The 113274-nt window shown below is 62.3% G+C and carries 115 protein-coding genes (2 of these 115 running past the window's edge); 62 read left to right on the forward strand and 53 right to left on the reverse strand.

What is annotated here, in order from left to right; all coding sequences use genetic code 11:
* The 4 genes from VJR90_08110 to VJR90_08125 form a co-directional block, all read right to left on the reverse strand.
* Nucleotides 1-612, reverse strand: partial view of a fimbria/pilus outer membrane usher protein gene (locus tag VJR90_08110; protein HKV97433.1) — the 5' portion only. The gene continues 1608 nt to the left of window position 1, outside the view; the window shows 612 of its 2220 coding nt (coding positions 1-612); its start codon is at nucleotides 610-612; the stop codon falls past the left edge of the window.
* Between the two features lie 478 nt (nucleotides 613-1090).
* Complete coding sequence (locus VJR90_08115; protein HKV97434.1) at nucleotides 1091-1801, reverse strand: molecular chaperone; 711 nt, start codon at nucleotides 1799-1801, stop codon at nucleotides 1091-1093.
* Nucleotides 1802-1832: 31 nt separating this feature from the next.
* Nucleotides 1833-2357 (reverse strand): spore coat U domain-containing protein, encoded by a 525-nt coding sequence (locus VJR90_08120; protein ID HKV97435.1) that lies wholly within the window; start codon nucleotides 2355-2357, stop codon nucleotides 1833-1835.
* 373 nt (nucleotides 2358-2730) lie between these two features.
* Complete coding sequence (locus VJR90_08125; protein ID HKV97436.1) at nucleotides 2731-3711, reverse strand: dihydroorotate dehydrogenase; 981 nt, start codon at nucleotides 3709-3711, stop codon at nucleotides 2731-2733.
* A 47-nt stretch (nucleotides 3712-3758) separates the two neighbouring features.
* On the opposite strand from VJR90_08125, the gene trmL reads away from it, so the two are divergent.
* Entirely contained in the window at nucleotides 3759-4223 is a 465-nt protein-coding gene (gene trmL / locus VJR90_08130; protein HKV97437.1) for a tRNA (uridine(34)/cytosine(34)/5-carboxymethylaminomethyluridine(34)-2'-O)-methyltransferase TrmL, read from the forward strand.
* Between the two features lie 94 nt (nucleotides 4224-4317).
* Here the strand turns inward: trmL and VJR90_08135 are convergent, their stop codons facing one another.
* The 4 genes from VJR90_08135 to VJR90_08150 are packed head-to-tail and all read right to left on the reverse strand — an operon-like array spanning nucleotide 4318 to nucleotide 6574.
* The gene (locus tag VJR90_08135) at nucleotides 4318-5325 is read right to left on the reverse strand and encodes an NAD(P)H-dependent glycerol-3-phosphate dehydrogenase (protein ID HKV97438.1); all 1008 of its coding nucleotides are present in this window, start codon (nucleotides 5323-5325) and stop codon (nucleotides 4318-4320) included.
* 7 nt (nucleotides 5326-5332) lie between these two features.
* Entirely contained in the window at nucleotides 5333-5848 is a 516-nt protein-coding gene (secB, locus tag VJR90_08140; GenBank protein ID HKV97439.1) for a protein-export chaperone SecB, read from the reverse strand.
* A gap of 32 nt (nucleotides 5849-5880) precedes the next feature.
* Nucleotides 5881-6138, reverse strand: a complete 258-nt coding sequence (grxC, locus tag VJR90_08145; GenBank protein HKV97440.1) for a glutaredoxin 3 — start codon at nucleotides 6136-6138, stop codon at nucleotides 5881-5883.
* 4 nt (nucleotides 6139-6142) lie between these two features.
* The gene (locus tag VJR90_08150) at nucleotides 6143-6574 is read right to left on the reverse strand and encodes a rhodanese-like domain-containing protein (GenBank protein ID HKV97441.1); all 432 of its coding nucleotides are present in this window, start codon (nucleotides 6572-6574) and stop codon (nucleotides 6143-6145) included.
* Nucleotides 6575-6682: 108 nt separating this feature from the next.
* On the opposite strand from VJR90_08150, the gene VJR90_08155 reads away from it, so the two are divergent.
* The 3 genes from VJR90_08155 (at nucleotide 6683) to VJR90_08165 (ending at nucleotide 10060) form a co-directional block, all read left to right on the forward strand.
* Nucleotides 6683-7870 (forward strand): peptidoglycan DD-metalloendopeptidase family protein, encoded by a 1188-nt coding sequence (locus tag VJR90_08155; protein HKV97442.1) that lies wholly within the window; start codon nucleotides 6683-6685, stop codon nucleotides 7868-7870.
* Nucleotides 7871-7938: 68 nt separating this feature from the next.
* Entirely contained in the window at nucleotides 7939-9246 is a 1308-nt protein-coding gene (locus VJR90_08160; protein HKV97443.1) for a S41 family peptidase, read from the forward strand.
* Nucleotide 9247: 1 nt separating this feature from the next.
* Nucleotides 9248-10060, forward strand: coding sequence for a divergent polysaccharide deacetylase family protein (locus tag VJR90_08165; GenBank protein HKV97444.1), 813 nt, complete (start codon nucleotides 9248-9250; stop codon nucleotides 10058-10060).
* On the opposite strand, the gene VJR90_08170 is transcribed toward VJR90_08165, so the two are convergent.
* Nucleotides 10036-10980, reverse strand: a complete 945-nt coding sequence (locus tag VJR90_08170) for a ferritin-like domain-containing protein (protein HKV97445.1) — start codon at nucleotides 10978-10980, stop codon at nucleotides 10036-10038. The genes VJR90_08165 and VJR90_08170 overlap by 25 nt on opposite strands.
* A gap of 137 nt (nucleotides 10981-11117) precedes the next feature.
* Between VJR90_08170 and uvrD the strand changes: the two genes are divergently transcribed.
* The 3 genes from uvrD (at nucleotide 11118) to VJR90_08185 (ending at nucleotide 14646) form a co-directional block, all read left to right on the forward strand.
* Nucleotides 11118-13274, forward strand: coding sequence for a DNA helicase II (gene uvrD / locus VJR90_08175; GenBank protein HKV97446.1), 2157 nt, complete (start codon nucleotides 11118-11120; stop codon nucleotides 13272-13274).
* 1 nt (nucleotide 13275) lies between these two features.
* Nucleotides 13276-13854, forward strand: a complete 579-nt coding sequence (locus tag VJR90_08180) for a hypothetical protein (protein HKV97447.1) — start codon at nucleotides 13276-13278, stop codon at nucleotides 13852-13854.
* A gap of 78 nt (nucleotides 13855-13932) precedes the next feature.
* On the forward strand, nucleotides 13933-14646 hold the full coding sequence (locus VJR90_08185; protein ID HKV97448.1) for a TIGR00730 family Rossman fold protein: 714 nt from the start codon (nucleotides 13933-13935) through the stop codon (nucleotides 14644-14646).
* Between the two features lie 10 nt (nucleotides 14647-14656).
* Here VJR90_08185 and VJR90_08190 read toward each other — a convergent pair whose 3' ends face one another.
* Nucleotides 14657-15049, reverse strand: coding sequence for a hypothetical protein (locus VJR90_08190; protein ID HKV97449.1), 393 nt, complete (start codon nucleotides 15047-15049; stop codon nucleotides 14657-14659).
* Nucleotides 15050-15425: 376 nt separating this feature from the next.
* On the opposite strand from VJR90_08190, the gene pip reads away from it, so the two are divergent.
* From pip to VJR90_08225, 7 genes are all read left to right on the forward strand, one after another.
* Nucleotides 15426-16382: a prolyl aminopeptidase gene (gene pip, locus VJR90_08195; GenBank protein ID HKV97450.1), complete on the forward strand. Its 957-nt coding sequence runs from the start codon at nucleotides 15426-15428 to the stop codon at nucleotides 16380-16382.
* On the forward strand, nucleotides 16379-16834 hold the full coding sequence (dtd, locus tag VJR90_08200) for a D-aminoacyl-tRNA deacylase (GenBank protein HKV97451.1): 456 nt from the start codon (nucleotides 16379-16381) through the stop codon (nucleotides 16832-16834). The genes pip and dtd overlap by 4 nt, the downstream gene beginning before the upstream one ends.
* A 207-nt stretch (nucleotides 16835-17041) precedes the next feature.
* Nucleotides 17042-17770 (forward strand): HisA/HisF-related TIM barrel protein, encoded by a 729-nt coding sequence (locus VJR90_08205; GenBank protein HKV97452.1) that lies wholly within the window; start codon nucleotides 17042-17044, stop codon nucleotides 17768-17770.
* Between the two features lie 94 nt (nucleotides 17771-17864).
* Nucleotides 17865-18074 carry a twin-arginine translocase TatA/TatE family subunit gene (gene tatA, locus VJR90_08210; GenBank protein ID HKV97453.1) on the forward strand — a complete coding sequence of 70 codons (210 nt, stop codon included), beginning with the start codon at nucleotides 17865-17867 and terminating at the stop codon, nucleotides 18072-18074.
* Nucleotides 18075-18079: 5 nt separating this feature from the next.
* The gene (tatB, locus tag VJR90_08215) at nucleotides 18080-18346 is read left to right on the forward strand and encodes a Sec-independent protein translocase protein TatB (GenBank protein HKV97454.1); all 267 of its coding nucleotides are present in this window, start codon (nucleotides 18080-18082) and stop codon (nucleotides 18344-18346) included.
* The gene (gene tatC, locus VJR90_08220; GenBank protein ID HKV97455.1) at nucleotides 18343-19134 is read left to right on the forward strand and encodes a twin-arginine translocase subunit TatC; all 792 of its coding nucleotides are present in this window, start codon (nucleotides 18343-18345) and stop codon (nucleotides 19132-19134) included. Before tatB ends, tatC begins: the two co-directional genes overlap by 4 nt.
* 169 nt (nucleotides 19135-19303) lie before the next feature.
* Nucleotides 19304-20224, forward strand: a complete 921-nt coding sequence (locus VJR90_08225) for an EamA family transporter (protein HKV97456.1) — start codon at nucleotides 19304-19306, stop codon at nucleotides 20222-20224.
* A gap of 76 nt (nucleotides 20225-20300) precedes the next feature.
* On the opposite strand, the gene VJR90_08230 is transcribed toward VJR90_08225, so the two are convergent.
* Nucleotides 20301-21881, reverse strand: coding sequence for a hypothetical protein (locus tag VJR90_08230; protein HKV97457.1), 1581 nt, complete (start codon nucleotides 21879-21881; stop codon nucleotides 20301-20303).
* A 61-nt stretch (nucleotides 21882-21942) separates the two neighbouring features.
* Here VJR90_08230 and rlmJ point away from each other — a divergent pair, with 61 nt between their 5' ends.
* Genes rlmJ through VJR90_08245 form a run of 3 tightly spaced genes read left to right on the forward strand, consistent with a single transcriptional unit; the run spans nucleotide 21943 to nucleotide 24215 of the window.
* Nucleotides 21943-22803 carry a 23S rRNA (adenine(2030)-N(6))-methyltransferase RlmJ gene (gene rlmJ, locus VJR90_08235; protein HKV97458.1) on the forward strand — a complete coding sequence of 287 codons (861 nt, stop codon included), beginning with the start codon at nucleotides 21943-21945 and terminating at the stop codon, nucleotides 22801-22803.
* Nucleotides 22804-22848: 45 nt separating this feature from the next.
* Nucleotides 22849-23517 carry a TetR family transcriptional regulator gene (locus VJR90_08240; protein ID HKV97459.1) on the forward strand — a complete coding sequence of 223 codons (669 nt, stop codon included), beginning with the start codon at nucleotides 22849-22851 and terminating at the stop codon, nucleotides 23515-23517.
* A gap of 2 nt (nucleotides 23518-23519) precedes the next feature.
* A complete protein-coding gene (locus tag VJR90_08245) occupies nucleotides 23520-24215 on the forward strand; it encodes a HutD family protein (protein ID HKV97460.1) in 696 nt (231 codons plus the stop codon).
* On the opposite strand, the gene VJR90_08250 is transcribed toward VJR90_08245, so the two are convergent.
* Both VJR90_08250 and VJR90_08255 read right to left on the reverse strand, forming a co-directional pair.
* On the reverse strand, nucleotides 24183-26513 hold the full coding sequence (locus tag VJR90_08250) for an EAL domain-containing protein (GenBank protein HKV97461.1): 2331 nt from the start codon (nucleotides 26511-26513) through the stop codon (nucleotides 24183-24185). The genes VJR90_08245 and VJR90_08250 overlap by 33 nt on opposite strands.
* A 3-nt stretch (nucleotides 26514-26516) precedes the next feature.
* The gene (locus VJR90_08255; GenBank protein HKV97462.1) at nucleotides 26517-27209 is read right to left on the reverse strand and encodes a hypothetical protein; all 693 of its coding nucleotides are present in this window, start codon (nucleotides 27207-27209) and stop codon (nucleotides 26517-26519) included.
* Between the two features lie 609 nt (nucleotides 27210-27818).
* Between VJR90_08255 and VJR90_08260 the strand changes: the two genes are divergently transcribed.
* Nucleotides 27819-28259 (forward strand): hypothetical protein, encoded by a 441-nt coding sequence (locus VJR90_08260; GenBank protein ID HKV97463.1) that lies wholly within the window; start codon nucleotides 27819-27821, stop codon nucleotides 28257-28259.
* Between the two features lie 35 nt (nucleotides 28260-28294).
* Here the strand turns inward: VJR90_08260 and rpoD are convergent, their stop codons facing one another.
* The 4 genes from rpoD to rpsU form a co-directional block, all read right to left on the reverse strand.
* Complete coding sequence (gene rpoD, locus VJR90_08265; GenBank protein HKV97464.1) at nucleotides 28295-30238, reverse strand: RNA polymerase sigma factor RpoD; 1944 nt, start codon at nucleotides 30236-30238, stop codon at nucleotides 28295-28297.
* 94 nt (nucleotides 30239-30332) lie between these two features.
* On the reverse strand, nucleotides 30333-32084 hold the full coding sequence (dnaG, locus tag VJR90_08270) for a DNA primase (GenBank protein ID HKV97465.1): 1752 nt from the start codon (nucleotides 32082-32084) through the stop codon (nucleotides 30333-30335).
* A gap of 144 nt (nucleotides 32085-32228) precedes the next feature.
* Complete coding sequence (locus tag VJR90_08275) at nucleotides 32229-32675, reverse strand: GatB/YqeY domain-containing protein (protein ID HKV97466.1); 447 nt, start codon at nucleotides 32673-32675, stop codon at nucleotides 32229-32231.
* Nucleotides 32676-32814: 139 nt separating this feature from the next.
* Nucleotides 32815-33030, reverse strand: a complete 216-nt coding sequence (gene rpsU / locus VJR90_08280; protein HKV97467.1) for a 30S ribosomal protein S21 — start codon at nucleotides 33028-33030, stop codon at nucleotides 32815-32817.
* A 94-nt stretch (nucleotides 33031-33124) separates the two neighbouring features.
* Here rpsU and tsaD point away from each other — a divergent pair, with 94 nt between their 5' ends.
* From tsaD to VJR90_08305, 5 genes are all read left to right on the forward strand, one after another.
* On the forward strand, nucleotides 33125-34138 hold the full coding sequence (gene tsaD / locus VJR90_08285) for a tRNA (adenosine(37)-N6)-threonylcarbamoyltransferase complex transferase subunit TsaD (GenBank protein HKV97468.1): 1014 nt from the start codon (nucleotides 33125-33127) through the stop codon (nucleotides 34136-34138).
* Entirely contained in the window at nucleotides 34135-34512 is a 378-nt protein-coding gene (folB, locus tag VJR90_08290) for a dihydroneopterin aldolase (GenBank protein HKV97469.1), read from the forward strand. Before tsaD ends, folB begins: the two co-directional genes overlap by 4 nt.
* Nucleotides 34509-34997 carry a 2-amino-4-hydroxy-6-hydroxymethyldihydropteridine diphosphokinase gene (folK, locus tag VJR90_08295; GenBank protein ID HKV97470.1) on the forward strand — a complete coding sequence of 163 codons (489 nt, stop codon included), beginning with the start codon at nucleotides 34509-34511 and terminating at the stop codon, nucleotides 34995-34997. The genes folB and folK overlap by 4 nt, the downstream gene beginning before the upstream one ends.
* 30 nt (nucleotides 34998-35027) lie before the next feature.
* Nucleotides 35028-36338, forward strand: coding sequence for a S41 family peptidase (locus tag VJR90_08300; protein HKV97471.1), 1311 nt, complete (start codon nucleotides 35028-35030; stop codon nucleotides 36336-36338).
* 77 nt (nucleotides 36339-36415) lie between these two features.
* Nucleotides 36416-37576: an SAM-dependent methyltransferase gene (locus tag VJR90_08305; GenBank protein ID HKV97472.1), complete on the forward strand. Its 1161-nt coding sequence runs from the start codon at nucleotides 36416-36418 to the stop codon at nucleotides 37574-37576.
* A 33-nt stretch (nucleotides 37577-37609) separates the two neighbouring features.
* On the opposite strand, the gene VJR90_08310 is transcribed toward VJR90_08305, so the two are convergent.
* The gene (locus tag VJR90_08310; GenBank protein ID HKV97473.1) at nucleotides 37610-38827 is read right to left on the reverse strand and encodes a multifunctional CCA addition/repair protein; all 1218 of its coding nucleotides are present in this window, start codon (nucleotides 38825-38827) and stop codon (nucleotides 37610-37612) included.
* A 41-nt stretch (nucleotides 38828-38868) separates the two neighbouring features.
* On the opposite strand from VJR90_08310, the gene VJR90_08315 reads away from it, so the two are divergent.
* Nucleotides 38869-39294, forward strand: coding sequence for an aminopeptidase (locus tag VJR90_08315; protein ID HKV97474.1), 426 nt, complete (start codon nucleotides 38869-38871; stop codon nucleotides 39292-39294).
* Entirely contained in the window at nucleotides 39224-39946 is a 723-nt protein-coding gene (locus VJR90_08320; protein ID HKV97475.1) for an aminopeptidase, read from the forward strand. The genes VJR90_08315 and VJR90_08320 overlap by 71 nt, the downstream gene beginning before the upstream one ends.
* A 24-nt stretch (nucleotides 39947-39970) precedes the next feature.
* Here the strand turns inward: VJR90_08320 and VJR90_08325 are convergent, their stop codons facing one another.
* The 5 genes from VJR90_08325 to VJR90_08345 form a co-directional block, all read right to left on the reverse strand.
* Entirely contained in the window at nucleotides 39971-40747 is a 777-nt protein-coding gene (locus tag VJR90_08325; protein HKV97476.1) for a biotin/lipoate A/B protein ligase family protein, read from the reverse strand.
* Nucleotides 40744-41028, reverse strand: coding sequence for a biotin--protein ligase (locus VJR90_08330; protein ID HKV97477.1), 285 nt, complete (start codon nucleotides 41026-41028; stop codon nucleotides 40744-40746). The genes VJR90_08325 and VJR90_08330 overlap by 4 nt, the downstream gene beginning before the upstream one ends.
* Entirely contained in the window at nucleotides 41028-41699 is a 672-nt protein-coding gene (locus tag VJR90_08335) for a thiopurine S-methyltransferase (protein HKV97478.1), read from the reverse strand. The genes VJR90_08330 and VJR90_08335 overlap by 1 nt, the downstream gene beginning before the upstream one ends.
* A 35-nt stretch (nucleotides 41700-41734) precedes the next feature.
* On the reverse strand, nucleotides 41735-42694 hold the full coding sequence (locus tag VJR90_08340; protein HKV97479.1) for a complex I NDUFA9 subunit family protein: 960 nt from the start codon (nucleotides 42692-42694) through the stop codon (nucleotides 41735-41737).
* A 74-nt stretch (nucleotides 42695-42768) separates the two neighbouring features.
* A complete protein-coding gene (locus VJR90_08345) occupies nucleotides 42769-44724 on the reverse strand; it encodes a transglycosylase SLT domain-containing protein (GenBank protein HKV97480.1) in 1956 nt (651 codons plus the stop codon).
* 152 nt (nucleotides 44725-44876) lie between these two features.
* On the opposite strand from VJR90_08345, the gene VJR90_08350 reads away from it, so the two are divergent.
* Nucleotides 44877-46241 carry an NAD-dependent succinate-semialdehyde dehydrogenase gene (locus VJR90_08350; protein HKV97481.1) on the forward strand — a complete coding sequence of 455 codons (1365 nt, stop codon included), beginning with the start codon at nucleotides 44877-44879 and terminating at the stop codon, nucleotides 46239-46241.
* Nucleotides 46242-46253: 12 nt separating this feature from the next.
* On the opposite strand, the gene VJR90_08355 is transcribed toward VJR90_08350, so the two are convergent.
* From VJR90_08355 to VJR90_08380, 6 genes are all read right to left on the reverse strand, one after another.
* Entirely contained in the window at nucleotides 46254-47777 is a 1524-nt protein-coding gene (locus VJR90_08355) for an ABC transporter permease (protein HKV97482.1), read from the reverse strand.
* Nucleotides 47764-48672 carry an ATP-binding cassette domain-containing protein gene (locus VJR90_08360; protein HKV97483.1) on the reverse strand — a complete coding sequence of 303 codons (909 nt, stop codon included), beginning with the start codon at nucleotides 48670-48672 and terminating at the stop codon, nucleotides 47764-47766. Before VJR90_08360 ends, VJR90_08355 begins: the two co-directional genes overlap by 14 nt.
* 140 nt (nucleotides 48673-48812) lie before the next feature.
* Nucleotides 48813-49043: a hypothetical protein gene (locus VJR90_08365; protein ID HKV97484.1), complete on the reverse strand. Its 231-nt coding sequence runs from the start codon at nucleotides 49041-49043 to the stop codon at nucleotides 48813-48815.
* Between the two features lie 64 nt (nucleotides 49044-49107).
* On the reverse strand, nucleotides 49108-49662 hold the full coding sequence (locus VJR90_08370) for a DUF2914 domain-containing protein (GenBank protein HKV97485.1): 555 nt from the start codon (nucleotides 49660-49662) through the stop codon (nucleotides 49108-49110).
* 190 nt (nucleotides 49663-49852) lie between these two features.
* Nucleotides 49853-51235 carry a DegQ family serine endoprotease gene (locus tag VJR90_08375; protein HKV97486.1) on the reverse strand — a complete coding sequence of 461 codons (1383 nt, stop codon included), beginning with the start codon at nucleotides 51233-51235 and terminating at the stop codon, nucleotides 49853-49855.
* A 298-nt stretch (nucleotides 51236-51533) separates the two neighbouring features.
* Entirely contained in the window at nucleotides 51534-51980 is a 447-nt protein-coding gene (locus VJR90_08380; GenBank protein HKV97487.1) for an Hsp20/alpha crystallin family protein, read from the reverse strand.
* A 453-nt stretch (nucleotides 51981-52433) separates the two neighbouring features.
* Here VJR90_08380 and VJR90_08385 point away from each other — a divergent pair, with 453 nt between their 5' ends.
* The 7 genes from VJR90_08385 (at nucleotide 52434) to VJR90_08415 (ending at nucleotide 60302) form a co-directional block, all read left to right on the forward strand.
* Nucleotides 52434-55712 (forward strand): LAGLIDADG family homing endonuclease, encoded by a 3279-nt coding sequence (locus tag VJR90_08385; GenBank protein ID HKV97488.1) that lies wholly within the window; start codon nucleotides 52434-52436, stop codon nucleotides 55710-55712.
* A gap of 160 nt (nucleotides 55713-55872) precedes the next feature.
* A complete protein-coding gene (locus VJR90_08390; protein HKV97489.1) occupies nucleotides 55873-56631 on the forward strand; it encodes an NrdJb in 759 nt (252 codons plus the stop codon).
* A gap of 194 nt (nucleotides 56632-56825) precedes the next feature.
* Complete coding sequence (locus VJR90_08395) at nucleotides 56826-57668, forward strand: type II toxin-antitoxin system death-on-curing family toxin (GenBank protein ID HKV97490.1); 843 nt, start codon at nucleotides 56826-56828, stop codon at nucleotides 57666-57668.
* Nucleotides 57669-57734: 66 nt separating this feature from the next.
* On the forward strand, nucleotides 57735-58505 hold the full coding sequence (locus tag VJR90_08400; protein HKV97491.1) for a DpnI domain-containing protein: 771 nt from the start codon (nucleotides 57735-57737) through the stop codon (nucleotides 58503-58505).
* Nucleotides 58506-58721: 216 nt separating this feature from the next.
* The gene (locus VJR90_08405; protein HKV97492.1) at nucleotides 58722-58904 is read left to right on the forward strand and encodes a hypothetical protein; all 183 of its coding nucleotides are present in this window, start codon (nucleotides 58722-58724) and stop codon (nucleotides 58902-58904) included.
* Between the two features lie 35 nt (nucleotides 58905-58939).
* Nucleotides 58940-59266: a thioredoxin gene (gene trxA / locus VJR90_08410; protein HKV97493.1), complete on the forward strand. Its 327-nt coding sequence runs from the start codon at nucleotides 58940-58942 to the stop codon at nucleotides 59264-59266.
* Nucleotides 59267-59405: 139 nt separating this feature from the next.
* Nucleotides 59406-60302 carry a hypothetical protein gene (locus VJR90_08415; GenBank protein ID HKV97494.1) on the forward strand — a complete coding sequence of 299 codons (897 nt, stop codon included), beginning with the start codon at nucleotides 59406-59408 and terminating at the stop codon, nucleotides 60300-60302.
* 136 nt (nucleotides 60303-60438) lie between these two features.
* Here VJR90_08415 and VJR90_08420 read toward each other — a convergent pair whose 3' ends face one another.
* Nucleotides 60439-60993, reverse strand: coding sequence for a carboxymuconolactone decarboxylase family protein (locus VJR90_08420; protein HKV97495.1), 555 nt, complete (start codon nucleotides 60991-60993; stop codon nucleotides 60439-60441).
* Between the two features lie 662 nt (nucleotides 60994-61655).
* Here VJR90_08420 and VJR90_08425 point away from each other — a divergent pair.
* Complete coding sequence (locus VJR90_08425) at nucleotides 61656-62114, forward strand: hypothetical protein (GenBank protein HKV97496.1); 459 nt, start codon at nucleotides 61656-61658, stop codon at nucleotides 62112-62114.
* 318 nt (nucleotides 62115-62432) lie between these two features.
* On the opposite strand, the gene VJR90_08430 is transcribed toward VJR90_08425, so the two are convergent.
* The gene (locus tag VJR90_08430; protein ID HKV97497.1) at nucleotides 62433-62834 is read right to left on the reverse strand and encodes a DoxX family protein; all 402 of its coding nucleotides are present in this window, start codon (nucleotides 62832-62834) and stop codon (nucleotides 62433-62435) included.
* A 183-nt stretch (nucleotides 62835-63017) separates the two neighbouring features.
* On the opposite strand from VJR90_08430, the gene VJR90_08435 reads away from it, so the two are divergent.
* Both VJR90_08435 and VJR90_08440 read left to right on the forward strand, forming a co-directional pair.
* On the forward strand, nucleotides 63018-63362 hold the full coding sequence (locus VJR90_08435) for a type II toxin-antitoxin system Phd/YefM family antitoxin (GenBank protein ID HKV97498.1): 345 nt from the start codon (nucleotides 63018-63020) through the stop codon (nucleotides 63360-63362).
* Complete coding sequence (locus VJR90_08440; protein HKV97499.1) at nucleotides 63355-63996, forward strand: AAA family ATPase; 642 nt, start codon at nucleotides 63355-63357, stop codon at nucleotides 63994-63996. Before VJR90_08435 ends, VJR90_08440 begins: the two co-directional genes overlap by 8 nt.
* Nucleotides 63997-64011: 15 nt before the next feature.
* Here the strand turns inward: VJR90_08440 and VJR90_08445 are convergent, their stop codons facing one another.
* A complete protein-coding gene (locus VJR90_08445; GenBank protein HKV97500.1) occupies nucleotides 64012-64398 on the reverse strand; it encodes a hypothetical protein in 387 nt (128 codons plus the stop codon).
* 137 nt (nucleotides 64399-64535) lie between these two features.
* Between VJR90_08445 and VJR90_08450 the strand changes: the two genes are divergently transcribed.
* Complete coding sequence (locus VJR90_08450) at nucleotides 64536-65147, forward strand: class I SAM-dependent methyltransferase (protein ID HKV97501.1); 612 nt, start codon at nucleotides 64536-64538, stop codon at nucleotides 65145-65147.
* A gap of 123 nt (nucleotides 65148-65270) precedes the next feature.
* Complete coding sequence (locus VJR90_08455) at nucleotides 65271-65678, forward strand: DoxX family protein (protein ID HKV97502.1); 408 nt, start codon at nucleotides 65271-65273, stop codon at nucleotides 65676-65678.
* An 86-nt stretch (nucleotides 65679-65764) separates the two neighbouring features.
* Here VJR90_08455 and VJR90_08460 read toward each other — a convergent pair whose 3' ends face one another.
* From VJR90_08460 to VJR90_08515, 12 genes are all read right to left on the reverse strand, one after another.
* Entirely contained in the window at nucleotides 65765-66463 is a 699-nt protein-coding gene (locus VJR90_08460) for an HD domain-containing protein (protein ID HKV97503.1), read from the reverse strand.
* Between the two features lie 42 nt (nucleotides 66464-66505).
* Nucleotides 66506-68692 (reverse strand): acetyl-CoA hydrolase/transferase C-terminal domain-containing protein, encoded by a 2187-nt coding sequence (locus VJR90_08465; GenBank protein ID HKV97504.1) that lies wholly within the window; start codon nucleotides 68690-68692, stop codon nucleotides 66506-66508.
* 13 nt (nucleotides 68693-68705) lie between these two features.
* Entirely contained in the window at nucleotides 68706-69074 is a 369-nt protein-coding gene (locus VJR90_08470; protein ID HKV97505.1) for a DUF559 domain-containing protein, read from the reverse strand.
* Nucleotides 69075-69145: 71 nt separating this feature from the next.
* Nucleotides 69146-71656 (reverse strand): prolyl oligopeptidase family serine peptidase, encoded by a 2511-nt coding sequence (locus VJR90_08475; GenBank protein ID HKV97506.1) that lies wholly within the window; start codon nucleotides 71654-71656, stop codon nucleotides 69146-69148.
* A gap of 34 nt (nucleotides 71657-71690) precedes the next feature.
* Nucleotides 71691-72833, reverse strand: coding sequence for an aminotransferase class V-fold PLP-dependent enzyme (locus tag VJR90_08480; protein HKV97507.1), 1143 nt, complete (start codon nucleotides 72831-72833; stop codon nucleotides 71691-71693).
* A 55-nt stretch (nucleotides 72834-72888) separates the two neighbouring features.
* Nucleotides 72889-74169, reverse strand: a complete 1281-nt coding sequence (locus VJR90_08485) for a diguanylate cyclase (protein HKV97508.1) — start codon at nucleotides 74167-74169, stop codon at nucleotides 72889-72891.
* 101 nt (nucleotides 74170-74270) lie between these two features.
* Nucleotides 74271-74894 carry a glutathione S-transferase family protein gene (locus VJR90_08490; GenBank protein ID HKV97509.1) on the reverse strand — a complete coding sequence of 208 codons (624 nt, stop codon included), beginning with the start codon at nucleotides 74892-74894 and terminating at the stop codon, nucleotides 74271-74273.
* Nucleotides 74895-75087: 193 nt separating this feature from the next.
* Complete coding sequence (locus VJR90_08495) at nucleotides 75088-75768, reverse strand: general secretion pathway protein GspB (protein HKV97510.1); 681 nt, start codon at nucleotides 75766-75768, stop codon at nucleotides 75088-75090.
* A 2-nt stretch (nucleotides 75769-75770) separates the two neighbouring features.
* Entirely contained in the window at nucleotides 75771-77369 is a 1599-nt protein-coding gene (locus VJR90_08500; protein HKV97511.1) for an AAA family ATPase, read from the reverse strand.
* A gap of 15 nt (nucleotides 77370-77384) precedes the next feature.
* Nucleotides 77385-78545, reverse strand: a complete 1161-nt coding sequence (gene dinB / locus VJR90_08505; protein ID HKV97512.1) for a DNA polymerase IV — start codon at nucleotides 78543-78545, stop codon at nucleotides 77385-77387.
* A complete protein-coding gene (locus VJR90_08510; protein ID HKV97513.1) occupies nucleotides 78542-78796 on the reverse strand; it encodes a hypothetical protein in 255 nt (84 codons plus the stop codon). Before VJR90_08510 ends, dinB begins: the two co-directional genes overlap by 4 nt.
* Entirely contained in the window at nucleotides 78793-79353 is a 561-nt protein-coding gene (locus VJR90_08515; protein ID HKV97514.1) for a DUF4136 domain-containing protein, read from the reverse strand. The genes VJR90_08510 and VJR90_08515 overlap by 4 nt, the downstream gene beginning before the upstream one ends.
* A 155-nt stretch (nucleotides 79354-79508) precedes the next feature.
* Between VJR90_08515 and VJR90_08520 the strand changes: the two genes are divergently transcribed.
* Nucleotides 79509-81383 (forward strand): diguanylate cyclase, encoded by a 1875-nt coding sequence (locus VJR90_08520; protein ID HKV97515.1) that lies wholly within the window; start codon nucleotides 79509-79511, stop codon nucleotides 81381-81383.
* Here VJR90_08520 and VJR90_08525 read toward each other — a convergent pair.
* The 4 genes from VJR90_08525 to VJR90_08540 form a co-directional block, all read right to left on the reverse strand.
* Nucleotides 81380-82828, reverse strand: a complete 1449-nt coding sequence (locus VJR90_08525; protein HKV97516.1) for a DUF4286 family protein — start codon at nucleotides 82826-82828, stop codon at nucleotides 81380-81382. The genes VJR90_08520 and VJR90_08525 overlap by 4 nt on opposite strands.
* Nucleotides 82825-85353, reverse strand: coding sequence for an acyl-CoA dehydrogenase (locus VJR90_08530; GenBank protein ID HKV97517.1), 2529 nt, complete (start codon nucleotides 85351-85353; stop codon nucleotides 82825-82827). The genes VJR90_08525 and VJR90_08530 overlap by 4 nt, the downstream gene beginning before the upstream one ends.
* Before the next feature lie 86 nt (nucleotides 85354-85439).
* On the reverse strand, nucleotides 85440-85877 hold the full coding sequence (locus VJR90_08535; protein HKV97518.1) for a thioesterase family protein: 438 nt from the start codon (nucleotides 85875-85877) through the stop codon (nucleotides 85440-85442).
* 136 nt (nucleotides 85878-86013) lie between these two features.
* On the reverse strand, nucleotides 86014-87762 hold the full coding sequence (locus VJR90_08540; GenBank protein ID HKV97519.1) for a GAF domain-containing protein: 1749 nt from the start codon (nucleotides 87760-87762) through the stop codon (nucleotides 86014-86016).
* Nucleotides 87763-87979: 217 nt separating this feature from the next.
* Between VJR90_08540 and VJR90_08545 the strand changes: the two genes are divergently transcribed.
* The 3 genes from VJR90_08545 to VJR90_08555 all read left to right on the forward strand — a co-directional run bounded on the left by VJR90_08545 (nucleotide 87980) and on the right by VJR90_08555 (nucleotide 90878).
* A complete protein-coding gene (locus tag VJR90_08545) occupies nucleotides 87980-89548 on the forward strand; it encodes a peptidase S10 (GenBank protein HKV97520.1) in 1569 nt (522 codons plus the stop codon).
* Between the two features lie 266 nt (nucleotides 89549-89814).
* Nucleotides 89815-90414 (forward strand): SCO family protein, encoded by a 600-nt coding sequence (locus tag VJR90_08550; protein HKV97521.1) that lies wholly within the window; start codon nucleotides 89815-89817, stop codon nucleotides 90412-90414.
* Nucleotides 90411-90878, forward strand: coding sequence for a copper chaperone PCu(A)C (locus tag VJR90_08555; protein HKV97522.1), 468 nt, complete (start codon nucleotides 90411-90413; stop codon nucleotides 90876-90878). Before VJR90_08550 ends, VJR90_08555 begins: the two co-directional genes overlap by 4 nt.
* Here the strand turns inward: VJR90_08555 and VJR90_08560 are convergent.
* Complete coding sequence (locus VJR90_08560; GenBank protein HKV97523.1) at nucleotides 90833-91696, reverse strand: cytochrome c oxidase assembly protein; 864 nt, start codon at nucleotides 91694-91696, stop codon at nucleotides 90833-90835. The two genes, VJR90_08555 and VJR90_08560, sit on opposite strands and share 46 nt — an antisense overlap.
* Nucleotides 91697-91754: 58 nt before the next feature.
* A complete protein-coding gene (locus VJR90_08565; protein HKV97524.1) occupies nucleotides 91755-92735 on the reverse strand; it encodes a malate dehydrogenase in 981 nt (326 codons plus the stop codon).
* A 656-nt stretch (nucleotides 92736-93391) separates the two neighbouring features.
* Here VJR90_08565 and VJR90_08570 point away from each other — a divergent pair.
* The 7 genes from VJR90_08570 (at nucleotide 93392) to VJR90_08600 (ending at nucleotide 98010) form a co-directional block, all read left to right on the forward strand.
* Complete coding sequence (locus VJR90_08570; protein HKV97525.1) at nucleotides 93392-93874, forward strand: hypothetical protein; 483 nt, start codon at nucleotides 93392-93394, stop codon at nucleotides 93872-93874.
* A gap of 52 nt (nucleotides 93875-93926) precedes the next feature.
* On the forward strand, nucleotides 93927-94301 hold the full coding sequence (locus VJR90_08575; GenBank protein ID HKV97526.1) for a GntR family transcriptional regulator: 375 nt from the start codon (nucleotides 93927-93929) through the stop codon (nucleotides 94299-94301).
* Complete coding sequence (locus VJR90_08580; GenBank protein ID HKV97527.1) at nucleotides 94298-95155, forward strand: ABC transporter ATP-binding protein; 858 nt, start codon at nucleotides 94298-94300, stop codon at nucleotides 95153-95155. The genes VJR90_08575 and VJR90_08580 overlap by 4 nt, the downstream gene beginning before the upstream one ends.
* A complete protein-coding gene (locus VJR90_08585; GenBank protein HKV97528.1) occupies nucleotides 95152-96081 on the forward strand; it encodes a hypothetical protein in 930 nt (309 codons plus the stop codon). Before VJR90_08580 ends, VJR90_08585 begins: the two co-directional genes overlap by 4 nt.
* Before the next feature lie 7 nt (nucleotides 96082-96088).
* Entirely contained in the window at nucleotides 96089-96832 is a 744-nt protein-coding gene (locus VJR90_08590; GenBank protein ID HKV97529.1) for a hypothetical protein, read from the forward strand.
* Between the two features lie 148 nt (nucleotides 96833-96980).
* Nucleotides 96981-97334, forward strand: coding sequence for a DUF6632 domain-containing protein (locus tag VJR90_08595; protein ID HKV97530.1), 354 nt, complete (start codon nucleotides 96981-96983; stop codon nucleotides 97332-97334).
* A 67-nt stretch (nucleotides 97335-97401) separates the two neighbouring features.
* Nucleotides 97402-98010, forward strand: coding sequence for a glutathione S-transferase N-terminal domain-containing protein (locus VJR90_08600; GenBank protein ID HKV97531.1), 609 nt, complete (start codon nucleotides 97402-97404; stop codon nucleotides 98008-98010).
* A 97-nt stretch (nucleotides 98011-98107) separates the two neighbouring features.
* On the opposite strand, the gene VJR90_08605 is transcribed toward VJR90_08600, so the two are convergent.
* Genes VJR90_08605 through VJR90_08615 form a run of 3 tightly spaced genes read right to left on the reverse strand, consistent with a single transcriptional unit; the run spans nucleotide 98108 to nucleotide 101846 of the window.
* Nucleotides 98108-98593 (reverse strand): YajQ family cyclic di-GMP-binding protein, encoded by a 486-nt coding sequence (locus VJR90_08605; protein ID HKV97532.1) that lies wholly within the window; start codon nucleotides 98591-98593, stop codon nucleotides 98108-98110.
* Nucleotides 98594-98649: 56 nt separating this feature from the next.
* Entirely contained in the window at nucleotides 98650-99831 is a 1182-nt protein-coding gene (purT, locus tag VJR90_08610) for a formate-dependent phosphoribosylglycinamide formyltransferase (protein ID HKV97533.1), read from the reverse strand.
* Nucleotides 99828-101846, reverse strand: a complete 2019-nt coding sequence (locus VJR90_08615; protein ID HKV97534.1) for a monovalent cation:proton antiporter-2 (CPA2) family protein — start codon at nucleotides 101844-101846, stop codon at nucleotides 99828-99830. Before VJR90_08615 ends, purT begins: the two co-directional genes overlap by 4 nt.
* Nucleotides 101847-101940: 94 nt before the next feature.
* Between VJR90_08615 and VJR90_08620 the strand changes: the two genes are divergently transcribed.
* The 13 genes from VJR90_08620 to prpB form a co-directional block, all read left to right on the forward strand.
* Nucleotides 101941-102528, forward strand: coding sequence for a BsuPI-related putative proteinase inhibitor (locus VJR90_08620; GenBank protein HKV97535.1), 588 nt, complete (start codon nucleotides 101941-101943; stop codon nucleotides 102526-102528).
* Nucleotides 102529-102588: 60 nt separating this feature from the next.
* Nucleotides 102589-103191, forward strand: coding sequence for a hypothetical protein (locus tag VJR90_08625; protein ID HKV97536.1), 603 nt, complete (start codon nucleotides 102589-102591; stop codon nucleotides 103189-103191).
* A 32-nt stretch (nucleotides 103192-103223) separates the two neighbouring features.
* The gene (locus tag VJR90_08630) at nucleotides 103224-104504 is read left to right on the forward strand and encodes a PQQ-dependent sugar dehydrogenase (GenBank protein ID HKV97537.1); all 1281 of its coding nucleotides are present in this window, start codon (nucleotides 103224-103226) and stop codon (nucleotides 104502-104504) included.
* Nucleotides 104505-104562: 58 nt separating this feature from the next.
* Nucleotides 104563-104910, forward strand: a complete 348-nt coding sequence (locus VJR90_08635) for a hypothetical protein (protein ID HKV97538.1) — start codon at nucleotides 104563-104565, stop codon at nucleotides 104908-104910.
* On the forward strand, nucleotides 104907-105347 hold the full coding sequence (locus tag VJR90_08640; protein ID HKV97539.1) for a hypothetical protein: 441 nt from the start codon (nucleotides 104907-104909) through the stop codon (nucleotides 105345-105347). The genes VJR90_08635 and VJR90_08640 overlap by 4 nt, the downstream gene beginning before the upstream one ends.
* 198 nt (nucleotides 105348-105545) lie before the next feature.
* Complete coding sequence (locus VJR90_08645; GenBank protein ID HKV97540.1) at nucleotides 105546-108008, forward strand: serine/threonine-protein kinase; 2463 nt, start codon at nucleotides 105546-105548, stop codon at nucleotides 108006-108008.
* A gap of 128 nt (nucleotides 108009-108136) precedes the next feature.
* Nucleotides 108137-108709 carry an outer membrane beta-barrel protein gene (locus tag VJR90_08650; GenBank protein HKV97541.1) on the forward strand — a complete coding sequence of 191 codons (573 nt, stop codon included), beginning with the start codon at nucleotides 108137-108139 and terminating at the stop codon, nucleotides 108707-108709.
* 173 nt (nucleotides 108710-108882) lie between these two features.
* A complete protein-coding gene (locus VJR90_08655) occupies nucleotides 108883-109527 on the forward strand; it encodes an outer membrane beta-barrel protein (GenBank protein ID HKV97542.1) in 645 nt (214 codons plus the stop codon).
* A 120-nt stretch (nucleotides 109528-109647) separates the two neighbouring features.
* Complete coding sequence (locus tag VJR90_08660) at nucleotides 109648-110889, forward strand: NAD(P)/FAD-dependent oxidoreductase (GenBank protein ID HKV97543.1); 1242 nt, start codon at nucleotides 109648-109650, stop codon at nucleotides 110887-110889.
* Nucleotides 110890-110934: 45 nt separating this feature from the next.
* Nucleotides 110935-111927 carry an oxidoreductase gene (locus VJR90_08665; GenBank protein HKV97544.1) on the forward strand — a complete coding sequence of 331 codons (993 nt, stop codon included), beginning with the start codon at nucleotides 110935-110937 and terminating at the stop codon, nucleotides 111925-111927.
* 42 nt (nucleotides 111928-111969) lie between these two features.
* Nucleotides 111970-112200 carry a CopG family transcriptional regulator gene (locus tag VJR90_08670; protein ID HKV97545.1) on the forward strand — a complete coding sequence of 77 codons (231 nt, stop codon included), beginning with the start codon at nucleotides 111970-111972 and terminating at the stop codon, nucleotides 112198-112200.
* Nucleotides 112187-112447 carry a type II toxin-antitoxin system RelE/ParE family toxin gene (locus VJR90_08675; GenBank protein ID HKV97546.1) on the forward strand — a complete coding sequence of 87 codons (261 nt, stop codon included), beginning with the start codon at nucleotides 112187-112189 and terminating at the stop codon, nucleotides 112445-112447. Before VJR90_08670 ends, VJR90_08675 begins: the two co-directional genes overlap by 14 nt.
* A 69-nt stretch (nucleotides 112448-112516) precedes the next feature.
* Nucleotides 112517-113274: the 5' portion of a methylisocitrate lyase gene (prpB, locus tag VJR90_08680; GenBank protein HKV97547.1), read on the forward strand. Its footprint extends 121 nt past the window's final position; 758 of the gene's 879 nt are visible here — the first part of the coding sequence; it begins with the start codon at nucleotides 112517-112519; its stop codon lies off the right edge, out of view.

A 113274-nucleotide genomic window follows, 5' to 3' on the forward strand; every position in this document is an offset into this window, starting at 1 on the left:
CGGGCGGGTGGAGAAATTGGTGCCGTACTGCACCCCGCCCAGGCGCACTGCGAGGCCGGTCATGCCGCCGTCGGTGATGCTGTCGCCGAGTTGCAGCGTGGTCATATTGTCGGGATTGTCATGCGTCCAGACCGTGTCGAGCCGCGTCCAGTGGCTGTGGGCGTGATTGATGTTCTGGCCGATGAAGCTCGAGGTGCCCACGCCCCAGTCGTTGAATACGCCGGCTTGCAACAGACTGTTGATTGAAGTCAGGCCGGAGCTGCGCGTGCCGAAGAAATCGTAGTTGAGAAAACCGCCAAAAGGTGTGGGCTGCGGCTCAGGATTATTCGTGAACAGACCGTCCACGACCGAGCCAGTGAAGGCGCCGGGTGGTGCCGTAATCCACAGGCTCTCGGTGAGCGCGTCCAGATGATAGGTCAGGCCGGGAATCGCATCCAATGGATAATACTTCTCGTTCTGATACTCATACGGTTGGACAGCGGGCTGGCGTAGCCGCCAGCGCTTCAGGTCGGCGCCCTTGGCGTACAGATTTTTGTCCGGGGCAGTGCCGAAGCCGAGAAACAGATCGGTCTCGTGCCAGAGCTGCTGGTTGAGATGCACTTCCAGCAGCACTTCGATGGGCGCGGTGGTTGCCGCTGCCTGTGTGGCAGGGGCCGTCGCAGAGGGCGCGGCGGGACGGGGCGAGGCTGCGCTGGCCGTTTGAGCCGCGATGGATGCAACGGAGGCGGTTGCGGCGCGGTGACTTGTGTCAGCGCGGGTCCGCCGCGGCGCACGCACGAGCGGGGCCGGTGGCGGAATGGCCGGCCGCACTTGGGGCTTGGACGGGACCCCGACGGTTGCGGCTGTCGAACGGGGGCTTGGCTGAGCGGAAGTCACGGGCGTTGACGACTGCTGCGAGCAGCGCCGCAGTGACAACGCGACAGCGGCAATCGCCACTGCGACGGCGAGCGCCAAGCCGAATCGCAGCGCATTGCCGCGGCTGAACGCGCCCCCGGACATGGGTCAGGCCGTGACGGCCGGTAAAGGGCCGTCGAGGGAAGTGTGGGGGGAATCGGGCCTGAAAACACAACGCGCCGTGCGGACGTCGGCCTCAAGCTCCGGGGGCGAGTTGCGCATGGAGGCTGCCCCCGTCGGTGTCCGCGGTGATCTGTAGCAGAGTATTCGCTGCCAGCGGCGCCGCCAGTTTGATGTTCCAGGTGCGTTGCGAGCCGGGCAAAAGGTAACCGCCGAATTCCTGCAGGAGCGGAACGCTGTGGCCTTTTTGAGTCACGCTCAACTTGAGGAGTTCGGTGTGTGCCGTGCCTGTATTGACGGCACTGATGGCGAGTTCCCGGTCGGACAGTCGTTTGGCCGACCATTGCAGTGTCGGAGCCGTCGCGACCGCCGGTTCCACAAATACCGGAATACCGACACGCAGGGCGATCTGCACTCCGTGGAAGCCCGATTGAGGCGTCGGCGGCACTTCCGTTAAAAACAACCGGTAGGAAGTTTCCTGTTTGGTATCCGGGGCGGTTCGCATGCCGATGCGCACCACCTGCTGGCTGCCGGGGGTGACCGTAAAAATCGGGGGTGTGGCCAGAAGCTCGCGGCTCGGCGTGTAGACGTCTGTACCGTTCTTTTGAGACCATGCCACGATTTGCAACTGCACCACGGTGGGACTGTCGCTGCTGTTGATCACACGCAGCACGCCCGTGGTCTGGGCGGCGGACAGTGTCACGCGGATGGGATTTACCTGGAAGGAAGCGGCTCGCGCCCCGAAGGGCGCGAACAGCATGATTACCAGGAAAAGCACCTTGCGCATGATTCTTTTCCGCTCAAGGACCGGACGGGACTTAGAACGTAACCGTGACAGTAATCGTGTCCTGGTAGGAATTCGCCACGCTCGACGGCGTCACGTTCTGGCCACTGGGGATGGTGCCATACACTGTGAAAGGCTGCACGGTTGCAGCGCTGGCGCTGGTATAGCCCTGGGTTGAAGTGCTGCCGGTGCCATCACCCCACACGGCCGTGTTACCCGCGGTGGTGTAGAGCTGGTAGTTGAGCAGATCGGTGGAGCTACCGGTGTCCTTCATCTTGCGCTGAGCCAGACTGCCGTTCACACCGCCGTCCAGCGCAATGGTGGCTACCGTGGTCTTGGTGCACTGCACGCTCACCATCGAGGTACCGGTGGTGTTGGTCGCAGCCAGCGGATCGTAAGTGCCGAAGGCCAGCGCCGTCGCCGAAATATTGCACGATTTGATGACGTTGGCGGACACCAGAAAGGTCGTGGTCTGCGGCGACGGACCTGCAAAGGCGCTGCCCATGGCCAGCAAGCCGGCCGTGCCGGTCAGCATAAGAGTACGCAAGTGCTTAAACATGACAGTTCTCCAAGTTAATAGATTGTCAAAATCCACTTGCAGCCGTCCGCCTTAGCTCAATCCAGGAAGCGGGCCGCTGCACCGCAGGTATTCCTGAGACGCTCTCGGGTGAAACCCCGGAGGGTCTCGGAATTCCTCCTAACCTAGTTAATGCAACCCTTGTGCCAAAACCCGTGGTACGCGGTATTCAAGGCTTAGCCAGCCAGACTGGATGGAGTTCCTTGACCCCAAAGTGACGCTGGGTGTCACTTTTGTTCATTCCGACGGCTGCAAAAGGCGTTGCGTCAGGACGCCTTTTACCGGGAACAAAGTTATATATCAAGGAAGATTTTGTATACTAACTATCGATAATTCATTGAGTTGCATTATTTATCTAACCTGCTGCACAAGATTTTATGCCCACCCCTCCCGTGTCCAGGCTTCCCACAAGCCCGGATACATGGCTTAGCCCGTGCAGCCTGAGATATTCGGCAATGCCCACATTGAGTGTCTTGCATACCAGAGGATCGTAGAACAGCGCCGTGCCGACACCCACCACCGACGCCCCGGCAATTAGGAACTCCAGCGCATCGCGCACCGTGGTGACGCCGCCCTGACCGATGATCGGCACCCCGTGGGGCTTGGTGATCTGATAGACCTGCTGCACCTTCAGAAGCGCCAAGGGCTTGATGGCCGGGCCGGACAGGCCGCCCTGGAAGTTTCCAAGTGTGGGTTTGTGCGTCTCCGGGTCTACCGCCATGCCCGCGAAGGTGTTGATGGCGGCGAAAGCGTTGGTGCCGGCTTCGAGACAGCGGCGTGCGTTTTCCGCGATGTCGGTCTGGTTGGGCGAAAGCTTGGTGATCAGCGGCTTTTTCGTGACTCTGCGGCAGGCAGCCACCACGCGTGCGGACATCTCCGGATCGTTGCCGAACTGCACGCCGCCTTCCTTCACGTTCGGGCAGGAGATGTTGATCTCGATGGCGTCAATCGGCGAGTCGTCGAAACGGCGCGTGACCTCGGCGTATTCCTCCAGAGTCGAGCCTGCGACGTTGGCGATGAACCGTGTCTCGCCGAAGTCCAGTGCCGGCAGGATCTTGTTGACCACGTGCTCCACGCCGGGATTCTGCAGACCGATGGCGTTCAACAGCCCGGACGGGGTTTCGCACAGGCGGTGCGGCGGGTTGCCGAGTCGCGGCTTGAGTGTGGTGCCCTTCAGGCACACTGCACCGGCATCGCGGTTGGAGAAGCCCGCAACGCGCGTATATTCTTCACCGAAGCCCACGCAGCCGGACAGCAACACCAATGGCGAGTTGAATTTCAGACCGCAGAATTCGATTTTGAGTGAGTCTGGCAGAGTTTTTTGGCTATCGGGCATGTCGGCTCCAGTTGTGAAGGCGCCACCCGTTGTCAGAGGTCCCGCTCATGCTGCATGTGGTGTTGTATCAACCCGAAATCCCGCCGAACACCGGCAATATCATACGCCTGTGCGCCAACGCGGGCGTCAGCTTGCACCTGATTCATCCGCTGGGATTCGAGATCACCGAGGCCCGGGTCAAGCGCGCGGGCCTGGATTACCGCGAGATGGCGAACGTGCATGAGCACGCGGACTTGGAGAGCTTCACGAAGGATGTGGCGCCAGCGCGCGTGTTTGCCGTTTCCACCCGCGGCCGGCAGCCTTACGCCGACATGCACTACAAGGACGGCGACGCCCTGCTCTTTGGGCCGGAGACCCGCGGGCTGCCGCAGAATCTTCTGGATGCGCTGCCACTGGAACAGGTACTGCGCATTCCCATGCGGCCCGACAACCGCAGCCTGAATCTTTCCAACGCCGTGGCGATTGTGGTTTACGAGGCCTGGCGGCAGATGGATTTTGAGGGCGGGCGCTAGCTGTGGTAACGGGATTCCGGGACGACTGCGGATTTTTCACGAAAGCCTAAGATTCCTGCGGCAGCGTTGCTTGTGCGCCGAGCCTGCACCGGTGTCAACTTTCGGATTTCAGCTCGCGCGCCATCAGGGCTTCAACCGCCACGCGCGGCGGCAGATGTTCGTGCAGCACGCGATACACCTGTTCGGTGATGGGCATGTCCACGCTCAGATGTTTGGCGAGCTTGTGCGTGGCCGCGGCCGCGACCACGCCTTCGACCACCTGGCCGATGTCAGCTTCCGCGGATTGCCGGTCCAGCCCGCCGGCAAGTCTCAGGCCCAAGCGGCGGTTGCGCGACTGATCGTCGGTACAGGTCAACACCAGATCCCCCAGGCCGCTGAGCCCCTGAAAGGTCTCGGCGCGCGCGCCGAGTTTCGCGCCGAGCCGCGCAATCTCCGCCAGACCGCGGGTGATCAGGGCAGCGCGCGCGTTGGCGCCGAATTTGAGCCCGTCACTGATGCCGCAGGCAATGGCGACGACGTTCTTGACCGCGCCGCCGACCTCCACGCCGGCAATATCGCCAGCGGTGTACACGCGAAAACTCCGGCTGTGCAGGGCTTGCGCCAAGTCCTGCGCAAAGCGCGCATCGTGCGACGCGACGGTGACCGCGGTCGGCAGTCCCGCGGCCACTTCGCGCGCAAAGCTCGGACCGGAAAGTGCTGCGAGCGGCGCGTCTTTGCCGAACAGCTCGGCCGCCACCTGGTGCAGCAACTGACCGCTGTCGGGTTCAAAGCCCTTGGTGGCCCACGCAAGCCGCAGGTTTTTGGGTTTGTGCGCGGCGAGGTGCTTGAGCGTGGCGCGAAAACCCGTGCTCGGGACCGCCACCAGCACATCATGCACGCCTGCGGCCAGGGCGCCGAGATCGGGTTCGACGCGCAACGCGTCCGGGAAAGCGAAGCCGGGCAGGAAACGCCGGTTTGCCCGGTCCGCGATCAGTGGCTTGAGTTCTTCCGGGAACGGCGACCAGAGACGCACGGCGCGTCCGTTGCGCGCGAGCACAATCGCTAGTGCGGTGCCCCAGGAGCCGGCGCCAAGAATCCCGATGGGCGTGGCATCGCTCACCATGCCGCTCTCAGCCGGGACTGTCCGCACCGGGTGCGGGCGTAGCGACCGCCGCAGCGCCGGCCTGGCCAAGACTCTGCATGTACACCAGGTCGAAATTCACCGGCTGCAGCAACAGCGCGGGCATGCTGCCTTTTTGCACCAGGTCGGAGACCGCCTCGCGTGCGTACGGGAACAGGATATTGGGACAGTAGCTGCCGAGGATGGCGCCCAACTCCTGTTCGTTGAAGCCGTGGATGCTGAACAGCCCGGCCTGGTGCACTTCCACCAAGAATACGCTGCGGCTTTCGGCCTGCGCCTCGATGGTGATGGTGAGCACCACCTCGAAACTGTCGTCGCCGAGTTTGTTGGTGTCGGCACGCATGTTGACCTTGACCTCGGGATTGAGCGGGGCGCTGAATACCGCCGGAGCCCGAGGTGATTCAAAGGAGCAATCCTTCATGTAGATGCGTTGCAGCACCACGTGCTGGGCAGCGTCCTGGCCGTTGCCGGGGGCGACGGGTTGGGCTTCGGTATTTTCGGACATGTGGATTCCTTTTATAAAGGGATTGCGAGGTTTCAGCCGGCCAGCAGGCGATCCAGCTCGCCACGACGGTCAAGTGCATACAGATCGTCGTAGCCGCCGATATGCCGGTCGCCGATGAAAATCTGCGGCACGCTGCGCCGCCCGCCGCTTTTCTGCTGCATTTCAACGCGGCGTGCCGGTTCCTGGTCCACCAGATATTCGGTATACGCGATGTGCCTGGATTGCAGCAGCGCCTTGGCGCGCATGCAGTACACGCAAGCGCGCGTGCTGTATATGGTCACCGCTGGCATGCGCTCAACTCCGCTCGCCGCGTTCCAGCGGCAGGTGTTCGCTCTGCCAGGCCTTGATGCCGCCCTTCAGGGTGTGCACCGCCTTGAAACCGCGTTTGATGAGTGTGGCGGCGGCTTTCTGGCTGGTTTGGCCGCTGTCGCAGCAGACGATCAGGGCTTGCTCCTTGAATTTGTCCAGTTCCCCGATGCGCGTGTCCAGCTCCGCCACCGGAATGTTGCGTGCCCCGATTACGTGGCCGCCGCCGAATTCCGAGTGCGGACGGATATCCAGCACTGCCGCACCCTTGTTGATGAGCAGCACGCTTTCCGCCGGGCGCAGTTCGCGGTATTTGCGCAGGCGCCGCAGCAGCTCATCGCCGATGAACAGCAGGATGATGATGATGGCTGCGGCGACGAGATAGGGGTGATGCTGGATGAATTCAAGCAGGCGCGGCATGCACGAATCTGGGCGGCAAACGGGCGCGTAGTATAGCAGCCGACCTGCAAGCCTTTGTGCGGCCGGAAGAATCTCCTAGAATCTGCGCACCTCCGCCGGAATCGAGAAATGCCCGCCTCCCCGCTGCCGGCCCCACCGCGTATTTTTTGCTTGCTGCTCGGCGCATTGCTGCTGGCGGGCACGGTCCAGGCCGGCGGCAGTGATCAGACCGCCGCCCAGCAGGCGCAGCTCAAGCAGCTGCGCGCGCGCATCGCGGGCGTGCAAGCCAAGCTGGATCGCGAAGTCCGCGAGCGTGGCCAGGTGCAGGGGCAGTTGCGCGCCACGGAAAACCGGATTGCGCAACTCAGCGCCGGACTGCGGCGCCTGGATGATTCCGTGGCGGGCGCGCAGGCGCGACTTGACAGCCTGCAGCGCCAGCAACAGGTGCAACAGAAACGGCTGGATCAGCAAAAGCAGGCGTTGGCGGCGCAGTTGCGCGCGGCTTACATGCAAGGCCAGGACTCGCAACTGAAATTGCTGCTGAATGCGGAAGATCCGGCCAGCATCGAACGCTTGCTGGCCTATTACCAGTATTTCAACCAGGCACGCGCGCAGCGCATCCAGGCGGTGCGCGCGCAACTCGCGACCCTCGCAGACATCAACGCGCAGGTGCGGCAGCAGCTTCAGCAGCTCACGGGGTTGCGCACGCAGCGTGCCGCGGCGCTGGCAGAGGTGAAACAGGAACGCAATACGCGGCACCAAACGCTGATCGCGCTGAATACCAGCATCCACAGCCGCAGCCAGCGGCTCGCGCGCATGCGCCAAGATGAACGTTCGCTGCAGGATTTGATCGCCAACCTGCAGCAATCCCTGGCTGACATTCCCGCCGATCTCGAAGGCCATCACCGCTTCGCAAGTCTGCGCGGACGGCTGCCCTGGCCGGTCGACGGCAAATTGATTCAGGACTTTGGCGCGCCGATTGCCGGTGGCCGGTTGCGCGCTCAGGGCGACCTGATCACCGCACCCATGGGCACGCCGGTGCATGCGGTTGCCTACGGGCGCGTGGTGTTTGCCGACTGGCTACCGCATTTCGGCCTGCTGGTGATCGTGGATCATGGCGACGGTTATCTCAGTATCTATGCGCACAATCAGAGCGTGTATGTACAAGTCGGAGACTGGGTAAACATGGGGGAGACCGTGGCGACGCTCGGCGACAGCGGTGGCCAGAACCAGCCGGCGCTGTATTTCGAAATCCGTCATCGTAATGTCGCGCTCAGTCCGCGCGACTGGTGCCACGGCCGTCTGCCGCGCGGCTGAAGCGCGCTGCACGCGCCATGCTATCTTGATTGCGTTTCATTGCAGGCCGTAACGGCCGGAGATTTCCCATGTTGGCGCATCTTTCAAAGTCCGCGCCTGGGCGCGCAGGTCTGGTCTTGGCGTTGGCTTGCGGCGCTGCAATCCCCGCATTCGCCGCGCCACCCACCACTGCGCCCACGGCCACGACCGCGCTGCCCTGGCAGCAGGTCAAATTGCTCGCGGATGTGATGCAACTCGTGCGGCAGGATTACGTTGCGCCCGTGGATGACACCACGCTCATCGACAACGCCATAAGCGGCATGCTCGCCGGCCTGGATCCGCATTCCGCTTATCTCGACAAGAACGCTTACCAGCAACTGCAAATCATCACCACCGACCGGTTCAGCGGCTTGGGCCTGGAAGTCACTCAGCGGGCGGGCGCAGTGACGGTGGTAGCGCCGATTGACGGCACGCCCGCGGCCAAGGCCGGCATGCAGAGCGGCGATGTAATCCTGCGCGTCAACAATACCGCGCTGGACGGCATGACACTCGACGAGGCGGTGGCGTTGATGCGCGGCACGCCCGGGAGCACGGTAACGCTTCTGGTGCAGCGGCGCAGCGTGTCCAAGCCGCTCAGCTTCACGCTCACGCGCGCCGAAGTGCATCTCACGAGCGTGCGCAGCCGTCTGCTGCAACCAGGCTACGGTTACCTGCGTATCAGCCAGTTCAGCGAGGACACCGCCGATGGCGTGCGCGATGCGCTCCAGGCGCTGGTGAAACAAAACCACGGCGCCTTGAAGGGCCTGGTGCTGGATCTGCGCAACAATCCCGGCGGCCTGCTGGATGCGGCGGTGGACGTGTGCGACGACTTCCTGAACAGCGGTGTGATCATCTCGGGGCGCGGGCGCGCGCCCGATTCCAATTTCGTGCGTCGTGCCACGCACGGTGACATTCTCAATGGCGCGCCCATGGTGGTGCTGGTGAATGCGGGTACTGCCTCGGCTGCCGAGATCACCGCCGGTGCGCTCAAGGACGATCACCGTGCGCTGATTCTCGGCACGCGGACTTTCGGCAAGGGCTCGGTGCAAACCGTGATTCCGCTGCCCGAGGGCGGCGCGCTCAAGCTCACCACTGCGCTGTATTACACGCCCTCGGGCCGTTCGATCCAGGCCGAGGGCATCGCCCCTGACCTCGTGGTGCCGGAGTTCAAGCTGAGTGCGCCGGCCGCGGCCGAAAACCTCAGCGAAGCCAATCTCGAAGGCCATTTCACCAACAATGCACCCACGCCGCAGGCCGAGGGAAATCTGCTTACCGGCGACCAGTTGGCGCAACAGGATTTCCAGCTCTATTCGGCCCTCAATGTACTCAAGGGTCTGACCATCGCCGGCGGCAACTGACATGCGGTCCGCAGCGTTTTGGCCGCTGGTCATTGGGCTTGCGGTCGCGCCCGCGTGGACGCGCGCGGCGCCGGCCGTACATCCGGTGATCGCCGTCATCATTGACGATCTCGGCAACGGCCCGAGCGAGGGTCTGCGTGCGGCGCAACTGCCGGGGCCGGTGGCGTGCGCGATCTTGCCGCACACGCCCTACGCTGTAATGCTGGCCGATGCCTGCCACGCGCGAGGCAAAGAGGTGCTGCTGCATCTGCCGATGCAGGGGCTGGATGACGCGCCGCTCGGCCCCGGCGGCATTTCACTCGCCATGACCGAAGTGCAGATCCAGAACACCGTGCGTGGCGACTTGCGCTCCATTCCCCACGCCGTCGGCGTCAACAATCACGAGGGCAGTCTGATCAGCATGCACCCCGGCGATCTCGCCTGGATCATGCAGACGCTGCATGCCACCGGCGGATTGTATTTCGTGGACAGTTACACCACCGCCGACAGCATTGCCTACCAGATCGCACGCGAGCACGGCATCCCGGCGGCGCGCCGCGACGTGTTCCTCGACGACGTCAACACCGAAACGGCGGTGCGCTTCCAGTTCAGCCGCTTGCTTGACATCGCGCGCCACAAAGGCTTCGCACTTGCCATTGGCCATCCGCGACCGGCAACGCTCGCGGTGCTCAACGCCGAACTGCCGCGGCTCGTGGCACAGGGCACGGAACTCGTGCCGGTGTCTGTCATCATCAGACTGCAGCAGCAGCATCCCATCCCTTGGCCCGAATCCCTGTATCCTTTACCGACTCACCCGGCCAATCTGGCCCATTGATTCAGAGCATACGCGCGTACTCGCGTGTAGAAATCCGTATAAATCTGGTCGTAGGATTTTATCCGCGTGCTGCCTTCGCCCCAGAGCAGATAGCGGGACAGAAATGCGATCATCGGTGCCATCGTTTTCTGCACGCGCAGATTCAGGTCCAGTGGTTTGAGCGTCATCTTCACGCTCATGGCGTGGGGAAACTGCGGCCCCATGAGGTAACGGCCCCGTTTCTGGATGATCCGGTACAGGCGATTGTTGAAAGACGTGTTGGGATGCAGGATGCCGTAGGCATGTTTCAAGGCAATGCTGCTGTCCTCGCCGTCTATCATGCGCAAGCGGTGCAGGATCGTCCGGAAGATTTTCCAGCGGCCCATGTTTTCGCGTTTGCGGTAGCGCAGAAAATATTGGTAGAAATACTTGTAGTGCCGCACTTCATCTTCACGGATCAGCTGTGTGAGCAGGTGCAATACCGGCTCGGGGCTCAGGCGGCTCAGAGTGGTGTAATAGCTCGCGGTACCCATCTCCACGATGCAGCGCGACACCATTTCCAGGCAGCGGCTGGGTTCCAGCGCCTCAATCACGCAGTTAGCGGAAAACTCCGCGAAGAATGCCTGGTATACCCGATCCCAATCAAAGTCCGGCCAGGCGGTTTGCACGTAGCGCTTGAGCGCGCGGCCGTGCTGCAATTCCTCATGCTGCCAGTGCTGCTCCAGCCATGCGGTCACTTCTTCATCGCCGGCGTAATATTCAATGAGATTGTGTGCGTAGGTGTCCGTGGCGGTTTCGATGAACGAGGCGGTGGTGAGGAGATAAAACAGTAGTTCCTGATCCGCGATCTGGGTACGGTCAAGGCTCTGCCACGGGATGTCATCAAGTGTCCAGCGTTGATGGATGGGCGAACGCCGGGGCAACGAGGAAACGGGGCTCATGAGGAATATCCGGAAGTGGTGCGGCAGTGTATGCTCATCTTTGACAATTATCAGATTGACGAATTCCCATTTCTTGCCGAGTCTGGGCAAAACGCAAGGTGCCCAAGGCCATGATTGTGCTCTGCTAAAATCGCCGCATGCATGTGAGCGCGCTGCTTGAACCCCTGAATCCCGCACAACGTCAGGCGGTGACCGCGGAAACCGGCGCGCTGCTGGTGCTGGCGGGCGCCGGCAGCGGCAAGACCAGGGTGCTGGTGCATCGCATCGCCTGGTTGATCCAGGTGCGCCAGGTGTCGCCGTTCGCCATCCTGGCGGTCACCTTCACCAACAAAGCCGCGGCCGAGATGCGCACGCGCATCGAACACATGCTGACGCAGCCCGTGCGTGCCATGTGGGTGGGGACGTTTCACGGGCTGGCGCACCGGCTGCTGCGCCAGCACTGGCGTGAAGCCAAACTGCCGCAGAATTTCCAGATTCTAGATGCCGAGGACCAATACCGTCTGCTGCGGCGCGTGCTCAAGAGCCTGGATCTGGATGAAGCACGCTATGCGCCGCGGCAGCTACAGTGGTTCATCAATGCGCGCAAAGATCAGGGCCTACGCGCCAAACACCTGCAGGCATCCGCCGATCCCGTTGAGCGCCAGCTGCAGCGTGCCTATGCGGCTTATGAAACTGCCTGCGAGCGCGGCGGACTGGTGGATTTTGCGGAGCTCTTGTTGCGCGCGCTGGAGTTGTGGCGCAATGACGCCGCGCTGCTCGCGCACTATCAACGGCGTTTTACCCATATTCTGGTGGACGAATTCCAGGACACCAATGCCATTCAGTATGCGTGGATCAAGCTGCTGGCCGGCACGCAGGCCGCGCCGTTCGTGGTGGGCGATGATGACCAGTCCATCTACGCCTGGCGCGGCGCGCGCATCGAGAACATCCTGAAATTCGAGCGCGATTTCCCCGGCGCCCGCGTGGTGCGCCTGGAGCAGAACTACCGATCCACCGGCATCATTCTGAAAGCCGCGAATGCGCTCATTGCCCACAACCAGACGCGCCTCGGCAAAAACCTCTGGACCAGCGGCAACGACGGCGTACCGATACGCTTATACGCCGCGTACAACGAACAGGACGAAGCACAGTTCGTGATCGACCGCATACAGCACTGGCAGGCGCAGGGCGGCGCGCGCCGCGAAATCGCGGTGCTGTATCGCTCCAACGCCCAGTCGCGCGTGTTCGAGGAGCGCTTGCTGGCCGAACGCATTCCCTATCGGGTGTACGGCGGCTTGCGATTCTTCGAGCGCCAGGAGATCAAGGACGCACTCGCCTATCTGCGCCTCCTCGAGAATCGCGCGGATGACGCCGCGTTCGAGCGCATCGTCAATTTGCCGGCCCGCGGCATCGGTACGCGCAGCGTGGACAGTCTGCGGGAAACCGCGCGGCGTGAGCAGCGGCCACTGTGGGCGGCATTGCAGATGATGTTGGCCAAAAAGGATGCCGCGCCGCGGGTGCTGACGGCGTTGCAGGCGTTCACCCGGCTCATAGACGGCATGGATGCCGCAGTGCGCGGACTGGAACTGCATGAACAAGTGGACCATGTGATTCATGCCAGCAAGCTTGTGGAACATTACCAGGCCGAAAAAGGCGAACGCGGCGAAGCGCGCGTCGAAAACCTGCAGGAACTGGTGAGCGCGGCGCGCAGTTTCCGGTCCGAAATCTTGGACGCGGGCATGACGCCACTGGCCGCATTTCTGTCGCACGCGGCGCTCGAAGCGGGTGAAGGCCAGGCGGACGCCTGGGAGGACTGCGTGCAGTTGATGACGCTGCATTCCGCCAAGGGCCTGGAGTTTCCGCTGGTTTTCATCTGCGGCATGGAAGACGGCCTGTTTCCCCATCAGCGTTCCAGCGAGGATCACGATGGCCTCGAGGAAGAACGCCGCCTGTGCTATGTGGGCATGACGCGCGCGATGCGCGAGCTGATCCTGAGCTATGCGGAGAGCCGCCGCCTGCACGGCACCGACAGTTACGCCGTGCCCTCGCGCTTTCTGCGCGAGATTCCCGCAGAACTGATCGAGGAGATCCGTCCGCGCGTGCAGGTGACGCGGCCGTTGACGCCGTCCAGCGTGCATCTGGATAGCGCGCCTACCGGCCTGCAGCTCGGCCAGCACGTGCAGCATCCCAATTTCGGTGAAGGTGTGGTGCTGGATTACGAGGGCAGCGGGCCGCAGGCGCGTGTGCAGGTCAATTTTCGTGCGGCCGGCGCCAAATGGCTGGTCGTGGCGTATGCCAACCTGCGGCCGGTGTGACATGCGACGTGGAGTGCGCGCGGCGCTTGGCTGTTTGCTGGGATTGCTGATAGGCACGCTCGCGGCTCCGCGCGCCTGGGCCGATGCCGGCGAACTGGATCTCGTGGTGCTCGGCAGCGGCGGTTTCTCGGGCAACAGCAATCCGTACAACAACGGTTATTACACCACCGGCCTCAGCAGCTATGCGTTCACCGCCAATCTTGGTTATTGGTTCGACGACAGCTGGGAGGCCGGCGTGGGCGCCGGGCCAGGACGCACGCAATATCAGAGTTGCAACAGCCAGAACGTATGTGCCAACGCCACGCAGGCCACGGTGCAGTTCACGGTGTTTGGCCGCTACAACTTCACCTCAGATTACGGTGCACAGTATTCTTTCACCGGTTTGCAGGTGAATCAGATAAATGCGGGCCGCGCGCTCGGCAGTGTGACTGTGCTGCATCCGGTCGCGGGCTACCGGTTTTCGCTCATGGAGAATTGGTCATTGGAACTCAGCGTCGGCGCAGGCATACCGGTCGCCGGTGACACCGCGCGCTTTCCAGTCACCTATGATGTGCAAATGGGCCTGGTGATACCACTTTGACACACTGCAACTTGAAGACACGTGGACTCACGATCTGCGCGCGCCCTTACCGGACATGTATACCTACGGAGTGAGGTCATGACCATCCAGGATAAACCGGCTGCCAAGCCGGGCGAAGACCGCCTCAGCCGCGAAGCGTGGAAACTTTTCCGCATGATGGCGGAATTCGTCGAGGGCTATGAACGCCTCGTGGCCATCGGCCCGGCCGTGAGCATTTTCGGTTCGTCGCGCACCGCTCCCGGGCATCCGTACTACGTACTGGCGGAGCAGATTGGCCGGGCGCTGTCCGATGCCGGGTTCTCGGTGGTGACCGGCGGTGGTCCGGGCATCATGGAAGCCGCGAGCAAGGGCGCGTACGCCGGCAAATCCACCAGCGTGGGGCTCAACATCCAGTTGCCGCACGAGCAGACGAGCAACGCTTATCAGGATATTTCCCTGAGCTTCAGACATTTCTTCGTGCGCAAAGTGATGTTCGTGAAATACGCCTCGGCCTACGTGGTGCTGCCGGGCGGGTTTGGCACGCTGGATGAACTCGGTGAGATTCTCACCTTGACGCAGACCGGCAAAACGCCGCGCGTTCCGATCCTGCTCGTGGGACGGGAGTTCTGGTCGGGGCTGGGCGACTGGATCCAGGCGCGGTTGGTGGCCGAGCACATGATTGACGCCAGCGATATGGATCTGTTTCAGCTCGTGGATCGTCCCGAAGACGTGGTCAATACCATCGTGCAGCACTACGGCACGCGCAGCTTCGAGCCCTCGGACCGGGAACGCCAGGCGCTGCTGGAACTTTAGCTGCGCCGGCTCAGCGTTCGGGTTTTCCCACGTCCAGGTTTTCGAGATCCTGGGAATAGTCGGTGGCCAGGATGCGGCGCGCACGCGCGGCATCCACACGTTGCACGCACAGCTTGATGCCGCCCAGCGCGATGGCGTACAGCCAGTCCATCTGCACCATGTTGTCATCGTACAGCATGGCGTGCACACCTTCCGCCGCCAGCCGCCCCAGCGCGATGTGCGCGTCCGTGGTTTTGTCGAAGGTGGCAATGGTCACATACTCGTCCATGTCCGCACGCGTGTAGGTGGGTTGGCCGCGCCGATTGCCACGCATGTGCATGCGGTCGTGGCGGGCGGCGGCCAGTTTGGTACCGCCGGACAGCAACAGCTGTGAAAAAGCGCGGAATAACGCGAGACTGAGCACGCTGGACCGCCGGGATAACGGATTGATAGGTGCGATTACAGCACAAACCGGTGGAGCGGCGAAATTAAAAACCCGGCGGGGTTGCCGCCGGGTCAAAGCCTTCATGGCTGGAGGTGATTGAGTGTTCAACTCGCAAAGGGCGTGAGCGTCCGTGCTGTTCCCTGCCCCGCCCGGGTCCATCCCACTTCCTGTCCCGCCATCCACTGGCGGTCTGGGCGGAGTCCACTTTGACACTGGATGGGTCAGGAAATAGTCGGGGGAATGCGTGACCGGATGTAGGAAAATACCTACATGGTAGGCTGCGCTCGGGGTCCGATTACGGTAGAAAATGCCCGGTATTCCGCCATGCTCAGACGCCCACCCCATGAAAAACAGCCTGCGCACGTTGTTTCCACCGCTCGAGCCTTATGCCAGGCGCCGGTTGCGCGTACAGGCGCCGCATGAAATTTACGTCGAGGAATGCGGCAATCCCGCCGGGTTGCCGGCTGTTTTTGTGCACGGCGGGCCGGGCGGGGGCTGCGTGCCCGACAACCGCCGGTTCTTTGATGCGGCGCGCTATCGCATCGTGTTATTCGACCAGCGCGGCTGCGGGCGCTCCACGCCGCACGCCGAGCTGGAACACAACACCACCCAGGCACTGATCGCGGACATGGAACTGATCCGCGCGACGCTGGGCATCGAACGCTGGCTGGTATTCGGCGGATCCTGGGGCTCGACGCTTGCGCTGGTGTATGCTGAAACCCATCCGCAACGGGTCTTGGGACTGATCCTGCGCGGGATATTCCTGGTTACCGCGTCGGAGTTGCGCTGGTTCTATCAGGACGGAATACAACATCTGTTCCCGGATTATTACGAGGACTTTGTCGCGCCGGTCCCGCCGGACGAGCGCAATGACTTGATGCGCGCTTATTACCGCCGGCTCACCGGCCCGGAACTGCGCGTGCGGCGCACCGCGGCGGAAGCCTGGTCGCTGTTCGAGGCCCGCTGTTCGTCACTGCTGCCCAGCAAAGCGATCGTCGAGCATTTTTCCGAACCCGAAATGGCTATGGCGATCGCACGCATCGAGTCCCATTACTTCGTGAATGACTGCTTTCTCGAACCCGATCAGATTATCCGTGATGCGCCGCGCATCCGGCACATCCCGGGCGTGATTGTGCAAGGTCGCTACGACGTAGTGTGTCCGACGGCTTCCGCCTGGCGCCTGCACAAAGCCTGGCCGGAAGCAGAGTTCCGTCTGGTTCCCGACGCTGGTCACGCGTCCAGCGAGCCGGGCATCTGTGCGGCGCTCATCGAAGCCGCGGATTCCTTCGCGCGGCGGCTTGCGACCGCATGATCGGACTGCTGCAGCGCGTCAGCCGCGCTTCGGTGGAAATTGAAGGCCGGGAAGTCGCGGCCATCGGCAATGGTCTGCTGGTGTTGCTCGGCGTGGAGCGCGGCGATACCGAAACCCAGGCCGCGCGACTGCTGGAGAGGCTGTTGGCGTATCGCGTGTTTCCGGATGCCGCGGGGCGCGTGAACCGGGATGTGCGCGCCATCGGCGGCGGGCTGTTGCTTGTGCCGCAGTTCACGCTGGCTGCCGACACGCGTAAAGGCAACCGGCCAAGCTTTACCCCGGCGGCGGCTCCGGAAACCGGCGCGCGCCTGTTCGGGTATTTATGTGAACAGGCTCAGCAGCAGTATGCGCATACCTGCTGGGGCGTGTTCGGCGCACACATGCAGGTCGCACTAGTCAACGACGGCCCGGTCACCTTTTGGCTGCGGGTCAATCCCGGTACTGAGCGCTGAAGCGGCTTGATTGTGCACTGTGCGGCTCTGGGCTAGGATAAATTGCCGAGCGTTTCCGGGGTGTAACTACGGTACTGCAGATAAATCGCGCTTGCCGCCTGCCCATCTTCACTGAGCTTCCCACGCCATGCGTTCGTGTCCTGGATACACGCCTTCCCGGTTTTGGTACCCGCATTATGCGCACCTCACCGGCAAAGGATTACGCGCGTGCTGCTGATCCCGACCATTTCTTCTGCCAACCCCAATCCGGGAGTCGCGCGCGTCTCGACCTCCGACCAGCTCTCGGCTGCTGAGCCGCTGCACACCGCCGAACGCTGGATCCAGGCCGGCGCGCGCCGCCTGCATGTGGCCGAGGTCGACGGGGTGACGGCGGGCAAGACCACGGGCGCCGATCTGATCCGGGCACTCGCGCATGCCCACCCCGGGATTGCGCTGCAAGTGAGCGGCGCAGTGCGCGACGCGCAGGCCGTGGAAAAGTACCTCGCGGCCGGCGCCGAGTACGTGATCCTCGACGCCAAGGCGGCACGCACGCCGCACCTGATCAACGATTTATGTCTGGAATTTCCCGGCCACATTCTCGTGGCCATGGAAGCCAGACACGGGAAGCTGGCGGCCGAAGGCGGGTCGAAGCTCGCGCAGCAGCCGGCGTCGGATGTAGTCATGCATTTGCAGCGCGAGGGCGTGGCCGCAATTATCTACCGTGTCGCCGACAGCGAGCGCGGCGCGGATGATTATGACGGCGCGCAATCCCTGGCGCAGGCACTCACCATTCCGGTACTGGTGAGCGGCGGCCTGAACTCGATCGAGGCCGTGACCAGATTTTGCCGCCGTGGCGCGGCGCTCGGCGGCGCGGTCCTGGACGCCGAATTCGCGGCCGCCCCCGCGGACATCGCCAAAGTCCTGCAACTGGCCGAGCGTGCGCCGGTTGCGGAATAAATACCGCTCCGCGGATGTAAAATAAGCGTCCACGCGCCCGTTTGGGCGGCGTTGTAATGATTGCGGCTCCGCGCGCGGAACCGCAGGAGTCTGTATGGAACTCAGTGTAGGCAAGATACTTCTGATTCTGGTAATCGTGGTGCTGGTGTTTGGTACCGCGCGACTGCCCAAAATCGGCGAGGACATCGGCCGCGCCGTGCGCAGCTTCAAGAAGGGCGTGCACACCGGCGATGACGAAACCGGTGCCACCGCGAAGCCGGCCGACGACAAACCGCAGTCCGGTACCGGAAACAGCTCTCACTAACCTCCATGCTTGAAGGCAGCTTCTGGGAGCTGGCACTGATTTTCGTGCTGGCACTGGTGGTGTTCGGCCCGGAACGCCTGCCGGGACTGGCGCGCAGTGTGGGCCTGTGGGTGGGCCGGGCGCGCGCCGTGGTGCGCAACTTGAGCGTGCAGATCGAGCGTGAACTGGAGGCGGAGGAGCTGCGCAAGGCCGCAGGCGAGGTGCGCGACACACTCAAGGAGCCGATCAAGCCGCCCGAACACGGTGCCGATCCTCCGCAGCGTGCGCCGTGAGTACCGTCCCCGATCCGCCGTCACCCGGACCCCTGCTCAGCAGTTCGGCGATTGGCCATCTCCTGGAAGTTCGCCGCCGCCTGCTCTGGTGGGTGGCATCATTGCTGGCAATTTTCTTTGTGCTGTTCCCGTTTCAGAACCGGGTGTTTGATTTTGTCGCCACCCCCATGCTGCGGCGGTTGCCGGTCGGTTCCAGCATGATCGCCACCGGTGTGACCTCGCCGTTCATGACACCGCTCAAGCTCACGCTCATGACGGCGCTGTTTCTGAGCATGCCGGTATTTCTGTACCACCTGTGGCGCTTCATCTCGCCGGCGCTGTACAAGAGCGAGCGCCGCATGTTTTTCCCGCTGCTGGTGTCGAGCGTGGTGCTGTTCTATAGCGGGGTGGCATTCGCGTATTTCTTGCTGTTCCCGGTGGCGTTTGCGTTTCTGACCTCGGTGGCACCCGCGGGCGTCAAGGTCATGACCGACATCAATGCCTATCTGGACTTCGTACTCACCATTTTCTTTGCCTTCGGCCTGGCGTTCGAGGTGCCGGTGGCCATCGTGCTCGCCACCTGGGCGGGGTTCACCACGCCCGGCAAGCTCAAGAAGCTGCGGCCCTATGCGCTGGTCGGCTCGTTCGTGATCGGCATGATCCTGTCGCCACCGGATGTGGTGTCCATGACCCTGTTGTCGGTGCCGATTTATCTGCTGTATGAAGCCGGCATGCTCATGGCCCGCATCTTGGTGCCCGGTTCACGCCAGGTAGATGAGCAGCGCGAACAGCAGCCGGGCGCGCCGTGATCCCGCTGCGGGCGCGCACTGTATTTACCTCGCTACCAAGCTCGATTTGCCGATGCGCGCATCACGGCAGCCGTGTAATGGAGAGCCGCATTGGCTCTTTGCCCGGCGGATGCGTCCGCCGGGCACGCGTGTAGAATAAGCGCCCTTTCCCCGCCCCCTTGCACACACCATGAGCAGCGACAGCCGGCGCCGGCTGCAAATCCTGGTCGCGTTTGCCGTGGTGTACATCGTATGGGGATCCACGTATCTCGGTATCCGCATAGGTGTACGAGATATTCCACCGGCCCTGCTTGCCGGCGTGCGCAACCTCATCGCCGGTCTTGTCATCATCGGCATTGCCTGTGTGCGCGAGCGTACCTGGCCGAACAATGGGCGTGACTGGCTGCACGCGCTGGTTATGGGTGTGCTCATGGTGGCGGCCGGCAACGGCCTGGTTACCTGGGCGGAGGTCGAACTGCCATCCAATCAGGCCGCGCTCATTGCCAGCACCTCGGCGCTGTGGGTCGCGTGGTTCGGTACTCTGGGTCCGAGGGGGCATGCGCTCAGCTTGCGGGTAAAAATCGGCCTGATCATTGGGTTTGCCGGCACGGTGCTCATGCTGCTGCCCGGTGCGCATTTCACCCTCGGCCACTTCGGCGCACAGCTGCTGATCCTGGTTTCCTCGCTGTGCTGGGGAATCGGGGTGATTTACGGGCGTAGTTTCAGCCTGGACATATCGCCGTTGATGCTCTCCGGCATGTTGCTGTTCTGCGGCGGAGCCTTGCTGACGATAATCGGCGTGGCGACGGGCGAGCCGGCGCGCTGGCACTGGAGTGTGCTCGGCATCGGCGCCCTCGTCTATCTCACGGTGTTTGGTTCCTGCGTCGCATACAGCACCTATGTGTGGCTCATTCACCATGTCACGCCCGACAAGCTCAGCACCACCGCCTATGTGAACCCGGCCATTGCTTTGGTGCTCGGTTGGGCGGTACTCGATGAGCAGGTGCAGGGCGTACGCTTGCTGGGAATGCTGGTGATTCTGTTCGGCGTGATCCTGGTGACCACGCGCTACGGGGTGTCTTTCAGGCGCTGGATGAAAACCGGCGCTTGACGGGAACCGCCCCTCACTCTTGTCTCTCCCCGAAGGGGGAGAGAAGACAAAGTGGCGATGCGAGGCATCGCGTTGGTCAGTCGGTATCGAACTGTTCCCACCAATGCCACGGCGGCGGTACCGGCGTTTCCGGCACGCGCATGGTGACCGCGGCCGGCAGTACCCGGTACAAGGCCATCGGGTCTTCGGCCTTCACGCGCAACACTTCCTTGAAATACGGCGCCTGCGGCGGCGGCAGGAATTTCATGTCGTCCGGCGGGCCGCCGCCCGGCAGGTACTTGGTGTTCACCAGAATGTAATTGCCTGGCTTGATTTTGCCGTCGCGGATCTCCGCGTAGAGCTGGCGGCTGGAGCGCACGTAATCCATGGGCGCGCCCAGCACGTAAAGTGTCATCGGCCTTGGCCACTGGAAGCTCACGATGCGACCCGGCGTTTTGGCCACCAATGCCTTGATCTGGTCAAACCCCTCCAGTCCGCCGATCGTGCGGTCGTGAAACGGCAGCCATGCGATCACCAGGGCACCAAAGAACACGATGAACGCGACGGCCCAGCCCTGCAACACGGCTCGGACCCAGACACGCCAGCGCGGATTGAACAGCGGCGCGAGGCTCGCAAGCCCGAGCAAGGCGATGGCGGGTGCCGCCGGCAGGATGTATTTGCTCTGTTTCGAAGCGGAGACAGTGAAAAACAGAATCGTGAATAAAGCCCACACCAGCAACACGCGCCAGCGGAATTCGCGCAGGTGGCGAATGGCGAAGTAAATCCCGAACGGGAACAGCAGCGACAGCGGGAACAAATCGCCCCAGATGGTCTGGAAATACATCCACCACGGCTGCAGGTGATCGAAGCCCACCAGGAAGCGCGTGAAGTTCTGGTACACCAGCACCGCGCGTACGAAATCCCAGCCCACGGTGAAACCGGCGGCGATGTACCAGGGCACGATGCCGAGGAGTGCCAGTGCGATACCGCGCAACGGTGCGAGCCGCCAGGCTTCGTGCCAGATCCATCCCAGACGCGCGCCCAGGCCGCGGCGCTCGCTCATCACCGGCTGGAAACTCAGGAACGCCGCCAGCGCGATCTCGATGGCCATGACCGGCAAGGTGATGGCCAAGCCCACCGGACCTTTGGCTGCCGTGGCGAGCAGCACGCCCAGCCACAGCTCCCAGGGAAAACCACGCCGCATCGGATCGGTGCGCAGCCGCACGAATCCGGTGAGCGCAATGAGCGTGCCCAGGATCAACAGGCTGTCGGACTGGGCGGTGAAGAAGTTGTAGAGAATCGCCGGCAGCGCGGCCGCGGTGAGCGCCAGCAGCCAGCGCGGCCAGTTCGGGAACAAGTCCTTCTGCAGGCGCGCCAGCCACCATACCCACAACAGGAACCCGATATAGCCCGGCAGGCGGATGGCGGCGAGCAACGGCAGGCCCGCAACACGGCCGATGAGCGCCAGCCAGAAGTACAGCGGCGGATATTCGATGTAGGGCACGCCGTTCTTGATGGGAATCAGCCATGCGCCGCGCGCAAACATCTCGCGCACCGCTTCGGCAAAGCGCGGCTCCATCGACGGTATGGGACCGTGATTGAACAGTGCGACGCCGTAGATCACGGCGAGCGCGAGCAGCAGCCAGTGCAGAGGGCTCAGGCGCTTGAGCAAATGCATGCCGGGAACGCAATGGAACGGGGCTCCATCATAGCAACACTTTGTATGCCATCATCGGTGCATGAATTATCGCCACGCTTACCACGCCGGCAATTTCGCCGACGTCTTCAAACACACGTTGCTGATAATTCTGCTGACCGCTTTGAACCGCAAGCCGGCACCCTGGTGTTATTTTGACAGCCATGCCGGCGCTGGCCTCTACGATCTGCAGGGCGCCGAGGTACGGCGCGGCGACGAGGCCGCGGGCGGCATTCACCGCTTGTGGCCTTTGCGTGCCACGGCGCCCGCACCGGTGGCCGAGCTGTGCTCGGCCGTCGCCGCCGTCAATCCCGGACTCCCGGCCGATGCGTTACCGCGCTTTTATCCGGGTTCACCGCTGATCGCGGCGGGACTGGCGCGCCCGCAAGACCGCCTGGTGCTTGCAGAACTGCGCTCCGATGAAGTCCAACTGCTGCGCACACACTTGCACCGCGATGCGCACGCCGCGATACACGCGCGCGATGGTTACGAGATGCTCAGGGCGCTCACGCCGCCGGCGGAACGCCGCGGCCTGGCTTTGCTGGATCCGACATTTGAACTACCGACCGAGTTTGTACAAATGCTTCAGGCGTTGAGCGCGGCGTACCAACGCTGGCCGGAGGGCGTGTATGCGCTATGGTATCCGCGCAAGGACGGGCCGGCGACGCGGCGTTTGGAGCGCGAGCTGCTGCGTTTGAAACCGCAGCGCATGCTGCGCGCCGATTTTCGCATTGCGCCGGAGGACACGCCGCAGTTTGGCGCTTGCAGCCTGGCGCTGATCAATCCGCCGTGGCAAAGCGAACACGCCATGCAGGTTTCTCTGGCGTTTTTGCGCGATGCCCTGGCGCCGCAGGCCGGCAGCTATCACCTGCACTGGCTTACGACCGCCAGTCTTGACAAGTGACCTTTGGTCATTCATAAATGACCAAAGGTCAGAGTAGAGCCAGCCATGCGTCCACGCAATCGTGCGGTCAGTGACGAGCAGAAAACCGAGCGGCGCAATGCCATCCTGCAGACCGCGCTCGCCGGCTTTGCCGACACCCCTTACGACGAACTCACCATGGATCATATTGCCGCAGACGCAGGCCTCGCCAAGGGCACCTTGTACCTGTACTTTCGCAGCAAGGAGGAAGTCTTCCTGGCGCTGTGCGAACGCGAGCTGAGCCAATGGTTCGACGATCTGGATACTGCCCTGCAGACGCGGCGGGCGGAGATGAGCGTCAACAGTCTGGTCGCGTTGTTCGCCACCTCGTTTGCCGGACGGCCGCGGCTGCTGCGATTGCTTGCCATTTTGCACACCGGGCTGGAGCATAACGTGCCCTACGCCGCCGCGTTGAGTTTCAAGACGTTATTGAAAACCCGCACGGCCGCAACTGGCGCGCTGCTTGAGAGTTACCTGCGCTTTCTTGAGCCCGGCCAGGGTGCGGCGCTGCTCATCAAAATTTATGCACTTATAATCGGCTTCGAGCACCTGTCGGAGCCCTCGGGCGTGGTACGCGAAGTGCTCAGCCAGCCGGACATGGAGTTGTTCCGTGTGAATCTGCAATCTTCCTTGCTGGATACGCTCAAGATCCTGCTCATGGGCCTTGCCTACGAGGCCAAGTACCGGCAGGCCTGAGCGTGCAGGAATTGGCCGCCGGTGTGCAGCGACTGATGCCAGGCGATTACCGGCGCATGCGCTGGAAAAACGCCCGCGGCTGGACCACGGAATTGGCGGTACATCCGCGTGACGCGCAGCTTGACGGCCAGCCTTTCGAATGGCGCGTGAGTCTCGCGGAGGTGGAAAGCGACGGTGAGTTCTCCGCGTTTCCCGGCTACGATCGGACGATACTTCTGGTGCAGGGCGGCGGAATGGAACTCAGCTTCGCGGAGGCGCCGTCGCAGCGCATCGCACAGCCTTTCCAGCCGTTCAGTTTCAAAGGCGAATGGCGCACCCGCTGCCACCTGCTGAACGGCGCGGTGCGCGATTTCAACGTGATAAGCCGGCGCACACTGTTTACCCAGCGCTTTGCAATTCTGCGGCCAGGCGATTTTCCCCAGCCGCTGGCGGATGAGGGCCAGGTCAGACTGGTGTATGTCTTTCGGGGCGCGGTGACGCTCGTGAGCACGGTTTTCCCTCCGGCCACGCTTGCTGCCGGCCAGGCTTTGCGGGTCGAAAACGACAATCCAGCCGGCCGATTCCAACTCAACTGTGAAGCCGCCGGAACCGTGGCCGTATTGATTGCTTTCGCCGCCGTGACCGGGGCAAGCGCTGAAAACTCCGGCATGCGATACCGCAGCGTCTTACCTGACGACCCTGGCTTTCCAACTGCCTGATTGCCACCACTGCTGGAAGTGTTCGGCGTGCTGCGGCCGGCTGATGTAGTTGCCCTGGGCGGTGTCGCAGTGCAGCTTGCGTAGCAGCGCCAGGCTGGCGCGTGATTCCACGCCTTCGGCGGTAACGCTCAGGCCCATGTTGTGGCCGAGTTCGATGATGGAACGCACGATGATCGCATCGTCCGTGTTCTGGTTCATGTCGATGACGAATGACTTGTCAATCTTGAGTTCATCCACCGGCAAGCGCTTGAGCTGTGCCATCGAGGAGTAACCGGTGCCGTAGTCGTCGATGGATAGCATGAGGCCCAGCCCGCGCAGGCGACGGAAAGTTGCGGCACTCTGGTTCACGTCTTCCATGATCGCGCTTTCGGTAATCTCCAATGCCAGCAGCTGGGGATCGCACTGTGCGGCGCGCAGCATGCGTTCCAGCTCACGCGCAAAATTGCCCTCACGCAGATCGTGCGCGGAAATGTTGATGGCCACACGTACGGCCATGTCGGCCTGTTGCCAAGCTTTGGCTTGGGCGATGGCGCAATGCAACGCCCACTGCGTGACGGTACCGATGTTGCCGGTCTGCTCGAGCATGGGGATGAACTCGGCGGGCGGAATCAGGCCGTAAGCCGGGTGCTGCCAGCGCACCAGGGCTTCGGCCGCAACCACGGTGCGCTCGTTGAGGCTGAGCTTCGGCTGATAATGCAGTTGCAGTTCGTTGCGGTTGATGGCGTTTTGCAGTTCCGCCAGCAAGCTCAAACGCAGCAGACTGTGGCGATCCTGGCTGCCGTCGTAAATCGAATATGGCAGCCGCCGGCTCTTGGCCGTGCCCTTGGCCATGTCGGCATGACGCAGCAGCGCGCTGGCGTCGCGGCCATGGTCGGGGTAAATCGCCACGCCGGTGCCGGCGGTGACGTGCAGCGTCAGGCCCTCGGCCGGATGCGGCTCGCTGAGCGCCGCTACGATGGGATCCAGACGGGTGTGCAGCTCGCTGACGGTGATGTTGCATAGCAGCAGGCCGAATTCGTCGCTGCCGATGCGCGCCACCACGTCGTCAACGGCCACAATGGCGCGCAGGCGCTTGCCGACTGCGCGCAGCAAACGGTCGCCGGCATCGTAGCCAAGCGAATCATTGATGTCCTTGAAGCGATCGAGATTCACGATCAGCACGGCGAGGCGCCGGTTGGCGGCGTCCGCTTTGTCGATTTCACGCCCGATGTGCTTTTCCAGTGAAAAACGGTTGGCCAGTCCGGTCACTGGATCGTGCTCGGCCAGATGGCGCAGCGAATTTTCGCGCTGGCTGACGGCCGCCTGCATGCGGTTGAATTCGCGCATCAACTCTCCCAGCTCGCCGCGTTGGCGCAGCGTGATCGGCTCGGTGGAACTGCCGGTGGCCACCGCGCTCGCGTGGCTGACCAGCAGCTGTACCGGCCGCACAATGTGGCGCGCCAGCAGCCAGGCGCCGATCAGCGCGAGTAGCAAGGCGCCCGCTAACACGCCGATCACCTGTCGCCACCAGGAGCGGTTGCGCACCAGTGCCGCCGCCTGCGAAGTTTGCAGCAGGACGCTCACCGGCGTGGCCGAGGCTGGCGACAGCAAGGTCGCCAAGCCTAGATACTTGTCCCCGGCGAGCGGCAACAAGCCGTCGGTCGTCGGCGCGTCCGTGGCCTGCAGGTGCCGCGCGAGATCAGCGCGCGGCTCGGCGGGCAGTGATGAAGCCACCACTTGCCAATGCCCACCGGTGTCGCGGCGCAGGAATGTAACTTCGAGCGCGGTGCTGCCCGCCAATTGCTGGGCGAGCGTCGCATCGATGCGAAAACCAAGGTAAATCCAGCCCACGCGGGTCGGCGCGTTGATCGGAGCGCCCGCCATCTGATACAGCATGCCGGCGTTGTCGAAGAACAGGCTGTCCGAGGGGTCGCCAGCGGGCAGCCGAAAGGTCGGCTGCGGCAGGGCGGGGTTTCCGGTTTCGGCGAGAATTTTGCCGCCCTTGTCCACCACGACGGCCAGGTCGGCGCCGACCCGTTGCTGGCGGACGAGCAGTGCATCGCGCAAGCTCTTCGACCCGGCGTGGAACGCCGCCAGCAGGCCGTAATCCTTGGCCAGGATTTGCGCGTACACATTGAGCGCTTGGGTGCGCGCGCGGAACTGGCTTTGGAAAATCTGCTGGCCCTGTTGCAAGTGTGCGTTGAGACCATTGACGGTGTCCGCGCGCATGTGCTGATAGAGCACGCCCAGGCTCAGGCACTCGACGAGCAGCAGCAGGCCCACCACGAGCGCAAAGATTTTGAGTTGCAGGCTTTGCATTGCCTAATTCAACGTGAGGCGCACGAGTTGTTCGCGGCCGACGCTCGCCGTCACGTCGGCGGTCAATGCGTCGCGTGCGCCGTTGTGCGCATCGGCGTACCAGAGCTGTACGCGGTAATGCCCGGGTGATAAGTCGCCAAAGCGCAGAAATCCGTTGGTGTCGGTCGTGCCGAAGACCGTGGCATCGGTCACCACCATGTAGGCCAGCATGCCGTTGTGAATCTTGCACCCGAGCGTAAGCACCATGGGGTGGTTCGGGGCGATCACGCGACGGCTTTGACCGGGGCGCAATTGCAGTGTGAGCGCGGGCTCAGTGGAGAACGAATAAATCACATGTTCCACGTCGTCGAGGTTGTTGAAAACCACCGGGCCGCCGCTGTGCACAATCTGTACGCGTGGCTGGAACTGCCGGTCGATCAGGTCCACGGTGTCTGCGCGCGTCGCGCGCAGCATGCGGGTGTCCCTGCCGGTGTCGAGGGCTTGCAGATAAACGGCGGCGTCGGCCAGCGGCGTGCCGTCGGCGCGCGTCGCGTACACCGCGACTGCGGCGCGCGGCGCGGGCTTGATCACGGCTTCCTGCCAGGGGATGAGCGGGATGCAGCCGGCCAGCAGCAGGCACAATGCGCCCGCAGGCAGCAGCCGTGCTCGAGCGCTGCACACCCGGGGAAAAACTCCCTTGAACAACGTTCGCTTCATGCGCCCCATCCTGCACGCAGCGGTATAGACGATTACAAAAAAATGGGCCCGGAAGGACTCGAACCTTCGACCAAGGGATTCACTTATTCACGCCGTTTCCAGCGTGCGTGGACTATCTCTTCACCCGCCGCCAATGCGGGTAGGGTGCGGGACGCTTCAACCTGTCATTAAGGGCACTCCAGCCCTCAGGTAGTCTCTGCACCTTCCGGCGGTGTACTGCCGGCTTGGCTCAGGGTTGCCAGCGGCGTGAGCCGTGGAGGTTTCCCTGAATTCATCCCGTTTGCATCTGCGCCTTTCGACGCAGAGTCACCATTGAAGATGAGTCCCCTGCTCTAACCAACTGAGCTACAGGCCCAACGTCTATACACTGAACCATCCATGGTGGCTCGTCCAGACCAGCCGCTACGCTTCGCGATCCTGCTTCGGTTGCGGTCCAAGGCGCACATCCTGATGCGCTCGTCCGAAGCTCCGCTTCGAACCCATGCTGGCCGTTCGCTGGGAGGAAGCATCGTTTCGCGTAAAGTCCCTAGCTTACCCCTGCTCTAATCAATTGAGCTGAAGGCCCATGTATGAATTCTACTCGGCCAGTATTTGGTTCCGCATCAAATAATGGATTATGATCATTTTCATATGAAGAAATATTTCGTGTCCGACGGTAGCTGTGTGATTTGCGGGCGTTCACTTAAGGGTCGGCAAAACAAATATTGCAGCCGCAAGTGCAAGAATTCAGATACTAATAATCGGCATCAGAACTACGTTTGCCAACAAGCGCGGGGCTTAGGTCGGAAATTGGCGTTGATTGCAGAGAGAGGCGGTCGCTGTCAACGCTGCGGGTACAACAAGAATTATGCGGCATTGGCATGGCACCACAAGAATCCTGCTGAAAAGCAAATGGAATTAGATTTGCGCGCAATGTCCAATAGAAGTGGTAAGGCATTGCGAAAAGAAATTGCAAAATGCGAGCTTCTTTGTGCCAATTGCCATGCAGAAATTCATCATCCGGAATGCACTTTGACTGGCAATAGCAATGGCAAAGCAAAGGCCGTGTAAACGCGCCCTTGGTCAGGTACGCACGACCCGCGTGGTCAAGACGAGGATTCGTCGAGAAAGCTGCGCAACTGGTCGGAACGCGACGGATGGCGCAGCTTGCGCAGTGCCTTGGCTTCAATCTGGCGGATGCGCTCGCGCGTGACGTCGAATTGCTTGCCGACTTCCTCGAGCGTGTGGTCGGTATTCATGTCGATGCCAAAGCGCATGCGCAGCACCTTGGCTTCGCGCGGCGTGAGGCTCGCCAGCACCGCGTGCGTCTGTTCGCGCAGGCTTTCGTTGGTGGCCGCGTCGACGGGCGAGGTCACCGAGGCATCCTCGATAAAGTCACCGAGATGGGAGTCCTCGTCGTCGCCAATGGGCGTTTCCATGGAAATCGGTTCCTTGGCGATCTTTAGCACCTTGCGTACCTTGTCCTCGGGCATTTCCATCTTGACCGCAAGCTCATCCGGGGTCGGCTCGCGGCCCATTTCCTGCAGCAACGTACGCGAAATGCGGTTCAGCTTGTTGATGGTCTCGATCATGTGCACCGGAATGCGGATAGTGCGCGCCTGGTCGGCGATCGAACGCGTGATGGCTTGGCGAATCCACCAGGTTGCGTAGGTGCTGAATTTGTAGCCGCGCCGGTATTCGAACTTGTCCACCGCCTTCATCAGGCCTATGTTTCCTTCCTGGATGAGATCCAGGAACTGCAGACCGCGGTTGGTGTATTTCTTGGCGATCGAGATCACCAGGCGCAGGTTGGCCTCCACCATCTCCTTTTTGGCACGGCGTGCCTTGGCCTCGCCTATGGACATTTGGCGGTTGATTTCCTTGAGTTCCTGGATCGAAAGGTGCGTGTCCTTCTCGATGGTCGTGAGGCGGTGCTGGATGCGCACCACTTCGGGCTTCTGCCTCGCCAGGGCGGCCGACCACTTGCGCTTGGATTTGATCTGGCGGTCCAGCCAGCGCGTGTTCGTCTGGTTTTCCGGAAAGCTCTTGATGAAATCCTTGCGCGGCATGCCGGCCTTGGCGACGCACAGACTCATGATTTCGCGCTCGTGTGCACGCACGGTGTCCACCATGTGCCGCAGGCTGCGGATGAGCAATTCGGTCATGCGCGGCGTGAGCTTCAGCTGCAGGAACGCCTCCACCAGCTGTTTGCGCGCGCGTGCGGTGCTCTTGTGGGCGGTGCCGTGCTTGAGGATGGCCTTGACTACCCTGTCGTGCAGTTTCTTCAGCTGGGCAAAGCGACGCGCGGTTTCTTCCGGATCCGGGCCCGTGTCCGCAGGATTCGATTCGGCGTCGGCGTCGCTGTCTTCTTCCTCGTCGTCGCCGGGTTTGGCGGGTTTGGCCTTGACCGGCGATTCCTCTTCGGGGGCTTCTTCGCTATCGGCGTCCGTCTCTTCCGCCGCGGCTTCCGCCACCGCCGGCGCTTCCGGCGCACTGGGCGCTGCTGCCACCTGGATGTCGGCGTTCGGGTCAATGAATCCGGTGATGATGTCGCTGAGTTTGTTGCGGCCTTCGGCCACGCCCGCGTATTCGGAAACCAGCAGTGCCGAGGACGCCGGATACGCGGCCACTGACGCCAGCACCTGGGTCAGACCTTCCTCGATACGCTTGGCGATCTTGATTTCGCCTTCGCGCGTGAGCAGCTCAACCGTGCCCATCTCACGCATGTACATGCGCACCGGATCGGTGGTGCGCCCGAATTCCGCGTCCAGCGAGGCCAAGGCAGCTGCGGCTTCTTCGGCGACCTCTTCGTCATCCGGACTCGTGGCCGGCGCATCCCCGAGCAGCAGCGTGTCGGTATCCGGGGCCTCCTCGTGCACCGGGATGCCCATGTCACCGATCATGGCGATGATTTCTTCGATCTGCTCGGGATCCACGATGTCGTTGGGCAGATGGTCGTTGACCTGCGCGTAGGTCAGGTAGCCCTGTTCCTTGCCCTTGGCAATCAGGAGCTTGAGCTTGGACTGCTTGTCTTCGTTACGGTCGTTCATGGCGTCTCAGGTGAAAAACGGCGCCCGTTGGGCGCCGGAGGGGAACCGGTAAGTTTATCAGAAAGTTGCATTTTTTCCAGATAAATCAACTGCTTCATAACTTGGGGGCGCCCAATCCCGTGCGCCGGGCTGTAATTAGCCGGGTCAGTTCCGCCTTTTCTTCATTACCCAGTGGGCGCAGCCGGGAGGTCTCGACTAAGGCCGCCAGGCGTTGTTCGTCGCGCCGTCCTGCCAGATCCGCGACCACTGCCCGAAACTCGCTTTCCATGCCATCGTCAGGCGTGAGCAGTTCGGCTTGGGCCAGCTTCATGAGGTAACTGCCGGTCTCAGTGTCACGCCAGTGCTCCAGCAGTCCAGCTCCCGTGATATGTGGGTGTTCCTGGGCAAATTCCAGCACCGCCTGCAGCGTTTCCACACCCTTGAGTCCCGTATCGGCCAAATTGGCCGGGTTTCCGGTAAGCGCCGCCAGCGCCGGCTGGTGCAGCAGCAGAGCCAGCGCCTTGCGTACCGGGCCGGTCAGCGCCGGTCCGGCTGGCGTGGGCTGCTGGTCCCCTGTGGCCTTGCGGCTGGATGCCCGGTTAAGCATAGTCAATTTTTCCGGGTTTACCTGGGCGCGGCGGGCCAGTTCCGCCCCCAGCATTTCCCGATAAACCCCGGCCGGCAGCCTGGCCAGGTGCGGGCGGGCGAGTTCCACCAGCCTGGCCCGGCCGTCCAGGCTGGAGAGGTCGGTCTGGGCGCTGAGGTTGTCCATCAGGAATACCGACAAGGGCACCGCCTGCCTGATGCGTGATTCGAACGCTTCGCGGCCCTCCTTGCGCACCAGCGTATCAGGGTCTTCGCCTTCCGGGAGAAACAGGAATTTGAGTTGCCGGCCGTCGCGCGCTTCGGGCAGCGCATTTTCCAGCGCGCGCCAGGCCGCAGCCCGGCCGGCGCGATCGCCGTCAAAGCAAAACACGACTTCCGAGGTGACGCGGAAGGTTTTCTGCAAATGCTCGGGCGTGGTGGCGGTGCCGAGCGTGGCCACCGCGTAGCACAGGTCGTGCTGGTGCAGGGCCACCACGTCCAGGTAACCTTCCACGACCAGCAGCCGCGGGATATCGCGCAGTGCCTGGCGCGCTTCATACAAGCCGTAGAGTTCACGTCCCTTGTGGAACAGCGGCGTTTCCGGCGAATTCAGGTATTTGGGCTCGTCGTTGTCGATGACCCGGCCGCCAAAACCGATGACGCGTCCGCGCGCGTCGCGGATCGGGAACATGACGCGCTCGCGGAAACGGTCGCGCGTCCGGCCGTCCTCGGCGCGGATCACCAGCCCCGCGTCCAGCAGATTCTGCTGCGCCGCTGCGTCCTTGCTGAGTGCTTTCAGCAAACGGTCCCACCCGGCTGGCGCGAAACCAATGCCGAACTCCGCCGCGATCTCGCCGCTCACGCCACGGCGCTTGAGGTAGTCCACGGCTGTGGGCGATTCCTTCAGCTGCGCGTGAAAGAAGCGTTGTGCATCGTGAAGTACCGCGTAAAGCGGCGCGAAATTGGCGCGGTGGTCGCCGCCGGATTCCACCGGCACTTCCATGCCCACCTGTTCGGCCAGCTGGCGCACGGCTTCCGGGAATTCCAGGTGTTCGTACTCCATGAGAAAACCCAATGCGGTGCCGTGCGCGCCGCATCCAAAGCAATGGTAAAACTGCTTGCTCGGGCTGACGGTGAACGACGGTGTCTTCTCGTTGTGGAACGGGCAGCAGGCGGTGAATTCGCGACCGTGCTTCTTGAGCGGTACGCGCGCGTCAATCACCTCCACGATGTCCACGCGGCTCACGAGTTCGTCAATGAAGGACTGGGGAATGCGCGCCATTGAAGTTATGGGTGAGGCGGGAGGAAGTGAAGAGCCGGCTTGAGCGTGGTGTTACCCCTTGCTCCTCACCCCTCACTCCTCACCTCAACGGGCATTACAAGAATAGAACAGGTTGACGATTGCTGTGTATGGGCAACGCCGCAATCAGCCGCCGAGCTTTACCTTGATGCGCGCGCTCACTGCACCCATGTCGGCGCGGCCCTGCACCTGTGGCTTGAGCAGGGCCATGACCTTGCCCATGTCGCGCATCGAAGCGGCAGCGCTTTGCTGCACCGCCTCGGCAATCAGCTTGTCGAGCTCCGCTTCGGCCAGCTGCGCGGGCAGATAAGAGTGGATGACGGCGACCTCCGCCTGTTCCTGGGCGACGAGATCCGCGCGCTGGCCTTGCTCATATTGCACGATGGATTCGCGCCGCTGCTTGAGCATCTTGTCGAGCACCGCAAGCACCTGGGTGTCGTCGAGCTGAATGCGCTCGTCCACTTCGCGTTGTTTGATGGCGGCCAGCATCAGGCGGATGACTCCCAGGCGCGGCTTGTCGCCGGCGCGCAGCGCATCTTTCATGTCGGCGGTGATGCGGTCTTTGAGTGGCATGCATGTGCTCCTGTGACCTCGTGAGGTCTGCTGCGCGGCGCGCACTGGCGGCGATCGGCAGGACCGGTGGCGCGCAAAAACAAACGGCGCTTGTCGCAAGCGCCGTCGTTGAAATCATCGGGACCCGTGCGCGCTCGAATCAATATAAACGGATGTGACGGGAGTGCTCGCGGGACAGTTTCTTTAGATGGCGCTTCACGGCGGCCGCCTGCTTGCGCTTGCGTTCCTGCGTGGGCTTCTCGTAGAACTCGCGGCGGCGCAGCTCGGTCATCACTCCGGCCTTTTCGCAGGCGCGCTTGAAACGCCGCAGCGCGGCATCGAAATGTTCGTTGTCTTTCACACGTACGCTGGGCATGCGGCCATCACCTTGAATTTGCTTGGATTCTGCGGCCGCGGACCGGCCGTAAGGGGCGGGAATTCTACCGACCGCCGTGTAGAATTGCAAAGTCATGCGCGTGCTCGGCATTGAGACTTCCTGCGACGAGACCGGGGTTGCCGTCTACGACGACCGCCGCGGGCTGCTGGCGCATGCACTTTACAGCCAGGTCCGGCTGCACCGAGAGTACGGCGGCGTGGTGCCGGAACTCGCCTCCCGGGATCATGTATGCAAGCTCCTGCCCATGATTCAGCGCGCCTTGGAGCAAGCCGGCTCAAGCCCGCAGCAGATTGACGGTATCGCCTACACCGCCGGGCCCGGATTGGTGGGCGCGCTGCTGGTCGGCGCCTGTCTGGCACGCGGCTTGGCGTTCGCCTGGCGCGTGCCGGCCGTCGGCATCCATCACATGGAAGGCCATCTGCTGGCGCCCATGCTGGAAAACCCGGCGCCTGCGTTCCCCTTCGTGGCCTTGCTGGTTTCGGGTGGACACACCCTGCTGGTTGAAGTCCGCGACGTCGGCCGCTACACCACGCTCGGCGAATCGCTGGACGATGCGGCCGGCGAGGCTTTCGACAAGGTCGCCAAGCTCCTGCAGTTGCCGTATCCGGGCGGGCCGGCGCTCGCCAAACTGGCCGAGAGCGGCGTTGCGGGACGTTTCGAGTTCCCGCGGCCCATGACTGACCGGCCAGGGCTGGATTTCAGTTTCAGCGGCTTGAAAACCGCGGTGCTCACCGCACTCAAGCGCGCGCCGCAGGACGCGCAAACCAAAGCCGATGTGGCGCGCGGATTCGAGGAGGCGGTGGTGGATACGCTCGTGATCAAATGCGAGCGCGCGCTGCAGCAGACCGGCGAGCAGCGCTTGGTGGTGGCTGGCGGCGTGGGCGCGAACCGCAGATTGCGCGCACGGCTCAAGCAGCGCGTGGCCGCGCTCGGCGGCGAGGTGTTCTATCCGCGGCTGGAATTCTGCACCGACAACGGCGCCATGATTGCGTATGCGGGTTACCTGCGCTTGCGCAATCTGAAAGCCACGGACGTACCCGCGGCCGTGCGCACGCGCTGGCCGCTGGATACCCTGGTGGCGCCGTGAGCCGTGCGACTTCCGCGGATACCGTGTTCATACGCGAGCTGCGCGTACAAACCGTAGTCGGCATATTCGACTGGGAGCGGTGCATCCGGCAAACGGTGATTCTGGATGTGGACATGAGCGCGGATATCCGCCGTGCCGCGCGCAGCGATCGCATCGAGGACACGCTCGATTACAAGGCGGTGGCCAAGCGCGTCACGCAATTCGTGAGCAGCGCGCAATTTCAGCTGGTAGAAACGCTCGCGGAACAGGTTGCCGATCTCATCCTGCGGGAATTCCACGTGGCGCATGTGAAAGTGACGCTGCACAAGCCGGGCGCGGTGAGCGGCAGCAGGAGCGTCGGCGTGAGCATCGAAAGGGACGCGCCTTCCGCATGACCACGGTGTTCGTCGGCGTCGGCAGCAATGTCGAGTCCGAGCAGCACGTGCGCGCAGCCGTGCGGCTGTTGCGCCAGCGCTTTGGCGCACTGCAAGTATCACCCGTGTACCGCAACCCGGCGGTGGGCTTCAAAGGCGATGATTTCCTGAATCTGGCGGTGGCGTTCGAAACCGGCGCGGACGTGGTGCAGGTGCACGCGGCGCTTGACGCCATCGAAGTGCAATGCGGGCGAACGCGCGGCGGTCCGCGCTTCGCGCCGCGCATGCTGGATCTGGACCTGCTGCTGTACGGGGCGCTGGTGGCCGGATCGCCGCTGCGGTTGCCGCGCCCCGAAATCCTCAAGTATGCCTATGTGCTCAAGCCGCTGGCCGACCTCGCGTCCGGGCAGCGTCATCCCGGGACCGGCCGCAGTTTTGCCGAGCATTGGCGTGAATTTGCCGGCAAGGATCAGCCGCTTGTGGCGGTGACGCTTGAAGGTCTATAACGTTCAGCGCGGCATCAAACGGAGATGGCCATGCGCAAGCTGGTGATGGGCGCGCTTTCATGCACGCTGGTGCTGCTGGTGTCAGGCTGCGGCGGTTCGGGCGGTGTTTCCCAGGCCCAGACCGCCGGCGCGTGCTCGGTAACCGGACAAAACCAGCAGATTCTCGCCATCATGCAATCCTGGTACTACTGGAACCAGTACCTGCCGGCGAATGTCAGCCCCGCCGCTTATGGCGATACCACCTCGTTCCTGGATGCGCTGTTGTACCAGCCGCTGGATCGGTTCAGCTATATCACCACGCAGGCGGCCAATCAGGCGTTTTATGGCGCTGGCCAGTATGTGGGCTTGGGCTTCGGCGAGGCGATCGTCAACGGCAATCAGTTGCAGCTGACCGACGTGTATTCTGGCAGCGCGGCGGCCGGCGCCGGGTTCGTGCGCGGCGGCTATATCCTGTCCGTGAACGGCATCGCGGTCGCGACCCTGATTGCCAACAATCAATTGAATTCCGCTTTTGGTCCTGCAGATGTGGGCGTGACGGTGACGCTTGAATATCAGTCGCCCTCCGGCGCAACCCAGACCGTGACACTCACTAAGACCGTCGTCACCCAGCCCAATGTTTCGCGGGTGCAGAGTTTCAGCGCCGGCGGCCGCAACGTGGGTTATTTCTTTTTCCAGAATTTCATCACGCCTTCCAGCAACGAACTGCAGCAGGCATTTGCGCAATTGCAGGCGGACGGCGACAACGAATTGATCATTGACGAGCGCTACAACGGCGGCGGGCTGCTGTCGGTAGCGCAGTTTCTCGGTTCATTGATTGTCGGCGACGCCGGCCAGACCTTCGCCACGCTGAATTACAACAGTCTGCACACCGATCAGGATCAGACGCTGGCCTTCCAGAGCGTGAGCAATTCCCTGAACCTGAGCCGCGTGGTGATCATCACCACCGGCGGCACCGCATCCGCCGCGGAATTGCTGATCAACGCGCTCAAACCCTACATAGACGTGGTGACCGTGGGCAGCACCACGTTCGGCAAACCGGTGGGCGAAAACGGCTTCGATTTTTGCACGAGCGTGCTCTATCCCATGACCTTCAACATGCTGAACGCCGCCGGCGCCGGCAATTATTTCGGCGGCATCGCCCCGACCTGCCCGGCGGTGGACGACCTGAGTCATGCGCTCGGCGACAGCGGCGAAGCCTCGCTGGCGGAAGCCCTGTATTACATCGCCAATGGCAATTGCGGACCGACTGCGCCCGCCGCGGAACGCGCCAATGCACGTGCCGCGGCATGGCGCCCGTTACCCGAGCGCTATGGCTGGCAGAATCTGGTCAATGCGCATTGAGACCACGGCCGTTTGTGGTCAGGCCGTAATGCTTTGCGAACCGGATTTGTGCGGGTTGCCATAATCCGGAAACCAGCATGCGCCGCAGCCAGCTTCGAGTCGAATTGCCGCCGCCTGCGCCGGACGCGCTGGCCCACAGCGCGCGTCTCCGGGAGCGCATGCGTGCGGAAATTCAGGCGCATGGCGGCGCCATCAGCTTCGAACGTTACATGGATCTCGCGCTCTTCGCGCCGGGACTTGGTTATTACAGCGCCGGCGCGCGCAAGTTCGGTGCGGCTGGCGACTTCGTCACCGCGCCGGAGCTCTCGCCCTTGTTTGGCCGCTGTCTTGCGGTGCAATGTGCGGAGTTGCTGAAACTCCTGGGTGGCGGCGACGTTCTGGAGCTCGGCGCAGGCTCCGGCGCAATGGCAGCGGATCTGTTGGCAGAGCTGGAAACCCTCGGCACTCTGCCGGAGCGTTACTGGATTCTGGAAGTCAGCGCAGAACTGCGCGAACGCCAGCGCCTGACCCTCACAGAACGCGCGCCCGCATTGTTGCAGCGCGTGCATTGGCTGGAGCGTCTGCCGGCGGCATTTTCCGGAGTAATCCTCGGCAACGAAGTGCTGGACGCCTTGCCCGTCAGCCGTTTCCGGCGCGCGGTGCGAGGGTTCGAAGAATATTGCGTCGCGGACCGGGACGGCGAACTCGTGTGGCAACTCCGGCCCGCGAGCGCAGATTTGCAGAGCGCGCTCGCGGCATTGGAGGCCGACCTGTCGCAGCCCCTGGCCGCAGGCTACAGTTCCGAAATCTGCCTGCGCCTGCCCTTGCTCATCGCCAGCCTCGCCGACGCTCTGACGCGCGGCGCGCTGCTGTTCACGGATTACGGGTATACGCGCGCCGGCTACTACCATCCTGAGCGCCACATGGGCACGCTCATGTGTCATTACTGCCAGCGCGTGCACGACGATCCGTTCCTCTACCCCGGCCTGCAGGACATCACCGCGCATGTGGATTTCACCGCGATGACGCACGCCGCGACGCAGGCCGGACTCACGCTTGCCGGATACACCACGCAGGCCCATTTTCTGCTGGCGCTCGGCATCGCGGAACGCGGCGTGGATCTGTACACCGCGCGTGAAGTGAAACTGCTGACGTTGCCGGAAGAAATGGGCGAGCGTTTCAAGGCCATCGGTTTCGTGAAAGGCATGGACTCGGCACTGCGGGGATTCAGCCTGCGCGACTTGAGCCACAGCCTGTAAAGCACGCGCCGCAGTGTGCGACGCGGGCGTTGCTCACGCGGGCTTCTTGGCAAGCGCCTCGCGCACCGCCAGCAGCCGCGCCTGGTTGAGGCGCCGGCCGATTTCAGCGCCGGAAACACCGTCGGGAATGCTCACCGCGGCCGCGGCGGCGCGCGCGCGTTGCAGGCGTTCCGCCTGCGGATAAGGCCGAGCCTCGAGACCGGTGCGGCCGCGCGCGTCGGCCTCGCAGGCCAACAGCAGCTGCTCGAAGCGCTGCGGCCGGCGGAAGGCATCGCAGTCCTGCAGCAAGCGCAGTGCCGTTTCGGGCCGCAATTCCGCCGCGCGGTGCACTTTGCCGTGAAAGCGCGCGGCAAGCAGCGCGAGTTCGCGGAATTCACGCGGTACCCGCAGCCGTTCGCACAGCGCATCCACCAGTTCCACGCCGCGCTCCTCGTGACCGTAATGATGCGGCAGTTTGTCCGCCGGTGTCGTGCCTTTGCCGAGATCGTGAACCAGCGCCGCGAAGCGCACCGCCGGATCGGGCGACAGGCGCGCGGCCTGATCAAGCACCAGCATCACGTGCACGCCGGTGTCGATCTCAGGATGATGTTCTTTGGGCTGTGGAACGCCGAACAAGCGATCGAGTTCGGGGAACACCTTGGCAAGCGCGCCGCATTCACGCAAGGTCTGAAAGAACACCGAAGGTTTGTCCGCGGCCAGCGCCTTGACGGTTTCCTGCCACACGCGCTCGGCCACCAGCGCGTCCACCTCGCCGTTTTCCGCCATCGTGTGCATGAGCGCGAGAGTTTCCGCGGCCAGCTTGAAACCGAGCGGCGCGAAGCGCGCGGCGAAGCGTGCCACGCGCAGCACACGCACCGGATCCTCGGCAAATGCCGGCGACACGTGGCGCAACACGCGTGCAGCGAGATCGCGCTGGCCGCCGTAGGGATCAATCAGCTTGCCCTGTGCGTCTTCGGCGAGTGCATTGATGGTGAGATCGCGGCGCTTAAGGTCGTCTTGCAGCGTTACCTGCGGTGCGCTGTGAAATTCAAAACCGTGATAGCCGCGACCGGTCTTGCGCTCGGTGCGCGCGAGCGCGTATTCCTCGTGCGTTTCGGGATGCAGGAACACGGGGAAGTCCTTGCCCACCGGTCGGTAACCGAGCGCGAGCATGTCATCCGGCGTAGCGCCCACTACCACCCAGTCACGCTCCTGGACCGGCAGGTCCAGCAGCTTGTCGCGCACCGCGCCGCCGACGAGAAAGATTTGCATGCATTCATGGTAGCAGAGCCCTTTTGCTATGCTGACCCGCCATGCGGCCGGCCACGCGCATTGTTCCCCTGCTGCTGACACCGGTCCTCGGGGGCTGTGCGTTGCCCGGCTATTACGGTCAGGCGGTGAACGGCGAACTCAGCCTGCTGTCCGCGCGCGTACCCATCCAAAGCCTGCTCGCGAGTCCCGAAACTCCGGCCGCGCTCAAGACCCGACTGCAACTGGCCGCGGAAATCCGCCGCTACGCCAGCGCGCAACTGGGATTGCCGCGCAACGGCAGTTACACGAGCTACGTGGCGCTCGACCGGCCCTACGTGAGCTGGAACCTGTTTGCCACCAAACCATATTCATTATTCATTGCAGCCGCTGACCCGGTGTTTTCCCATCGCCGACTGTGTGCCGTATCGCGGCTACTTCAGGCAGGCGGTGGCGCAGGCGTTCGCCGCCAAACTGCGCGCCCAGGGTGATGACGTGTACGTTGGCGGTGTGCCGGCATTCTCCACGCTCGGCTGGTTCGACGATCCGCTGGTCTCGAGCATGCTCGGCTGGGGCGACACTGCGCTCGTGAATTTCATCTTCCACGAACTCGCGCATCAGGAGCTGTATCTGCAGGGCGACGCCGACTTCAACGAATCCTTCGCGGTCACGGTGGCGGACGTGGGCGTGCGTCGCTGGCTCGCGGCCACGGGGCGCGCATCTCAACTGCCGGCCTATGAGGCCGGGCAGCGTCACTGGCACATGATCGTGCGGCTGGTGGACAGCGCGCGCGGCCGCCTGGGCGAGTTGTACGCCTCAGGCTTGCCAAAAGCGGACATGGCGGCGCGCAAACAGCAGATTTTCGCGCAACTGCGCGCGAGCTACGCGGTACTGCGCCCGCAACTGGGAACCGATACGGGCTACGACCGTTTTTTCAACGGCCCGCTCAACAACGCGAGCCTGTTGACCGTGACTACTTACACCCGCTGGGTTCCGGCGTTTCGAGCGCTGCTTGCGCAAAGCAGCGGCGACCTGCCGGCGTTTTACCTTGCGGTGAAACGCTTGATGCGCTTGCCGCCCGGCCAGCGCGACGCCGAGTTGCAGAAGCTCATGGTCAAAAGCGCGGCCGCCTCGGGCGGGTAAACCTGCGCATTGCCAGCGCCGCCCTCAGGGCACGATGGCGGTCCATGCCGGAGTTTCGAATTTTTCCGCCGCCAATGCGCGCGCCTGCGCGAGTTCGTTCTCCGTCAGGCGATCCTCCGTCAAACCGTGCAGCCGCCGAAACGTCGCAATCATGCGCTCGATCACCGCACTGCGCGCCAGACCCGTCTGACTGCGCAGCGGATCCACGCGTTTGACGGCGCTCGCGATGCCCTTGTCGGAGAGTTTCTCGCGGCCGATGCGCAGCACCTGCAGCATTTTCGTGGCATCAATGTCGTAGGCCATGGTCACGTGGTGCAGCACCGCGCCGTTGCGCCGCGCCTGGGCGGCGCCCGCGATTTTGCCGGCCGGCGAGGTGATGTCGTTGAGCGGCTGGTAACGCGCTTCGATTCCGAGCGTGCGCAACGCTTCGATGACCCAGGCATCCAGAAACGCATACGCTTCGCGGAACGACAGGCCCTCGACCAGCGACGCCGGTGCGTACAGCGAATAGGTGATGGTGTTGCCGGGTTCCACGAACATCGCGCCGCCGCCGCTGATGCGGCGCATCACCGTGATGTCGTGCCGGCGCGCGCCTTCGGGGTCCACTTCGTTGCGCAGCGACTGGTAGCGGCCGATGATCACGGCCGAGGCTGCCCACTCCCAGATGCGCAGCGTGGGCGCGCGCTGCCCGCTGCCGACCGCTGCGGTCAGGGTTTCGTCGAGCGCCATGTGCAACGCGGGCGCTTGCGCGGACGCGTGGATCAGACGCCAGCCGTAGTCCTCCCAGCGGCTGCGGCTCACCGTGCGTGTCCCAGTGCACGCTGCACTGCGCGTGCAATCGCCTCTTCCGAAATGCCGTACATCGCCGCGCGCCCGTCGAGCGCGGCCTTCAGATGCGCGGCCAGTTCCGCCTCGCCACTTTCGGCCGGCTGACCGTTGAGGGCTGCGTCAATCCAGTCGAGCGCGCTGTCGGGCTCCAGAAAGAAATCCCCACTTACCTGCACGTGACACAGACGCCCGCCGCGCACCTCGAGGTCCGCCACCACCAGCTTGCCGCCCGGCATCTTGTATTCGCCGTGCATCACCGCGCTCCACGCTGCAGGCGGTAGACGGCGGTCGCGAGCGCGCTCAACCCCGCCTGCGCGAATCTGGGCTGCGATGCCAGAATATCGCGCCGCTCGAGCAGCTCGAGTTTCCACCCGGTATCGAGCAGCCGGTGGAGTTCCGCTTCGCCCACCGAAAACGGCGGTCCGGGCATTTCAGCTTGCGGATATTCGAAGGTGATCATTAGCCCGCGGCAATCGGGAGGCAGCTTCCCGTAAACCTCGTGCGCGTAGCGTGGGCGCAGCTCCGGGGGCAGGGCGATGATTGCGGCGCGGTCGTACACCGCGGTGCAGGACTCGAACACGCGTGCCGCCACCTTGAAGATGTCGCCCTGGATCACTTCGATGTCGCCGGCCGCGTAGTGCACGCCGTCCACCTCGCGCTGCGACTGCACCGCAATATGGTTTTCGGCGAAGAACTGCTTGACCGCGAGCGGCGCGAGTTCCATGCCCAACACTGTAAATCCCTGCTTCGCCAACCACAGCATGTCGAGCGATTTCCCGGCCAGCGGCACCAGCACGCGGCTGCCCGCAGGCAGGCCGAGCGCGGACCAATGCCGAATCAGCAACGGCGTGGGTTCGCTTTGGTGCCAGCCGGTGCGGCCTTCCCGCCACCGCTGCAACCAGTCCGTGTCTTGCGCCTCTGTCACTCCGCGTCCCGCCTGGGTTGGTGACGCTACCCCGCTCACGGCACCACGCCGCGCATGCGGCGGTATTTGTCGAGTTCCGCCTGGGCGGTGAAGCGCCCGAGATACGTGGGCAGCACCGCCTCCACGGCCACCGGGTGCATGCCGAACGCGGCAAAACCGTTATCGGTACACACGCCGGGCACCTGCAGCGAATGAAAGTTGTCGAGTGAAAACGGTTTGCCCGGCAGCCATTCCATAACCACGGCTTGCAACCACGAAAGCGGCCGTGGCAGGCCGAAAATCAAGCGCCGGTGGCCGGTGAGGCGGCGCAGATAGCGCAGCAATTCGCGCAGCGTATAAACCTTCGGTCCGCACAGGGCATAACGCCGACCGAAACATGCACGCTCATCCAGGCTGCGCAGCATGGCTTCGGCCACGTCGCCCGCGGACACCGGCGCCAGCTTTGCGTTGGGACAAGGCAGCGGGAAAACGCCGGGCGCGAGGCGCAGGAAGCGTGCAAAGCGGTTGAGGAAGTGATCACCGGGGCCGAATATCACGCTCGGCTCGAACACGGTGACCTGCAGATCTTTCGCGGCCAGCACCAGCTCGGCGGCCTCTGCCTTGGTGCGCAGATAATGGCTGGGCGCGTTGCGTGCGGCGTTGAGTGCGCTCATGTGCAGCAGGCGTGGCACGCTCGCCGCGCGACAGGCTTCGATGATCTTGCGCGGCAGTTCCACGTGCACCTGCCGGAAGCCGCGTCCGCGGTGGCCGCGTTCGTTGAGGATGCCGACCAGATTGACCACCGCCGTGCAGCCGGCGAACTCGCGCGTGAGCGTCGCGGCGTCGTGCACGTCCGCCTCGACCAGCGTGACTGTGGGTAACACCACGAGGTCGTAGTGGCGCGCACGCGAGCGCGTCAGGATTTTCACGTTGTAATCCCGCTGCGCGAGGCGTGCGGCCAGATGGCGCCCGACAAAGCCGGTGCCGCCCAGCAGACAAATCGTGGCTGTTGGCATTTGCATTACCGTCCGTGAGGCGAACTTATCCCGCGGTCGGCGCTGGGCCACAACGGGATAAGCTGTACTCCATGTTACCGCAAGGCCGGCGGTACCGATGCTCCGGCACTCGTCGCTGCCGGTGCCGATGTGGTTGCCGCGGCGGCGGGCGGGCTTGCGCTGCCTGCGCTCGGCGCCGCGATCCGGCCGAGGCGCGCACTCAAGCGTTCGCTGTGGCGGTGCAGACGCCAGTCAAAGATGACCGCCGCGCTGAACACGTTGCGCACGTAACTGCGGGTTTCCCAGAACGGAATGCTATCCACCCACACGTCCGCGGGCAGGCTGCCGCTGCGCGGCAGCCACGCCAGTACCCGGTCGGAACCGGCGTTGTAAGCGGCCGTGGCCAGCAGCTCGTCGCCGTCGAAACGTTGCAGCAGGTGGCCGAGATAGGAACTGCCGACCGCCAGATTGGTGTCCGGATCCAGCAGGGCGCGGTGACCGTCGAGCGTCAGGCCGAGTCGCGCCGCTACGCGCCGACCGGTGGCCGGCATGAGCTGCATGAGACCCAGCGCACCGGCAGCCGACACAGCATCGGGACGAAACACGCTTTCCGAACGGATCAGGCCATACACCCAGGGCAAATCCAGTCCCAGTTGCTGCGCGCGGGGGGAGAGCGTATCGGCGTACGCCAGCGGATAACTGATGGTGAGATCGCCCCAGCAGCCGGCATTCGCGAGCGTCTGCATGGCGCGGCCCGACCAGCCCCATTGCTGTGCCATGAGTGCGGTCTGACAGCGCGCCGCTCTGGAGAGCGTCGTGCTCGCAGCCACCCACTCCGCATTCGCGTAGCCATACAGGCCGGCATAAAACAGTTCACGTGCGCGCACGAATCCCGGCCGCGAACCGAGTTGCGCGATGACTTCCGGTGCCGGCTGACCGGGTTCCTGGGTGATGTTGTAGTCCAGATTGAGGCGGTCGGCGGCGAGAAACGCGTAATAGTCCATGCCGTCGGCCAGCGACTCATAGAGCGCGACGGCGCGGTTATCCTGCCCGGTAGCCGCAAGCGCGCGCGCCTTCCAGTAGCGCCATTCGGGCTTGCTGGCGGAGGCACCGAGCGCAGGCAAGGTCTTGAGCACGGTTTGCCATTGGAGATTGCGCAGCGCGGTGCGTACCCGCCACTCGGCGACGCGCGCATCGCCGAAGTGCCGTACCTGGGCCAGCAGTACGGCGGCATCCGGCTGCAGTTGCCAGGCGGATTCCAGCGCCAGCGTTACCTGCATGGCCCGGCTATCATCCATTCCGAAGTGATAGCGCTGCGCGAGCACAGTCCACAGATGGCGCGCGCGGTCCGGATCGGTGCGCGCCACCAATTGCACGCCGTTTAGCAACATACTCTGGTAACGCGGCTCGTCCGGCACCTGCATGTTCTCGAGCACCTGTGCCGGGTCCGCCGCCATCTCCAGCCAGATACGCGCCCAGGGCCGATCCACTGCGGCCAGCTGCGGCACGAGGGTGCGTGCCAGCGCGTAGTCGCGTGACTGCAACGCGGCCTGGATGCGTTGCATTACCATGCCGTTGGTGATGCGGTGATGCGCTTGCAGATATTGAAACGCCGCGTCACAGGTGGCCGATTGCGCCTGCGGCGCGAGCCACAGATGTTGTGCCACCACTACCCAGGCGTCACGATCCTCGCGGTCGCGGCCTGCGAGGTGCGCACTCACCGCACCACAGCGTACCGGCGGGTCGGTCTCATCGCGGTACTGCGCCAGAAAATCCTGCCAGTCCTGTTGTTGGGCGAGTTGCACCAGCCAATCGTGCCGCAGGCGCTCGGCCACCGGCAGATCGGCCTGTGCCTTAAGGAATGCTTCAATGGCGCCCGGCGGTTGGTTCGCAAGCGTGCTGTCGAGGTAGGCGTAGCGCAGATACGGATACAACGGATAGTCGCTCAGCTCGTCGAGATACGGCGTGAGCGCGGCGAGGTTCCCCTGTTGGGCCGCGACCCAGGCCTGTTTGAACGCGGCACGTTGCGCCGCAAGGTCCGCGGCTGACACCGGCGAGAATGCACACAGCAATAGGCAGAAAACAATGAGACGCGACGTCCAGGTCATGCGCATAGATTAACGCGAAGCGCGAATTCGGCGCTATGCTCGCGGTTCGAAGCCTGCCAAATATGTTTCATCGCGTGTATTTTCCGGAGTGCAACATGAATTTCACCGCCATCAATCCCGCCAACGGCGAACAGTTCAAGCAGTATCCGATGTGGGACGCGGCGCGTCTTGAGGAGACGCTGGCACTGACCGCAGCGGCAACGCCGGCGTGGAGCACGCGGCCGCTGGCGGAACGCGCGGCATTGCTGCAACACGCCGGCGAAGTGCTGCTCAAGCGCCGCGACGACTATGCCGCGCTCATGAGCCGTGAAATGGGCAAGCTCATCGGCGAAGCGCGCGCGGAGATCGAGAAATGCGCACGCTGCTGCGACTACTACGCGCAACACGCGGCCGGATTCCTGGCCGACGAACCGTCAACCAGTGACGCCGGGAAAAGTTACGTCGCCTATCAGCCGCTCGGCACTGTGCTCGCCATCATGCCGTGGAATTTTCCTTTCTGGCAGGCGATGCGCGCAGCCGTGCCGGCGCTCGCCGCGGGTAACAGCGTGGTGCTCAAACACGCCGACAACGTGCCCGGTTGCGGCCTGGCGCTGGAAGCCGTGTTTCGCGAGGCGGGTTTACCCGCTGGCGTATTCCAGACGCTCATGATCGGCATTCCGCAGGTCGAGTCCGTGATCAAGGACCCGCGCATCGCGGCGGTGACGCTCACCGGCAGCGAGCGCGCCGGACGCGCGGTGGGCCGCGAAGCCGGCGAAGTGCTGAAGAAATGCGTACTGGAACTCGGCGGTTCCGACGCCTGCGTGGTGCTGGAGGACGCCGACATCGCCAAGGCCGCAGAAACCGGCGTGCAATCACGCTACCAGAATGCCGGCCAGAGCTGCATCGCCGCGAAGCGTTTCATCGTGGTGGAAAAGGTCGCCAACGCGTTTATCTCGGAATTCAAGGCGCGCGCCGCGGTGTTGAAATGCGGCGATCCGCTGGTTGAAACCACGACGCTGGCGCCGATGGCGCGTTTCGATCTGCGCGACAGCCTGCACCGGCAGGTTGCGGACGCGGTGCAGCACGGCGCCAAAGTGCTGCTCGGCGGCGAGCCACTCGCCGGCCAGGGCGCGTTCTACCCACCCACGATTCTCGATGGCGTGCAGCCCGGCATGCGCGCCTGGACCGAGGAGCTGTTCGGCCCGGTGGCGAGCGTGATCCGGGTGCGCGACGAAGCCGCGGCGCTGGAAGTGGCCAACGGCAGCGCTTACGGTCTGGGCGGCAGCGTGTGGACGCGCGATGCTAAGCGCGGCGAAGCGTTTGCGCGGCGCATGCAATCCGGCAGCGCCTTCGTCAACGGTCTGGTGAAAAGCGATCCGCGTCTGCCGTTCGGCGGTGTGAAGAATTCCGGCTACGGCCGTGAACTCGCGCGCCAAGGCATCCACGAGTTTGTGAACGTCAAAACCGTGTGGATTGCGTGATGCTCCGTGCGGTCAAGAAGCCGCGGCGGCTTTCGACTTGCGTGCCCAGGAAAGCATTTCCCTGAACTTGGGCGGCGCGCCGGTATTCAGTAACCCGCGCTGGAAGATGCGGCCGGACAGGTAAAGCGCGACCACCACGGTCGCAAGCAGCAGCACGGTCGTCGCCACGTAGTCAATCGTGGGTGGCGGCTCACCCGAGCGGCTCATCATCAGAAACGGCGTGAGCGGTGGAACATAGGAAAGCACCCGCGCCCAGAGCGCGGTCGGATCCTGTGCCACCGGCACCATGAGAATCAGCGGCAGAATCATGAACATTATCACCGGTGTCATGTAGGGCTGGGCTTCGCGGATGTTGTTGACCGCGGCGCCAATCGCGCCGGTGACCGCGGCATACAGCAGGAAGCCGAGCACGAAGTACACCAGGAACCACGCGATGTTCCAGGCGCTGATGGCGGCAAGAATCGCGGATACGAAGCCGCCGAGTTGAAACATGCTGCCGAATATCGCAAGCAGCCCGAGTATCAGGATCAGCCATCCGCCCACAAGCGTCACGCCCACACAGGCCACGCCCAGGGTTTTCCCGGCCATGATGTCGGAGGGCTCGAGCGCTGCCAGCAGCATTTCAGCGATACGGCTGGATTTCTCCTCGATCGTGGACATCATGAGCAACTGCGCGATCTGCATGATGGAAAGGAACAGCAGATACACGTAACCCACCGGCAGCCATTGCGCGGCCTGTTCAGCCGACGTCGCGGTCCTGGCGCCGTGCTTGGTGACCAGTTGGTTATCGAACTCCACGATCTGGCTGATGAGTTTGGCCTGGGCGGGCGACAACCCGGCTTGCGCCGCGCGGCGTGCCTGCAACACCGCGGATACCTGGGTGGCAAACCAGTCGCGCAAGTCGGTGTTGGTGAGATTATGCGAGGCGTAAACGAATTGCGCGCCCGGCGCGAGCGCATCGGCGGGCAGGATGAAATACGCGTAAAGGCTGCCTTGCTCGACGCCCGCCTGCAGCGCATCCGGCGCCGGCGCAATACGATGGAAGCGCGCGATTGCGAGGTCGCGATCCACGCTTGCCGCCGCCTCAGGTGTGAGTGCTGCGTACCATCGAACCAGCGCAGCGCGCTGCCGCCAAATGGCCAGCGCGTCCGGCGTAGTGGGCAGAGGAGTTCCGGCCGCCAGCGCCTGCGCCAACGCCTCGCGGCCCTGATGGTCCAGCTGCGCCGCTTCCGGCGCAATGGCAGCCAGCACCGTCGGCAGACCTGAGCGTGCCGGCGTGGGCGTGCGTGCGGCCAAAGCCAGCAGTTTGGCGTAATCCTCGCCGGCAATACGTTGCTCGACCGCCGGTAGCAGCCAACCGGAATGATCCACCACGGCGTAGTCGTGGGCACTGCTGTAATGCTGGATGAGCGCCGGCACCAGCATGATGGCGAGCAGGATTGCGGGCGACAGCGCCAGGCTGATCCAGAAGCGCCGACGCATCACGTAGGCAACATAGTCGCGTTGCGCAACCAGCCAGACCTTATGCGGCGTCACGTTCGTTCCCCACGGCGTTCAAGAATATCTGCTTGAGCGAAGCCTCGCGCGTATCGAAGCGCCGGATACGCACGCGCTCGACGAGTGCGCGCAACAGTGCCTGGGTGTCGGCCCCCGGCGCGAGGCGCAATTCCGCGTGCTGGCCGCTGTCGTCGGCCGCTTGCACGCCCGGCAAGGTTTGCCACGCACCCGGGGTCCCTTCGTAATCCACGACCACGTTGCGCTCGGCCTGCATCTTGATTTCCGCCAGCGGGCCGGCAAGTTTGCGCTGACCGCGATCAATGATGATGACCGCGTCGCAGATCTGTTCGGCGTGTTCCACCACGTGCGTGGAAAAAATCACGCTGCGGCCCTCGCGTTTGAATTGCTTGATCAGGGCCAGCACCATTTCGGAATTCACGGGATCCAGTCCCGAGAACGGTTCATCCAGCACCACGAGTTCCGGATCGTGCAGCAGCGTGGCGATGACCTGGGCTTTCTGCGCCATACCCTTCGACAGGGTGTTGCACTTGGTCTCGAGACGTTCACCGAGACCGGCCGCCGCGAGACGCGTGCGTGCGCGCTGCCGCGCCTCACGCCGTTCGAGGCCGCGCAACTGGCCGAAGTAAGTCACCATGTCCAGCACCTGCATGTCTTTGTACAGGCCGTTTTCCTCGGGCAGGTAGCCGGTGCGCGCGCGCACGGTCTTGGGCGCACGGCCGCCGAGCACTGTCACGCTGCCGGCATCCGGATCGAGGATGCCGGTGATCATGCGCAAGGTGGTGGTCTTGCCGGCGCCATTGCGGCCCAGGAATCCGTAGATGGTTCCGGCCGGCACCTCCAGCGACAGCTGATCCACGGCCGTGTGCGTGCCGAAGTATTTGCTGGCGCTGCGGATGGAAATCGCTGCGGACATTCAGTCAATCTCCTAGGATCAAGTCGGGAGATTATAGAAGGTACGGTTGCGCAGCTTTGGCCGCAGGCCGCTATTGAACCGGCAATAAAGCGGGGCCGCTTGCGCGGCCCCGGTGATTTACCTGCAACGGTGCTGACCGTCTAGGCCGGCATGTGACCGTCTGTGGTTGCCGGGGGTGCCGGCGTTTTGGTAGTGCTGGTAGTCGTGGGCGACACTTTGTGCGTGGCACCCGGCTGGACCTTGTGCGTAGCACTGGATGTCGCCGTGTTGGTGGTGCTGGGTGGCGGCGGCGTTTGTTGCGCCCAACCGGCATTCGCCAGCAGCAGCCCGAGGCAACCTGCAGTCAGCAACATTTTTTTCATGACGTCCATGGCAAACTCCCGAAAAGTTGAATTGGCCTGCGGGATGTCACTCCCGGATGATTTGTAAAAACCTTTACCTGCCGCCGTGCGTGACGGCCGCCGGCGCCGGTGTCATGGGTGTAGTCGTCGCCTGCGGCTGGACTTTGTGGGTTGCGCTCGGGGTGACGCCCGCAGCCGCGGTGTAATCCAGCGTCTTGGACGTCAGCACATTGCCGCCGCCGTCCACGACTTCCACGGTCCAGGTGCCGGTCTGGCTGGGCAACAGCATCTTGCTCGACCACACACGCCAATGGTTGGCCTTGGGCTCGAACTTCACTTCCGCCATGGTCTGACCGTTGTACACCCAGCGATGCGTGATCGTCTGGCCGGCGGCGTCTTTCAGGGCGGTGAAAAAGAATACCTGGTTGTGGCTGTTGTCGAGCGTGCTGATGTTGTCGGCCGGCTCGCGGTTATTCACAGCCGTGGTGAACTGCGCCTGGCTTACGCTGGCCGTAGCGGCGGCCGGCGCGGTGGCTGCGACCGACGCAGCGGCTGGCATAGCGGTGGTGCTCTGAGCCTGGGCCGTCCCCACTGCCAGCACCAGGGCTCCACCCAGCAGTGCGGCAAATGTCTTGTTGATTGGATGCATGTGGATACTCCTTGGTAAGCGCCCGCAAATTTGCCGGGTGGCTGGAGTATATATCCTCCCGCAGACATGATGGCTGGCGCACCATGGCCGGATAGCAGACATAATCCTTTAAGCCGCCCAGAACCACAATTAAAAAAGGCCCGTATCAACTTGTGATACGGGCCTCTCACATACGGGATTTGAACAGCGATTATCCGCCGAGCACCACGTAGAAGACTTGATCATTGCGCCAGATACGCAGCGCCACGGTGCCGCCGGCCTGATTAAGGGCCTTGCGGAACTCCGCTACATTGCCCACGGCTTCGCGGTTGACCGCGGTGATTACGTCGCCTTGGCGTATGCCGGCCATGTAGGCCTCGCTGTTAGGATCCACGCCGGTGACCTGTACGCCCTTGACCTGGCCGTACGCAGGTGAACTCTCGTTCAGGTTGCCGACACTGATACCGCGCAGTTGCGGATGCTCGGCCGAGGCGATTTTCTCGGACTGGGTATTGCCGATCTTGGCCTGGATGGTGATCTGCTGGCCGTTGCGCAGGATGCCCAGGGTCACCGGCGTGCCCACGCGCAGCAGACCGATGACATTGCTCACATCCTGGGCGCTGCTCACCGGATTGCCATTGACGCTCACGATCACGTCGTTGGGTTTGATGCCGGCTTTTTGGGCCTGCGAACCCGGCACCACCTGCATGACTACGGCGCCCTGGTTCTGCGCGAGCTTGAGCGCCTGCGCCAGTTCCGGCGTCAGCGTCTGCACCTGCACACCCAGCATGCCGCGCTCGACCTTGCCGTACTTGATGAGCTGATCCATGACGTTCTTGGCCATGTTGATGGGAATGGCAAAACCGATGCCGATGTTGCCGCGGCTGCCGCCGCTGGTGACGATCATGGTGTTGATGCCCACCAGTTGGCCTTCGAGGTTGACGAGCGCGCCGCCGGAATTGCCGGGATTGATGGCCGCATCGGTCTGGATGAAGTCGGAATATTTGCCGTCCTGCACCTGGGTGCGGCCCATGGCGCTCACGATGCCGGCGGTCACGGTGTGATTCAAGCCGAAGGGGTTGCCGATGGCAATCACGAAGTCGCCCACCTGCAGCGTCGAGGAATTGCCGAGCGGAATCTGCACCAGGTCCTTGGCGTCAATCTGCAGCACCGCGATGTCAGTATCCGGGTCGCGGCCTACCACTTTGGCCTTGAAGCTGCGGCCGTCGTAGAGCGTGACGGTGATCTTGTCGGCATTTTCAATCACGTGGTTGTTGGTGAGGATGTAGCCCTTGGCGGCGTCCACGATCACGCCCGAGCCGAGTGCCTGGAAATTGCGCTCCATCGGTTGATTGGGCATGCCGAAAAACTGCTGGAAAAACGGGTCGTTGAAGAATGGACTCTGCTGCACCGTCACGTGGCCGCTGGTGGAGATGTTGACCACCGCCGGCGACACGCGCTTGACGATGGGCGCAAGCGACGGCACCGGCTGACCCGCCACGAACGGCGGCGGCATGTGCGCGAATGAAGGCAGCGGAGCAAATCCCAGGATGGCCGCACACAGGACGGCCGCGAGACTGATGGAACGTTTCATTTTCTTCCCTCTTGCTGACACGATGAACAGCACACTGGCCGCAAGGCCGGAGTGCCGGTTTTTCCAGCCCCGCTTTGCGCGGAGTTGATGCGAAATTTGTTGCTGGGTCGCCGCGGTAAAAAAAGTCCTCAGCGCGCGAACGCGCGGCTTGCGCGCGTTAACCTGAGATTGGCGGCTCCACTCTCTAGAGTCCGATATGTGCGGAAAAGTTCCGTAACACCATGCTAGATAACGCTGCGCGCACCTTGCACAAGGTGCGCGCAGCGGGGTTTTGGTTGCGTGACGTGCTGAAAAACTCTCAGGACGCCTTGACCGTGATGCGGCGCGGCTGGGCCTTGGGCTGCTTCGGAATGCTGATTTCCAGCACGCCGTTCACGCCCTTGGCGCTCACACCTTCGGCATCCGCGGTATCCGGCAGCGTGAAGCGGCGGAAAAACTGGCCGCTGACGCGCTCCACGCGGTGATAGCCGTCACGTTCCTCGCGGGTCTCGCTCTTGCGCTCGCCCTTGAGCGTGAGGATGCCGTCTTCCATGGTGATTTCGATGTCTTTGGGATCGACGCCCGGAACGTCGGCGTGGATCAGAAAGCGGTGGTCCTCTTCCTTGATGTCCACAGCCGGGATCCAGTCGCTGGCGGTCAGCCCGGACTCGCGATCCTGGCCGGGATAGCCACGGTCGAACAGCCGGTTGATGTCGCCGTGCAACTGGTTCACGAAGCCCCAGGGTTCATAACGGATGAGATTCATGTTGGGTTCCTCCACACAATTTGGGTTGCAGATGCTCCTTAAGTTGGTCCGCCTGCGCATTTCTCAAGAGCCGCAATCGCCGGCGTGGCGAATTTCGGGCGGCGGCGGGGCGTCGCTTTTCAACCCGGAAAATTTATGATTTACTCCCGCCGTCCCAGATATTGTGTTTGCTTTCGACCTCGGTTCAGCCTGAGATTCGGCTAGAACCAGGTCGAGTTGTGTCTAGTAACTTATTGATTTACAAGTATAATATCATTTGACAAAAACGAGAACTGGGTCTACGCTTTGACAGGGTTTCGCCGGGTGCCGCCAGCACAAGATCTTGTGATCTGTAGTACCCAGCTTTCCCACAAGTTATCCCAAGGATTTACCCATGCTGGGGCGCGGATTCCGGCAGGTTTGGACCCTTTTCAGTAGAAAAAGCAATAGAAAACACGGAGGACCGGACCCATTATGAATACTGTGTTGAAAGCCCACGCCGCCGCTGCGGCCGAGATTCCCGTGCAGGACGCCTCCGTCGATATCTGGGACAAGAAGTACCGCCTCAAGGCCAAAGACGGCACGGTCCTGGATGTGACCGTGGACGACACCTGGAAGCGCGTGGCCCGCGCCCTGGCCGACGTCGAGGCTCCGGAAAAGCGCGAGCTTTGGTACGAGAAATTCCTGTGGGCGCTGCGCCACGGGGCGATTCCCGCCGGGCGCGTGACCTCGAACGCCGGCGCGCTGGAACACAAGCCCGCGACCTCCACCATCAACTGCACTGTGTCCGGCACCATCCGGGACTCCATGGATGACATCCTCGCCAAAGTGCACGAAGCGGGACTTACATTGAAGTGCGGATGCGGAATCGGATATGAATTTTCGACGCTGCGGCCGCGCGGTGCCTACGTGGCAGGCGCCGGCGCCTACACCAGCGGGCCTATGTCGTTCATGGATATCTACGACAAGATGTGTTTCACCGTGTCTTCGGCGGGCGGGCGGCGCGGTGCGCAGATGGGCACCTTCGACGTGGGCCATCCCGACGTCATGGATTTCATCCGCGCCAAACGCGAGAACGGCCGACTGCGCCAGTTCAACTTGTCGCTCCTGGTCACCCACGATTTCATGGAAGCGGTCAAGGCCGACGGCGATTGGCCGCTCGCCTTCCCGCTGAAACAGAAAGAGGCGGAAGCGGACAGCATTGATTTGAATGACGCGTCGAAGGTGATCTGGCGCGAGTGGCCGGTCACCGAAGGTTACATCACCAACGCTGTTGGCCAGGTGGCTTGCAAGGTCTACAAGACCATCCACGCGCGGCGCCTGTGGGACGTGATCATGTCTTCCACCTATGACTTTGCCGAGCCGGGCTTCGTGCTCATCGACAAAGTCAACGAGATGAACAACAACTGGTGGTGCGAGAACATCCGTGCCACCAATCCCTGTGTCACGGCGGATACCTGGGTACAGACCGAAAATGGGCCGCGTCAAGTGCAAGACCTGTTGGGTGCCGGATTCGTGGCGCGAGTGGACGGTTCAGATCACCGCAGCGGCGTCGAAGGCTTCTTCCGCACTGCCAAGAAACCGGTAGTCCGCCTGGAGACGGCGGAGGGCTACAGTTTGCGGCTGACCGCCGATCACCTTGTGCGCCGCGTAACACGTTTTACGCGCTACGTCACCGACACTGAATGGTGCGCTGGCGGGGATCTCAAGCCAGGCGACCGGGTGCTCTTGAACGATCATCGCAGCAACTCAGATTGGGGCGGTGTACATAACGAAGCGGAAGGTTATCTGCTTGGCCTGCTTATGGGCGATGGCACTCTCAAAGCCGACATGGCGGTGCTGTCCGTGTGGCGGCCCATGGCTGTGGCCAACGGCGCCGAAGCGATGCTGCCCGCCGGTGTACAAGCGCTGATGCAGCGCGCGGAGCAGGCTGCGCAGGCATTACCGCATCGCAGCGATTTCCAGGGTTGGCACGAGGTGGCAGGCCGCGGCGAATACCGCTTGCAATCCGCTGCTTTGCGGGACTTGGCTTTTTCATTGGGCCTCAAGCCCGGCGACAAGTCCGTGACGCCGGCGTTGGAGCAATGTTCCAGCGAGTTCTACCTCGGGTTCCTGCGTGGATTTTTCGACACGGATGGCTCCGTGCAAGGCAGCCAAACCAAGGGCGTGAGCGTGAGACTTGCCCAGTCCGACTTGCCGCGGCTCGAGGCCGTGCAACGCATGTTGCTGCGTTTGGGAATAGCTTCGGTTATCTACAAGAACCGGCGGCGCGAAGGCACAAGTCGCCTGCCGGACGGTAAGGGCGGCTATGTCGATTACCCCATCCAGCCGCAACATGAACTCATGGTGAGCGGCGCGAACCTGCTGCGTTTCCGCGATCTCATAGGATTTGGCGACAGCGACAAGGTCGCCAAGCTGAATCGGTTGCTGGTTTCCTACAAGCGTGAACTCAATCGTGAACGATTCACCGCCCGCGTCACGGGCATAACACCCGTCGGTGTTGAGGATGTGTACGACGTACGGGTGCCGGGCATCAACAGTTTCGATGCGAACGGCTTGCATGCACACAACTGTGGGGAGCAGCCGCTTCCGGAGTACGGCTCTTGTCTGCTCGGCTCGGTGAATCTCACGCAATTCGTGCGCGAGCCGTTCACGCCGCACGCGCGTTTCGACTGGGACGAGTACCGCGAAGTGGTGCGCGTGTTCACGCGCATGCTGGACAACGTGGTGGAAATCAACGGCCTGCCGCTTGCGCGTCAGCGCGAGGAAATCCTGCGCAAGCGCCGCCACGGCATGGGTTATCTCGGCCTCGGCTCCACGCTCACGCTGCTCGGCATGAAATACGGCGCACCGGAATCGGTGAAATTCACCGAGGACGTGTCGCGCGAGATGGCCGTGGCCGGCTGGGAAGAGGGCCTGGAACTCGCGAAGGAAAAAGGTCCGGCGCCCATCATGCTCGAGGAATTCGAAGTCACTCCGGAGATGCTGCGCAAGCGCCCGGAGATGAAGCGCGACGGCTGGAAGGTCGGCGACCGCATCAAGGGCAAGGACCTGCACGCGAGCTACAGCCGCTACATGCAGCGCGTCGCCCAAGTGGCGCCGGATCTGGTGGAGGCGCTCACCCACACCGGCGCGCGCTTCACGCACCACACCTCCATCGCGCCCACCGGCACGATTTCGCTGTCGCTCGCCAACAATGCGTCGAACGGCATCGAGCCCTCGTTTGCGCACCATTATTTCCGCAACGTGATCCGCGAGGGCCGCAAGACCAAGGAAAAGATGGACGTGTACTCCTTCGAACTCCTGGCCTACCGTGCGCTGGTGAATGCCAAAGCCACGCCGGGCTCCGACAAGCCAGAGGAAAAACTCCCGGAGTACTTCATCACCGCCGAAACCATCACGCCGCGCGAGCACGTGGACATCCAGGCGGCGGCACAGAAGTGGGTGGATTCCTCGATTTCCAAGACCGCGAACGTGCCCACGAATTATCCTTACGAGGATTTCAAGAACATCTATCTGTACGCCTACGACAGCGGCTTGAAGGGCTGTACTACGTTCCGCTTCAACCCCGAGGTGTCGTCGGGCGTGCTGGTGAATGAAAAAGACCTCAAGAACACCATTTACGAGTTCACGCTCGAGGATGGTACCGTCATCACCGCACGTGGCGATGAAGAAATTGAGTATGACGGCGAGATTCACACGGCAGCGAACCTGAAAGACGCCTTGGCCGAAGGCTATTACGGGAAATTCTAATTTCATATTTCTCTCGCCCCTTCAGGGGAGAGACTAAAGTGAGGGGTGGATGAATTTTCACTCCCGAGCCTCCATATAGTGGTTACGGGGAGTGGGAGAAACAAGGAGCGGGACGCGGCGCCGAAAGCCCAAAGTCCCGCGGATTGAGAGGAATACAGACATGAGCATCAAGATCGAAAAGAAAATCGTGAAATACGCGGTGCAGAAGCCCGAGGCACCCGCCGCGCTGGCCAAGCCCAGCCAGGCTGAAGTCAAAGCCGCGGCACTCGCCGTGTCCGCCAAGCCGGTGGAGAAGATCATCGCGGAGAAGCGCCCCAAGGCCGAAGTCATCCGCATGCACGAGAAGCTGGAGCGGCCGGACATGCTCATCGGCTCCACCTACAAGGTGAAGACGCCGGTCTCCGACCACGCCATGTACATCACCATCAACGACATCCTGCTGAACGAAGGCACGCCCTACGAGCAGCGCCGGCCGTTCGAGATCTTCATCAACTCCAAGAACCTGGATCACTTCCAGTGGATCGTGGCCTTGACGCGCATCATCAGCGCGGTGTTCCGCAAGGGCGGCGACGTGACCTTCCTGGTGGAGGAATTGAAAGCCGTGTTCGACCCGCGCGGCGGCTACTGGAAGCCGGGCGGGCACTTCATGCCCTCGCTCATCGCCGAAATCGGCGAAGTCATCGAGAAGCACCTGGTTGCCATCGGCCTGATGCACAAGGACGAGCCGGACGAGCACCAGAAAAAACTCATCGCCGAGAAGCGCGCAGAATTCGAAGCCGCCGCCAAGCAGACCGACGCCTTCGCCGAATCCAAATTCCCCGCCGGCGCCCAGCTCTGCGCCAAGTGCAACAACGCCGCGGTGGTGATGATGGATGGGTGTATGACGTGTCTTAACTGCGGCGATTCGAAATGCGGCTAGCGCTGCGCCAGCGACGCCGAATACTGCGTTAAAAAGGCCGCCGTGAATGCTCATTACCTGCTCTGGTAACTCCGCTTCCCGGCGGCCTTTTTGCCTCGTCTCGCCGGCGCTGGCTGTGCGCCCTGTTTGGCTACACATAACTTTCGACGGTTGTATATCGGGTACGACACGCTCCGTTTATAGCACTTGAAAGAATGGTCAAGAAGTTAAAAAAGCGGATCGCTGTTTTACTGCGTGATTGCGAAGAGACGCTCTCCTTGAAGTTTGTTTTGACAGTTCACGATCACCTTACCAAAGCGTTTGAGCGCACTGAAGACCCGATTTCTCCACCTGGCCTGAGAGATCAGGCTTTGCTTGAAATGGCCGTGTCCAGACAGGATGTTGGATTTGGCAACATTCGTAAGTATCCGAGTGCTTGTGCAAATGCTGCATCCTTAATGTATGGAATATGCAATGACCATCCTTTTCTAAATGGCAACAAACGCACTGCCTTAATATGTGGGATCATGCACTTGGATAGAAATGGGCTTGTCTTTGAGGATGTGAGCAAGGACCACCTCTATCAGCTCATGATTGATATCGCTTCTCATAAGTTCTCAAGGAGCGACAAAGCTGATGGCAAATATGCAGATCCGAAGCCAAATTCGGACAAAGAAGTTGCTGCCATAGAAGTGTGGTTAAAGCAGCGCGTGAGGAAGATCCAACACGGCGAGCGAGTAATAAGATACAGGGAGCTGTGGACAATTCTTCATAGATTCAACCACCTGATTGTTCAAAAGAATGAAAATACAGTTTCAATCTATGTTGAAAGGTCAGGATTCTTTGGCATGGGTAAGCGGCAAAGTAAGGTGTACAGTTATCACAACCCTGGGGATGGTCGCGAGGTACCCAAGGGGCAAATTAAAGAATTGCGTGAGCACTTGAAACTGTCTGAAAGTGACGGCGTTGATGCAGTTAGCTTTTACGACAAACAAAAAATGATTGATGAGTTCATACTAGAGCATAGATCTGTCCTAAGATTACTCGCTCATGCTTAATTGCTAATTGATAAATGAAATTAGAACAACCAAGGATAGACCACGTTTCTTTGATAGAGATACTACGTGGATGTGAGCTTCGACAAATCCGTCGCCGCCGGATATAGAAGCCCCGCTCAAAAAGCTCGGGTGATGACGGAGTCGTGGGTTGGATCACAAGTCTACTGTCCAAGCTGTGGGCAGGGATCGCTGAACCAATATCCCAATAACACTCCGGTCGGGGATTTTTTTTGTCCGCAGTGCAGCGAACAGTTCGAACTCAAAGCAAAGCGGGGTACTTTTGGCGCCAAGGTAGTGGACGGTGAATATCGCACTATGCTTCGGCGACTGAGCAGCAGTGAAGTTCCGAACTTGTTTGCGTTGAACTATGACCAGACGCGAGGTCGCGTGCAGAATCTGTTAGTGATTCCAAGTCATTTCTTTGTACCGGAGATCATCGAGCGCCGGAAGCCGCTGGCCCGCACCGCCCGCCGCGCCGGCTGGGTCGGCTGCAACATCCTGTTCAGTCAAATCCCGCTAGCGGGACGTGTGAGTTTGGTATCGGAGGGCAGGCCGGTGAGCAAACCCACCGTTTTGGCAGCGTGGCAGCGCACTCTGTTCCTGCGGGATCAAAAGAAGGTTGAGGCCCGTGGCTGGACGTTGGATGTGATGCGTTGCGTCGAGCAGCTGAGCATGCCGGAGTTCAGTTTGGCGGATATTTATACTTACGAAGGCCGGCTTTCGAAGCTTCACGCCAATAATCGCCACGTCCGAGCTAAGATCAGGCAGCAGCTCCAGGTACTGCGCGATGCAGGGTATTTGGAGTTCATCGGTCAGGGACGATATAGGGTGGTATGAATATGTCGATTCGTGTACCCGCATTTCTGGCCCGTTTTACACTGTGGATACAGCAGTTCACCGGTGGATATCTTGTCGTGTGTCGTGGATATAACGAAGACGACGTAAATTTCACCGAACTAGTCTGGGAAGACGATAAGGGTTTGGATTTCTGCGACAGACAGAGCTATCCGGAATTTCAAATCTGGATATAACGGCATGGCTTCGGAGGACGAAATGGAAAGATATTATGTGTATCAATTTGACTCTGAGACATTTGTTGTCGGCGACGACGTGACTAATCGCGAAATCTGTATTTGTGGTGATTATGATGACCTTGCTGACGCGCGGCAGAGAGCCAACAGAATCGCTGAATTGCTCAATGGCGAGCCTCAAGCTCGGCAGGTTGAACAACAATAGTCTGGTTGAAATTGTTTATTGAATTTGGCGGAATCATGAACGAGCATATTATTTCTGGCAATCAAGCGATTTTCGATCAGCAGGTGCTCCAATCCGAGTTGCCCGTGCTCGTGGACTATTGGGCCAAGTGGTGCGCGCCGTGCAAGGCCATGGCGTCGGTGCTGGATGAAGTCGCTGAGGAATACCGCGACCGGCTGCGGGTGGTGAAATTGAACGTGGAGCAGGAGCCGCAGATTGCACGCCAGTACTCTGTGCGTAGCCAGCCGACGCTGATGCTGTTCAAACACGGATTGGTGGAAGCCCAGAAAGTCGGCGTCCTATCCAAATCGCAGCTCAAGGCCTTTATCGAAATAAATCTTTGATATATGCCGGCGAAGCAATCGTAGGTTGGGCTGACGAAGGAAGCCCAACGATGATCACAGCCGCATGACCCGTCGTCTTCAACTAAACTAACACCACACGGAGGTTTTCGCTCCAGTCCAGACTAAGGGGTTATTCGGGATGAGCTACACAGAGCTTGCGGCGTATCGCCATTGCTTTGATCGGATCACCTCGGCTTGGCCGGGGTTCCGGGATATGCATCGGGACCGGCTGCGGCACGGCGGTGAAAGCGAAAAGGTCGCGGAAGGCATTCTTGAAGACCTGTTCACGTCCGTTCTGGACTGGAGCCGGGGCGATCTCGCCTATCAGATCGAATACGCCGACATTGTCTTAAGCCACAATCTCGCAAAATACCTCGTCATTGAGGTGAAGCGACCGGGTTCGTTGGCCCGCAGCCGTCGTGCATTGGATCAGGCTCTGGAACAAGCCCGCCGCTATGCCGATGCGCAGAAGATCATACGTGTGGCGGTATCGGATGGCTGCATCCTGTATGCCGCCGATATTGAGCACGGCAATCTCAAGGATCGTCTGTTCGCCGATCTGACTGCCGACCAGGCCCCGAGCGGACTCTGGTGGTTGAGCGTCCATGGGGTTTACCGCCCATGCGAGGCGGTGGAACGCGGCTGGCACCTTTCTGAGCAAGAAGCGACAACGAGAGACGATACCGATCTCTTGGGCGATCCACTCCTGCATCACAAATACAAACTACCGGCGCGTTGCTTTGCGTACGTCGGCGACGCCAACGACACGCATACCTGGAAACTCCCTTACCGTCTGGCCGATGGCCAGGTTGATAGCAAACGCTTACCCAAAGCCATCCAGGCATTGCTGAGTAATTACCGCGGTGCCAGGGTCGGCGGCATTCCTGAACCCGCAATCCCGGAAATCTTCAAACGTCTGGCTTCGGCAGCAGAAGCCGAAGGCCATTTACCTCCGAAGAATCCACAACCCGCGCCAGCCTACCAGCATTTGCTGGAAGTGTTGGAACAACTCGGGATTTCTATTACTAACTTATGATTAGACTGAAGCATCAAAAATGCCAAACTTAATTCGGGAAATAGGGTCAGAGCGAATATCTATGATCGCGACCCGTGAATCCCACATAAAAAACGGGGCGGTATTCCGCCCCGTTGAATCGGCGTGAACCGGAACTTCAGCTCGCTTTCTTCCACACCTTCGGCTCGAACTGCGCGTCGAGTGGGGTCTTGGCGATAAGGTTCGTGTAGTTGGTCAACGTCACCATGCCGACGGCCAGCACGATCTCGAGGATGTTGGCGCGGGTATACCCGGCATCCAAGAACTCCTTGACGTCGCTCTCGTCCAACTGACCGCGCTCATTCACGATCTCCGCCGTAAACGACCGCAGCGCTTCCAGCTTCTTGTCCTTGAGCGATGCGCCGGTGCGCACGGCTTCGATGACCTCGGCCGGTACGTTGTGCTTCTCGGCAGCGCCGCTATAGACGGCTGTGCAGTAGCTGCTGTCATTCTCGCGACTGGCCGTCAGCAGCACGATCTTGCGTTCCTGCTTGTTGAGCGATGTCTTTTCGAAAAGCTCTTTAAGCGCCACATGACCCTTCAGCAGCGAGGGGGACTCGGCCATGACCGCGTACACATTGGGGATATTGCCGTGATTCAGCTTGATCTTTTCGAGATCAACGCGTGAATCGGACGGGGCATTGGTAATGTCATAGACTTTGAACTCATTCATGATCCTTCTCCTGATGATTCACCGACGCGCTGGATTCGGGCGAATTCACGTCCGCAATATCGCGGGCGCACGATACCCTTCCACACGGCAGCTGTCGCTGGCGGATCGCATTCACAACTTCAGTGGGAGCCTGGGAATGGGAACGGCTGAGACAGATTCTGACTCTACTCTCTTTCGCATCATATAGATACAGCACTCCGCGTGAGAATCCATCGCGGATTTGCGTCACAGATATTTTGCATTCAGATTTTGGAACGCATCTGCATGCAGCGGGCGTGTGCATTGCGGTAATGTTTCAGTCGCAGCGCACAAGCATGACGTGTTCACGCTGCGTGCTGATCGTGCGGATGTTTGGCACTTGTAATTGGTTTGCTGAGGCCGCACAGGCGTGAATCACAGCCGCGCTGCATGCTGTATCCGTCAAAATTGGCCGGTCACATGATATTTACACCCAAATCCGCACGCGCATGCGTTTCAGTGTATAGTCGCGCTACGCACTGCATATAGTGTGGTTTGCTCAAGATACGCCAAAACAGCGGCTTCGTTACCTTCCGTTTTGGATCTCCTCACCGAAACGAATCCCGCTGCCTCCGTACGAAGCAGTCATCGTCAATAGCGCACACATGTCGGCGCCATCGTCGCCGCCTGTCCGGTCAAATTCCATGGAACTATCGAATCAAGGATTAAATTTCATGCATCATTCCAAATACAACCCGAAATACGACCCCAAACACAGTTCAAACCGGCCGGAGACGGCTGCGCTTGTTACGCCGGTACCCGCCACATTGACTCCGGCCGTGGATATCCAGCCTGTACAAGCAACCGCGGTCCCACAGATCGCGACCAAGAGTCACGACCCAGTGGTTGCGGATCCGAACCATCAAGATATGAAGTCGGATTCTCAAGGCGCCCCGGTGGACGTGAAAGCGGATGCAGCCATCTCTGGCAAGGATATGCATGCCCCGGTCCGCGACCGCCGCCAGCCAGCCGCCGGCAAAAGCGTACATGCCGCGCGGGAGCCCAGCGCCCTGACGGGCGGACTGCCCGACCCTGCGGCAGCAGAGACCGGCCGCGCGGCCGGCGAAAATGCGCCGGATCTTTCGGGCAAAGCAGATGCGTAAGCTTTGATTTGCGGGAATCCATAACCGACAACAGGGTTGCCGGCTTTTAATTCAGGCAGGAAAACTGGACTACAGAAAATGTATATAAATTATTTTGTCGACCGTAAATGGTGGTATTTGCCGGCAATTTCGGCGGTAGCCGCAACAGTCATCCTGCTGAGCGCCTATCTGATTGCTATCAGCCAATTCGGCTCCGACATGGTATTCATGTTCAGGAATCTTATCTGATGCCTGCGCATCGAATAACCAGGGGCAGATCACGCTTGTGTGATTGCTCCGGCGGTGTTCGATTGCGGCAAAAGACTCAGTCGGGCCGGCTTAGGCCTCACGCTTTTTGAACAAGATGCGGTCCACGCTCAAGCTTCCTGCGCCGAACGCGATGTAACTCACCAGACCGCCGATCATGCCAAGCTCGGCGAGCACCAGGATCAACAGCAAGTTGTTCGCGGGCGGCAGCAGGAAGATCGCGATCGCGGCGATGGAGTAGGCGGCCAGCAAGACAGAAACCAGCCGCGTCAGCAAGCCCAGCACCAGCGCGATTCCTCCGCCGAGTTCCAATGCGATTACCAACGGAAGCAGGTGCCCGCTGACATGGTGGGCGTTCATGAGCTGCTCAAATTGCGCAGATGCCATGCTTTTAGCGATACCCCCATAAACAAAAATGGCCGCGACCAGCAAACGGCCGAGCAGCGCGAGGATGTCTTGCACGTGGGTTTTCATTGGATTCTCCCCGAACAAACATAAACCGACCGACCGTGGGTTTCAGCCGCGGGTCTCGGTGCGGACGCGAATCTTACAGCAGTGGTGCCGCCGGCGCGCGGCCCGGCACCGGAAGTCGGCGTTGGCCGCCGGTTTCCGGCAATTTGGCTATAATAGCCAATATAGCCAAATCAGGAACCGGTCATGTCAACCCACGGCGTGCGCCACCCCCGCGGCGCGAAGGTCAAGGCCTTCAGCGCCACCCTCGCGAAGAATGCCTTCGGCAACGTGCTGGATAAGGCGCTCGCAGACGGCATGGTGCTGATCACGCGCCACGACACCGCACGCGCGGTGCTGCTGTCGGTGCAGGAATACCAGGCGCTGCTCGCGCGCGTACCGGACCCGTTGCAGGCGCTCGGCGCGGAATTCGAGTCGCTGGTGACCAACATGCGCAAGCCCAAAGCCCGCATGGCCGCGCGCATGCTGTTCAAGGCCACGGGCGCGGAACTCGGCAAGGCCGCGGTGACCGGCGCGCGCAAGCGTGGCTAAACCGGCACCCTGTATCGGCGTGCTGGCGGGAGCGAACGGGGCGGGCAAGAGCAGCATCGCCGGCGCGTTTCTGCGGCTGGCGGGCGGCGAGTTTTTCAATCCCGACGAAACGGCACGGCGGATTCTGGCAGCGCATCCGGGACTGCCACAGGCGGAGGCCAACAGCCTCGCGTGGCAACTCGGTTTGCAGCAGCTGCGAGATGCAGTGCGCGCGCGCCGCGATTACTGGTTCGAGACCACACTGGGCGGCCGCACGATCACCACGACTCTGGCCGCGGCCGCCAAGGCGGGAATGGCGGTGCGTATCTGGTACGTGGGTCTCGACAGCGCGGAGCGCTGCATTGCGCGCGTCGCGACGCGCATCAAGCGCGGCGGTCATGCCATTCCGGCGGAACTGATCCGCCGACGCTACGACAGCAGCCGGGTCAATGTGATCAAACTGCTGCCGCAACTCGCCGAACTCGTGGTGTTCGACAACAGCGCGGAAGCCGATCCGGCCGAGGGCCAACGTCCGGAGCCGGTGGAAGTTCTGCATTTGCGTGGCGGAAAACTACTCGGCCCCGGGGATTTGTCCGCCACGCCGGAATGGGCCAAACCGATTGTGGCCGCGGCACTCAAGGCGCGGCAGGCGTGAAGCGCAGAAGCCCGTTCAAGTCGAAGAGGAATTGGTATCGCGGTTCCAGTGATTCGCCAGCATGTACAGCCCGCCGATGATGATGAATACCGGCCACCACAGGGTCCAGTCGAGATTCAGCAGAAACATGAGCGCCACTACGATGATGGCGGCGGCCGAGATCAGCGAGTGCAGCACCCCGCCGTCGAAGCGGCGCTTTTCACGGTAGCGGTGCAGCGCGTAGGAGAGCGGTCCGACCGCACCGATGAGGATGAACAGCGCCCACCAGTTCCGGTAGCGCATGAACGGCAGCCGCACATCGAAATTCCACAACAGGAATGCCACACCGACGGCAATCACCACCAGGCCGGTGGTCAAGCCGCTCCAGTGCCTGTACGCCGTTTTCGATTCTGGGTCTTGCATGGCAGTCTCCCGCTTGGGCTGTTGATATTACAGTAGTGGCGGAGCCTCTGTGCGGCCAGTGATGAACGTCATGTCTTTCAGGTGATACGCTTCACATGCCCGGACGCCACAAGCCGGGACTTCGGGATCAAAATCGCATGAACCGCAAGCTGCATTGGGAAGACGTGTACCGGCAGAAGCCGGAGAATACCGTGAGCTGGTTTCAGCTGCGGCCGGAAATTTCCCTGGGATTGATGCGCGCGGCCGGATTGCAGAAAACCGACGCGCTGATCGACGTGGGTGGCGGCAGCTCTCATTTGGCGGATCATCTGCTGGCGGAAGGTTTTACGGACGTGAGCGTGCTGGATATTGCGGAGCCGGCGCTCGAAAATGCCAAAACGCGGCTCGGCGCATCCGCCTTGCGGGTGCACTGGATCGCGGCGGATATCACCGAGTGGCAGCCAAAGCGCAAGTATCGTTTATGGCACGACCGCGCGATGTTTCATTTTCTGACCGATCCCGCCGAGCGCGCCGCGTACCGCCACACGCTCGAAGCCGCGCTCGTCCCCGGTGGCACCGCGATCATTGCAAGCTTCTCGCTGGCAGGTCCGGAGCGCTGCAGCGGGTTGCCGGTACAGCGTTACTCACCGGAAACTCTGGCGGCCGAACTCGGTAGTCAGTTCGAACTCAGGGAGTGGCGCGAAGACGCGCACACAACACCCGCTGGCAAAACCCAGCATTTTCAGTATTCGATGTTCGTGCGGGTATAAACTGTGATTCCATCCGCCATGAATCGAACCCACGAACGGCGGGCCATGGTGATTCAGGTTTCATTTCACCGCCGCGATGCGGACTGAATTCCAAGCTGACCGGATTGGCGACAGGAGCACTGCATGAACTGGAAAACCGATGATCTGGGCAAGTTGTTGCTGCGCCTCACAGTCGGGGTACTGCTGATCCTGCATGGAGTGCATAAAATCTACGCGGGTCCGAATGAGATTATTGAAATCGTCACCGCCAATCACTGGCCGGCCTTTACTGCTTACGGCGTATATCTGGGCGAAGTGCTGGGGCCGCTGCTGGTGATTTTCGGATTCTTCACACGCATCGGCGGTGTGCTGATTTTCATTGATCTCATCATCGCGGTGATCCTGACGCGCGGCGGGAACGTCTGGCATTTGGGCGGCAGCGGCAACTGGGTCATCGAGTTGGAAGCACTCTTTGGCCTGGGTGGCTTGGCGATTGCGTTGCTCGGCGCCGGCAAGTACAGCGTGACGGGAGCGACCGGCAAATTCAATTGAGAAAATCCCCCCTTACCCCCCTTTGCAAAGGGGGGAGCACGCTTTGCGTGCTGGGGGATTTTCGAGGGAGGGGGCTTTCAACGTACCTATATCGCGCGACCTTCGAAGGTTTCCTGTTGCAGGTTGTCGAGAAAGGCCTTGAGTTGCGCTACGCGGTTGGCGCCGATGCGCTTGGCGGTGTTGGTGATGAGGCTGGGCGGGATTTCCTTGAGGAATCCGTTCAACGTCTTGATTGCCGGCGCGAAGCTCGGTGCCTGGGCGCCGGTGAGTGCAATGATACGCGCCGCGCCGATGGCGCCGAGGAAATCCAGGGAATCGGCGTCGTGCAGCACGATGGCCGTGGGATCGCTGCCGGGCTTGCTGTAGAACATGTGCCCGCGTTCGGCCTGCTGCACGGCCGCGAGTTTCTGCATGGGAAAGCCGGTGCCCTCCAGCATTTTTTGCGCCTGGGTGGCCGCGCACTCGCCGTGCTCCATCTTCTTGTCCGCGCAGGGCATGAAGGCCGACATGTCGTGCAGGAACGCGGCGGCAAACAGCACGTCGGTGTCGATCTTTAGGTGGTCGCCTTTGGCGAGCCGCACGGCCAGCAGGTAATCGCGTTCCGAGTGCTGCCAGCCCCAGGCCGGATGCAGGAATTTCGTGTGTGCCAGCTCGTAGATTTTGACTTTCCAGGGAGCATTCAGCGGAATGCCGGCCGCGGTGATTGCAGGTGCGGATGCGAATGCCGGCGCGGCGCAAACCATAATCAGGAACACACTCAGCAACACGGCAGTGGTAGTTCTCATGGCAATCTCCAGTGGGGCGGTCGGACAAAAACAGCAGCATTTTCACCCAGACTCGGCCTGATTTTTCACGCCGTGCGCCAGAGCGGCGGCCAGCAATTTGGCCGCAAACCACTGGCGCAGGCCGGCGGGCCGGTCGAGGCCCATGCGTTGCAGGTAGGGCCGGCAGGCGGCTTTGCCGGTTGACGCGACCAGCGCCGCCGCCATTGCAGCCAGGCGCCCCGGCCAGGTCCCGGTGCGGCGCTTGAGATTGAGCAGCGCCTTGCCGAGTACCAATTCCTCCGCGGTGAAATCGCAACCGAAGGGGAATTCCGGGAACAAGCCGGCTTTGCGGAAAGGTTCGAGCCCGGCGTGAAGTTCTTGCGGCGTGTTGTGCCGGAAGATTTCCGGAATTTGATAATCCGCCATGATCTTGCCGGCACGCTTGGCCTGCACCAGCAGTTCATCCTGGAAGCGCGAGTCACAGATGTTGAGCAGCGCGGCGATCACTTCCCAGTCCTGTCTGCCGCGTAGGTCGGCGATGCCGTACTCGGTAATCACGAGGTCGCGCAGGTGGCGCGGAATGGTGCACTGGGCGTAGTCCCATACCAGGTTGGAAACCGTGCGGCCGCGTTCTTCGCGGGTGCTTTTCAGCATCAGTACCGAGCGGGCTTCCCTGAGTGCGTGCGCCATGGCCACGAAGTTGTACTGGCCGCCGACGCCCGACACCACCTGGCCGCCCGCGAGCGTATCGGAAGCCGCGGCGCCGAGCAGCGTCATCTTCATGCAGGTGTTGAGGAAGCGCGAGTGGCGGTGCTGGCTTTGCTCGAGGGCCACGTCGCTGAAGATTTCGTTGACCTTGGACACCGCGGTCATGCTGAACAGCCGGCGCTCCGGTTCCGGCATCCGACGCAGCTCGTCGTAGAACCAGTTGGAGCCGAGGAAGAACGCGCCGTGCAGCAGCACGCCGCCGGTCAGCCGCGTGCCGAGGGCCTGCGTGACGATGCGGGCGAAGTTTTCACGATCTGTCAGGTCCGGTTTGAGGCGGGTGCCGTCCGCCAGAATCAGCACGTCCCCGTCGCAGCGCACCTCCGCGCGCAGGATGCCGTAGCGTTTGAGGAAAATCACATCTTCGGCGGTTAGCGTTGCGTGAATTGCGCCGGCCTTGAGCAGCACGCTGAGCGTGTCCGGCCCGATGCTTTCGGAAAGTTTGCCCGCATTCAGCAGTTTCTGGATGGCGTCGTGATCGTACACGCGGCGCTTGAGAATGCCGGCGCGGTAAAGATGCAGCAGGCTGTCGCTGAACATTTCGCTGCCGGCATACAGGCCGGTCCCAAACGGTGCCGTTTCACCGAGTGCCGCGATCACGCGCTCGAACTTTGCCCGCACGCCCAGCGTTTGCAGCAGTTCCAGATAGCGCGGATTGTCGGCATGCCGCAGCCGCGTCGAGTACACGAAGGCATCGCCCAGCGAACCGATGCCCACCTGCAGGGTGCCGCCGTCCCGGACAAGCGTGCTGGCGTACAGGCCGATCATGTGTTCGGCGGGATCAATCGCGAGGTTGGGCACGGCAAACAGCTGGTGCGCATACCGCGGGTTGTCCACCAGCATGTCGAAGAACTCCGCGCCGACCTCGGCATCGCCGTGCATGTAGGGCAGATGGTTGTTGACCAGTCCCACGACCGCGACTTTGCGGCCGGCTTTTTCGGCGGCGCGCAGCGGCGGCAGGATGTCGAGCGTGAGATCCGGGTTGCCGGAGAGGCTGTAGAACCTGCGGCCGTCGCGTTCCTGTTTGGCGACCATCTGCAGGATTACATTCACGCCCGCGGCCAGCATGTCGCGTACCACGTGCGTGTAATTGCTGCTGACGTAGTGCTGCTGCGCATGCGCGTTGCCGAGCAGATTGCCGGACTTGAAGTAGAACTCGGAGATTTCTACGTTGGGCGGCAGCGCGCCGCGCTCCAGATCGCGCAGGTAATCGAGATCGGGATAATCGCCGAACACGCGCTGCGCGAACGGGCCGAGGAAACGCCTTTCCAGATCGCTTTTGCCCGCCGGGCGGTTGAGCGAGAGCGCGGTCATGATGGTCAGGCGGAGCGAGGCATCCCTGCAGGCGCGCCCGTAGAGGGCGTTCAGCAGAGGATTGGGTTTGCCGATGCCGAGCGGCGTGCCGACCCACAGGCGCGTGCCGGCGCGCGCCAGGATCGCGTCCACGGCGGCGTCGAGGTCGGTAAGTAATTGGGGCAGGGGCACAGGCGATTTTGGGTTACCCCTCTCCCCTTGTGGGAGAGGGGTGGGGGAGAGGGCGGATGGCCGCAGCAATCCGTTCCAGGACCGCCGGCGCTTCCTGTAGTACCTCGTTATTCCAAAAACGAAAAATTCGAAATCCCTGTTGCTCCAGCCAGGCATCGCGGAGTCGGTCAGATTCACGATTCAGGTGTTGTCCACCATCCACTTCGACGACTAGCTTTGTCTGGAAGCAAACGAAATCCACGATGTAAGGTCCGATTGGTTGTTGGCGCTTGAATTTTGTTCCCATGAATCGATGGGCGCGTAAGCGCCGCCACAAAAGCCGTTCTGTGTCGGTCATCCGCTTGCGCAAAACTTTGGCAGTGTTCAGGGTAGGACGAGGCATTTCCCCCCCCCTCTCCCTACCCTCTCCCACAAGGGGAGAGGGTGAGATAACCGACAACGTTGATAGCGTTTCTAATGTTTCGCCGCCGGCGGATTGACGTAGGTCTGGAACAACCGCCAGATGCGCCGGTATTCGTCCAGCCACGAATACGCCGCGGCAAAGTCGTGATGCTCGGCCGGATAGATCATCACGTCGAAGTTCGGATTCCTCAACTCCTGGAGTTTCTGGATCATGTGCACCGTGTCCAGGAAAAACACGTTGTCGTCTTCCATGCCCTGCAGAATCAGCAGGCGATGCTTGAGCTGACCGGCGTAATTGATGGGCGAACTCACGAAGTAGGCCTCGGGATCGATCGCCGGGCGGTTGAGGATGTCGGCGGTGTAGAAATCGTTGTAGTCCGCCCAGTCGCCCACCGGACGCAGCGCCGCGCCCGCAGCGAAGAGGTCCGGACGGCGGAACATCATCATGTAGGTCATGAAGCCGCCGTAGGAACCGCCCCACACGCCCAGGCGCTGCGGGTCCACGTGCCAGTCCTGCTCCAGCCAGTGCACGCCGTCCTCGATGTCCTGCACTTCCGGATGGCCCATGTGCCGGTAAATGGCGGTGCGCCAGTCGCGGCCGTAGCCCTGGGAGCCGCGGTAATCCATGTCCAGCACCAGATAACCGTGCTCGGTGAGGAAGGTGCTGAACATCATTTCGCGGAAATAATACGACCAGCCCTGATGCGCGTCCTGCAAATAACCGGCGCCGTGGATGAACACCACCGCCGGCCAGGATTGCGCGGTCGAGTAATTCTGCGGCAGGTACAGGCGCGCATAAATTGGCTGCTTGACCTCCGGATGCGAGGAGGGCACCTGCACGATTTTGGGCGCGATCCAATCCATGGACGTGTAGGCGCTGGACATCGTATGGGTCAGTTGTTTGGCCGCACCGTCCGGGCGCGCGTTCGCCACCCAAACTTCCGGATGCGTGAGCGTGGTGGAGTGATACACGAGCAGCTTGCGTCCGTCGGGCGAGAGCGCATACCCCATGCCGCCGCCTTCGAGCGCCGAAGGTTGCGGCCCGTTGACGCCGCCGAGATTCGTGACGGCCAGCATGTCCCCGGTGCGCACATTGACGCGATAGATTTCATAGATGCCGGGAGCCTTGACGTTGACGACCACGAAGAACTCGCGATCGTCGCGCGTCAGCAGCGGATCGGAAACTTCAAACTTGCCGCTGGTGAGTTGACGTGCCGTCTTGGCGTTGATGTCCTTGAGGTAAAGCTGCGAATAATTCGTGGCTTCGGACAGGTACCACAGGGTGTGGTTGTCGTGCAGCCAGCCGAAATCATTGAAATCCCAGTTGATCCACGCCGGGTCGGTGAGCCGGTTCTGGGTTACGAGCGTCTTGGTGGTGAAATCCAGCGTGGCAATCCAGCGGTCCTTGTTGTCATTGGCGCGGAACATGAACGCCAGTTGCGCGCCGTTGTCGCTCCAGGCAATACCCCACACGGACACCGGCCGCACGGCCGGCGCTTTCACCGACTCCTCGGCGGTCTTTTGCGGAATGCCGTGCTTCACGTCCCAAGCCAGCGCGGATTTGCGCAACGCCGCCAGCGGATCGTCCTTGATGCCGGGCAGTTGCGTGAGGTCCGCATCAAAGGAGCTGTGGTGCTCCAGGTCCAGGACCATTACGGATTGCGGCGGCGGCGGATTCAGGCCGACGTAAGTATGGCGCTTGAGCGTTTCCACGTATCCGGAAGCGGTGATCCATTCGGGCATGATGCCGGGCGCGCCGCGCTGGTAGTTCGCCGGAATGGTCACCAGCACCAGCCAGCGGCCGTCGGGCGAGAGCGAGCTGCGGATGATTTTGATCTGGTCGCCGAGATACCAGGGCGCCGGCATGCGCGTGGCATCCGCGCTGTTTTGCGCCTGCTGCTGATTGTGGGCGGCCTGGGCATTGGCCTGTTGCTTGCTCAGAAATTCAAAGAGCCGCAACTGTTCGGCTTGCAGATAATTCTGCGGCGGTTTGACCTTGTCCGGATCGTCCGTGAGCTGGATGTTGGCGGCCAGCGATACCAGTCCGGTGTGCAGGTCGTACAGGTAAATGTCATTGCCCTGATGCCACTGCACGCGCGCGCCGTCGGCCATGAATTCGGCATCGTTCTTGGCGACGCTGTCGCGCGTGAGCTGGCGCAGCGCACCGGTTCTGAGATCGCGCACAAACACGTTGTTGTCGCGCACGAACACCTTGAGCGTGTGCGCGAGGTTATAGCTGTCGCCGGGTGCGGACACCGTGCCGAGGTCGCCGTCCGACACCTTCACGACGACATCGCTTGCGACGTTGACCGCGTACAGGTCGCGCAGCGGACTGCCCTGGCGCTTCTGCCAGTAGTAGATGTGGCGGCTGTCCCAGCTCCAGTAGGCACGTTCCGGCGGATTCCCGATCCAGTCCGGATTGGACATGATCTGTTCCAATGTGATGCTGGCAGCGCCCGGAGTAACACCGGCGGCCGGAGCGGTGCCGCTCTGGGCGGCGAGTGCTGGCAACGCCGCGAGCAGCAGCAGACCCGACAGCAGGGAAATCAGGCATTGGCGCATGTGAAATTCCTCGGAATGCAAATGTCGTTGGGATTCAGACCGCAGCCAGCGCCTGGTCCAGATCGGCCATCAGATCGCCGACATGCTCGATACCCACCGACACACGCAACAGGTTGCGCGGCGTCTGGGTGTCCGGGCCTTCCATGGAAGCGCGGTGCTCGATCAGGCTTTCCACGCCGCCCAGACTGGTGGCGCGAGTAAACAGATTGACAGCGGCCGCCGTGCGCATGGCCGCGGCTTCGCCGCCCTTGAGCGTGAAGGATAGCATGGCACCGAAGGCACGCATCTGCTTCGCGGCGAGCGCGTATCCGGCATGCGATTCCAGTCCGGGATAGAACACCTGCTCCACGGCCCGGTGGTCGGCAAGGAAGCGCGCCAACTCCAGCGCATTCTGCGATTGCGCGCGGATGCGCAGCGATAGCGTGGCGGCGCCGCGCAGCAGCAGCCAGCAGTCGAACGGCGAAGGCACCGCGCCGGCTTCGGACTGCAGAAAACGGAGGCGTTCAGCGAGCGCAGAGTTTTCCCGCGCCACGATGGCGCCGCCCAGCACGTCGCTGTGGCCGCCGAGATACTTGGTGGCGCTGTGCATGACGAAATCCACGCCATAGTCGAACGGGCGCTGCAGCACCGGCGTGGCGAAGGTGTTGTCGCACACCGTGGTAATCTTGTGCGCGCGCGCAATTTCCACGGCAGCGGCGAGATCGGTGATCTTGAGCAGCGGATTCGACGGGGTTTCGAGCCACATGAGCCGCGTGGTCGGCGTAACCGCTTGCCGCAGTGCGGCGAGATCGGTGCAATCCACGAAACTCGGCTTGAGCTGCCAGGGTTGCATGATTTCGCGCAGCAGCCGCATCACGCCGTGATAGGCATCGCGACTGCAAATCACGTGATCCCCGGGCTTGAGTGCCTGGAAAACCGCACCCGCGGCGGCCACGCCCGAAGCAAACGCCATGGCGCTCGTGCCGCCCTCGAGCGCGGCGAGACAGCGTTCCCATTGCACGCGATTGGGGTTGGCGACGCGCGCATAGCTGAAACCATGCGGGTAACTGCCATCGGCCTCGCGCGCGTAGGTGGTGGACAGGTGGATGGGTGGGCTCACGGCGGAGGTCGCGACATCCGGTGCGTGACCGGCGTGCACGCTCAGAGTTTCGATGTGCGGGGCGGAACGGCTCGGCATTTGCGGGCTCCGGGTTGCAATGCAGAAAGTTACAGGGGAATGCGCGCCGTCGCGTTCAGGTCGGCGCCACGAAGGCCACGCGGTTGCGGCCCTGCTTCTTGGCCTCGTACATGGCGCGGTCGGCGACCTTGAACAGTTCCTCGAATTTGACCGCCTGACCGTGGGTGCGCGCGGTCACGCCGATGCTGGCAGTGACCACGATGCCCTCGGGCTTGAGGCCGGCGATGGCACGGCAGATCTCTTCGGCGCGGCGGTGCGCATCCTTGCCCTCGCAGTGGTTGAGCAGCACCACGAACTCCTCGCCGCCTACGCGCGCCGCCAGATCGCCCTCGCGGCAGGCCTGGTGCAGCATGGCGCCGGTCTTGGCGAGCACGCTGTCGCCAAACGCATGGCCGCGGGTGTCGTTGATGTTCTTGAAGTGGTCGAGGTCAATCACCAGCAGGCTCACGGGATAATCGTAGCGCGCCGCGTTGCTGAAGTACTTGGGCGCGAATTCGCGCAATGAATTGCGGTTGTACAAGCCGGTGAGTTCGTCCTTCATGGCCAACTGGTACAACTGCTGCGACTGTTTTTCCACCTGATCCAGCAACTGCTTGTTGATGATCAAATTGCGCACGCGCGCGCGCACTTCTTCTTCGAGCGGCGGTTTGGTGGCGTAATCGTTGATGCCGAGACGAAACAGCTCGATGCGTCGCGAGGGATCGTCCATGCCGGACAGCGCCAGAATCGGCACGCGGCGTTTGCTCGACGCCAAGTTACGCACGCGGTTCACCAGGCCCACGCCGCTGATCGGGCCTTCGAGCAGGATGTCGCTGACGACCAGATCGTAGTCCTGCTTCTCGAACGCCTCGAGCGCCGCGTCCGCCGTCCGATAATGATCCACTTTCAGATTCATCTGCGTGAGCAGCGGAATCATGATGTGCGAGGCCACTTGGCTGTCCTCGATATACAGCACGCGGCCGTGCACTTCGGGCGGCTCTTCGAGAAAGAAGCGGCTCAGGTGGTCAGTGAGGTCCTTGGCGTCGGTGCGTTCCTGGATCTCGGTGACCCCGGCCTCGAAGGCCTCGTGGCGCTGGCGCTGGTCCTCGGTGGAAGTCAGCAGGATGAAGGGGGTTTTGACGAACTGCGGCAGGGTACGCAGGTGCTGACAGAGCGCGATGCCGTCAATCCCCGGCAGGCTCAAGGCCGCACACACTAGACCCACGGACTCCTTGTGCAACACGTCCAGGGCTTCTTCGCCGGAGCCCACGACGATGGAGTGATGGCCGAGATTGGCCACCATCTTCTGCAGCACGCTGCGAAACACCTTGGAATGGTCAACGATCAGGATGTTCATGCCGAGTACGTGTTGGTGCTGCCGGTATCCCCGCCATCAGTGTACCCGGGGCCGCGGCGCGCGGCATGCCAGGGCCATGCGCGCTAGCAAGCGTTACGTCGCTAGGCCATTTTGGGCGGTTCGGTAGCCTGCCAGGCAGGCAAGGTCTGGATGCGTTTTAACCAGCCGGGAATGTGCGCATGGGACTGTATCGGCAGCGTCACGAAGGCTGCGAACGCGGGCGCAATCGAAATGTCGGCAAGCGTCAGCGTTTCGCCTGCCACCCAGGGATGCTTCGCCAACTGTGCGTCGAGTACTTTGGCAAACCGCGCAATCTGGTCTTCTTGCCGCTTGATCTGCACAGGGTCCGGTTCGCCGCCGTTGAAATACCGTTGTTTGAGCACTTTCTCGAAGACCAGCGCTACGACAGCCGGAGCCCAATGATTCGCCGCCCAGAACAGCCAGCGGTTGACCTCGGCGCGTGCCCGCCGTTCGGCGGGATAAAGCGTATTGCCGGATTTGGTTTCGGCGAGATAGATCATGATGGCGGCGGACTCCGGCAGCACGAAATCGCCGTCCGCCAGTACCGGCACCTTGCCCATGAGATTGATGGCCAGATATTCGGGCGTGCGCTGCGCGCCCTTGGTAAGGTCCACGTTCTGCAATTCCAGCTCGATGCCAAGGAGCGCGGCCACGATACGCACCTTGCGGGAATTGGATGACAGCGGCGAGTAATACAGTTTCATTGGTAGCTCCTTGGAAACATCTGACAATATCTCAACAGCGAACGCCAGGCGCGCGAAGTCCCCCTCCCCCCTTACAAAGGGGGAAGCGCGCTGCGTGCAGGGGGATTTTGGATGCAGCCATATTTTCTTGGGTGCTGTCAGGAATGACAAGCTAAGCATTCGTCCGCAAGAGGCCGGGGCATTAGCGTCGCATTCACAGTCGCGGCAACAGGAATTCCTGCCCCTGGTATTCCAGCACCACGCCATTCGGCACGATGGCGAGCACCTTCGGACCTTCCTTGAGCGTGTCGCCTTTCCGGTAGCGCTGCATGTTGATGACCACGAAACGGTCGGCCGGGTTGGCTGCGTACCCGTGCACGTCGAGGTGCAACGGCGGCAACGCTTGCTGGAAGGCGAGCGGCAACGTGTCCAGCGGCGGTGGATTGCCGGCATCCAGATTGATGACGCCGGAAGCTGAGGAACTCGCGGGCACCGCCATCGTCGGCGTTGCGCTTGCGGCGGCAGGTGCGGCCGATTTCTCCGCAAGCGTGCCCGGCGGGATCGGGCTTACCGTCACAGCTGCGGGCGCGGTGGAAGTCGCGGCGGCTTCCGCGGCGAGCGAGCGCACGGCCGGACGATAATCGGGTGCCGGCACGGTCGGTGCGGGAGCCGGGACTGCGGCCACCGTCACCGACGCGGAGCGATGATCCCGACTGTTCCAGAAGATGATGGCCAGCGCCCCCACATTCACGATCAGCAGCAAGCCGACGAGCGTGGCCCACGGTGTCGGCATGCGTGCGTGCTCCGGCGCTGCGTCAGCCGCGCTCACCCGGCCGCTCAGATTCTGCTGGCGGGTGCGTTCGGATTTGCGCAGCGCATCGAGGATCAGCGACACGCTCAATTCCCCGGCGCTGTGAGCGTGGGCGTACCGGGCGCGTCCAGTACCGAATTCAGGTGAATCAGGGTTTCCTCGCCGGCGATGCCGTCCGGCTTCAAATGTTGCGCGGTCTGGAACTGCTTGACCGCGGCGGTCAGCGGGTCGTCATAGTGGCTGCTGCCGGAGTCCTTGGTGTGTTGCAGCGCAGCGAGCTGCGTGCGCAGCCAGGCCACCGCGGTGCCGACCATGCCCGGCGTGAGCGAAGTCGGCGCGTTGGCATTGGGTTTCCACAGGAACAGGTACTCGCCGTACCACAGCGGGTCGAGCGCGCTCAGCGGAAAGCTGTGGCTCGCGCTGCCGGCGCGCAGCGTGATGCGATCGCCCGCGAGCCCGGTCACCACCACCTGGTGCTGGATACCCTGGGCGTCGGTGAGCGTGATGATTGCCGGCCGGTCGAAGCTGCGCAGATTGTTCCAGGTGCCCTTGCGGAACAGGCAGCGCAATCCCGCTTGCCGGGCTTCGAGACAGCCGCTGCCGGTGCTGCCCGGCGTGTAATGCGCGCCCCAGAGCGAAAACAGCGTGGCGAAGGCACTGTCGGTATCGGTGGGATGGGCCGGATCGGCGAGCCAGCTTTGCGGCGTGACGACGGGCGCGGGCTTGGCAAGCGCAGCGGAAGTGTTCGGTGGCGTGACCGGGGCGTCGGACAAGCGCACACCAAGATTCCCGGTTGCCGCCAGCAGCGTCACGGCCGACAACAGGATCACGGCGGTGGTGCCCAACCACAGGAGTGCGCGGCGGCCCTTGGCGTGCGGCCGCTGTTCCAGCACTTCCTGGGCGGCACGGCGTACCAGCGCGCTGTCCACCTGGCGCAGCTCATGCGTGTAGGCGCCGAGCAGCGCGCGGTCGCACACGATGTTGATTACCCGCGGGATGCCGCGGGTGTAGCGCCATACCGCGCGCAGACCCGAGGCGGTGAAAATCGGCGCCAGCGCACCCGCCACGTTCAGCCGATGGTGTACATAGGCGCGCGTGTCTTTGTGCGACAAGGGTTCGAGATGGTAGCGGCCGGTGATGCGCTGGGCGAGCTGGCGCAGATCGTCGCGTGCGAGCAGCACGCGCAATTCCGGCTGGCCGACGAGGATGATCTGCAGCAATTTCTGGCGGCTGGTCTCGAGATTGGTGAGCAGCCGCACCTGTTCCAGCACTTCGCGGCTCAACGCCTGGGCCTCGTCAATGATGAGCACCACGCGCCGTCCCCGGGCATGGGCCTGCAACAACTGCGCGTTGAGCGCATCAATTAGTTGCTGCGGACTGTGCTCCGGCGGGCAGCCGATATGCAGTTCGTGACAGATGGCGCGCAGGAATTCCGGGATACTGACGCGCGGATTGATGATGAGCGCCGCATCCACGGTGTCCGGCAGTTTTTCCAGCAGCGAACGGATGAGCGTGGTCTTGCCGGTGCCCACCTCGCCGGTGAGCTGGATGAAACCACCGCTTTCGGTGACGCCATATAAAAGGTGTGCGAGCGCTTCGGTGTGCCGGCCCGAGAGGAACAGGTAACGCGGATCGGGAGTAATAGCGAAGGGGTTTTCGCTGAGACCGAAATAGCCGGCGTACATGCGCTTAATGATGCCTCATTCCGGGGGCGACCGCAGGCCGCGTGACAGCGCGCTCGCGCCAAAGCGCGTGTGCACCGCATCCGCGGCTTTGTCCAGACGCTGCGCACGCTGCAGCGATTCCTCGAACAGACCGAGCTGATCGGCCGCGGCGAAATCGCGTGCACCTATGCCGATGAGCCGGAGCAACTGGCGCGGATGCCGCGCCAGCCATGCGCGCAGCAGTTGCTGGGCGAGCGGCCAGAGCACCGCGAAACTCGCGTCCGGCGGTGCAAAGCGCCGCTGACGGGTGTGACGTTTGAAATCGGTGGTGCGCAGCTTGAGCACCAGTGTGTGCGGCCGCAGTTGCTGGTGGCGCAGGATCGCGCACAGACCTTCGGTCAACGGGCGCAGTTCGCCGGCCAGCGACTCGTAGTCCGCGAGGTCGCGTTCGAACGTGGTTTCCTGGCTGACCGAGCGCTCCTGCGCATCGCCGCCCACGCTGCGCGCATCCTCGCCGCAGGCCAGTTGCTGGAAAAAACGCGCCTGGTTGCCGAACAAAGCCTGCAACAGCGGCGACGGCGCGTGCCGCAATTCCGCGACCGTGCGGATGCCGGCAGTTTCCAGATGCACGCCGGTGCGTGGACCGATGCCCCAGAGCGCGGTCACCGGCAGTGGATCGAGCAGGGTTTGCACGTGCTCGATGGCAACGTGCAGCAGACCATCGGGCTTGGATTTTTCCGACGCGATCTTGGCGATAAGCTTGTTGGGGCCGAGACCGACCGAAGCGGCGAGTCCGGTGCGCGCGCGGATTGCCTGTTTGATGCGGCGGCCGATGGCCAGCGGATCCTCGCAACCGGGCACGTCGCTCAAATCCAGGAACGCCTCGTCCAGCGACAGGCCTTCGACCTGCGGCGTGAATTCCTCAAAGCAGGCAAATATCTGCGCGGACACCTGCTGGTAGCGATGCATGCGCACCGGCAGATACACCGCGTCCGGACAGCGGTAGCGCGCTTCGTACATGGGCATGGCGGAACGCACACCGAACGGACGCGCCTCGTAGCTCGCGGCACACACCACGCCGCGGCGGCTGGTGCCGCCGACGATCACCGGCCGGCCCTGCAGTTCGGGGCGATCGTGCTGTTCCACGGAGGCGTAGAACGCATCCATGTCCACGTGTGCAATCAGGCGGGTGTTCACGGGCGTGTGAGTTTTTGCACGGCGGTTTCCGCAAGCAGCACCACGTGCACGCTGCTGGCGTAAACGCGGCCGGCGGCGCGCAGGCGCTGGATTTCATCCCGGTCGCGTACCGCGTCGAGGCGGATGAAATCGGCCGTCTCCTCCAGCCCCGGCAGGGCGCGCTTGAACGCCCGGAAGGCGGTGCCCTTGGGTGTGACCCAGCGCGCGTCCAGTTCCTTGAAGCTGACGAAGCCGGCCGTGCTCAGGCTCACGCGCCCGGGAAGGCGGGGAATTTGGCCAGAATCTTGTGCACGTCCTGGGCCACGGCCTGCTCGGAGTAATTCTCCTGGCTGATCCAGTCCTTGGTCCAGCCGCGCCACACCAGGCGCTTGCTGCGGCCGTCGATGATGTCCAGCATCAGCGTGCCCTGGTCACGGCTTTGCACGTTCGGACCCACTGGTACGACCACGTTGCCGAAGCCGTAGGGGTAGTAACCGCCGAATCCGACGGCAAAGCTGGCGCCGCTGCTTTCCAGCTTCTGCTTGCTCACAGTGTGGTAGGTGACGGTGAAATCCGGCGACTGATCGGCGGCCACTTGCGTGAAGCCGCGCGCGGTCAGATTCGCCACCACGGCGCGCTGCACGCGCTCCTCCAGAATCTGGCTGTCCAGGATTGGATTGCTGACCGGACCGATGGGCGGGCTGACCCAGGCAAAGCTGCGCAGTCCGGTGAGTTTGACGCTGTTGTCCTGCTCAACGTACACGCGCGGCGCACAGGCGGCGAGCGCCACCACCGAACACAGTGAAAGGGCCAAAAGGAGCTTGTGCATGCGGGCGGAACCTCGAAAATCCTGATTTCCCGGTGTCCGTGCCACGAGTTTAGCACGTGGGTTTGCGCACGAATGGGGGTTATGTACACTCCTTGGTCTAGGGGATCGGCGTGCGCGGGAATGCGTCGCCGCTATTTAAAGATGTCTGGGGAAACATGAGGAAAGTAGCCGATATTCCCTACTTGTCTCTGGCCTACGCCGCAGTGCTGGCGGTCGCGGCTGCGGCCGTGCTGGTATTCCTGTCGTGGTACACCGGTACGGTCATCGCCAATCCGGTCGCGTTCGTCGGATTCATCGTGTTTGGGCTGGCGGTCGCCTCCTTCGGGTTCCCGGCGCCGCATGTGGGCTACGTGTCGCTCGACCGGGTGGTGCAGTTTGCCAGCATCCTGATTTTCGGTGCGCTGCAGGCGGCCTGGATCGTGGGCCTGGCTGCCCTCATCACGCCGCTGCTGGCCTGGAAGCGGGTACGCACCGGCGGCCTGCGTCTCACGCTGGTGCGCTGCCTGCACAACGGCGGCATGACGGCGTTCATCATCCTGATTGTCGGTTATCTGTACGAGTTCTTCGGCGGCAGCCTGCCGCTGCGGCGCCTGGATCCGCACGACGTGCTGTTGATCGTGCTGCTCGCGCTGTTTCTGCAACTGCTCAACATGCTGTTCATGGCCGTGATCGCCCGCCTGGAAGGCTACGATTGGCGCCGCGCGTTCGGGCCGTTCGCGGCGAGCGTGGATCTGGCGGCCATTCCCCTGGCGGTGCTTACCGCGCTCATCTACAACAGCCTGTTCTGGCAGGCGTTCGCGTTGTTTCTGCTGGTGCTCGCCATGATTGTGTTTATCGTGCGCCGCCTGGCGGATACGCGCCGCGTGCTGGAAGACAAACTCGTCACGCTGGTGGCGGCCAACCGCGTGGGCCGCGCGATCAGCAGTTCGCTGGTGCTGGACGAGCTGCTGGAAATGGTGTTCCGCGAAAGCCGCAGCCTCATGAGCTTCGATATTTTCATTCTCGGACTGTACGACGAGAGTACCCACAGTATCGACGTGCGCCTGCATCACAATCCCCAGGGACGCCAGCCGCCGCGCCGCCAGGATCTGGGCGTGGGCATACTCGGCTGGGTCATCAGCCACAACAAGCCGGCGTTCATGCGCAACTGGCAGCGCGAAACCGGCGAACTGAAGCGCATCCTCTACCAGATCGGTCACACGCCGCAGACCCTGTCGCTGATCGCCGTGCCCATGAGCTATCGCGAGCGCGTGCTCGGAGTGCTCAGCGTGCAAAGCTACGCGGCCGACCAGTTTGACGAATCGCACGTCAGCCTGCTCACGAGTTTCGCCAGCCAGGTGGCGGTGGCGATCGCCAACGCCGGCCTGTTCTCGGAACTCGAGCGCAACCGCAACCAACTGGAACAGCGCGTGGCAGAGCGCACGCGTGATCTGGCCGCGAAGAACGAGGAACTGCACGCCCAGAAGGAACGTGCCGACATCCTGGCGGAATCCCTACGCTCGGCGCAGCGTAAAATCGAGCGTGAGCTGGTCAAGTCACAGCGCGAGACGCGTCTCGACGAACTCACCGGACTGTACAATCGCCGCGCATTGGACGACCGCCTCGGCCAGGAAGTGGTACGTGCACAACGCTACAAGCGCGCGCTGGCGGTGGTCATGGCCGACATCGACCATTTCAAGTCGGTCAACGACCGGTTTTCCCACATGGTGGGCGATGACGTGCTGCGCACCATCGCCAACATCCTGCGTGCCCAGTGCCGCTCGATTGACGTCATCGCGCGTTACGGTGGCGAGGAATTCCTGCTGTGTTTCCCGGAAACTGCGCGGCACGCGGCCGCCACGGTGTGCGAGAAAATCCGCCAGCAGGTTGAATCCCACGACTGGGGCAAAATCCAGCCGGGGCTCGCAGTGACCATCAGCCTGGGCGTGGCCGCGGCGCCGCCCGAGTACGATGTGGACACGCTGATTGCCGAGGCTGACCACAAGCTCTACGAAGCCAAGCACTCCGGCCGCAACCGCGTGTGCGCCTAAGTGGCCACCACGTAGGCGAAAATCACCGCCATGCCGCTTACCAGCACGCCCAGCAATGCTACCCAGTAGATGAATCCGATCAGCAGGTATTTGCCCAAGGTCTTGATGAACGACTGGCGGTAGTAAAACAGCATCGCCAGGAACACATAGATCACGATATACCAACCGAGAATCACGTTGAGGTAATGCGCCGGCGTCGTGGCCCAGGCGGCCTGCTTGCCGAGCAGATTGGCCAGCACCATCACCAGCATGATCACGAAGATGAACGCGTGGTTGTGCAGCGCGAAGATCAGGTGCTCCGTGTAGTAGCGCCGCGAACGGATGTAGAACAACTTCAGCAGCAAGGCCACCAGCGGCAGGAACACAAACATCAGCTTGGGCAGGTAACTTTGTATGGCGCGCGAGACTTGGGCTTCGAATTCGTTCTTGGGCATGTCGATCTTGCGCCACAGGATGGTGAAGTGGACCCGGTTGTCGTTGCCCGCGCTGTCGTTGACGGTGACGCCCGGGACCGGTGCGCTGCTGCTGCCGGCCGCAGCCGGCGTCCTGGAAGCACCGGGAGCGGATTTACCCTGGTGGGCTCCGCCGGCCGTGGCGCCGAGCAGCGCCTGCTTTTGCGCTGCGCTCAGATACGGGCTGGCGCGGATTTCGTGTTGTTGGGCGGCGGTCAGAGCAGCGGCGGTGTCCGGTGATTTGGTTGCTTTGGCGGCGCTGTCGCTGTTGTCGAAGCGGAAAAAATTCGGGGACGTGACGTTCCAGGCCACCAGGAAAAACAGAATGCTGCTGAAGATGTACAGGCGCAGCGGGTTGATGTAGCGCACCCGCCGGCCGGCCGAGTACTCGCGCGACAGGAATCCGGGGCGGAATAGCAGCGGCATCACGCTGCGGAAGAACTTGGTATCGAAACCGAAGTGGTTGCCGAAAAAATCCTGGATGTCGGCCAGCAGCGGCGCAGCGTAACTTTGGTTCGGCTGCCCGCAGGCCACGCAGAATCTTCCCAATAACACCGCGTTGCAGTTCTGGCAGCGCAGGGTTGGCTGCGCCAGCGCCGCCGCAACCGCAGCGTCCGGCGCCAGTTCCCGGCCGTCGGCATCCAGCAGCCGGCGGCTGGAATGCAGTTGCGTGGCGAAATAACGCCGGCTTTCGGCGCGCATGCGTGCGGCATGCTGGCTCAGGTAATTTTCGAGTTCCGCACGGCTCGCGAGACGGTATTGCACCACGCGTCGCACGCTGCGCGCATCGGCCAGCGGCTGGAACTCATCCGGCGTCAGCAGGCGTGCGTCCAGAAATCCCGGCAGCGCCAGCATTTCGCGCATGTGCTGCTTGAGCCACGTGTCGAAACGCCTGGCCGCACGCCTTTGGATGTCGAGCGTCACTTCATAGATGATTTCGCTGCTGCTCGCCGCCGCCGGTACCGGCAGGCCTGCAGATGCGACGTCGCTCACGTGGTCACGGCATGCGGCGGGAACGGTTTGGTGCCGAGTTCATCCGGCGCGAAGTCGTCCACCGCGCAGATCTCGTTGGTGAGTTCCTCGAGGCGCTGCAACTGGCGGCCTTCTTCGGCACTGATGATGCCGGCCGCGCGCGCCGCGCCGATGCGCTCGGCGCCCGGCACGAGCTTGAGTTCGCCGCTGCGCAGCGCCACGTGGATTTTCTTCTCCACCGGTTCGAGCTTGAGCGCCAGTTCCAGCGCCTCGGCCATCATCCCCACCGGGCTTGCCTTGTCAGCGGTGTAGGTGTTGCGCGTGAGGCGCGCGCGCGGGCCGCCGGGGGTGCTAATTAGTTGCGCCACGCGGTGGCCGCACGCGTCGCTCGGCGCCGAATAGGTACGGCCGCGCGTGAAGATCAGGAAGCGCAACAGCCCCGCCACCCAGCGGTTGGGGAAGTTGCGCAGGAAACCATGCATCTGCTCCTGCAAATGATAAAGCGCCTGGCGGCAGGCCCAATCCACCAGCGGCAAGTCCTCGCTCTGGCGCCCCTGATCCTCGTAACGCTTGAGCACCGCTGAAGCGATGTACATGTAACTCAGGATGTCGCCGAGACGCGCGGAGAGTTTTTCCTTGCGCTTGAGCGTACCGCCGAGCGTCAGCATGGCGGCGTCCGATGCCAGCACGAAGGCGGCGCTGAAGCGGTTGATGTGCTGGTAGTAGCGGCGCGTTGCTCCGCTGACTGGTACGCGCGTGAGCTGCGCGCCGGTGAGCGCCAGTATCAGCGCGCGTGCGGCGTTGCTGAGCGCCAGGCCGATATGGCCAAACAGCGCGTCGTCGAATTGTTTGAGAGCCGCGTGGTGTTCCTTGGCGGCCGGGGCGCGCTCCTCGGCGCTGCCCGCGGCCGCCAGCGCATTGGCGGCATGCTCTTCCATCGCAGCCGAGCGCATTTCCGTGAGCACGTAGGGATGGCAGCGGATGGCGCCCTGGCCGTAGATCATCAAGTTGCGCGTGAGGATGTTGGCGCCTTCCACGGTGATGGCGATAGGGATGGACTGGTAACCGCGGCCGAGATAATTGCGCGGCCCGAGCTGGATGCCCTTGCCCCCGTGAATGTCCATGGCGTCGTTGCCGACGATGCGCGCCATTTCGGTGACGTGGTACTTGGAGATCGCCGCACACACCGCCGGTTCCTCGCCCTGGTCTATCGCCCAAGCGGTGAGCGTGCGTACGGCTTCCATGGCGTACAACAGGCCGCCCATGCGCCCCATGACCTCGTCCACGCCTTCGAACCTGGCAATCGGCAAATTGAATTGTTTGCGCACCTGCGCGTAGGCCCCGGTGGCGTACACGCCAAGACGCGAACCGCCCGCGGTGTTCGAGGGCAGCGAGATCGCACGCCCCGCGCCCAGGCATTCCATGAGCATGCGCCAGCCCTGCCCGGCCATCGGCATGCCGCCGATGATAGCGTCGAGCGGCACGAACACGTCCTTGCCGTGCGTCGGGCCGTTCTGGAACGGAATATTGAGCGGGAAATGCCGCCGGCCGATGGCGATGCCGGGCGCGTCGCGCGGGATCAGTGCACAGGTGATGCCGTACTGATCCTTGTCGCCCGCGAGGTGTTCGGGATCGTAGAGTTTGAACGCCAGGCCGATGAGCGTGGCGATCGGCGCGAGCGTGATATAGCGCTTGCTCCAGTTAAGGCGGATGCCGACGACTTCCTTGCCCTGCCAGCGGTCTTTGCACACCACACCGTAATCGGTGATCGAGCCGGCGTCCGAGCCCGCGGTGGGCGAGGTGAGCGCAAAGCACGGCACCTCCTCGCCGGAGGCGAGCCGCGGCAGGTATTGGTTTTTCTGCGCTTCGGTTCCATAGCGCAGCAGCAGCTCCGCGGGACCGAGCGAATTCGGCACCGCCATGATCGACGCCGCGGTCGGGCTGCGGCTCGCGACCTTGGCAAGAGTTTCGGAATTCATGAGCGCGGAGAATTCCTTGCCGCCGTATCTTTTCGGGATGATGTAGGCGAAGAATCCCTGTTTCTTGAGGAAGTCCCAGGCCTCGGGCGGCAGATCGCCCCATTCGTGGGTGATCTTCCACTCGTCCAGCATGCCGCACAGGGTCTCGACCTCGTCGCCCAGAAACGCTTGCTCCTCGTCCGAGAGCTTCGGCGCTGGCGTGTTGAGCAGTTTCTTCCAGTTGGGCTTGCCGCTGAACAGTTCCCCGTCCCACCACACCGTGCCGGCTTCGAGCGCCGCGGCCTCGGTTTCCGACATCTCCGGCATGACCTTGCGGAATATGTCCAGCAACGGCCGGCTGATCCATTGCCGGCGCAGTTCCTTGATGTTGAGCGGAATCGCGATCGCCAGGAAGATGATCCAGAACAAGAGCGTCAGCCAGTCCGGACCGGTACCGATGAGCGTGTACACGATCAGGTACAGCAGATACAGGCCGGTGGCCACCAGCAGCGAGCTGCGCAGATACAGGATCGTGAGGCTGTAGGCGATGAAGACGATGATCCAGAGGATGGCAATGGCTGCGGACACGGCAAAATCCCTGTTGTTTGTTGAGAGCGGCGGCCGGCCGCGGGTCTGGAAACTATACCCCAGCAACCGACCCCGTTAAATGGCCGTTACTGCGCATTTCCTGACTGCAGCTTTGCAAGCATGCCGGGCGGGAACGCCATGGCCTTCTGCGCGTGGAAGTCGAAACACACCGCGCCGGTTTTGGCTTCCGCGACCGTGCGCTCATCGGCCGCACGGCTGACGCGATAGTAAAAATCACAACCGCGGCTCGCGAATTCTCCCGCCGCCACTTCAATGTGCAGCCGGTCGCCGAAGAATGCCTGCGCCCGGTAAACGATGGCCGCGTCGGCAATCACGAAACCGATGCCGTCGGCGCCGATTTCCTCGATGCCCAACGATGCCAGGAAACGCCGGCGCGCTTCGTGTATCAGCGTGAGTACGGCGTCGTTGCCGAGATGATTGCCGTAGTTCAAGTCTCCGACGCGCACTTCGAGTTCGGTTTGAAACGCAAAGTGCTCCGGTAGTTCAATTTTGATGCGCGACATGCTGCTGTTCCAGATTTTGTAGGAGCGGCGTTCAGCCGCGATTCCAACGTCTCACGCCTCGAAGGCGATCTTGATTGCTCCCCTCATCCAATCTTCTCCCCCAAGGGGGAGAAGGGACAAGGAGGTTGAATTGGTTTTATGCCGTTTGCCAGGCGGCCACCAGTTGGCGGGCACGTTCACGGGCGCTCGTGGCATCCAGCGCGCCGCGTGCCACCGAGTCCACGAAGTTTTCATGTTCGCGGCTGCGCAACGCATAAAGCGCCGCGCCCGCCTGCTGGGCCACGTGGAACAGCAGTGCGCGTTCGTCGGCGGTGTACTGTTCCGCCGGCCGTGGACCGCACACCAGCGCGCCGATGAGCTTGCCGCGTACCGCCATGGAAAATACGTAGCCGCCTTTTCCGAGCGCGCTCCTCATCTCGTGCAGGTCGGCTTCATGATCGCCGGCGCGCAGGCGCACAAACGCCAGATCATCTGCTTCCACCTGCTGCGGGAATTCGGCTGTCCCATGTTGGCGCACGCGTGTATAACCCTGCGCCTGGCGTTCGTATAGTGCCACGCTCTCGGCATGGCTGTGGTCAAACACCTGCTGCGCCGTCAGGTCGAGCAGGTGTTCCGGTTGTTCGATGAAGCTGCAGGTGCGCGCGAAGTCGTTGAGCGCCTGCTCGGCGCGGTACTGGCGGCGGAACACCAGGCGGTTGATATAGGTGTCGAGATACTTGCGCAGGCTACCGAGCACGATGCCAAGCGCCAGCGGCACGATGAGTTCCAGAATCAGGCTCGCACCGCGTCCCAGCGTTTCACGTTCCACCAGGGCATTGATGGCGGCGAATACGCCCACCACGATGGCGGTGATGACACCGTACAGCAACGTGCGGTTCAGCACGATGCGCACGTCCACCAGGCGATGGCGCAGCAGCGCGTAACCGTAACCCGCGACCGCCAGCAGAAACGCAATCTCATTCAGGATAGCGAGCGTGAGAGCGGAAACCGGATTGCTGGTCTGGGTTGCGATGTAAGACAAGACGACCGCCAGCAATACCATACCCGTACTGGCCAGAATCCAGCGGATGCGCAGCCGCTGTTCCGCTCCGGCCCGTGTGTACCCCAATACCAGCATCAAAAACGCAATCAAGCCCAGCCATATGCTGATCGCCGGCAGTATCAATGCCGGCACGCCGTTCCAGGCGAAGTACACGATCCCAAGTGTGCGAATGCAGGATAACCCCGCAAGTAGCGCAACTGAAATGGCAAATATCCAGGTGAAAGTACGTTTCAACACCGGCTTCAAGCCTTCTGCGACAACGGCATAGGCCATGAGATACAGGCCGGTCAATAAAAGCTCAGCAACAATACAATTTCCTAAAACATCCAGGAAAACGGCAATGCTGGCGGAAACCGGAATGCTCCGCATACCATTGAGGATGACGACATTCAAAGACATCAAACCCAGGCCCCAGGCCGCCAGATTCCGGCCGCGCCACAATGCCAGTAGCCCCAAGACCAGGAAAGCGAATGGCAACAAATACGCCAGAATCTGATTGACGGAGTTGAACGCGGCTGGCGACGGCACTTGGCTGATTACGGACACCCGTAATGATTGATTTCCACGGCGCACTACCATGTCGTAGCTCAGCCCCGCCTTGATGGTTTCGGGCAACAGGAATGCCGCTCGTGCCGCCGCAGACATCTGTTTTATTTCCAGTTGATCTCCGGACTGCAGCCCGGCAGCAAGTGGTATTCCTCCCGGCGCACTCACGTAGATGGCCGAGCCCCTATGCGTGATGCCCACCGGTAATCCGGCGTGGGTGTTGAAGAATGTCAGTTGGATGAAGGCAGCTACGGCTACAACGCTCAATATTCCAAAGAACCAGACACGGCGACTCATGGGCATGTCCTCGACGGTGGAGACGCGCGCAATGTACTCCCGGCAAATCCGGTGCGCATCCCTTTGCACTCCCGGCATTGCGGCTGGACGGATACGGGCTGTTGGGCGTAGGCTGCGCGCTCGCCAATCAGCGGCCGGCTCGGAACCAAAGTCCCGATACGGTGTCCTGACTGCATCGGTATCGCCGCATCAGAATAATTCCTTGAGGAGATTCCCCGTGAAAATATCCCGCTTGTTGACCGCTTTGATCCTGTGCGTACTGGTTCTGCCGGCCTTCGCGGCCGACAAGCCCGCCGCCCCACCGGCAGCGCCCGCCAGCGCAGCCTCGGCCACGCCGCAGGAATCCACCACCACCGGTACGGTGACGGTTGAAGGCCAGACCATCAAGTACAAGGCGGTGGCCGGCACGATTATTTTGAAAAACAAGGACGACAAGCCGACCGGCAGCATGTTCTACATTGCATACTTTAAAGAGGGCGCAAATGCCGCCAACCGGCCGGTGACTTTCTTCTATAACGGCGGTCCCGGATCCTCCACAGTGTGGCTGCACATGGGCGCCTTCGGCCCGCACCGCGTGGTCACCGAGGATCACACCCATACCCCAGCCGCGCCCTATCAACTGGTGAACAACCAGTACAGTCTGCTGGACGCGACCGACGAGGTGTTCATTGACGCCATGGGCACCGGCTTCTCGCGCATTCTCGGCAAAGACGAGGGCGGGGAGGGCAGCCCCAAGGATTTCTACGGCGTGGACCAGGACGCCCGCAGCTTCGCCCAGTTCATTACCCGCTTCCTCTCACAGTACGGACGCTGGAATTCTCCCAAGTACCTGTTCGGCGAGAGCTATGGCACCACGCGCTCGGCGGTGCTCGCCAACGATCTTGAGACCAACAACGACGTGGATCTGAACGGCGTGATCCTGTTGTCGGCGATCCTCAACTTCAACCTCAACGCGGATTTTCCCCAGATCAATCCGGGCGTGGATTTGCCGTACGAAATGATGTTGCCGACGTTCGCGGCGACCGCGTGGTATCACCACAAGCTGCCTAACCCACCGGCGCAACTGCAACCGTTCCTCGACGAGGTGGAACAGTTCGCGACGAACGACTATACGAAGGCGTTGCAGGCCGGTTCGACGCTCGATCCGGCCGCCAAGCGGAAGATTGCGGAGCAGCTGCACAATTACACCGGCCTGCCGGTGAGTTATCTGCTGAAAGCCAATCTGCGGGTGACCGGGCCCCAGTTCGAGCATGAATTGCTGAACGACAATGACGATCTCACCGGCCGGCTGGATACGCGCTTCACCGGTCCGGCCATGAATCCGCTGGCCGAAGAAGCCAGCTACGATCCGCAGTCCGCGGCCATCAGTTCCGCCTACGTGTCTGCGTTCAACGACTACGTGCGCAAGGATCTGAAGTTCGGCGAGCACATGGTTTACCGGCCGGAAATCAACGTGTTCGGCGAGTGGGACTTCAAGCACCAGCAGCCGGGGGCGCCGTTCGCCCTGCCGTTCACGCCCAATGTGATGCCGGATCTGGCCTCGGCCATGATCTACAACCCGGAGCTCAAGGTACTGCTGAACTCGGGGTATTTCGATCTCGCCACGCCCTACTACGCGGCGGTGTACACCATGCATCACCTGCCGATGCCGACCAGGCTGCAGAGCAACATCCAGTACGCGTTTTATGACTCCGGCCACATGGTGTATGCGCATCTTCCCTCGCTCAAGGAACTACACGACAAAAGTGCCAAGTTCATCGAGTCCACGCACGCAAGTGCGCCCTAGGCAGACGCAATCGCCGGGACGCAAAAGGCCGCGGGTAAAACCTGCGGCCTTTTTTTACGCTTGTTCAGGCTCGATCACGCACGCGGAAATTGTTCTGCGCCACCGTCAACGCCTGTTGCAATTCTTTTCAGACAGGCTCTGTCCCCTAACCGTGTCACGATTCCTGTGAACTATATATAATGCAGGCACGTGCTAGCACGTGCGTGGTTGCCGGCCACGCACGCTGCACAAGCCCGCTCACCCCGGTTACCACGTCATCACTGAACATGCGTCACATTTGCCGTCGTCATCTGCTTGTGCCCGCGCTGACCGCGGTGCTACTTGCCGCCTGTCAGGCCCAGCCGCAGTGGCAACTCACCAACGTGAGCGGGCATCTACCGGACCTGAAGTTCACGCTGACCAACGAGCTCAACCAGCCGGTCACGGCCGCGACGTACCGCGGCAAGGTCGCGCTGATGTATTTCGGCTATACGCATTGTCCCGATGTGTGCCCGCTGACGCTGGCCCACATGCATCAGGTGATGCAGCAGCTCGGTCCGGCCGCCGACGGCGTGCAATTCCTGTTCGTCAGCGTGGATCCCGAGCGCGATACGCCCGCGGTGCTGCGCCAGTACGTGGCCGCATTCGACCCGCACATCGTGGGACTTACCGGAACCCAGGACCAGATTGCGGCGCTCGCCAAGCGTTATCGCGCATTCTACGAACGTGAGGCGCCCAAGAGGTCTTCCAGCAACTACGAGGTCAGCCACAGTTCGGCGATCTACATCTTTGACCGCGATGGCCGCGCGCGCCTGCTGGCAACACCCGGCGATCCGCAAGCGGCGGTGGTGCATGACCTGAAGCTGCTGCTGGAACAGAAGACGTGAATCCCGCGCATCGGCGTGCGTGCGTGGCGACGGCCCTGCTTGGCCTTGTGGTGTGCGCAACCGCCCATGCAGCGCCGGCGCCGGCAAAACCCACCTTGCAGATCGAGCACGCCTGGATTCGCTGGCTGCCGGCGGATCTTCCGGCGGCGGCTTACGCCGTAATCGTGAACCACGGTGACGCGAACGCGCGGCTCATCGGCGCGGACAGCCCGGATTACGACATGGTGATGCTGCACCGCTCACGGCTGGATCAGGGTTCGAGCCTGATGCAAGCGGTTGCGGATATGGACATTCCCGCGCATGGTCAAGCGGCGCTCGCGCCCGGCGGTTTTCACTTGATGCTGAGCGCAGCGCGCCATGCCATCAAACCCGGCGACACGGTGAAGATCAACTTGCACTTTGCCGGTGGTGCCGTGCTTCAGGCTGACTTTCCGGTGCGACCCGCCAACGCTTCCGGTCCCTGAGTCTGCGCCACCACGCGCGCGCGCCAGGTGGCACGCCGCGCCGCCTTGCGTTTCGACAATCGTCCCTGACCGTCCAGCCGCAACCAGTAGCTGAAGGCAATCAGTGCGGCCAGCACACTCATCATCGAACTCGGAATCCACAGGATCAGGCCGCCCAGGTGCTGATCCAGCAGCGGCGAAATGTCCGCGAACGCCCGCCCGCACAGACTGTAGATCGGGTATAGATCCTTGTTGGCAAGGCTGAGGTAAGCGCCGAGCACGATTTGCGGCGCGATCACCACCAGGGCCAGGAACACGCGCATGCCCGGAGACAGGCGCGCCGGCGGCCGCGTGCGCCGGTCGAGAATCAGCCACCAGAACAGCATGCCGTCGGCCGCCATGCTGTAGTTCATCAGGTGGTACAGCCGCCAGTCCAGCATCGCGTCGAAATGCACCGCCGGCCACAGCCAGAGATAAATCAGGCCGACGAATAGCACCGCCGCCACCAGCGGATGCAGCAGCACGTTGAACAGCCAGCGTACCGGAGTCCAGCGCAGGCCCGTGCGCAGACGCAGGCGCCAGCGCAGCGGCAATCCCCGTCGCATGGTGACGCCCGGATAGGCGAGTGCGATCAGAAACGGACCGAGGTGATGCAGGCCGATGTGCTGGATGCGGTGAATGAAGAACTCATGCTCGGCGTAATAATCGAGACGCGTGTGCAGGCCGGTATAGATCACCAGCATGCCCACCCAGAACAGCAGTTGGCGCCGCCAAGGCGCGCTCAGCGGCGAACGCCACACACCGCGCGCGTAAAGCCACACGGCCGCCGCGAAAACCATCACCACGATGGCCGAAGGCTCCCACGGAATCCACCACTGGAGAAATGCCAGCACGGCGTCAACCGTTCAGCAGATCTTTCACGCCCTCGCGCTCCTCCAGCAATTCCTTCTCAGTCGCCAGCATGCGCGCGCGGGAGAATTCGTTGGGCTTCAGGCCCTTGACGATTTTCCATTCGCCCTTGGTGCACACCACCGGGAATCCATAGATGATGCCCTTGCGAATGCCGTAGCTGCCGTCCGACGCCACTCCCATGCTCACCCACTGGTTTTTGCTGCCCAGCACCCAGTCGCGCATGTGGTCAATGGCAGCAGCGGCGGCCGAAGCCGCCGAGGACGCGCCGCGGGCCTTGATGACCGCCGCGCCGCGCTGCTGCACCGTGGGAATGAAATCGTTCTGCACCCAGTTTTCGTCCACGAGCTTGACCGCGGGTTTGCCCTTGACGGTGGCCTGATGGACGTCGGGATATTGCGTCGAGGAGTGATTGCCCCAGATAACTAGGCGTTTCACATCGTTTACGTGTGCGCCGGTTTTGGCGGCGAGTTGCGACATGGCACGGTTCTGATCGAGGCGCATCATCGAGGTGATGTTGCGGGCCGGGATGCGCGGTGCGTTGGTCGCAGTAATCAGCGCGTTGGTGTTCGCCGGATTGCCCACGACCAGGACCCGCACGGATTTCTTCGCGGCGCTATTCAGCGCCTTGCCCTGCGCGGAGAAGATTTTGGCGTTTTCCAGCAGCAGGTCCTTGCGCTCCATGCCGGCGCCGCGCGGTTTTGCGCCCACCAGAATAGCGTAATCCGCATCCTTGAAGGCTATTTCGGCCGTGTCGGTGGCGACGATGCCCGCGACCAGCGGGAACGCGCAGTCGTTGAGCTCCATGACCACGCCGGACAGCGCGCCCTGGGCGATCGGCAGTTCCAACAGTTGCAGGATCAGCGGCTGGCCGGGGCCGAACAGGTCGCCGGCGGCGATGCGGAATACGAGCTGATAACCGATCTGGCCGGCGGCACCGGTGACGGCGATGCGGACGGGTTTTTTCACTGCAGGCATGGGCAACTCCAAATGGGGTGAAGAGCAATCGCGTCTGAACGGACGCGATGCTTGCAAACGCGGAGCGCAGATTTTAGCACCCGACCCGCGGCCGCATCAGACCAACTCAGCGATGCGCATGCGTGTAATCAGTGACCAGCCGGCGCCAATTGTGCGCGCAGGCGCATGCAAATCGGGATGCACATCGGCACGCGGCACCGGGCGCGACTCTGCTTTTTCGGTCCAGCGGCTGCCGCTGGTGCGGCGCGCAAGGCTTCACATTTTCCGTCGCAAGGCGCCGCAAAGCTGCCGCGAAGCAAGGCTCCAGCTAAGTTTCCGGCTGGCCGCACTGGACTGGGTTTTCCGGGACCGGCAGACGCGATTCCTGCCGGGCTGGAGCAATCTGCTGCGGGGGGACCCTGGGCATGGTTCACGAGGCCCAGCCGCGAGCGCACAGCCATTTCGCATGGATGCCGCGGGTAGCGGCCCCGCCCGATGACTTCAGGTCATTTGTAGGTTGTTGATTCAATGTACTTTATGAATACAGGGCCCACCTGAAAAATTTCTTCGGAGGTACTTGCTTTTTTATATTTTAGTGTTATAGTTATCTACAACACCACTACGATTCCGGCCAAAGCCGGATGCTTAAGCAAGCAAGGAGAACAGTCATGAGCACTACAGGTAAGTTGATTTTCACATTGGTGATTGCCGCGAATCTCGCGGCCATTGCTGCGGTCAGCGCCGTGGATTTGCACCGGCGGGCCGTACACGAGACCCAAGTCATCGAACTGGCCAAGATCGTGGTAACCCCGGCGAAGGTTGAAGCCGAGCCCATCGAGCTGGCTGCGATCGTGGTAACACCCAGCGAGGCCGACTGGCAGTATGCCGAAGCCAACGGCGTGAACCACCCGACGACGACAAGCGTGGCGCTCGCACCCATCGTAGTGCAGCCGACTGCCGAACAGTTGGCCGAGGTGGTCGCCAAGCGGTTGGCGGGCACCGCCCCCACGACCACAGCGAGCACGACAGAAGATACGGCTATGTGCTCGTTGATGACGGCGTTGGGCGCATTTTCTCCCGGACAGTACCTTGACACTGGCGCCGCACTGCGCGCGTTCAACGTGCTGGTGTTTGATGGTCTGGGCCGCTAAGGTACGCTCAACTATAGCGCTCTAGTTCGCTAGAGCAGCAGCGGAGAGGCACATGGATCCCAAATGGAGCGACAACCAGCCGATCTACCGCCAATTGCGGGATCGGGTAGTGTCCATGATCCTTGAGGGTAGTCTCAAGGAAGGCGATCCGCTGCCCTCGGTGCGCACCATCGCCGCCGACTATCAGATCAACCCGCTCACGGTGCTCAAGGGTTACCAGGCGCTGGTGGATGAGGAACTGGTGGAAAAACGCCGCGGCCTCGGGATGTTCGTAAAGACCGGCGCGAGCCGTGCGCTCATGAAGAACGAACGCGAGGTGTTCATGAAAACCGAGTGGCCGCAGATTGTGCTGCGTATCCGCCGCCTGGACCTGGATCCCAGGGAATTGTTGAACGCCGTGGACGACGGCAAACGGAGCAAGTCATGAGCCTGTTAATCAAAGCCCGCGGCCTTACCAAACATTACGGTGCATTCGCCGCGCTCGACAAGGTGGACTTCGACATCGAGGAAGGCCGCATTGTGGGCCTGATCGGACCGAACGGCGCCGGCAAGACCACGGCGCTCAAGGCGATCCTCGGGCTCACGGAATTCGACGGCGAGCTGGACGTGCTCGGCCACGACCCGCGCCAGGGCCGCGAGCAGATGATGAACGAGGTGTGCTTCATCGCCGATGTGGCCACGTTGCCGCGCTGGCTCAAGGTGGCCAACGCCATCGAGTACGTGGAAGCGGTGCATCCGCGCTTCAGCCGCGCGCGTGCCCTGCATTTCCTGGAGCGCACCAAGATTTCGCAGCGCAGCCGGGTCGGCCAGCTGTCCAAAGGCATGGTTACGCAACTGCACCTGGCGCTGATCATGGCAATTGACGCCAGGCTCTTGATTCTCGACGAACCCACCCTCGGCTTGGATATCCTGTACCGCAAGGAGTTCTATTCGAACCTGCTCAACGACTATTTTGATGAGAAGCGCACCATCCTGGTCACCACCCATCAGGTGGAGGAAGTGGAAAAACTGCTCACCGACCTGATGTTCATCCACAACGGCAAGCTGGTGCTGAATGACTCGATGGAGTCCGTGGCGGAAAAGTACGCCGAAGTGCTGGTGAACGCCGAGCGTGTCGAGCAGGCGCGCGCGCTCAAGCCGCTGAATGAACGCGAAGTCTTTGGCAAGAAACTGTTCCTGTTTGAAGGTGTGGATCAGAACAAACTGCGGGAACTGGGCGAAATCCACACGCCAAGCATCGCCGACCTGTTCGTGGCGAAGATGAAAGGAGAAATGCAATGAACGCCATCCGGCCGTATTGGATGCTTGCGAAACGGGAGGTCTGGGAGCACAAGTCGCTCTGGATCGTGCCGATCGTGGTGGCCTGTCTGACGGTGCTCGGCAGCCTGTACGGCGGCGTGGCCCTGATTGTAGCCGCGCATCAGGGCGTGATCACGGTCAACAATATCGGTGTCGTCGGCGGGGATGCGCGCGGCGGACTGCACATCGCCATGCTGGCGATGGCAAGCTTCTTCAACGTGGTAATGCTGTTCATGGTGTGGTTCTACCTAATGGATAGCCTGTACGCCGATCGCAAGGACCGCAGCGTGTTGTTCTGGCGCTCCATGCCGGTGTCGGACACCGCCACGGTGCTGTCGAAGCTGTTTACCGGCATGGTGGCCGCGCCGGCCTTCACGTTCGTGCTGGTGGTGATCGCCGAAATCGTGGTCGGCATCATCTTCACGATTGCCACAGGCATCATCGGTGTCAATCTGCTGCATGAAGCGTTTTACCCCGGTACCATCATCCTCACCTGGATCGTGCTGGCGTTCGCACTCATCCAGCAGTCGCTATGGCTGCTGCCCTACTGGGGCTGGTTCCTGTTGTGTTCGGCTTGGGCCAAGAAGCTGGTGCTGGCCTGGGCAGTGCTGATTCCGCTGGGTGCGATTCTCATCGAGCTGATCGTGTTCCGCAGCCACTACCTGAGCAACGGCATTTTTGGCCACATCGGTCGCGGTGTGATGCTGCTCGGCGGCTATTCAGCTTCCGAAACACAAACCGGTTTCCATGGCGGTTTCCAGATGTTCGGCCCGCGCGGCCAAGGCGTGATCAACTTCGGCTCAGTGGCGCACATGTTTGCGCTGCCGGAAATGTGGATCGGCGTCGGCATTGGGACTATCTTTATCCTCGGTGCCATCTGGTTGCGCCGCCATCGCTCGGAAATCTGAGGCCCCCTTGAAACGCTTGCTTACTCTGGGATTGCTGTTGAGCGTGCCGGTGGTGGCCTTCGCCGCCGGCACGCGCACGTTGACCGCCGACGTTTCCGCGAGCGGTATTGAAACACTCGCGATTACCGCAGGCGTGGGCGAGCTCCGCGTCACGTCGTCCGCAGACGACGCGGTGCACGTGAGCGTGCGGCTGGAGCAGAAATCGCGCGAGTTTCTGTGGTTCTTCCACTGGCAGAGCAGCACCACGACGCGCGAAATCCAGAGCGCACAGATTGTTCAGCAACGCCAAGGCGATCACCTGGGGTTGTCGTTGGGATCCAGCAGCAAGCTGGATACGAATCAGGTGAAACAACACTGGGACCTGCAAATTCCCGCGCGCCTGGCGCTGGCCTTGAATATGAAGGTCGGTCAAGTCAACGTGCAGGGTGTCGCCGGCGGGGTCAACGTCAATCTCAACGTCGGCGAAATTGATGTGGATGTGCCACACGGTCCGCTGCAGGCGAGCGTGAACGTCGGCCAGATCAGCGCCACGTCCGCGACTTCCGCGCCCGGACCCATTAACCTGTCGAGCGACATCGGCGAAGCCGCGGTGTTCATTCAAGGCAAGCGGGTGCGCGGTGGCGGCCGCCACAGCGGCCTCGGCCGGCGCATTCATCTGTCCGGCAGCGGCCCGGACAGCATGAAACTCGACGTCAACGTGGGTGAGGTGGATCTGCGGCTGACCTCGCCGGAGGCGGGAGCCAAGCCCTAGGAGAGACATGCACATTTTCACCGAGGCCCGCCGCGTCTGTACTGCATGCGATCTGCGGTGGGACTTGGAAGGGTCCCCGGACGCCTCCAGAAGGGCAGGTACTTGGAAAAGTTGTCGTTACAGGCAAATAGTAGGCAAGGAGGACGCAATGCTACGTGAACGCACGCTGAAAGCGGTACTGGTGTTGGTGGGACTGCTCTTTTTGGCAGGAGCCTATCTGATTGTGCGACCGCCGTTTAAAGACGAAACATTCCGCATGATGCTGAGCTTGTACGTTACCTTGGGCGTTTTCCTGCTGCTCGCGGTGCGTAACCCTGTGCAGCACCGCAGCCTGATTGCCTTTGCCGCCTGGTCGAGTCTGGCGCATGCTGGCATCATGGGATTTCAGGTATTCCGCAACTTGATCGCCTTCAACGAGTTGCCTGGCGTCATTGCTCTGGCGGTCATCGGTGTCATCCTGATCGTCCTCGCGCCGCCCAAGGTGAGGCTCGCGTTATCCTGATGGCACACACCGGCGGTGCGCGGGAACGGCGACTGCGCACTATCCAGAATCGGGCAGCGAGGCCTGCATGCAACTCATCGGTTCACTTTCCAGTCCCTACGTGCGCAAGGTGCGCGTGCTCATCGCCGAGAAGGGCTTGGATTGCCCTCTGGTGCTGGAAGATGTGTGGGCCGCAGAAACTAAAATCCAGCAAAGCAACCCTCTGGGTAAAGTGCCGTGCCTGATCCTGCAGGACGGCACGGCGCTCTATGACTCGCGTGTCATCTGCGAGTACCTCGATTCCCTGTCGCCCGCCCACACGCTGATTCCGTCCGCGGGCGACGAGCGCATCGCGGTGCTGCGCTGGCAAGCACTGGCCGACGGCGTGCTGGATGCGGGGGTGTTGATGAGACTGGAAAACACCCAGCGCGAGCCGCGGGAGCGCAGCGCAAAGTGGCTGGCGCGTCAGCGCGGCAAGGTGACCACGGGTGTGGAGACGATGGCGCAGCAGCTGGACGACCGGGAATGGTGTGCGGGTGCACGCTTCACGCTGGCCGACATTGCGGTCGGCTGTGCGCTCGGCTGGCTGTCATTCCGCTTGCCCGAAATTGACTGGCGCACCGCGCATCCGAATCTGGCGCGGCATTACGCCAAGCTCATGACGCGGCGCTCCTTCGCCGACAGCGCGCCGAAATAATTATTTTGCGGGAGCGGCTTCAGCCGCGATTGAAATCTGGAATCGCGGCGAATATCGCCGCTCTAACCCTGCCATTATTGCTGCGGAATTTCACAACTCAGTCGCGAAAATTGGTGAATTGCAGCGGCTGATCCAGCTTCGCGCCGCGCACGAGCGCAATCGCGGCCTGTAGATCATCGCGCTTCTTGCCGGATACGCGCACTTCCTCGCCCTGAATCGCAGCCTGCACTTTCAGGCCGCTGTCCTTGATGAGCTTCACGATTTTCCTGGCCAGCTCCTTGTCTACGCCCTGCTTGACATTGATTACCTGTTTGGCCTTGTCGCCGCCGATGGCTTCGATTTTCTGTGGATCGAAGCTCGCGACGTCAATACCCCGTTTGGCGGCGCGCTGGTACAAGATGTCCTGCACCTGCTTCAACTGGAATTCGCTGTCGGCATACAGCGTTACCATATTTTCCAAGCGCTCGATTTTGGCACTGGTGCCTTTGAAGTCATAGCGTGTGCCGATCTCGCGGCTCACCTGATCCACAGTGTTGGTGAGTTCCGCTGTCTCTACTTTGGAAACGATGTCGAAAGATGGCATGGGGACTCCTGAATTGGAATCGCGACTGCAGTCGCTCCCACAAAATATTGCTGCTCCTACAATTTAACCTGTACCGCCGCAGCCGCGCGTGTAGCCTTGGCCCGCGCTTGCGTGATGGTCTCGTCGCGCGCCAGGGTCACGCCCATGCGGCGGTGACCGCGAATCTGCGGTTTGCCGAACAGGCGCAGCATGGTATCGGGCTCATGCAACGCTGCGTCCACGTTTTCAAACAACGGTGCGTCGGAATCGCCCTGCGGCAGGATCACCGCTGAGGCCGAGGGACCGAACTGGCGGATCACGGGAATCGGCAGGCCCAGGATGGCGCGTACATGCAGCGCAAACTCGGACAAATCCTGTGAAATGAGCGTCACCAAACCGGTGTCGTGCGGGCGCGGCGAGACTTCGCTGAACCACACTGTGTCGGATTTGACGAAAAACTCCATGCCGAAAATGCCGCGCCCGCCGAGATTGCCGGAGATCACCTGCGCCATGCGTCGCGCTTCGGTGAGCGCCGCGGGCGACATGGGCTGCGGCTGCCAGGACTCGCGGTAATCTCCATGTTCCTGGCGGTGACCGATGGGCTCGCAGAACGTGGTGCCGCCCGCGTGGCGCACGGTGAGCAGCGTGATCTCGTAGTCGAAATCCACGAAGCCCTCCACGATCACGCGGCCCTGACCGGTGCGCCCGCCCTTCTGTGCATACTCCCAGGCGGCGGCGATGTCCGTTTCCTTTTCGATGACGCTCTGGCCCTTACCGGAGGAACTCATCACCGGCTTCACCACGCAAGGCAGGCCGATGGCCTTTGCCGCCGCGCGGAATTCCTCCGGTGTGTCGGCGAACCGATAGGGCGACGTGCGGATCTTCAATTCCTCCTCCGCCAGACGGCGGATGCCTTCCCGGTCCATGGTGAGGCGCGCGGTGCGCGCGGTGGGAATTACGGTCCAGCCTTCCGTTTCCAGTTCAAGCAGCGTGGGCGTGGCAATGGCTTCCAGTTCCGGCACGATGTAGTGGGGCTTTTCCAGCTCCACCACGCGCCGCACTTCCGCGCCGTCCAGCATGTTGATGACGTGCGCGCGGTGCGCCACCTGCATCGCCGGTGCATGCGCGTAGCGGTCCACGGCGATGACCTCGACGCCGAAACGCTGTGCCTCAATCGTGACTTCCTTGCCGAGTTCACCCGAGCCCAAGAGCAGCAAGCGGGTGGCCTTGGGTGTAAGCGGCGTGCCGATGCTGATCATGCGGGGCCTTTAACGGAGGAAGCTTTGAAATGCACGCCGCGCAACAGGATTTCCTCGCCGATTTCCAGATCCTCGGGCGTGCCCCAGAGCACCAGTACGTCGTCTGTCTTTAATATGGTATCGGCCGAAGGCTGGCGGCCGATCACGCCTTCGCGGCGCAATGCAGTCACCACCACCTTGTGCGCCCGGAGATCGAGCTCGCCGAGACTTCTGTTGATGGCGTGCGCACCGGGCTCCAGCGCCACGGTGTAAAGCTGTTCGCGGAAGGCATGGCTGGGATCGATCGGCAACGCATCCTGGCCGCGGAATACGCTGCGCAACAGGCTGTAGCGGTGTGCGCGCACGTCCTGAACCTTGCGCAGGATTTTTTTCATCGGCACGCCCAGCAGCTGCAGCAGGTGCGCGGCCACCATGAGGCTGGATTCCAGGGTCTCGGGAATCACTTCGGTTGCGCCCGCCTGCATGAGTTTGTCGAGCTCCGCATCGTCGCGGGTGCGCACCAGCACCGGCAGATCGGGTCGCAGCTTCTTTGCATGTGCCAGAATCTTGAGAATCACCGGGATGCGGAAATAGCTGATTACCAGCGCGCGTGCATGCTCCACGCCCGCGGCCTTGAGCACCGCCGGGTTGGTGCCGTCGCCGTAGTACGCCGGATCACCGGCCTCGCGCGCCTGTTTGACGCGCATCGGGTCCAGATCCAGGGCGATGAAGTCGAAACCTTCGGGTTCGAGAAAGCGCGCCACGTTCTGGCCGACACGGCCGTAGCCCACGATCACCACGTGGTCGCGCAGGTGCAGTTGCTGTTGGCCGATGTCGTGCAGCAGGCGGTCGTGCTCTTCGCCGGGCTGATCGCGCGGGTACAGGCGGTTGGCAATTGCGCCGTTGAAGCGGATCAGCAGCGGGCTCACCAGCATGCTGATGACGATGACCGCGAGTCCGAACTCCGCCACCGGCGCGCGGATCACCGCTTGCGCCAAGCCCAGCGCCAACAACGCAAAACCGAATTCGCCGCCTTGATTGAGCGCGAGCGCCGTGCGCAAGGCGGTGGCGCGGTCGCCGCCCAGCACGCGCGTCAGCGCTCCTACCAGTGCGGTCTTGAACAGCATCAGCAGCGCCACGCACGCGAGCAACAGCCACCAGTGGCGCGCCATGGTGAGCGGATTGATGAGCATGCCGACGGTGACGAAAAACAGGCCGAGCAGGATGTCGCGGAACGGGCGGATGTCGGCCTCCACCTGATGGCGGTATTCGGTTTCCGCGAGCATCATGCCGGCGAGAAACGCGCCCAGGGCCAGCGACAGTCCGAGCGCTGCCGTGCCCCAGGCGCTGGCAAGCGTGAACAGCAGCACGGCGAGCGTGAATAATTCCGCCGACCGCGTGGTGGCAATCTGGTGGAACAGCGGTCGCAGCAGCCAGCGGCCGAACGCCAAGATCACGATCACCGCGAGCGCGCCCTTGCCGAATGCCAGCAGCAGCGCGCCTGCCAGTTGCGTTCCGATGCCGTGAGTCAGGCCGGGAATCAGGATCAGGAATGGAATCACCGCCAGATCCTGGAACAGCAGCACCGCGATGGTGAGCCGCCCGTGCTGCAGGTTGAGTTCGTTCTGCTCCGCGAGTTGCTTGACCACGATGGCGGTGGAGGACATGGCAAAGGCGCCGCCGATGACGATGGCCACCGGCAGCGTCACGCCAAACAGCCACGCGGCGAGCGCGGTACCGGCGGTGGTCAGCAGTACCTGCAACCCACCGAGCACCAGCACGGCCTTGCGCATCACGATGAGGCGCGGCAGCGAGAATTCCAGGCCCAGCGTGAAGAGCAGAAACACCACGCCGAATTCCGCGAGTGTGCGCGTGTCTTCGGTATCCGCGATCCAGCCGAGGCCGTGCGGTCCGACGATGAAGCCGGTGGCCAGATACGCGATGACCGTGGGCAGCTTGACGCGCTTGAGCGCCACCACCACCAGCACCGCGGCGGCCAGCAGAATCAGGATGGAGCGCAGGGCAGTGTGTTCCATGGCGCGCGCGTGTTTTCGGACCGGCCAATCTTACCGGAACCCCGGCGCTATACTGGGCACAAGCGGCTGCGCAGCGGCAGCCCAGGAATCCGGCATGTTCAGACGACTGATTTATTTGACCGGCCTCGGCCTGCTCGCCGTGGCGCTGCTTGGCAGCACGCGCTGCCAGAACACCGCTAACAACGGCATCGGGCCGGACGGCGCCAATTTCGTGACCACACTGGCCGTGGAAGACGTCAACGGCAATGCCACTGGCAGTTTTTCACCGGGCCAGGCGATCCAGTTCGTGCTGAGCGTGCGCAACCGCAGCACCACCAGCCAGACCATAAGCTTCAATACCGCGCAGCAATTCAACTTCGCGGTGTTTGACAGTGGTACTGCCACGGAAGTGTGGACCTGGTCGCTGGGTCAGGTCTTTGCCCAGCAGGTCACCACGCTCACCATCCCCGCGGGCCAGACGCAAACCTTCACGCTGGTCTGGAACCAGACTGACGACGCGGGCTTCGCAGTATCCTCCGGTAACTATGAGGTGCTCGCCGGCCTGACCTGCAATTTTCCCGCCAGCTCGGCGAACTCGTCTTCCTCCGCGAACACTGCGTGCATGCCGGGCGGCGTGCCGGGTGCCGGTGACCTGGCGCCGAGCGTATACGTCTCGACCTTGGTGCCGTTCACCATCCAGTGAACCCCGAGGGACTATACTGAATCGAGTCTTGCTTTCTCACAGTTGACTTGGGGGTGGCCCATGCGCCTTCTCTTACGTTTCGCCGGAATAATCCTGTGTGCCGTGGTCCTGCTCGGCAATACGCAGTGCCAGCAGAGTAGCAACATCAGTGGGCAAAGCGATGGCTCACCAATCTTTGTCACCACCCTGGCGGTCGAAAGTGCGAACGGCGTTCCCACCACGAGCTTCACCTCGGGCGAGAGCATACAGTTCGTGTTGAGCGTGCATAATCGCACCAATATGCCGCAAACCATCACCAGCCAGGTGTGCGTGTCGCAGTTTGACATTGCGGTGGTGATCTCCGGCACGGCCAACGTGGTGTTCAACGGTCCGGTTCCCGGAATGCAGTGCATGGCCATCAGCCTGGACGGCGTACCCATGACGTTTGCCGCCAACGAGACCAAGACCTTCACGGTAATCTGGAATCAGGCCAATCTTGCGGGCGGTTTGGTGGCGCCGGGCAACTATGAGGTCATGGGCGGTGTGGTGTGCTGGAATCCGCCGTCGAACGGGCAGTCCGCGGGTTACGACACGGTAAATTGCATGGCACCTGGTATTCCCGCACCGCAGCAACTTACGCCCACGCAGTATCGTTCCGACCTGGTGGCGTTCACGATTCAGTGAAGTCTTTTCCCGTCCTGCGTTGCGGAGGCTCTATGAATACCGGATTTCTGCTCGGCAGTGCGTTGCTGGTCATGTTACTTTTGCCGGCGCGTGCGCTGCTGGCGGCCGAACCGCCGGCGCACTGTGATTCCGGTAACGGAGGCATCACCTTGCCGGCGGGTTTCTGCGCCACGGTATTTGCCGACAACCTGGGCACGGCACGCAATCTTACGGTCGCGCCAGACGGCGATGTGTACGTGGCGCTGTTCAGTCCGGAATCCGGCGGCGGTATCGTGGCCCTGCGTCCGGGCGCGGAGGGTCGCGCCGCCGAAATCAAGCGCTTCGGGGAATACGGCGGCACCTGCATCCGCGTGCACGCGGGCTACCTGTATTTCGCCACGCCCACCGAGGTGCTGCGCTATAAACTCGTGCCCGGACAGTTGCTGCCGGACACCACGGCCGAAGTGGTGGTAAGCGGATTCCCCGAGCAGGACGAGCATGCGGCCAAGACGTTCGCGTTTGACGCTGCCGGACATATTTACGTGAACGTCGGCGCACCGTCGAACGCCTGCCAGCGCGAGGATCGCCGCCGCGGCTCGCCCGGCATCCGGCCGTGTCCGTATCTCACCGAGCACGGCGGTATCTGGGAATTCAATGCCGACAGGATCAACCAGCATTTTCCGCAGGACGGGCGACGCTACGCGACCGGCATTCGCAACGGCCTGGCGATTGCGTGGAACGCAGCGGTGCAACAGTTGTACGATCTGCAGATGGGGCGCGACCAGTTGTACGGGAACTGGCCCGAGCTGTACACGCCGCAGCAAAGCGCCGAGCTGCCCGCCGAGGAATTCCTGCGCGTCAGCCGCGGCGACAACTTCGGCTGGCCGTACTGCTACTATGATCAGTTGCAGCACAAGAGAGTGCTGGCGCCCGAATACGGCGGCAATGGCAAGCAGGTGGGCGAATGCAGCCAATACGCCAAACCGATTCTCGCCTTTCCCGGGCACTGGGCGCCTTTGGCCTTGACCTTCTACACCGGCGATGCATTCCCGAGCGCGTACCGCGGCGGTGCGTTCATCGCATTTCACGGTTCCTGGAATCGCGCGCCGTTGCCGCAGGCGGGCTATCAAGTGGTATTCGTGCCGTTCAAGGGCGCATTGCCCGCAGGCGGCTATCAGGTGTTTGCGGGTGATTTTGCCGGCGTGAGCCCGCTGGCTTCGCCGGATGACGCGCACTTTCGGCCCAGCGGCGTGGCCGAGGGGCCGGACGGCGCTCTTTATATAAGTGACTCGCAACACGGACGCATCTGGCGGATTGTCTATCAACGTCGTTGAATGTGTTTGCCAGTCGCACGCGCGTCGTTATCATTGAAATTTTTGCGGAACAGAGTGCATGCGGCTGGCGGTATTGATCCTGGTAGTCCTGGTGGTGCTGGCCGGATTGACGCTCGCTACGTTCGGCTGGCGGCGCCGTCACGTGCCGCTCGCGATCAGCAGTCTGCACGGGCTCGCCGGCATCGCAGTGATCGTGTTGCTGGTCGTGCTGGATACCCACTATCCGCACAATCGCGCGCTCATCGCGGCCACGGTGCTGTTCGTCCTGGCTGCTACCGGCGGCCTGATGTTGTTTGCACTCCGCGCCGCGCGCCAGTCTTTGCCAAGCGCCATGGTGGTGCTGCACGGCGGCTTTGCAGTGGTCGCGCTGATCGTCATGCTCATCGGCTTCGCGCATACCGGATGATGGCGGCGATCTCAGATCCTGAATCCCGGGGCATTTCCACGGCGGCGGTGCAGCTGATCGCGACGCTGCTCGGGTTTGCCGGCACCGCGCTGGTCATTGTGCAGGCGGCCGTGTGGGTGAAGCACAGTCATGCGAGTGTTGCGGCGTTGGTGCTCACCGCCTGCACCCCGCTGATCGCGGCGCTGGTGTTCGCCGCGGTACCCAGACGTGCGCCCGAAAGCGACAGCGTCCGCCATTACTCACCGCGTGCGTTCATGCTTTGGATCACGTGGGGTCTGCCGGTGGTGCTCACGGCGCTCGCCATGGTCCTGATCGGTATCAGCGGCAGCTTTGCGGATTATTTCGGACTGGCCCTGGTGGTGGCAGTCAATGCCGGGCGCAACCTGCGGGACTGGCTGCGCACCCTATGGCTGCACAAGCCGGGACACCCAGGCTGAAATGTGCACCTCCGGCTGGCCGCGGTCGAAGGCATTACCGCCCTCGCCGTGCCCTTGGAGGCCGCGCCGTGTCTGGGTTTTGATCCTTTTCCTTCAGCCCATGGCGGGGGGCGCGAGGCTCGGTTACTCTATTTTGCATAATATCAACCGAATTGCCCCCATACCGGGGCGCAACTTCCTGGGGTTTAATCGGCGTCCATGTTGAGAATTGCGAACATCCTGAAGGGCTTGCGCTTGCGGCGCTGGCTGCCCGGCATCGGCATCACGCTGCTGCTGACGGCGGCCGCCGTGCTGCAATTCGGACGCAGCGGCGAAGCCCTGGTGGCGAGCGCCGCACAGCTGCTCGCCCCGCAGCGCCCACCCAACCCCGATGTGGTGGTGGTGGCCATGGACAACGCCGCGCTGCAAAAGCACGGCCCCCGGCCCTGGGGGCGCGATCTGTTTGCGCAGCTTACCGCGCAACTCGCGGCCGACAAGGCGCGGGTTATCGCTTTCGTCCCGGAGTTCAGCGCGCCGCAGAATGCCGAGGCGTTGCAATATCTGCACGAACTGGCGTCATTGGCGCCGCTCAAAAGGGACCGGTATGCCGCGCGCCAAATTGCCCGGGCTCAGGATGCGCTGTCCGCCGACCAGATGTTTGCCGACGGTATTGCCAAGGCCGGCAACGTGATCCTGGCGGCGCATGGCCTCGTGGGACCGACGCCGACAACCGCGCCGTTGCCTGCTTGGTTAAGTCTGAAGATGCAGGTACCGCAACCCGAACCCTCGATGACGACCGGGTGGTTTTTTCGGCCCGAGGACGCAAGCCTGAGCCCGCCCCTTGATGCACTTGGACAGGCTGCGGCCGGCATCGGCTGGTTGTCGGAATCCGCGCCCGCGGACCTGCACGCCCTGATGATTGAAGTGCAAGGTCAGCTGCTCCCGAGCTTTGCTCTGCTCGTGGCGGCGCGCGACCTGGGGCTCGGCAACAGCGACATCGTCGCGCATGCCGGCGGCGGCATCAGCCTCGGGGATGAGTACCTGTTTACCGACGCGCGGTTGCGCGCACAATCGCGTCGCTACCCGGGCGGCGCCGGTCGCAGCGCCATCCCGGTGTACGGCTTTGATGCGGTGCTCGTCGGGCAAGTGCCCGCGGAAAATCTGGCCGGCAAAACCGTGATTGTCGGTCCGAGCGGCGGGGACACGCCGACCCTGGCCGCGGCCGAGGTAGTCTCCCGCATTCTGAACAATGATTTGGTGGCCGCACCTTGGTGGGCGTGGGCACTGCGCGCACTGCTGACATTGCTGGTGGGTGGGTACCTGACGGTCATGGCAAGCCGCATGCGCCGCTGGCCGGTGCTGGTCGCGAGTGTGCTGTTTTTTATTGTGCTAGTGAACGCCGAATTCATCCCCCTGTTGGCGCGCGGCGTGTGGTTGCCGCTGATCCTGCCGATCCTGTTTCTGGTCGTCGGGTATGCACTGGTGGCAACCCTGCAGTGGTTGCACGACTGGCACGGCGTTCCCGACGCGGAATTCTCCGAAACCAACCGCCAGCTGGCGCTCGCGTGCCAGACCCTTGGGCGCTACCACGACGCGCTCACGTATTTCGGCAAATGCCTGCCGTCCGCGGCCTTGCATGAAAATCTGCTGCACCTCGGGCACGAACACGAACGCCATCGCCGCTATCCGGAAGCCATCGAGGTGTACACCGAAATGGAGCGACGCGTGCCGGAGTTCGGCAGCGTCGCCGAGCGCCTGCGCAAGCTGCAGGCGCTTGACCGCCAGGCCACGCTGACGCACGCGCGCACCGGCGAGCGCATTCTGCTCACCGACGACGGCCTGCAAAAGCCGGTGCTGGGGCGCTACCAGTTGCTGCGCGAGCTCGGGCGCGGCGCCATGAGCGTGGTATACCTGGGCAGCGATCAGAAAATCAATCGCACCGTGGCCATCAAGACCTTGAATTTCGCCAACGAATTTTCCGGCAGTGCGCAGCAGGAGGTCACGCGGCGCTTCTTCCGCGAGGCGGAAACCGCAGGCCAGCTGAATCATCCGAACATCGTCACCATTTATGACGTGGGTGAGGACCAGGGGCTGGCGTACATCGCCATGGATTACGTCGCGGGCACACCGCTGCAGGATTACGCGCTGCAGGGAAGCCTGTTGCCGATCGAGGAGGTTCTGGCCATCGTCATTAAGATTGCCGAGGCGCTCGACTATGCGCATGCGCGCGGGGTGGTGCACCGCGACATCAAACCCGCGAACATCCTGTACGAGCGCGACACCGGACGCCTGAAGATCACTGATTTCGGCGTGGCCGGGGTGCTCAACGCCAGCAAGACCCGCACCGGCACGATACTCGGCAGCCCGTCCTACATGTCACCGGAACAGGTAGGCGGCGGAAAGGTGGATGGGCGCAGCGACCTGTATTCCCTGGGCGTGACTCTGTACCAGCTGCTGCGCGGCGAGTTGCCGTTCGATGCGCCGACGCTGACCGGACTCATGTTCAAGGTGGCGAATTCGGCTCCGCCCGATGTCAGCTTTCTGCGGCCAGACATTTCCCCGGTGCTCAAAGCGCTGGTGGAGCGCACGCTGCAGAAAAAACCCGATGCGCGCTTTCAGACCGGAGCGGAATTGGCGAATGCGGTGCGCCAGTGTCGCGGCCGGGCCAGGCGCGCCGGCTGAAAGCCGCGGGCTCCGGTTACCCCGGGTTTTTCCGGATACGACCTCCGGGGATTCCTGTGCTAGATTAAAGTGATTGGGGATACAAGTGTTTGCGTAAACAACCTTAGCCAGCATGTAAGGAGTAACTCATGTCAAGGCATATGTGGACAAAGATCTCGAGCGTGTTGATTTTGTGTGCAGCCCTGCCGGTGGCCGCGTACGCCGCCGACGGCAGTTTCAATTACAACTATGCCAACGGCGGCTATGTGAGCGAAAGCCCAAGCGGCGGTTCCAGCCTGAATGGTCTTGGCGTGGACGGCTCCTATACCTTCACGCCCAACTGGCACGCGTTCGCGGGCTACAGCCACCTTACCTGCTGCAGCATCAGCGAGAACAACTTCAATCTGGGCGCCGGCTATCACATGGATCTGAGCAACCAGTTGGGCCTGTTCGTTGAAGGCGAGTTTCTGCGCTTCAACGCCACCGGCACCAGCGCCAACGGCTGGGGCGTGGATGGCGGCGTGCGCTTTGCCATCAATTCGCAGTTCGAGGTGGACGGCTTCGTGAGCCACACCAATGTCAACACCAATCCGAGCAGCACGGAGAACACCATCGGCGTGCGCGGCCTGTTCAACATCAACCAGCAATGGAGCGTGTTCGCGAGCTATTCCAACAACTCCGACTTCAACACCTTCCAGGCCGGCGTGCGCTTTTATTATTGAGTGCCTGGCGATGTGCCATCCAAGCCCCGGCATAGCCGGGGCTTTTTTTGCCGCGCTGAACCGTGATTCCACACGCGCCGCGGCATTTGCGGACAAACAAGTCTTGTCACGCGGTGTTGCATACCTATACGATGTGCGCGCCACGGACTCAATCCCCGTTTACCGGAGCAGTCATGCACAAGCTTTTGCTGTTGCTGGTCGCATTGGCGATCGCCGTGCCCTTGACCGTGCGCGCCGCTGCGCCCGATTACAACACCGTGGACCTGAGTTATACCAAGGGTGCCACCACCGGTTTCAGCGGCGGCAGCGGTTACCAGCTGGCCGGCAGCTATGCCTTCGACACCTACTGGTTCGTCGCCGGCAATTACGCCCAGAACCGATTCAACGGCGGCATCCTCACCGGCGGGTTTTTCACGCGGGATGAATCCGCGTCCGTGGGCGTGCATTTTGCGCTCAGCGATTCCATGGACTTGGTGGCGCGCGCGGGGTACGCCAACGATCACTGGAAACAGGGGCCGAGTACCAACCTGTTCCCGGGCTTCGTGGTGTCCACCAGCGACAACCAGGACGGCTACGACTTCGGCTTCGGTCTGCGCTTCCTGCCGCTCGACCAGTTGGAACTCAACGTGTTCATGGATCAGGACAACGTCGGTCTGCTGAGCCACGACCACAGCCGTTCCGAGACCGTGGGCTCATTCGCTGCCATCTACAAGCTGACCGAGAATTACGGTCTGGGCCTGAGCTATGCGCGCGGCAGCCATAACAGCGCCAGCATGTGGATGCTCACCGGCCGCTGGTATTTCCTGCCCAACCAATAATCCAGACGTTGCATTCCACGAGACAAGCCCCGGCTTGGCCAGGGCTTGTCTTTGTGCGTTCGGAAGCGCGCGGATTTGTGCCAACATGGAGTGCCCGGGCGGCCTTCCGGAGCCGAGAACATGCGAAACGTGGTGATTGTGGGCGGCGGGTTCGCGGGCTTGCAGGCCGCCCGACGCCTGGGTGGCGCGCACGGCGTGCAGGTCACGCTGCTCGACCGCTACAACCACCACGTGTTCCAGCCGCTGCTTTATCAGGTGGCCATGGCGGAGCTCAGCCCGGCCGACATTGCCGTGCCGCTGCGCAGCGTGCTGTCGCGGCATGTCAATGTGCGCGTCTACCAGAGTGATGTGGAACGCGTGGATTTGAAGACCCGGCAGGTGAGCGCGGGTTTCGGCGCAGTGTCCTACGATTTCCTGTTGCTCGCCTGCGGCGCCAGCCACACCTATTTCGGGCACGACGATTGGGAGCCTTGGGCGCCGGGCCTGAAGACCGTGGAGCAGGCGCGCGAAATCCGCCGCCGCGTGTTGCAGGCTTACGAAGCCGCCGAATATACCCGTGCCCCGGAATTGCAGCGCCAGCTACTGACGTTCGTGATCGTCGGCGGCGGCGCCACCGGCGTCGAATTGGCGGGGGCCATCGCCGAGATGGCGCGCTTCACCCTAGCGCGGGATTTCCGCAACATCCGGCCCGAGCTGACACGCGTGGTGCTGGTCGAAGCCGGACCACGTCTGCTGCCCGCATTGCCGCCCGTACTTTCCGCCTACGCTGCACGCGCGCTTGCGGAACTGGGTGTGGACGTGCGCATCGGGTCCGCGGTCACGCAGGTGACGGCGATCGGCGTACAACTCGGCGCGCAGCAGATTCTCGCCGGCACGGTGCTTTGGGCCGCGGGCGTCGCGGCGGCACCCGTTGGCCGCACGCTGGGCGTGGCCACCGATCGCCAGGGGCGCATTATCGTGAACGCGGATTTGAGCCTGCCCGGCCATCCCGAGGTGTTCGTGGCCGGCGATCTCGCGCACTTCGCCCATCAGACCGGCGTACCGCTGCCCGGCATCGCCGCCGTGGCCAAGCAACAGGGCCGCCATGTGGCCGAAACCATTCTCGCGGAGCGGACGGGGCGTGCACGCCGGCCGTTCCACTACCGCGACATGGGGCAGTTGGCCACCATCGGCCACAAGCGTGCCGTGGCGCAGATCGGATGGTTCAGGCTGCGCGGCTGGCCGGCCTGGGTGGTGTGGGTGTTCGCCCACATTTATTATCTGATTGATTTTCGCAGCCGCGTGCTGGTGATGCTCGCCTGGGCGTGGACCTATGTCACGCACCGGCGCGGCGCGCGGCTGATTCTGGGCAAATCCGCTTGAATGGCGCGCAGGCCATCAACCATGGTCAAGGTGCCGGAGCCGGACATGAATAAACCGTTTACCGCCTACCGCATTCATCAGGACGGCACACGCATCAGCGCGCGCTTCGAACAACTGACTCTGGATCAGCTCGCGCCGGGCGAAGTCGTCATCCAGGCGCAGTATTCCAGCGTCAATTACAAGGATGCGCTCGCGGCCACCGGTCAGGGCAGGATTCTCAGGCGCTTTCCTCTGGTGGGCGGCATTGACGTGGCCGGCGTGGTGGCGTCCTCCGTGGATCGCCGCTTCAAGAAAGGCGACAAGGTGCTGGTCACCGGCTGCGGTCTGGGCGAAGACCATGATGGCGGCTATGCGGAATACGTACGCGCCAAGAGCGCGTGGGTGATTCCGCTTCCCAAGGGGCTCAGCACGCACACGGCCATGATGCTCGGCACCGCCGGTTTCACCGCCGCGCTCGCCATCCACAAACTGGAGCACAACGGTGTCAAACCGAAAGGCGGGCCGGTGGTCGTCACCGGTGCCACGGGCGGCGTGGGTTCGCTGGCCGTGAACATGCTTGCCAAACGCGGCTATGAAGTGGTGGCCGTCACCGGCAAGCGCGACGCGCAGGATTATCTGCGACAGCTGGGCGTGTCTTCGATCCTGCTGCGCGATGAGATCAGCTACGGCAGCAAGCCGCTGGAGCGTATCCAGTGGCAGGGCGCGGTGGACAACGTCGGTGGCGAAATGCTCGCCTGGCTCACGCGCAGCGTCGGCTGGTGGGGCAGCATTGCCAGCATCGGTCTTGCCGGCAGCGCCGAACTGCGCACCACGGTGATGCCTTTCATCCTGCGCGGCGTGAATCTGCTCGGCATCAATTCCATGGCCACACCGCGGGCGCTGCGCCTCAAGATCTGGCAACGCCTCGCCACCGATCTCAAGCCACCCAAACTCAAACTCGTCGCCGGCACCCCCATTCCCTTCGATGACTTGCCCAGGACTTTTAGCCAGGTGCTTGAAGGCCGTCACCGCGGCCGGATCGTGGTAAAAATTGCCTAAGAACGTCTTGACGATTTAACGTTAAAACGTTATATTACCGGCATGAGCGAAACTATCCGCGCCACTGTGTATCTGGATTCGGACCTGCACCGCGCCCTGCGCATAAAGGCGGCGGGTGCCCACCGGCCGGTCTCCGAACTGGTGAACGAGCTGGTGCGTCAGGCACTGGCTGAGGACCAGGAGGACTTGGCGGCATTTGAGGAACGTGTCGCGGAGCCGACCATGAGCTACGAGCAATTGCTCAAGGACCTCAAGGCGCATGGCAAGCTATAAGCTGGTCATCAAGAAATCCGTTGCCAAAGACCTGCGCCCCATTCCCAACCGAGACGTTGAACGCATTCTGGCCCGCATTCATTTGCTGATCGACGACCCACGGCCGCAAGGGGCCGAGAAACTGAGCGGCGAAGAAAAATATCGCCTGCGTCAGGGCCGTTACCGGATTATCTACACGATAAACGACGCCGAAGTCTGCGTGGTAGTGGTGAAAGTAGGCCATCGTCGCGAAATGTATCGTCGCTGATTCGCGGTTAGCGGCTCATCCCCCAAGCCGCTAGAATAACCGGCCCTGCCCAAGTGCCAAGGACCTTGCATGGCCCAGTCTGATTCCGCCGGCGCTCGTTTCTGGTCAGCGCTCGATGCCGAGCGCCCCTTGCAGGTGGTGGGCGCGATCAATGCCTATTGCGCGCTGCTGGCGGAACGGGCCGGCTTCAAAGCGCTGTATCTCTCGGGCGCGGGCGTGGCCAACGCCTCCTTCGGCCTGCCGGATCTCGGCATCACCTCGCTCAACGACGTGTGCGAAGACATCCGGCGCATCACCGGCGCGACGCGCCTGCCGCTGCTGGTGGACGCAGACACCGGCTGGGGCGCAGCCTTCAACATCCAGCGCACGGTGCGCGAGATGATCCGCGCCGGCGCCGCCGGCCTGCACATCGAGGACCAGGTGGCGGCCAAGCGCTGTGGTCATCGTCCCGGCAAGGAGCTGGTGGATGCAACCGAGATGGGCGACCGCATCAAGTCCGCCGTGGACGGCCGCACGGATCCGAAGTTCGTCATCATGGCACGCACCGACGCGCACGGTGTCGAAGGGCAGCAGGCGGCGGTGGAGCGTGCGTTGAAGTACGTCGCCGCCGGCGCCGACATGATTTTTGCCGAGGCGTTGACCACGCTGGACGAGTACCGGCAATTTACCCAGGCCGTAAAAGTTCCGGTACTCGCCAACATCACCGAATTTGGCAAGACGCCCTTGTTTACGACCACGGAATTGGCGGAGGCCGGTGTGCGTCTCGCGCTTTATCCCCTGTCCGCATTCCGCACCATGAGCAAGGCGGCGGAGCTGACCTACACCAC

It is taken from the genome of Gammaproteobacteria bacterium, assembly GCA_035279405.1.
Taxonomy (GTDB): domain Bacteria; phylum Pseudomonadota; class Gammaproteobacteria; order Natronospirales; family REEB76; genus REEB76.

Excerpts from the sequence above, each read along its gene's own strand:
- VJR90_08625 (HKV97536.1), top strand. The coding sequence starts at position 102,589 with ATGCGCCTTCTCTTACGTTTCGCCGGAATAATCCTGTGTGCCGTGGTC.
- VJR90_08445 (HKV97500.1), bottom strand. The coding sequence starts at position 64,398 with ATGCAAGACCCAGAATCGAAAACGGCGTACAGGCACTGGAGCGGCTTG.
- tatA (HKV97453.1), top strand. The coding sequence starts at position 17,865 with ATGGAACTCAGTGTAGGCAAGATACTTCTGATTCTGGTAATCGTGGTG.
- VJR90_08365 (HKV97484.1), bottom strand. The coding sequence starts at position 49,043 with ATGGACGTCATGAAAAAAATGTTGCTGACTGCAGGTTGCCTCGGGCTG.
- VJR90_08615 (HKV97534.1), bottom strand. The coding sequence starts at position 101,846 with ATGGAACACACTGCCCTGCGCTCCATCCTGATTCTGCTGGCCGCCGCG.
- VJR90_08515 (HKV97514.1), bottom strand. The coding sequence starts at position 79,353 with ATGCACAAGCTCCTTTTGGCCCTTTCACTGTGTTCGGTGGTGGCGCTC.
- VJR90_08155 (HKV97442.1), top strand. The coding sequence starts at position 6,683 with ATGCCCGCCTCCCCGCTGCCGGCCCCACCGCGTATTTTTTGCTTGCTG.
- VJR90_08300 (HKV97471.1), top strand. The coding sequence starts at position 35,028 with ATGCGCAAGCTGGTGATGGGCGCGCTTTCATGCACGCTGGTGCTGCTG.
- VJR90_08120 (HKV97435.1), bottom strand. The coding sequence starts at position 2,357 with ATGTTTAAGCACTTGCGTACTCTTATGCTGACCGGCACGGCCGGCTTG.
- uvrD (HKV97446.1), top strand. The coding sequence starts at position 11,118 with ATGCATGTGAGCGCGCTGCTTGAACCCCTGAATCCCGCACAACGTCAG.
- VJR90_08170 (HKV97445.1), bottom strand. The coding sequence starts at position 10,980 with ATGAGCCCCGTTTCCTCGTTGCCCCGGCGTTCGCCCATCCATCAACGC.
- rlmJ (HKV97458.1), top strand. The coding sequence starts at position 21,943 with ATGAATTATCGCCACGCTTACCACGCCGGCAATTTCGCCGACGTCTTC.
- folK (HKV97470.1), top strand. The coding sequence starts at position 34,509 with ATGACCACGGTGTTCGTCGGCGTCGGCAGCAATGTCGAGTCCGAGCAG.
- rpsU (HKV97467.1), bottom strand. The coding sequence starts at position 33,030 with ATGCCCAGCGTACGTGTGAAAGACAACGAACATTTCGATGCCGCGCTG.
- VJR90_08135 (HKV97438.1), bottom strand. The coding sequence starts at position 5,325 with ATGGTGAGCGATGCCACGCCCATCGGGATTCTTGGCGCCGGCTCCTGG.
- purT (HKV97533.1), bottom strand. The coding sequence starts at position 99,831 with ATGATCAGCATCGGCACGCCGCTTACACCCAAGGCCACCCGCTTGCTG.
- VJR90_08230 (HKV97457.1), bottom strand. The coding sequence starts at position 21,881 with ATGCATTTGCTCAAGCGCCTGAGCCCTCTGCACTGGCTGCTGCTCGCG.
- VJR90_08305 (HKV97472.1), top strand. The coding sequence starts at position 36,416 with ATGCGCCGCAGCCAGCTTCGAGTCGAATTGCCGCCGCCTGCGCCGGAC.
- VJR90_08570 (HKV97525.1), top strand. The coding sequence starts at position 93,392 with ATGAGCACTACAGGTAAGTTGATTTTCACATTGGTGATTGCCGCGAAT.
- VJR90_08430 (HKV97497.1), bottom strand. The coding sequence starts at position 62,834 with ATGAAAACCCACGTGCAAGACATCCTCGCGCTGCTCGGCCGTTTGCTG.
- VJR90_08560 (HKV97523.1), bottom strand. The coding sequence starts at position 91,696 with ATGGTTTTCGCGGCGGCCGTGTGGCTTTACGCGCGCGGTGTGTGGCGT.
- VJR90_08160 (HKV97443.1), top strand. The coding sequence starts at position 7,939 with ATGTTGGCGCATCTTTCAAAGTCCGCGCCTGGGCGCGCAGGTCTGGTC.
- VJR90_08330 (HKV97477.1), bottom strand. The coding sequence starts at position 41,028 with ATGCACGGCGAATACAAGATGCCGGGCGGCAAGCTGGTGGTGGCGGAC.
- VJR90_08255 (HKV97462.1), bottom strand. The coding sequence starts at position 27,209 with ATGAAGCGAACGTTGTTCAAGGGAGTTTTTCCCCGGGTGTGCAGCGCT.
- VJR90_08150 (HKV97441.1), bottom strand. The coding sequence starts at position 6,574 with ATGCCGCGCCTGCTTGAATTCATCCAGCATCACCCCTATCTCGTCGCC.
- VJR90_08375 (HKV97486.1), bottom strand. The coding sequence starts at position 51,235 with ATGAAACGTTCCATCAGTCTCGCGGCCGTCCTGTGTGCGGCCATCCTG.
- VJR90_08480 (HKV97507.1), bottom strand. The coding sequence starts at position 72,833 with ATGCCGAGCCGTTCCGCCCCGCACATCGAAACTCTGAGCGTGCACGCC.
- VJR90_08630 (HKV97537.1), top strand. The coding sequence starts at position 103,224 with ATGAATACCGGATTTCTGCTCGGCAGTGCGTTGCTGGTCATGTTACTT.
- VJR90_08575 (HKV97526.1), top strand. The coding sequence starts at position 93,927 with ATGGATCCCAAATGGAGCGACAACCAGCCGATCTACCGCCAATTGCGG.
- VJR90_08395 (HKV97490.1), top strand. The coding sequence starts at position 56,826 with ATGGTCAAGAAGTTAAAAAAGCGGATCGCTGTTTTACTGCGTGATTGC.
- trmL (HKV97437.1), top strand. The coding sequence starts at position 3,759 with ATGCTGCATGTGGTGTTGTATCAACCCGAAATCCCGCCGAACACCGGC.
- VJR90_08225 (HKV97456.1), top strand. The coding sequence starts at position 19,304 with ATGAGCAGCGACAGCCGGCGCCGGCTGCAAATCCTGGTCGCGTTTGCC.
- VJR90_08645 (HKV97540.1), top strand. The coding sequence starts at position 105,546 with ATGTTGAGAATTGCGAACATCCTGAAGGGCTTGCGCTTGCGGCGCTGG.
- VJR90_08540 (HKV97519.1), bottom strand. The coding sequence starts at position 87,762 with ATGAGTCGCCGTGTCTGGTTCTTTGGAATATTGAGCGTTGTAGCCGTA.
- VJR90_08340 (HKV97479.1), bottom strand. The coding sequence starts at position 42,694 with ATGCCAACAGCCACGATTTGTCTGCTGGGCGGCACCGGCTTTGTCGGG.
- VJR90_08650 (HKV97541.1), top strand. The coding sequence starts at position 108,137 with ATGTCAAGGCATATGTGGACAAAGATCTCGAGCGTGTTGATTTTGTGT.
- VJR90_08490 (HKV97509.1), bottom strand. The coding sequence starts at position 74,894 with ATGAAACTGTATTACTCGCCGCTGTCATCCAATTCCCGCAAGGTGCGT.
- VJR90_08585 (HKV97528.1), top strand. The coding sequence starts at position 95,152 with ATGAACGCCATCCGGCCGTATTGGATGCTTGCGAAACGGGAGGTCTGG.
- VJR90_08370 (HKV97485.1), bottom strand. The coding sequence starts at position 49,662 with ATGCATCCAATCAACAAGACATTTGCCGCACTGCTGGGTGGAGCCCTG.
- VJR90_08115 (HKV97434.1), bottom strand. The coding sequence starts at position 1,801 with ATGCGCAAGGTGCTTTTCCTGGTAATCATGCTGTTCGCGCCCTTCGGG.
- VJR90_08385 (HKV97488.1), top strand. The coding sequence starts at position 52,434 with ATGAATACTGTGTTGAAAGCCCACGCCGCCGCTGCGGCCGAGATTCCC.
- VJR90_08350 (HKV97481.1), top strand. The coding sequence starts at position 44,877 with ATGAATTTCACCGCCATCAATCCCGCCAACGGCGAACAGTTCAAGCAG.
- VJR90_08165 (HKV97444.1), top strand. The coding sequence starts at position 9,248 with ATGCGGTCCGCAGCGTTTTGGCCGCTGGTCATTGGGCTTGCGGTCGCG.
- VJR90_08595 (HKV97530.1), top strand. The coding sequence starts at position 96,981 with ATGCTACGTGAACGCACGCTGAAAGCGGTACTGGTGTTGGTGGGACTG.
- VJR90_08470 (HKV97505.1), bottom strand. The coding sequence starts at position 69,074 with ATGCCTCGTCCTACCCTGAACACTGCCAAAGTTTTGCGCAAGCGGATG.
- VJR90_08250 (HKV97461.1), bottom strand. The coding sequence starts at position 26,513 with ATGCAAAGCCTGCAACTCAAAATCTTTGCGCTCGTGGTGGGCCTGCTG.
- VJR90_08550 (HKV97521.1), top strand. The coding sequence starts at position 89,815 with ATGCGTCACATTTGCCGTCGTCATCTGCTTGTGCCCGCGCTGACCGCG.
- VJR90_08435 (HKV97498.1), top strand. The coding sequence starts at position 63,018 with ATGTCAACCCACGGCGTGCGCCACCCCCGCGGCGCGAAGGTCAAGGCC.
- VJR90_08635 (HKV97538.1), top strand. The coding sequence starts at position 104,563 with ATGCGGCTGGCGGTATTGATCCTGGTAGTCCTGGTGGTGCTGGCCGGA.
- VJR90_08125 (HKV97436.1), bottom strand. The coding sequence starts at position 3,711 with ATGCCCGATAGCCAAAAAACTCTGCCAGACTCACTCAAAATCGAATTC.
- VJR90_08520 (HKV97515.1), top strand. The coding sequence starts at position 79,509 with ATGAGGAAAGTAGCCGATATTCCCTACTTGTCTCTGGCCTACGCCGCA.
- VJR90_08315 (HKV97474.1), top strand. The coding sequence starts at position 38,869 with ATGCGGCCGGCCACGCGCATTGTTCCCCTGCTGCTGACACCGGTCCTC.
- VJR90_08185 (HKV97448.1), top strand. The coding sequence starts at position 13,933 with ATGACCATCCAGGATAAACCGGCTGCCAAGCCGGGCGAAGACCGCCTC.
- VJR90_08475 (HKV97506.1), bottom strand. The coding sequence starts at position 71,656 with ATGCGCCAATGCCTGATTTCCCTGCTGTCGGGTCTGCTGCTGCTCGCG.
- VJR90_08535 (HKV97518.1), bottom strand. The coding sequence starts at position 85,877 with ATGTCGCGCATCAAAATTGAACTACCGGAGCACTTTGCGTTTCAAACC.
- secB (HKV97439.1), bottom strand. The coding sequence starts at position 5,848 with ATGTCCGAAAATACCGAAGCCCAACCCGTCGCCCCCGGCAACGGCCAG.
- VJR90_08485 (HKV97508.1), bottom strand. The coding sequence starts at position 74,169 with ATGAACATCCTGATCGTTGACCATTCCAAGGTGTTTCGCAGCGTGCTG.
- VJR90_08655 (HKV97542.1), top strand. The coding sequence starts at position 108,883 with ATGCACAAGCTTTTGCTGTTGCTGGTCGCATTGGCGATCGCCGTGCCC.
- VJR90_08675 (HKV97546.1), top strand. The coding sequence starts at position 112,187 with ATGGCAAGCTATAAGCTGGTCATCAAGAAATCCGTTGCCAAAGACCTG.
- VJR90_08665 (HKV97544.1), top strand. The coding sequence starts at position 110,935 with ATGAATAAACCGTTTACCGCCTACCGCATTCATCAGGACGGCACACGC.
- VJR90_08180 (HKV97447.1), top strand. The coding sequence starts at position 13,276 with ATGCGACGTGGAGTGCGCGCGGCGCTTGGCTGTTTGCTGGGATTGCTG.
- VJR90_08640 (HKV97539.1), top strand. The coding sequence starts at position 104,907 with ATGATGGCGGCGATCTCAGATCCTGAATCCCGGGGCATTTCCACGGCG.
- grxC (HKV97440.1), bottom strand. The coding sequence starts at position 6,138 with ATGCCAGCGGTGACCATATACAGCACGCGCGCTTGCGTGTACTGCATG.
- VJR90_08380 (HKV97487.1), bottom strand. The coding sequence starts at position 51,980 with ATGAATCTCATCCGTTATGAACCCTGGGGCTTCGTGAACCAGTTGCAC.
- VJR90_08310 (HKV97473.1), bottom strand. The coding sequence starts at position 38,827 with ATGCAAATCTTTCTCGTCGGCGGCGCGGTGCGCGACAAGCTGCTGGAC.
- VJR90_08405 (HKV97492.1), top strand. The coding sequence starts at position 58,722 with ATGGAAAGATATTATGTGTATCAATTTGACTCTGAGACATTTGTTGTC.
- VJR90_08670 (HKV97545.1), top strand. The coding sequence starts at position 111,970 with ATGAGCGAAACTATCCGCGCCACTGTGTATCTGGATTCGGACCTGCAC.
- tatB (HKV97454.1), top strand. The coding sequence starts at position 18,080 with ATGCTTGAAGGCAGCTTCTGGGAGCTGGCACTGATTTTCGTGCTGGCA.
- tsaD (HKV97468.1), top strand. The coding sequence starts at position 33,125 with ATGCGCGTGCTCGGCATTGAGACTTCCTGCGACGAGACCGGGGTTGCC.
- trxA (HKV97493.1), top strand. The coding sequence starts at position 58,940 with ATGAACGAGCATATTATTTCTGGCAATCAAGCGATTTTCGATCAGCAG.
- VJR90_08605 (HKV97532.1), bottom strand. The coding sequence starts at position 98,593 with ATGCCATCTTTCGACATCGTTTCCAAAGTAGAGACAGCGGAACTCACC.
- VJR90_08500 (HKV97511.1), bottom strand. The coding sequence starts at position 77,369 with ATGTACGCCGGCTATTTCGGTCTCAGCGAAAACCCCTTCGCTATTACT.
- VJR90_08390 (HKV97489.1), top strand. The coding sequence starts at position 55,873 with ATGAGCATCAAGATCGAAAAGAAAATCGTGAAATACGCGGTGCAGAAG.
- VJR90_08660 (HKV97543.1), top strand. The coding sequence starts at position 109,648 with ATGCGAAACGTGGTGATTGTGGGCGGCGGGTTCGCGGGCTTGCAGGCC.
- dtd (HKV97451.1), top strand. The coding sequence starts at position 16,379 with ATGATCGGACTGCTGCAGCGCGTCAGCCGCGCTTCGGTGGAAATTGAA.
- VJR90_08460 (HKV97503.1), bottom strand. The coding sequence starts at position 66,463 with ATGAGAACTACCACTGCCGTGTTGCTGAGTGTGTTCCTGATTATGGTT.
- VJR90_08420 (HKV97495.1), bottom strand. The coding sequence starts at position 60,993 with ATGAATGAGTTCAAAGTCTATGACATTACCAATGCCCCGTCCGATTCA.
- dnaG (HKV97465.1), bottom strand. The coding sequence starts at position 32,084 with ATGGCGCGCATTCCCCAGTCCTTCATTGACGAACTCGTGAGCCGCGTG.
- rpoD (HKV97464.1), bottom strand. The coding sequence starts at position 30,238 with ATGAACGACCGTAACGAAGACAAGCAGTCCAAGCTCAAGCTCCTGATT.
- VJR90_08425 (HKV97496.1), top strand. The coding sequence starts at position 61,656 with ATGGAACTATCGAATCAAGGATTAAATTTCATGCATCATTCCAAATAC.
- VJR90_08275 (HKV97466.1), bottom strand. The coding sequence starts at position 32,675 with ATGCCACTCAAAGACCGCATCACCGCCGACATGAAAGATGCGCTGCGC.
- VJR90_08600 (HKV97531.1), top strand. The coding sequence starts at position 97,402 with ATGCAACTCATCGGTTCACTTTCCAGTCCCTACGTGCGCAAGGTGCGC.
- VJR90_08580 (HKV97527.1), top strand. The coding sequence starts at position 94,298 with ATGAGCCTGTTAATCAAAGCCCGCGGCCTTACCAAACATTACGGTGCA.
- VJR90_08415 (HKV97494.1), top strand. The coding sequence starts at position 59,406 with ATGAGCTACACAGAGCTTGCGGCGTATCGCCATTGCTTTGATCGGATC.
- VJR90_08620 (HKV97535.1), top strand. The coding sequence starts at position 101,941 with ATGTTCAGACGACTGATTTATTTGACCGGCCTCGGCCTGCTCGCCGTG.
- VJR90_08450 (HKV97501.1), top strand. The coding sequence starts at position 64,536 with ATGAACCGCAAGCTGCATTGGGAAGACGTGTACCGGCAGAAGCCGGAG.
- VJR90_08240 (HKV97459.1), top strand. The coding sequence starts at position 22,849 with ATGCGTCCACGCAATCGTGCGGTCAGTGACGAGCAGAAAACCGAGCGG.
- VJR90_08455 (HKV97502.1), top strand. The coding sequence starts at position 65,271 with ATGAACTGGAAAACCGATGATCTGGGCAAGTTGTTGCTGCGCCTCACA.
- VJR90_08360 (HKV97483.1), bottom strand. The coding sequence starts at position 48,672 with ATGTCCGCAGCGATTTCCATCCGCAGCGCCAGCAAATACTTCGGCACG.
- VJR90_08260 (HKV97463.1), top strand. The coding sequence starts at position 27,819 with ATGGATTATGATCATTTTCATATGAAGAAATATTTCGTGTCCGACGGT.